This window comes from Vibrio sp. YT-18, from assembly GCF_033337345.1.
GTDB classification, from domain to species: Bacteria; Pseudomonadota; Gammaproteobacteria; order Enterobacterales; family Vibrionaceae; genus Vibrio; species Vibrio alginolyticus.
The window spans coordinates 1-115,343 of sequence record NZ_JAWOQO010000008.1 but is presented as its reverse complement, the minus strand read 5'-3'; the positions used below and the strand labels follow the sequence as shown (position 1 = coordinate 115,343).

General features: G+C 45.1%; 102 protein-coding genes, 1 tRNA gene and 2 pseudogenes (1 of these 105 running past the window's edge). 44 read left to right on the top strand and 61 right to left on the bottom strand.

Going from position 1 to position 115,343, the window contains the following annotated elements:
* The 8 genes and pseudogenes from R7M72_RS12875 to R7M72_RS12840 all read right to left on the bottom strand — a co-directional run.
* Positions 1–51, bottom strand: the start of a protein-coding gene (locus tag R7M72_RS12875) for a LysR substrate-binding domain-containing protein (protein ID WP_054576175.1). It extends 819 nt beyond the left edge of the window; 51 of the gene's 870 nt are visible here — the first part of the coding sequence; the start codon lies at positions 49–51; the stop codon falls past the left edge of the window.
* A 200-nt stretch (positions 52–251) separates the two neighbouring features.
* Positions 252–1,232 carry an OmpA family protein gene (locus tag R7M72_RS12870; protein ID WP_005374035.1) on the bottom strand — a complete coding sequence of 327 codons (981 nt, stop codon included), beginning with the start codon at positions 1,230–1,232 and terminating at the stop codon, positions 252–254.
* A 454-nt stretch (positions 1,233–1,686) separates the two neighbouring features.
* Complete coding sequence (locus R7M72_RS12865; RefSeq protein ID WP_017819760.1) at positions 1,687–2,811, bottom strand: M14-type cytosolic carboxypeptidase; 1,125 nt, start codon at positions 2,809–2,811, stop codon at positions 1,687–1,689.
* A 113-nt stretch (positions 2,812–2,924) separates the two neighbouring features.
* Positions 2,925–4,325, bottom strand: coding sequence for an FAD-dependent oxidoreductase (locus tag R7M72_RS12860; RefSeq protein ID WP_017635100.1), 1,401 nt, complete (start codon positions 4,323–4,325; stop codon positions 2,925–2,927).
* 116 nt (positions 4,326–4,441) lie between these two features.
* A pseudogene (locus R7M72_RS12855) lies at positions 4,442–5,189 on the bottom strand (IS5 family transposase).
* Between the two features lie 122 nt (positions 5,190–5,311).
* On the bottom strand, positions 5,312–6,850 hold the full coding sequence (locus tag R7M72_RS12850; RefSeq protein WP_155489403.1) for a hypothetical protein: 1,539 nt from the start codon (positions 6,848–6,850) through the stop codon (positions 5,312–5,314).
* A 165-nt stretch (positions 6,851–7,015) separates the two neighbouring features.
* Positions 7,016–7,350 (bottom strand): annotated as a pseudogene (locus R7M72_RS12845) (transposase); the annotation flags it as partial.
* A 207-nt stretch (positions 7,351–7,557) separates the two neighbouring features.
* Positions 7,558–7,917 carry a DUF3316 domain-containing protein gene (locus R7M72_RS12840; RefSeq protein WP_017635096.1) on the bottom strand — a complete coding sequence of 120 codons (360 nt, stop codon included), beginning with the start codon at positions 7,915–7,917 and terminating at the stop codon, positions 7,558–7,560.
* Between the two features lie 412 nt (positions 7,918–8,329).
* Between R7M72_RS12840 and R7M72_RS12835 the strand changes: the two genes are divergently transcribed.
* Positions 8,330–9,256, top strand: coding sequence for a VirK/YbjX family protein (locus R7M72_RS12835; RefSeq protein ID WP_005374042.1), 927 nt, complete (start codon positions 8,330–8,332; stop codon positions 9,254–9,256).
* Positions 9,257–9,268: 12 nt separating this feature from the next.
* Positions 9,269–9,820: an outer membrane beta-barrel protein gene (locus R7M72_RS12830; RefSeq protein WP_005374044.1), complete on the top strand. Its 552-nt coding sequence runs from the start codon at positions 9,269–9,271 to the stop codon at positions 9,818–9,820.
* A gap of 68 nt (positions 9,821–9,888) precedes the next feature.
* On the opposite strand, the gene R7M72_RS12825 is transcribed toward R7M72_RS12830, so the two are convergent.
* The 5 genes from R7M72_RS12825 to R7M72_RS12805 all read right to left on the bottom strand — a co-directional run bounded on the left by R7M72_RS12825 (position 9,889) and on the right by R7M72_RS12805 (position 16,705).
* Complete coding sequence (locus R7M72_RS12825; RefSeq protein WP_104976297.1) at positions 9,889–10,794, bottom strand: EamA family transporter; 906 nt, start codon at positions 10,792–10,794, stop codon at positions 9,889–9,891.
* Positions 10,795–10,860: 66 nt separating this feature from the next.
* Positions 10,861–11,565 (bottom strand): phosphonate utilization transcriptional regulator PhnR, encoded by a 705-nt coding sequence (phnR, locus tag R7M72_RS12820; protein WP_005374048.1) that lies wholly within the window; start codon positions 11,563–11,565, stop codon positions 10,861–10,863.
* A gap of 9 nt (positions 11,566–11,574) precedes the next feature.
* Entirely contained in the window at positions 11,575–13,299 is a 1,725-nt protein-coding gene (locus tag R7M72_RS12815) for a putative 2-aminoethylphosphonate ABC transporter permease subunit (protein ID WP_318056213.1), read from the bottom strand.
* 8 nt (positions 13,300–13,307) lie between these two features.
* Positions 13,308–14,414, bottom strand: a complete 1,107-nt coding sequence (locus R7M72_RS12810; protein WP_005432488.1) for a putative 2-aminoethylphosphonate ABC transporter ATP-binding protein — start codon at positions 14,412–14,414, stop codon at positions 13,308–13,310.
* Positions 14,415–15,694: 1,280 nt separating this feature from the next.
* Positions 15,695–16,705 (bottom strand): putative 2-aminoethylphosphonate ABC transporter substrate-binding protein, encoded by a 1,011-nt coding sequence (locus R7M72_RS12805; RefSeq protein WP_005384363.1) that lies wholly within the window; start codon positions 16,703–16,705, stop codon positions 15,695–15,697.
* Between the two features lie 266 nt (positions 16,706–16,971).
* On the opposite strand from R7M72_RS12805, the gene phnW reads away from it, so the two are divergent.
* The 3 genes from phnW to phnX all read left to right on the top strand — a co-directional run bounded on the left by phnW (position 16,972) and on the right by phnX (position 20,384).
* The gene (gene phnW / locus R7M72_RS12800) at positions 16,972–18,075 is read left to right on the top strand and encodes a 2-aminoethylphosphonate--pyruvate transaminase (protein WP_213963619.1); all 1,104 of its coding nucleotides are present in this window, start codon (positions 16,972–16,974) and stop codon (positions 18,073–18,075) included.
* A 26-nt stretch (positions 18,076–18,101) separates the two neighbouring features.
* Positions 18,102–19,481 carry an aspartate aminotransferase family protein gene (locus tag R7M72_RS12795; RefSeq protein ID WP_262635966.1) on the top strand — a complete coding sequence of 460 codons (1,380 nt, stop codon included), beginning with the start codon at positions 18,102–18,104 and terminating at the stop codon, positions 19,479–19,481.
* An 87-nt stretch (positions 19,482–19,568) separates the two neighbouring features.
* Positions 19,569–20,384 carry a phosphonoacetaldehyde hydrolase gene (gene phnX, locus R7M72_RS12790; protein WP_047478372.1) on the top strand — a complete coding sequence of 272 codons (816 nt, stop codon included), beginning with the start codon at positions 19,569–19,571 and terminating at the stop codon, positions 20,382–20,384.
* An 85-nt stretch (positions 20,385–20,469) separates the two neighbouring features.
* On the opposite strand, the gene R7M72_RS12785 is transcribed toward phnX, so the two are convergent.
* Positions 20,470–20,832, bottom strand: coding sequence for a hypothetical protein (locus tag R7M72_RS12785; protein ID WP_017635087.1), 363 nt, complete (start codon positions 20,830–20,832; stop codon positions 20,470–20,472).
* Positions 20,833–20,841: 9 nt separating this feature from the next.
* Positions 20,842–22,872 carry a S8 family serine peptidase gene (locus R7M72_RS12780; RefSeq protein ID WP_017635086.1) on the bottom strand — a complete coding sequence of 677 codons (2,031 nt, stop codon included), beginning with the start codon at positions 22,870–22,872 and terminating at the stop codon, positions 20,842–20,844.
* Positions 22,873–23,338: 466 nt separating this feature from the next.
* Here R7M72_RS12780 and R7M72_RS12775 point away from each other — a divergent pair, with 466 nt between their 5' ends.
* Positions 23,339–24,595 carry an SGNH/GDSL hydrolase family protein gene (locus tag R7M72_RS12775; protein WP_318056212.1) on the top strand — a complete coding sequence of 419 codons (1,257 nt, stop codon included), beginning with the start codon at positions 23,339–23,341 and terminating at the stop codon, positions 24,593–24,595.
* Between the two features lie 151 nt (positions 24,596–24,746).
* Here R7M72_RS12775 and R7M72_RS12770 read toward each other — a convergent pair whose 3' ends face one another.
* On the bottom strand, positions 24,747–25,349 hold the full coding sequence (locus R7M72_RS12770) for a TetR/AcrR family transcriptional regulator (RefSeq protein ID WP_005384344.1): 603 nt from the start codon (positions 25,347–25,349) through the stop codon (positions 24,747–24,749).
* A gap of 111 nt (positions 25,350–25,460) precedes the next feature.
* Here R7M72_RS12770 and R7M72_RS12765 point away from each other — a divergent pair, with 111 nt between their 5' ends.
* Positions 25,461–26,003 carry a carboxymuconolactone decarboxylase family protein gene (locus tag R7M72_RS12765; RefSeq protein ID WP_005374097.1) on the top strand — a complete coding sequence of 181 codons (543 nt, stop codon included), beginning with the start codon at positions 25,461–25,463 and terminating at the stop codon, positions 26,001–26,003.
* A 96-nt stretch (positions 26,004–26,099) separates the two neighbouring features.
* Here R7M72_RS12765 and R7M72_RS12760 read toward each other — a convergent pair whose 3' ends face one another.
* From R7M72_RS12760 to R7M72_RS12750, 3 genes are read right to left on the bottom strand one after another with little or no spacing between them, the layout of a single operon-like run.
* Positions 26,100–27,476, bottom strand: a complete 1,377-nt coding sequence (locus R7M72_RS12760; RefSeq protein WP_318056211.1) for an efflux transporter outer membrane subunit — start codon at positions 27,474–27,476, stop codon at positions 26,100–26,102.
* Positions 27,477–27,490: 14 nt separating this feature from the next.
* Positions 27,491–29,455 (bottom strand): MacB family efflux pump subunit, encoded by a 1,965-nt coding sequence (locus tag R7M72_RS12755; protein WP_054576181.1) that lies wholly within the window; start codon positions 29,453–29,455, stop codon positions 27,491–27,493.
* 1 nt (position 29,456) lies between these two features.
* Positions 29,457–30,632, bottom strand: a complete 1,176-nt coding sequence (locus tag R7M72_RS12750; protein WP_054576182.1) for an efflux RND transporter periplasmic adaptor subunit — start codon at positions 30,630–30,632, stop codon at positions 29,457–29,459.
* A gap of 769 nt (positions 30,633–31,401) precedes the next feature.
* Here R7M72_RS12750 and R7M72_RS12745 point away from each other — a divergent pair.
* The 4 genes from R7M72_RS12745 (at position 31,402) to R7M72_RS12730 (ending at position 34,628) form a co-directional block, all read left to right on the top strand.
* Entirely contained in the window at positions 31,402–32,745 is a 1,344-nt protein-coding gene (locus R7M72_RS12745) for an OmpP1/FadL family transporter (protein ID WP_318056210.1), read from the top strand.
* Positions 32,746–32,795: 50 nt separating this feature from the next.
* Complete coding sequence (locus tag R7M72_RS12740; protein WP_318056223.1) at positions 32,796–33,542, top strand: carbonic anhydrase family protein; 747 nt, start codon at positions 32,796–32,798, stop codon at positions 33,540–33,542.
* Positions 33,543–33,621: 79 nt separating this feature from the next.
* Positions 33,622–34,173 (top strand): YtfJ family protein, encoded by a 552-nt coding sequence (locus R7M72_RS12735; protein ID WP_005374105.1) that lies wholly within the window; start codon positions 33,622–33,624, stop codon positions 34,171–34,173.
* 20 nt (positions 34,174–34,193) lie between these two features.
* Positions 34,194–34,628, top strand: coding sequence for a hypothetical protein (locus R7M72_RS12730; protein WP_033906267.1), 435 nt, complete (start codon positions 34,194–34,196; stop codon positions 34,626–34,628).
* A 79-nt stretch (positions 34,629–34,707) separates the two neighbouring features.
* Here R7M72_RS12730 and R7M72_RS12725 read toward each other — a convergent pair whose 3' ends face one another.
* Entirely contained in the window at positions 34,708–35,247 is a 540-nt protein-coding gene (locus tag R7M72_RS12725; protein WP_053304650.1) for an NUDIX domain-containing protein, read from the bottom strand.
* Positions 35,248–35,298: 51 nt separating this feature from the next.
* On the bottom strand, positions 35,299–35,973 hold the full coding sequence (yjjG, locus tag R7M72_RS12720) for a pyrimidine 5'-nucleotidase (protein WP_005374109.1): 675 nt from the start codon (positions 35,971–35,973) through the stop codon (positions 35,299–35,301).
* 138 nt (positions 35,974–36,111) lie between these two features.
* Between yjjG and R7M72_RS12715 the strand changes: the two genes are divergently transcribed.
* From R7M72_RS12715 to R7M72_RS12695, 5 genes are all read left to right on the top strand, one after another.
* Positions 36,112–37,035, top strand: coding sequence for a LysR family transcriptional regulator (locus R7M72_RS12715; protein ID WP_318056209.1), 924 nt, complete (start codon positions 36,112–36,114; stop codon positions 37,033–37,035).
* Positions 37,036–37,150: 115 nt separating this feature from the next.
* Positions 37,151–37,465, top strand: a complete 315-nt coding sequence (locus tag R7M72_RS12710; protein WP_021452372.1) for a hypothetical protein — start codon at positions 37,151–37,153, stop codon at positions 37,463–37,465.
* Positions 37,466–37,512: 47 nt separating this feature from the next.
* Positions 37,513–38,199 (top strand): helix-turn-helix transcriptional regulator, encoded by a 687-nt coding sequence (locus R7M72_RS12705; RefSeq protein ID WP_053304651.1) that lies wholly within the window; start codon positions 37,513–37,515, stop codon positions 38,197–38,199.
* Between the two features lie 164 nt (positions 38,200–38,363).
* Positions 38,364–38,546, top strand: coding sequence for a hypothetical protein (locus R7M72_RS12700; protein ID WP_021035913.1), 183 nt, complete (start codon positions 38,364–38,366; stop codon positions 38,544–38,546).
* An 838-nt stretch (positions 38,547–39,384) separates the two neighbouring features.
* Positions 39,385–39,576, top strand: a complete 192-nt coding sequence (locus R7M72_RS12695) for a hypothetical protein (protein WP_230856630.1) — start codon at positions 39,385–39,387, stop codon at positions 39,574–39,576.
* Positions 39,577–40,096: 520 nt separating this feature from the next.
* Here the strand turns inward: R7M72_RS12695 and R7M72_RS12690 are convergent.
* Complete coding sequence (locus R7M72_RS12690; protein ID WP_053304653.1) at positions 40,097–40,657, bottom strand: sugar O-acetyltransferase; 561 nt, start codon at positions 40,655–40,657, stop codon at positions 40,097–40,099.
* Between the two features lie 129 nt (positions 40,658–40,786).
* Entirely contained in the window at positions 40,787–41,185 is a 399-nt protein-coding gene (locus tag R7M72_RS12685) for an OsmC family protein (RefSeq protein ID WP_005374132.1), read from the bottom strand.
* Between the two features lie 202 nt (positions 41,186–41,387).
* On the opposite strand from R7M72_RS12685, the gene msrB reads away from it, so the two are divergent.
* Positions 41,388–42,530 carry a peptide-methionine (R)-S-oxide reductase MsrB gene (gene msrB / locus R7M72_RS12680; RefSeq protein WP_318056208.1) on the top strand — a complete coding sequence of 381 codons (1,143 nt, stop codon included), beginning with the start codon at positions 41,388–41,390 and terminating at the stop codon, positions 42,528–42,530.
* A gap of 33 nt (positions 42,531–42,563) precedes the next feature.
* Positions 42,564–42,710: a DUF2256 domain-containing protein gene (locus R7M72_RS12675; protein ID WP_080996743.1), complete on the top strand. Its 147-nt coding sequence runs from the start codon at positions 42,564–42,566 to the stop codon at positions 42,708–42,710.
* Between the two features lie 61 nt (positions 42,711–42,771).
* On the opposite strand, the gene R7M72_RS12670 is transcribed toward R7M72_RS12675, so the two are convergent.
* From R7M72_RS12670 to R7M72_RS12660, 3 genes are read right to left on the bottom strand one after another with little or no spacing between them, the layout of a single operon-like run.
* Positions 42,772–43,479 (bottom strand): SDR family oxidoreductase, encoded by a 708-nt coding sequence (locus R7M72_RS12670; protein WP_053304655.1) that lies wholly within the window; start codon positions 43,477–43,479, stop codon positions 42,772–42,774.
* Positions 43,479–45,023, bottom strand: a complete 1,545-nt coding sequence (locus R7M72_RS12665) for a cryptochrome/photolyase family protein (protein WP_318056207.1) — start codon at positions 45,021–45,023, stop codon at positions 43,479–43,481. The genes R7M72_RS12670 and R7M72_RS12665 overlap by 1 nt, the downstream gene beginning before the upstream one ends.
* Positions 45,023–46,375 (bottom strand): DASH family cryptochrome, encoded by a 1,353-nt coding sequence (locus R7M72_RS12660; protein WP_318056206.1) that lies wholly within the window; start codon positions 46,373–46,375, stop codon positions 45,023–45,025. The genes R7M72_RS12665 and R7M72_RS12660 overlap by 1 nt, the downstream gene beginning before the upstream one ends.
* Before the next feature lie 349 nt (positions 46,376–46,724).
* On the opposite strand from R7M72_RS12660, the gene R7M72_RS12655 reads away from it, so the two are divergent.
* A complete protein-coding gene (locus R7M72_RS12655) occupies positions 46,725–47,738 on the top strand; it encodes a GGDEF domain-containing protein (protein WP_017635511.1) in 1,014 nt (337 codons plus the stop codon).
* A gap of 90 nt (positions 47,739–47,828) precedes the next feature.
* Here the strand turns inward: R7M72_RS12655 and R7M72_RS12650 are convergent, their stop codons facing one another.
* Positions 47,829–48,407 (bottom strand): hypothetical protein, encoded by a 579-nt coding sequence (locus R7M72_RS12650; protein ID WP_250654507.1) that lies wholly within the window; start codon positions 48,405–48,407, stop codon positions 47,829–47,831.
* 174 nt (positions 48,408–48,581) lie between these two features.
* On the opposite strand from R7M72_RS12650, the gene R7M72_RS12645 reads away from it, so the two are divergent.
* Positions 48,582–50,138, top strand: a complete 1,557-nt coding sequence (locus R7M72_RS12645) for a DUF3612 domain-containing protein (RefSeq protein WP_080773721.1) — start codon at positions 48,582–48,584, stop codon at positions 50,136–50,138.
* A 387-nt stretch (positions 50,139–50,525) separates the two neighbouring features.
* On the opposite strand, the gene R7M72_RS12640 is transcribed toward R7M72_RS12645, so the two are convergent.
* Positions 50,526–51,881 (bottom strand): diguanylate cyclase, encoded by a 1,356-nt coding sequence (locus R7M72_RS12640; RefSeq protein WP_042523392.1) that lies wholly within the window; start codon positions 51,879–51,881, stop codon positions 50,526–50,528.
* A gap of 132 nt (positions 51,882–52,013) precedes the next feature.
* Between R7M72_RS12640 and R7M72_RS12635 the strand changes: the two genes are divergently transcribed.
* Complete coding sequence (locus R7M72_RS12635) at positions 52,014–52,619, top strand: alpha-ketoglutarate-dependent dioxygenase AlkB family protein (RefSeq protein ID WP_053349380.1); 606 nt, start codon at positions 52,014–52,016, stop codon at positions 52,617–52,619.
* A 69-nt stretch (positions 52,620–52,688) separates the two neighbouring features.
* Positions 52,689–53,777, top strand: a complete 1,089-nt coding sequence (locus R7M72_RS12630; protein WP_170890229.1) for a DUF3541 domain-containing protein — start codon at positions 52,689–52,691, stop codon at positions 53,775–53,777.
* 54 nt (positions 53,778–53,831) lie between these two features.
* Here the strand turns inward: R7M72_RS12630 and R7M72_RS12625 are convergent, their stop codons facing one another.
* Positions 53,832–55,040 carry a NupC/NupG family nucleoside CNT transporter gene (locus R7M72_RS12625; RefSeq protein WP_017635515.1) on the bottom strand — a complete coding sequence of 403 codons (1,209 nt, stop codon included), beginning with the start codon at positions 55,038–55,040 and terminating at the stop codon, positions 53,832–53,834.
* Positions 55,041–55,452: 412 nt separating this feature from the next.
* Between R7M72_RS12625 and R7M72_RS12620 the strand changes: the two genes are divergently transcribed.
* From R7M72_RS12620 to R7M72_RS12610, 3 genes are all read left to right on the top strand, one after another.
* Positions 55,453–55,635, top strand: a complete 183-nt coding sequence (locus tag R7M72_RS12620; protein ID WP_021035910.1) for a hypothetical protein — start codon at positions 55,453–55,455, stop codon at positions 55,633–55,635.
* A tRNA-Leu gene (locus tag R7M72_RS12615) sits at positions 55,600–55,683 on the top strand. Before R7M72_RS12620 ends, R7M72_RS12615 begins: the two co-directional genes overlap by 36 nt.
* Positions 55,684–55,715: 32 nt before the next feature.
* Positions 55,716–56,327 carry a DUF2913 family protein gene (locus R7M72_RS12610; RefSeq protein WP_017819727.1) on the top strand — a complete coding sequence of 204 codons (612 nt, stop codon included), beginning with the start codon at positions 55,716–55,718 and terminating at the stop codon, positions 56,325–56,327.
* A gap of 78 nt (positions 56,328–56,405) precedes the next feature.
* Here the strand turns inward: R7M72_RS12610 and R7M72_RS12605 are convergent, their stop codons facing one another.
* Both R7M72_RS12605 and R7M72_RS12600 read right to left on the bottom strand, forming a co-directional pair.
* On the bottom strand, positions 56,406–57,806 hold the full coding sequence (locus R7M72_RS12605) for a tryptophanase (RefSeq protein WP_203345267.1): 1,401 nt from the start codon (positions 57,804–57,806) through the stop codon (positions 56,406–56,408).
* A gap of 298 nt (positions 57,807–58,104) precedes the next feature.
* Positions 58,105–59,349: an NADH:ubiquinone reductase (Na(+)-transporting) subunit B gene (locus R7M72_RS12600; protein ID WP_005374169.1), complete on the bottom strand. Its 1,245-nt coding sequence runs from the start codon at positions 59,347–59,349 to the stop codon at positions 58,105–58,107.
* A gap of 159 nt (positions 59,350–59,508) precedes the next feature.
* Here R7M72_RS12600 and R7M72_RS12595 point away from each other — a divergent pair, with 159 nt between their 5' ends.
* The 3 genes from R7M72_RS12595 (at position 59,509) to R7M72_RS12585 (ending at position 62,485) form a co-directional block, all read left to right on the top strand.
* Positions 59,509–60,897 (top strand): cytochrome ubiquinol oxidase subunit I, encoded by a 1,389-nt coding sequence (locus R7M72_RS12595; protein WP_172563693.1) that lies wholly within the window; start codon positions 59,509–59,511, stop codon positions 60,895–60,897.
* A 10-nt stretch (positions 60,898–60,907) separates the two neighbouring features.
* On the top strand, positions 60,908–61,906 hold the full coding sequence (gene cydB, locus R7M72_RS12590) for a cytochrome d ubiquinol oxidase subunit II (RefSeq protein ID WP_005374173.1): 999 nt from the start codon (positions 60,908–60,910) through the stop codon (positions 61,904–61,906).
* A 174-nt stretch (positions 61,907–62,080) separates the two neighbouring features.
* Positions 62,081–62,485, top strand: a complete 405-nt coding sequence (locus tag R7M72_RS12585) for a hypothetical protein (RefSeq protein WP_017635518.1) — start codon at positions 62,081–62,083, stop codon at positions 62,483–62,485.
* Positions 62,486–62,532: 47 nt separating this feature from the next.
* Here the strand turns inward: R7M72_RS12585 and lhgO are convergent, their stop codons facing one another.
* The 3 genes from lhgO to R7M72_RS12570 all read right to left on the bottom strand — a co-directional run bounded on the left by lhgO (position 62,533) and on the right by R7M72_RS12570 (position 66,990).
* Positions 62,533–63,759, bottom strand: coding sequence for an L-2-hydroxyglutarate oxidase (lhgO, locus tag R7M72_RS12580; protein WP_213870219.1), 1,227 nt, complete (start codon positions 63,757–63,759; stop codon positions 62,533–62,535).
* Positions 63,760–63,767: 8 nt separating this feature from the next.
* The gene (locus tag R7M72_RS12575) at positions 63,768–65,891 is read right to left on the bottom strand and encodes a TRAP transporter permease (RefSeq protein WP_206949469.1); all 2,124 of its coding nucleotides are present in this window, start codon (positions 65,889–65,891) and stop codon (positions 63,768–63,770) included.
* A gap of 88 nt (positions 65,892–65,979) precedes the next feature.
* The gene (locus R7M72_RS12570; protein ID WP_005374185.1) at positions 65,980–66,990 is read right to left on the bottom strand and encodes a TAXI family TRAP transporter solute-binding subunit; all 1,011 of its coding nucleotides are present in this window, start codon (positions 66,988–66,990) and stop codon (positions 65,980–65,982) included.
* Between the two features lie 836 nt (positions 66,991–67,826).
* Between R7M72_RS12570 and brnQ the strand changes: the two genes are divergently transcribed.
* Positions 67,827–69,137, top strand: a complete 1,311-nt coding sequence (gene brnQ, locus R7M72_RS12565) for a branched-chain amino acid transport system II carrier protein (RefSeq protein WP_005374201.1) — start codon at positions 67,827–67,829, stop codon at positions 69,135–69,137.
* A gap of 103 nt (positions 69,138–69,240) precedes the next feature.
* Positions 69,241–70,449, top strand: coding sequence for a GGDEF domain-containing protein (locus R7M72_RS12560; RefSeq protein WP_005374203.1), 1,209 nt, complete (start codon positions 69,241–69,243; stop codon positions 70,447–70,449).
* A 43-nt stretch (positions 70,450–70,492) separates the two neighbouring features.
* On the opposite strand, the gene R7M72_RS12555 is transcribed toward R7M72_RS12560, so the two are convergent.
* Positions 70,493–71,842 carry a sigma-54-dependent transcriptional regulator gene (locus R7M72_RS12555; RefSeq protein ID WP_053349389.1) on the bottom strand — a complete coding sequence of 450 codons (1,350 nt, stop codon included), beginning with the start codon at positions 71,840–71,842 and terminating at the stop codon, positions 70,493–70,495.
* Positions 71,843–72,020: 178 nt separating this feature from the next.
* Here R7M72_RS12555 and R7M72_RS12550 point away from each other — a divergent pair, with 178 nt between their 5' ends.
* Together R7M72_RS12550 and R7M72_RS12545 are read left to right on the top strand one after the other, a co-directional pair.
* Positions 72,021–74,081: a sensor histidine kinase gene (locus R7M72_RS12550; RefSeq protein ID WP_064369501.1), complete on the top strand. Its 2,061-nt coding sequence runs from the start codon at positions 72,021–72,023 to the stop codon at positions 74,079–74,081.
* Between the two features lie 148 nt (positions 74,082–74,229).
* Entirely contained in the window at positions 74,230–75,621 is a 1,392-nt protein-coding gene (locus R7M72_RS12545) for a 6-phospho-beta-glucosidase (RefSeq protein WP_318056205.1), read from the top strand.
* A 99-nt stretch (positions 75,622–75,720) separates the two neighbouring features.
* Here the strand turns inward: R7M72_RS12545 and R7M72_RS12540 are convergent, their stop codons facing one another.
* Positions 75,721–77,757 (bottom strand): PhoX family protein, encoded by a 2,037-nt coding sequence (locus R7M72_RS12540; RefSeq protein WP_104980344.1) that lies wholly within the window; start codon positions 77,755–77,757, stop codon positions 75,721–75,723.
* Positions 77,758–78,023: 266 nt separating this feature from the next.
* On the opposite strand from R7M72_RS12540, the gene R7M72_RS12535 reads away from it, so the two are divergent.
* Positions 78,024–78,362, top strand: coding sequence for a YggL family protein (locus tag R7M72_RS12535; protein WP_054701928.1), 339 nt, complete (start codon positions 78,024–78,026; stop codon positions 78,360–78,362).
* 1,331 nt (positions 78,363–79,693) lie between these two features.
* Positions 79,694–80,593, top strand: a complete 900-nt coding sequence (locus R7M72_RS12530) for a LysR family transcriptional regulator (protein WP_005384184.1) — start codon at positions 79,694–79,696, stop codon at positions 80,591–80,593.
* On the opposite strand, the gene R7M72_RS12525 is transcribed toward R7M72_RS12530, so the two are convergent.
* Both R7M72_RS12525 and R7M72_RS12520 read right to left on the bottom strand, forming a co-directional pair.
* On the bottom strand, positions 80,561–80,905 hold the full coding sequence (locus R7M72_RS12525; RefSeq protein ID WP_005384187.1) for a DUF5329 family protein: 345 nt from the start codon (positions 80,903–80,905) through the stop codon (positions 80,561–80,563). The genes R7M72_RS12530 and R7M72_RS12525 overlap by 33 nt on opposite strands.
* Before the next feature lie 95 nt (positions 80,906–81,000).
* Entirely contained in the window at positions 81,001–82,014 is a 1,014-nt protein-coding gene (locus tag R7M72_RS12520; protein WP_213879698.1) for an MBL fold metallo-hydrolase, read from the bottom strand.
* A 155-nt stretch (positions 82,015–82,169) separates the two neighbouring features.
* Between R7M72_RS12520 and R7M72_RS12515 the strand changes: the two genes are divergently transcribed.
* The 3 genes from R7M72_RS12515 to R7M72_RS12505 all read left to right on the top strand — a co-directional run bounded on the left by R7M72_RS12515 (position 82,170) and on the right by R7M72_RS12505 (position 84,513).
* Complete coding sequence (locus tag R7M72_RS12515) at positions 82,170–82,784, top strand: TetR/AcrR family transcriptional regulator (RefSeq protein ID WP_154204151.1); 615 nt, start codon at positions 82,170–82,172, stop codon at positions 82,782–82,784.
* A 329-nt stretch (positions 82,785–83,113) separates the two neighbouring features.
* Entirely contained in the window at positions 83,114–84,019 is a 906-nt protein-coding gene (gene rimK / locus R7M72_RS12510; RefSeq protein ID WP_005374224.1) for a 30S ribosomal protein S6--L-glutamate ligase, read from the top strand.
* Between the two features lie 65 nt (positions 84,020–84,084).
* Positions 84,085–84,513, top strand: coding sequence for an ATP-dependent zinc protease (locus tag R7M72_RS12505; protein WP_005384193.1), 429 nt, complete (start codon positions 84,085–84,087; stop codon positions 84,511–84,513).
* Between the two features lie 66 nt (positions 84,514–84,579).
* Here R7M72_RS12505 and R7M72_RS12500 read toward each other — a convergent pair whose 3' ends face one another.
* Positions 84,580–85,305, bottom strand: a complete 726-nt coding sequence (locus tag R7M72_RS12500) for an MBL fold metallo-hydrolase (protein WP_195723061.1) — start codon at positions 85,303–85,305, stop codon at positions 84,580–84,582.
* A 323-nt stretch (positions 85,306–85,628) separates the two neighbouring features.
* On the opposite strand from R7M72_RS12500, the gene speA reads away from it, so the two are divergent.
* From speA to R7M72_RS12480, 4 genes are all read left to right on the top strand, one after another.
* A complete protein-coding gene (gene speA / locus R7M72_RS12495; protein ID WP_054701946.1) occupies positions 85,629–87,539 on the top strand; it encodes an arginine decarboxylase in 1,911 nt (636 codons plus the stop codon).
* Between the two features lies 1 nt (position 87,540).
* Positions 87,541–88,461 carry an agmatinase gene (speB, locus tag R7M72_RS12490; RefSeq protein ID WP_005374233.1) on the top strand — a complete coding sequence of 307 codons (921 nt, stop codon included), beginning with the start codon at positions 87,541–87,543 and terminating at the stop codon, positions 88,459–88,461.
* 408 nt (positions 88,462–88,869) lie between these two features.
* Positions 88,870–90,075: a multidrug efflux MFS transporter EmrD gene (gene emrD / locus R7M72_RS12485; protein WP_005374234.1), complete on the top strand. Its 1,206-nt coding sequence runs from the start codon at positions 88,870–88,872 to the stop codon at positions 90,073–90,075.
* Between the two features lie 311 nt (positions 90,076–90,386).
* On the top strand, positions 90,387–92,552 hold the full coding sequence (locus R7M72_RS12480; protein ID WP_225455350.1) for a S9 family peptidase: 2,166 nt from the start codon (positions 90,387–90,389) through the stop codon (positions 92,550–92,552).
* Between the two features lie 215 nt (positions 92,553–92,767).
* Here R7M72_RS12480 and R7M72_RS12475 read toward each other — a convergent pair whose 3' ends face one another.
* The 19 genes from R7M72_RS12475 to R7M72_RS12385 form a co-directional block, all read right to left on the bottom strand.
* Complete coding sequence (locus R7M72_RS12475) at positions 92,768–93,763, bottom strand: porin (protein ID WP_017635534.1); 996 nt, start codon at positions 93,761–93,763, stop codon at positions 92,768–92,770.
* Positions 93,764–93,978: 215 nt separating this feature from the next.
* Positions 93,979–94,848, bottom strand: coding sequence for a metal ABC transporter solute-binding protein, Zn/Mn family (locus R7M72_RS12470; protein WP_025768065.1), 870 nt, complete (start codon positions 94,846–94,848; stop codon positions 93,979–93,981).
* Between the two features lie 22 nt (positions 94,849–94,870).
* Positions 94,871–95,746 carry a metal ABC transporter permease gene (locus R7M72_RS12465; RefSeq protein WP_005393560.1) on the bottom strand — a complete coding sequence of 292 codons (876 nt, stop codon included), beginning with the start codon at positions 95,744–95,746 and terminating at the stop codon, positions 94,871–94,873.
* On the bottom strand, positions 95,746–96,474 hold the full coding sequence (locus tag R7M72_RS12460) for a metal ABC transporter ATP-binding protein (protein WP_017635536.1): 729 nt from the start codon (positions 96,472–96,474) through the stop codon (positions 95,746–95,748). The genes R7M72_RS12465 and R7M72_RS12460 overlap by 1 nt, the downstream gene beginning before the upstream one ends.
* Positions 96,474–97,400, bottom strand: coding sequence for a metal ABC transporter solute-binding protein, Zn/Mn family (locus R7M72_RS12455; RefSeq protein ID WP_005374249.1), 927 nt, complete (start codon positions 97,398–97,400; stop codon positions 96,474–96,476). Before R7M72_RS12455 ends, R7M72_RS12460 begins: the two co-directional genes overlap by 1 nt.
* Before the next feature lie 22 nt (positions 97,401–97,422).
* The gene (locus tag R7M72_RS12450) at positions 97,423–97,974 is read right to left on the bottom strand and encodes a DUF6162 family protein (protein WP_005374250.1); all 552 of its coding nucleotides are present in this window, start codon (positions 97,972–97,974) and stop codon (positions 97,423–97,425) included.
* Positions 97,971–98,291 carry a hypothetical protein gene (locus R7M72_RS12445; protein ID WP_005374251.1) on the bottom strand — a complete coding sequence of 107 codons (321 nt, stop codon included), beginning with the start codon at positions 98,289–98,291 and terminating at the stop codon, positions 97,971–97,973. Before R7M72_RS12445 ends, R7M72_RS12450 begins: the two co-directional genes overlap by 4 nt.
* A gap of 42 nt (positions 98,292–98,333) precedes the next feature.
* Positions 98,334–99,164 (bottom strand): DUF4198 domain-containing protein, encoded by an 831-nt coding sequence (locus tag R7M72_RS12440; protein ID WP_005374252.1) that lies wholly within the window; start codon positions 99,162–99,164, stop codon positions 98,334–98,336.
* Between the two features lie 15 nt (positions 99,165–99,179).
* Entirely contained in the window at positions 99,180–99,719 is a 540-nt protein-coding gene (locus R7M72_RS12435) for a DUF2271 domain-containing protein (protein WP_054576196.1), read from the bottom strand.
* A gap of 21 nt (positions 99,720–99,740) precedes the next feature.
* Positions 99,741–100,370, bottom strand: coding sequence for a PepSY-associated TM helix domain-containing protein (locus R7M72_RS12430; protein ID WP_021035904.1), 630 nt, complete (start codon positions 100,368–100,370; stop codon positions 99,741–99,743).
* Between the two features lie 133 nt (positions 100,371–100,503).
* Complete coding sequence (locus R7M72_RS12425) at positions 100,504–101,676, bottom strand: tetratricopeptide repeat protein (protein ID WP_017635539.1); 1,173 nt, start codon at positions 101,674–101,676, stop codon at positions 100,504–100,506.
* Positions 101,673–102,293, bottom strand: a complete 621-nt coding sequence (locus R7M72_RS12420; protein WP_203345256.1) for an energy transducer TonB — start codon at positions 102,291–102,293, stop codon at positions 101,673–101,675. Before R7M72_RS12420 ends, R7M72_RS12425 begins: the two co-directional genes overlap by 4 nt.
* Positions 102,293–102,697, bottom strand: coding sequence for an ExbD/TolR family protein (locus R7M72_RS12415; protein WP_005374257.1), 405 nt, complete (start codon positions 102,695–102,697; stop codon positions 102,293–102,295). Before R7M72_RS12415 ends, R7M72_RS12420 begins: the two co-directional genes overlap by 1 nt.
* Complete coding sequence (locus R7M72_RS12410) at positions 102,694–103,248, bottom strand: MotA/TolQ/ExbB proton channel family protein (protein ID WP_017819708.1); 555 nt, start codon at positions 103,246–103,248, stop codon at positions 102,694–102,696. The genes R7M72_RS12415 and R7M72_RS12410 overlap by 4 nt, the downstream gene beginning before the upstream one ends.
* Complete coding sequence (locus tag R7M72_RS12405; RefSeq protein ID WP_042523423.1) at positions 103,248–104,615, bottom strand: MotA/TolQ/ExbB proton channel family protein; 1,368 nt, start codon at positions 104,613–104,615, stop codon at positions 103,248–103,250. The genes R7M72_RS12410 and R7M72_RS12405 overlap by 1 nt, the downstream gene beginning before the upstream one ends.
* Positions 104,616–105,383 carry a DUF3450 domain-containing protein gene (locus R7M72_RS12400; protein ID WP_005374260.1) on the bottom strand — a complete coding sequence of 256 codons (768 nt, stop codon included), beginning with the start codon at positions 105,381–105,383 and terminating at the stop codon, positions 104,616–104,618.
* 74 nt (positions 105,384–105,457) lie between these two features.
* Positions 105,458–107,551, bottom strand: a complete 2,094-nt coding sequence (locus R7M72_RS12395) for a TonB-dependent siderophore receptor (protein ID WP_064369508.1) — start codon at positions 107,549–107,551, stop codon at positions 105,458–105,460.
* Positions 107,552–107,758: 207 nt separating this feature from the next.
* Entirely contained in the window at positions 107,759–109,132 is a 1,374-nt protein-coding gene (locus R7M72_RS12390) for a sensor histidine kinase (RefSeq protein WP_064369509.1), read from the bottom strand.
* Positions 109,132–109,797, bottom strand: coding sequence for a response regulator transcription factor (locus R7M72_RS12385; protein ID WP_005386018.1), 666 nt, complete (start codon positions 109,795–109,797; stop codon positions 109,132–109,134). The genes R7M72_RS12390 and R7M72_RS12385 overlap by 1 nt, the downstream gene beginning before the upstream one ends.
* A 229-nt stretch (positions 109,798–110,026) precedes the next feature.
* On the opposite strand from R7M72_RS12385, the gene R7M72_RS12380 reads away from it, so the two are divergent.
* Entirely contained in the window at positions 110,027–110,737 is a 711-nt protein-coding gene (locus R7M72_RS12380) for a glycerophosphodiester phosphodiesterase family protein (protein WP_005374268.1), read from the top strand.
* Positions 110,738–110,772: 35 nt separating this feature from the next.
* Here the strand turns inward: R7M72_RS12380 and R7M72_RS12375 are convergent, their stop codons facing one another.
* Entirely contained in the window at positions 110,773–111,255 is a 483-nt protein-coding gene (locus R7M72_RS12375) for a murein L,D-transpeptidase family protein (protein WP_017819702.1), read from the bottom strand.
* Positions 111,256–111,497: 242 nt separating this feature from the next.
* On the opposite strand from R7M72_RS12375, the gene R7M72_RS12370 reads away from it, so the two are divergent.
* Positions 111,498–112,493, top strand: coding sequence for a 2-hydroxyacid dehydrogenase (locus tag R7M72_RS12370; protein ID WP_064369510.1), 996 nt, complete (start codon positions 111,498–111,500; stop codon positions 112,491–112,493).
* 85 nt (positions 112,494–112,578) lie between these two features.
* Positions 112,579–112,935 carry a YibL family ribosome-associated protein gene (locus tag R7M72_RS12365; RefSeq protein WP_005374274.1) on the top strand — a complete coding sequence of 119 codons (357 nt, stop codon included), beginning with the start codon at positions 112,579–112,581 and terminating at the stop codon, positions 112,933–112,935.
* A 163-nt stretch (positions 112,936–113,098) separates the two neighbouring features.
* Here the strand turns inward: R7M72_RS12365 and R7M72_RS12360 are convergent, their stop codons facing one another.
* The gene (locus tag R7M72_RS12360; RefSeq protein ID WP_005374275.1) at positions 113,099–114,130 is read right to left on the bottom strand and encodes a hypothetical protein; all 1,032 of its coding nucleotides are present in this window, start codon (positions 114,128–114,130) and stop codon (positions 113,099–113,101) included.
* Between the two features lie 103 nt (positions 114,131–114,233).
* Positions 114,234–114,995, bottom strand: a complete 762-nt coding sequence (locus tag R7M72_RS12355) for a cytosolic protein (protein WP_213870206.1) — start codon at positions 114,993–114,995, stop codon at positions 114,234–114,236.
* Between the last annotated feature and the right edge of the window lie 348 nt (positions 114,996–115,343).

Below are 115,343 nucleotides of genomic sequence, written 5' to 3'. Positions count from 1 at the left end.
CGCCGTGGCTTCAAAGGCTCGGAGCAAATTGAGCGGCGGTAAACTTTGCATATAATTCTCCCAAACACTTGGCTGTCATGCTATGAACTGGTGATGACAAATTGATGAAGGTGCTGAGTTTACGTATGTTGAGCACATGTCAAAGCGTCCCGATATAACTATGTTTCTACACAACTACTGAGTTAGTTAAGCGGGATCAAAAAAGCCAGCGTGATACACGCTGGCTTTTGGAACTTTATCTTAAGCAGGAATTATTCTGCTTTTTCAGTTGTTTGGTATTCAAACGCAGGAACAACCACTTCAACACGACGGTTCATTTGACGACCTTGACGTGTCTCGTTGCTTGCCACTGGGTTAGCTTCACCCATGCCTTTCACTGTCATACGCTCAGCCGCAATACCTTTTGCTTGGAACTCGTCAGCAACGGCTTTCGCACGTTTTTCTGTGAGTTGCTTGTTGTAAGCAGCAGAACCTGTCGTATCGCTGTAACCCGTGATCTCAACTTGAGCTTGTGGGTAAGTATTCATCAAATCAACGGTACCAGAAAGGTTCGACGCGTCTTTCACTTCTGCACTTTCTAAGTCGAATTGTACTGTCGCTGTTGTTTGAGCAGGGTAAACGTGATCTACAATGCGTGTTGCAGGACGTGCTTCTACCACCTCTTCAACGGCTTTTTCTTGAACGACTGGCTCAGAACCAAACTTGTAGTTGAAACCGATACCGAAGAAATCTGAATCCATGTCTTCAATTACATCATCAGACATATCTTGGTAGCGTTGGTATTCAGCACGTAGGCTCCAGTTGTAGTTGATTTGGTATTCAGCACCCAGAGAGCCAGTTGGTACGAAATCTTTCTCGTCACCAGCCATCATGTATGCAGCACCAACTTTCGCGAATAGATTCCAAGAATCCGTTAGTGGTAGGTTAAATTTAGGAGCAAGCGTCAATGCCCAAAGATCACCATCAACGGTGTTTAGGCCAGGCTTTTTAAAGTTTGCAGTGAAGTCACCAAGGTAATCAACACCATACTCTGCCGCAACGTACTTGTTGAAGCTGTAGCCTAAGTGCATAGATGCTGCAAAACTGTCGTCGTCACAAGGTTCGTTCAGGTAACACGCATCGTTTAGAGAGTTGTAACCTACTTTACCGCCCATGTAAGTGTCAGCAAGTGCAACGTTTGAGATCACACCACCAGCAAGTACAGTAGCCACTGCTATAGCGATTTTTTTCATTATTCTTTTCCTTTTTCTTGTACACAAAGCAACACATCGCGGCAGCATACTGCCGTAAAATATGAAGCCGTAACTTTCTCTTTTCTTCGAATAGAAATAGCTAAATAGCGTAGGAAAGAATCAAAAATGATATTCAAACGCCAATGACGTAAAACGGAAAAAGGTAACCTCAAGACCATCTATTCATGAGCTTCATCCGCATACCCAACCGAAAAATAAAGTTCGTTGCGTTGGTTTAGCCATAGTCAATTCGTTGCGGAGAATATCACAAAGAAGCCAACTTTCTGTGACGCAAATCACCATAAAAAGCCACTTTCTCAAATTTAAGAATCATCATTTAAGCTTGTGAATGGCAACAAATTTTTACAGGGGAGCGTGGATCTGGAGAGCACAAAAAAACAGCTCATTTAAATGAGCTGTTTTCGAAATAATGAAAAAGCGTTAACTCGTCGAGCTAAATTTTATCCGCTACGGTTAACGTTGCAGCTAATACATCTTGCCCAAACAAAACACTACGCTCAGGAGACCAACCGTAAAGTGGATCTGGGTGATTGTTGTTATCTTTAAATGGCATTTCGATTGTGTAAGACAAGCATTTGAACTGCTCTGCAACCCAATTTGAACCGACCGTCAAATTCGCTTTACCAGGCTCATCTTTATCGTAACCAATCTCATCTTGGAACTCTGGCGTAATAGTCAGTAACGCTTGCTTAAATGATGTCTCTAAAGCGGCAAGATTTTCATCGTAAGAAGGAATACCTTCTGAGCCAGCGACGAAGTTATACGGAATCGCTTCATCGCCATGAATATCTAAAAACATGTCAACACCCGTTTCCAGCATGCGCTGACGCACAAGGTAGACTTCTGGGCTCTTTTCCATTGATGGCGTTTGCCATTCACGATTTAGGTTTACGCCTACTGCGTTGGTACGCAAGTGACCGCGAATACCACCGTCTGGGTTCATGTTTGGTACGACGTAAAGCACCGCTTTTTCAAGCAATGCACGCGCAACCGTGTCGTTTTCATCTAACAGACGTTGGATCATACCTTCCATGAACCATTCCGCCATTGTCTCACCTGGGTGCTGACGTGCAATCATCCAGATTTTCTTTTTACCTTCTTCTGGCTCACCGAAAGTAAGCAAGCTCATGTCGTTGCCGTCTAATGTGTGGCCTAGTGTTTCAAGTTGGCAGTGGTGCGCGCTTTGTGCCATGTGTAACAAGTCTAAATGACGATCGTACGTGTATGGCGCAAAGTACGCGAAGTAAATTGAGCTGCGCTCAGGGATTACAGTGAAAGTCAGCGTGTCGCCATCGAACTCTGCCGGTACTCGGAACCATTCTTCACGATCGTAAGACGCAACCACATCGTAACCTTGCCATCCTTCTGGATAAGCCGATTTAGCCAAATCAAGCAATTTGATGGTGTGCGATTGCTCAGCTTCTGTCTCAAGACGGAAGTGGAACCACTGGTAGAATTCCGACATATTGTCGTTAGGAATTTTGAGTTGGATGTCGTTTTTGTCGTCCGCTTTCACTACGTGAATGCTGCCGCTATCGAAGTTGCTGAATACTTTCATTTTATGACTCACCTTTTAAATCTGAGCTTGAAAGACAGAGGCTAACACAAGGCTTCATCGCGCCCCAATGACTTTCACTGCAAACTGTCTCGTTTGTGGCTAAAGTCTTCAGTTTAGTCAAGCTTATCCGCTTTGCCTGCTGGTCCCGCGAGTTTTGCTAGCCACTTATCCCAGATGAATGGCGTCTGCTCGTTATCTTCTGCTTCCTCTTTGCGACGTACCGCGTTGCGCACTATCATAGCCCCGGTCCAGCGAAGCGGTTCTGGCGGGAAACACCCCAACGGTCCTTTGGCTAAACCACTGTTCGTCCACTCGTTATCGATTCCCAATATCAATGAAGATAGGATCTTTCCGCCCATTCGAGTCTGCGCTACACCATTGCCTGAATAACCAAATCCGTAAAAGATATTGCTCTGTTTATCTAGCTCGCCGAAAAAAGGGAAACCAGTAGCAGAACGATCAGAGCCCCCCGTCCATGAATAAGCAAACTCCTCCCCTCTCAAATGAGGAAACAACTTATCGAACGACTTGCGCAGTAGACCTTGGTAGCGTGTTGGCTTGTTAAACATTGCGTCAACTTGGTTATTGAAAGAAAACTGATTGCCGCCTTTCCCCAACATCAAACGGCCATCTGGCGTATCTCGGTAATAGTGGACGAAGATACGTGAATCCAACACGCTAGAACCTGCCTGCCAACCAGATAGAGGTAGTGCGTCACCAAGCGGCCTGGTGATCACCATGTCGGAAGAGACCACCACGATACTGTTTTTGAACTGTTTAAACTGCTCCACCATCCATGCATTTAATGCCAATACCACCTGCTGCGCTTGAATGTTTCCTTTAGGTGTACAGACAATGGCAGGTTTTCCATAATCTAGACGCGTCATCGGCGTGTCCTCATAAACTTCTACACCCAGATCAATAGCAACACGGCGTAACCCTCTCGCTAATAATGCAGGTTGAACGCTGGCTGCAACTGGAGAGTGAAAGCCTTCTATATGTCGAGGTGAACCCGCATTGGCACGCAGTTCCTCCACCGAGCAACGACGCCAACTGTTCACTTCTAATCGCTTTAACTCGTCCACAACTGGCTGCATTCCCCCAGTTTGAGCCTGATTGGTTGCAGTGTAATAAACCCCTTTCAACGATAAGTGCGCATCGATGTTGTGCTGCTGACAAAAGTCGTCAATCTCGAGCACTGCTTGTTCCGACTCTTTTACTAACCAAGCAGCATGTTCTTCACCGAATAACCGTTTCAATGTCGGAAACTTGGTAGACCAAGTCAGCATACAACCGCCGTTTGCGCCCGATGCACCACTGCCACAAAGGCCTTTTTCAATCACGACTACCTTTTTTTCCGGAGATTGCTGCTTAATCATAATCGCGGTCCAAAGTCCGGTGTATCCGCCACCAACAATCGCAACGTCAGTATTAATGTTCTGCTGTAACGGTTGTGGCGTTTCTGGTTGCTCAGCTTCAATTGCCTGCTTGAACCAATATGAATGATGTGTCATCGGGTATCCTTTGTAGAAGTGACGCACACAACCGTGCTTTGTCACCACTTTACAAACCTACCGAATATTCAACGAGCTAGAAAAACTTACGCTGAGCATTAGAAAATATTTAGATCCTATCCCAAAAGGGGTTTATTCCAAACAATGAGGCCACAAGCAAAATGCGACATGGCCTCGTAGTTTTCTATTTCTTATCCCAACGAACAAGCAATCTACGATAATGGTTTAACCAGCTATGGGTTCGCTCCACTACCCAACTATGAGCCTTAAAATCATCCGATTGTTTTAAGCTAGCTGCCTCTTCTTCTCGTGATTGAACATGAGGGATGTAGTTCAAAGTAACCAGTTCATCATGTAACCTCTGTCGAGATACAGTGGCGCTTGTAAAGGTGGTCGATAGCTTTCTAATGCATCTAAAGTTTGAAGTACCCATTTGATATCGTGAACGTTGGCACCACGCTGACTACAGCAAGTGGCAATCCATTCGCATCCGTCAACAAACTGCGTTTTATGCCTTGTTTTTGGGTTCTTTGCTGTTTTTTTGAGCCAGATAAAGGCACTTTAGTTTGGCAGCCATCCATTGATATAGAGCGCCAATCAACACCAACGTAAATCATGCCATTTTGCCAAAATCGCTCAAAAACGCCTGCATCTCGCCACTCTTGAAAGCGACGATGTGCGAAGCTAGAGGTACAAATGCCCGTTGCGTTAAGCGCATTCCACTGACAACCAGTTCTAAAGACAAAAAGAATGCCGTTCATCGCATCACTATTATCGACTCGTTTTCGATGCGTACCGAAGGATGGTTAGTCTTATGAACGGGCAACAATGGCTCAATTTTTCCCAGAGCACATTAAAGATCAGGTATTATGTTGAACTCATTTACAGTATTTTCAATAGGTGTTGATTTAGCTCAGGCAACACCTATTGAGATAGGTTCTTAGCTCGAGGGCTGCGATATCACTTGGGAAGTCGACGATTGATTATTACATGGGGGTCGCTAAATAGAGTTTGTCTTTGTCTCTATCGACATACACCACATAAGGGACATTGCCAACACGAAATCCATAGGGCTCAACGGCAGCTTCTATCGGAATAACTCGTTCGATTTTACGGTTGAGTAAATCAACTCGCCAGATGCAGGCATAGGCTGATGAGTTATCAAAATAGATTTCATAACTATCGCCCCCCCAAGAAAGGTTATTGATCACCCAGTTTTCGTAGTGATCATTAATCAGAATGCTTTTATGGTAGGGGCTTTCAACGAGTAATTGGCCGTCATCGCTGCTTATTTGACTTTGTTGGTCGGCTGATACTAGCGGTACGGACGAATAGCGTCCTTTGTGCGGAGGTGGCACATAGGGAACCTGTACCAGAGAGGGGGATGCTGCAGTGAGATCTAGCTCAAAATAATCATCCTGTTTGTTTTTTATATACAGCAGTGATTCTTCGATACTATGGACATAGACCTGTTCAGGTGCTGTGAATACGGTCTTTTTGTTACCCGTTAGCAAATCAAGCGTCTTTATATCATTGCCAAGATTATAAATTAGCTCAATACGATCCTTATATTGAGCGACAAGGAAGTTTTCCTCACTAGCCATTTCATTGATGTCGATGAGCGCTTTATGTCCCCACCAGTTGTATGGGTCGACGGTAAAATCTGTCGTTATTGTTTTTTCTAGCTCAGTAAGGTGTTCCGGTGAGTAATCATTGTCGCTTTTGCTCTGTACCATACCGGTATTGAGCTGTGCGACTTGCTGTTGCGTTGTTTCGTTGGTTTGATAAGCGCGTAATGAATAGTATTCGGTACGTTTGTTAACGGATTGGGGTTGCAGGGGGCCTTCTGTGTTAAAGACATAGGCAACCATCATAGAGCGTTCGTCGCCAAGGAAGAGAAGACGGGTCTTGCCATCGTTGGGTATAACACCGTCGAAGGGAATGCGAATTGCTTTATTTTCGGTGTCCGCCTTTAGTAAGGTTAGTGATGTCCCTTGTGTTAATGTTTTGGGGCCAATACATTCTATCGAGTCATGATTTGCGACTTTGCCTTGCCAAGATGCCGGCACGGAAAGGAAGTTTTTGTCAAAAGCACAACTTGAGCGAGTAAGCCGTGTATCAATCCGTGATTCGGTTTGCTTAAGTGAACATAGGCCAAGGTTGGTTTGTATTGCTTGGGCGATACGGGAATGTTTCTGTAACGTATCGGCCTTAACAAGGGAGGCTATGTCGTCACATGCTTTTTGATTATCGCTCCGTGATGCCGCGAGAGAATAGTCGCTAAGCAGCCATAGTGTTTCTACTGACGGTGAATGCGCCGAAAACAAAGCTGGGCAACTATCAGCATAAAGATAAGCTGCGTAGTAGGCTGCTGTGTAATCTTTTTTCTGATAATGCTTTAAAAATAGTGCTCGCGTTTTAGCAGTGGTTGTATCGTTGCATGCATTGTTTTCCGTATTGGCTTTAAGCGCAGTGGGAAGTGCAAAAAATCCAACCATGACAAGCGGTAAGATAATTTTTCTCATTAACTGGTGTAATTGTTGTTTATGGTATCAGCACTATAACAGAAAATAGTGGCAAGGCGGTGATGTTAAGTCAGCGAAACAGAGCCAGCGAAAGAGTTGAGCAGTTTCATTCTGGTTTGTGGTCGGTATGAACAGTGCTAAGAATCAAAAGGATTGTCGCTCATAGCCAGCAAAAGGTGCTTTAGTTTGGCAGCCATTGATCTAGAACGCCAATCAACACCCTCGTAAATCAGACCATTTTGCCAAAATAGCTCAAAAACGCCTGCATCTCACCACTATTGAAAGCTACGATGCGCAGAGCTAGAGGTACAAATACCCGTTGTGTTAAGCGCATTCCATTGACAACTAGTTCTGAGAACAAAAAGAATGCCATTCATCGCATCACGATTATCGACTCGTTTTCAATGCGTACCGAGAGGATGGTTAGTCTTGTGAGCGGGCAACAATGGCTCTATTTTTTCCCAGAGCGCATCGAAGATTAGGTATTGTGTTGAACTCATTTACAGTGTTTTCAATAGGTGTTGATTTAACTCAGGCAACACCTATTGAGATAGGTTCTTACGAGATATTACATTTAAGACACACATTCATCAGGAATATATATTTAATAATAAAAAGGGGAGCAAATGCTCCCCAAAAATAATAAAACGAATTCACAACAAGGATTAAATAGGCAATAGAGTTATAAATGCTAGCGAATAAATTAATTAACGATTACCAGGTTCACGCATGCGGTACTCGTATTGAACATTGAGAATAGGCTGGTAAACAACTTGCCCGTCACTTTGCAAGAACTCATTTACCATGACTTTTGAGTCAGTGATAGAAAACGATTGGCGATCAACATACGTTGTAAGGCTCGTAAACTCATCACGGAGTTGTCCAGATGATTTATTTTGGTAGCTTTGGATCATGTCTCGGCCCATTTCATAAGCCGCTTGTTTGCTATCCATTACGTCGCCATGGATAGTTTCGGTATCGTTTGTCCACTGATAACCACCAGCAAGAGCCATAGAAGGTGCAGCAATCAGAGCAATCGTACTTGCTAAAGTTGTTAAGCGTTTCATAAACCTCTCCTTACTTACCTTTACATCGGGCCAAAATTGGCTCGATACTTATAAGGTACGTATAAAGACCTAAAACACGTCAAAACAATTTCAAATAATGTTCAATTTTCGTTCAACTTATTTCACAATAACTTAGCAACTCAACGTCATATTCAGCCGACATTCGCATTTTCTTCCTTTTGAACAATGGGTTTCAACCTGACACTTCCTTACCAAACCATACAATACCTAAGGTCAATTTTCTCTTAGAATTCCAGCAAAAGAACAGTGTTCAAAACCTCACACAAATGTCGGACACAGCAAAAACCACCTCTTTTCAGTCGTGCTTTGCATTCCTCCTTTTCGGGTTCTTCGCTGCTCGTCCGTCGGTTCTTAATTGTCGCTATTGAGCACAAGTTAATCTGGAGTGAAAATGACCGCGAACAAATCCATTTTTTACCATAGCAAATCGATTTACTCAGATGATTATGCTGATGTCTACAAGCCAATTTGGACCTACAGAGCTAAGTTCATCTTACGTGCGCTTTATTACAAACGTGCATTTAAGCACCTTTCAGACAATATTGAATCGTCATTGTTAGAGTTGCTTTGTACACGTACGCATCGGTTTTTAGAGAAACCGTTTCGTCCGTATATCATCAAAAACAACTCAGCGTTCGATCGTTCTAACTTGGTAGTTGATCACTATAAAACTATTTCAGAACTGTTTTCTAAACAAACAATCGAAGAAATCTACACAGACTCGAAAGGCCTAACATTAGCCTCTTTTGAAATTGACGAAATACTGTACTCGGTGAGATTAGTATACGAAGCACGTTATCAAAAAGAAGGCGACATGAGCCTAGTGCTGCACAGCGCTGAAGATGGCAACTTCTACACGCTCTCTTTTACGCTAGGTCACATCGAATCTGGACGCAGCATTATGATTGGAGGCTTACAAGGACCGCGAAGCAGTGAAGAAAACAACGCGAAAATTAAAAAGCTAACTCGTAAGCTTTACGGACAGAGACCAAAAAGCTTGATGGTGAGCTTGCTCACTTTGCTCGCACAAATTTGGGAAGTAAATACGATTCTAGCGGTGAAAACGCAGTCCCATACTTACGCAGCTAAACGTTACAGCAAAGGGCGAATAAAAACGGATTACGATGCACTCTGGCAAGAATTGGGCGGCACCGAATACAATCGTCATTTTTACTCAATTGATGTAAATGCACCCCGTAGAGATATCGAAGGCATGTCGCGCTCTAAGCGTTCGATGTATCGTCGCCGTTATGAATGGCTAGACAACACCAAGGTCACTTTCGAACAAATATTAAAAGGCGAGCAAGCTAAAAGCTAAGGAGAAGCGTTCATGCGTTATTCATTCATTACTGCTTTAGTGTTGTCGGCTTTTTCTTTGTCAGCCAATGCAGAAACCAGTGAGCACATCATAGGTACAAACATTGGCTATGGCGATGTGAACTACGATGCTCCGACAAGCAAAGAATCAGGCGACATGTTCTTAGGTGAAATATATTACCGCTACATGCCAACACATAACTTTGGTATCGAAGCAGGTTATAAAGGCGCGTTTGACGGTATCGGCTCGATACTCGTGAGTCCGATTTCAGAAGTCACCGATACGAGCTTCTCCGGACCTCGCTTGAGTGGCTATGCTAGCTATCCTCTGGGTTCAGGTTTCGAACTGTACGGCAAGGCAGGTGTCACTCTCTACACTCTCGAATACACTTATAAAGTGAACGGTCAGAGCAAGAACATCGAACACTCAAGTGTCGGAGGGGAAGCCGCTGGCGGTATCGGCTGGAGCTATAAACACTTTGGTTTGAATGCAGAATATGTGTACTCAAAAAACAGCGATTTTGACTCTAGCGGCGTGATGTTTGGTGCGCAACTGCGTTTTTAAACAAGGCTTACAAGTTAATACAAAAGGCAGCGAGAGGCTCATTCGCTGCCTTTTTTCGTGAATATAGGTCAATACGCAAGCGCGAGAATAATCCCCGCCACGATAGAAGTAACGCCAAGCCCTCGGGTGAGATACCATTTCTCAGACAGAAACCAAATCCCCATAAACAATCCAAACACAATGCTGATTTGCCTTAGTGCTACGACCAAACTCACGTTGTCTGTCATGGTCATAGCAAACAGCACCAAGCCGTAGGTGGATGCCATCATTACCCCTGCCATGCTGGCTGTTTTGCGGATCTGCCACGCAGTCTTAATCTCATCTGGCTTGCCCGTAACTAAGCACCATACAAGGGCTGGAATACCAATTGCCCAAAACTGCACGCCCAAGTAGAAGATTGCACTGTACTGATCATTCAAGATATCTGATGCTTGTCCTGTGAGTAAACTCAGCGCTTCTTTATCGACCACCGAGTAACCCGTTGTGCCTATTGCAGCAATTAATGCCCAGAACACACCGACGTTCAAATAGGAACCCAATATCATTTGACGAAAATTCGTCAGTGGCACCAGCATGCAACCAAGGGTAATCAGCAAGAACCCAAGCCACTGCTGACTAGATAATTCATGTCCCAATGCAACACTGATTGCGCCGACCATCATCACTGGCAGTGCCCGAGCAATGGGATAAACCACACCCACGTCTGCGTGCTTATAAGCGACAATCAAACCGACCAGATAGACCATTTGTGAAATGCCGCTAATGAACAGCAATCCCCAAAATTCACTCGGTAATGATGTCCAGCCAATGGTCACCAAATACCAAATCAAATAAGGGGTAAGAATGAAACATGCAGAAAAGCTGGCGGCCATAGTAAACGCGAGCCCAGAGCCTGAGTTGCTTTTACCAAGGATATTCCAACCCGCATGGAGAACAGCAGAAAAAACGACGAGACCAATCGCCAACAAATCCATTTCAATGTCCCTGTCTGAATAAAATAAAGGCCCCGAGATGGAGCCTTAGATAATGAGAAAATCCACTTAACGATTGAGTTCCGCCAGAGATTCAATGCTGATGGCATCGTGTCGCCAATACTCGATATCGCAATCAATCAACTCACCGTGCTGGTTGTAGTTGATGCGCTCCACTACCATCGCTGGCGTACCGGCTGTCGCGCGCAGTGCCTGAGCCATTTCACCCAACAAGGTGCTGGTTGAAATGCGGTAGCGAATCTTTTGATACGTCACGCCATAATGCTCGCGGTAAATGTCCGTCAGTGAGTTTGACAAATCATAGTCCAGCAGATTCGGAAACAGCTCTGGGCGAATATAGTTTGTTACGAATACTACAGGTCTATCTTCAAGGTATCGCACACGGTCGACTCGATACACGTCCGAGAAAGGCTGCAAGTCCAACAAGCGCGCAGCTTGTTTGTTTGCCAAGGTTCCTTTTGCTGCGACCAACTCCGTTTTTGGCACGCGATTTTGCGCTTTAGCCATGTTCGGGAAATTTAGCGTTTGGGTTGGGTCGTAACGCAATGGCTCGGGTGAGATAAACCAACCTCGGCGATCTTCGCGATAGATTCGACCTTCTGCTTCCAGCAGTGATAAAGCTTCACGCAGAGTGACGCGTGTAGTATCGAACGACTCCGCCAACTTACGCTCTGCTGGCAGTTTTTGACGCGGCGATAGCATGCCCGCTTCAATCTGTTCAACAATCGAATCTTTAATTTTTACGTATTGCACGAAGTGTCCTTATCTTTTGCGCCAAGCTTGTGTGCGATTTTCTAACAATTTACCCAAAGTCATCTGAACAATCTTCGCAATTGCGGCAGCAATCATGATCATGACAGCCATTGCCGCTGCAGCGCCAGTTTGACCTGCATCGTCCATATTCAGAATCGAGACCGAAGCCGGAATCGTATCGGTTGAGTAAAGGAATACTACCGCAGAAGTGGTGGTTAATGCATTAACAAACAAGTAAGTCGCAATGTCCAAAATCGCAGGTAAGCACACAGGTAATGTCACTTTAAAGAACAACTTGTATTGAGGAAGCTTCACCGATGCCGCCGTGGCTTCAATCTCCGATGGCAACTGCTTTAGCGCTGTCAGGGCGGTCATGTGACCCACTGTGTAGTAATGCACTACCGTGTTAATCACCAAGAATGCCATGGTGCCATAAAGTACGTTTAGAGGATTGTTCGCATCGTTGAAGTAAAAGATGTAACCCAAGCCAAGCACCATACCCGGTACCGCCATTGGCACCACGCTGAGCATTTGCATCACCTGACGAATTGGACCAAACGCACGCCCTTTCTCAATGCAGTACGCACCGACAAAGATGATGGCTGTACCAATAACCGCTGTCCAACCTGCCAGTGTTAGTGAGTTGAAGAATGGGCTCCAACCGTAAGTGCTCATTTCAGCAAAGTTGTAGTTGTTTAGCGTTAGAGCTTTGTTCCAAGGCCAGAACGTAACTAACGAGCCATACACCGCCATGCCAAGCACAGCCAACACTGCGATAGAAATGATGCTGCAGTAAACCAAACAAATGCTGTCGCGCGCTTTGTTGGGTTCAGGCTGATAAGGCACTGAACGTGTGTCGAATAAGCTCTTTTGCTTTTTCTGTACCCAGCGGTCTGCGCCGAACGCCATTACCGCAGGGAATAACAACATAATGCTAGTCACCGCACCCATGGCAAAGTTTTGCTGTCCCACGACTTGCTTGAAGATGTCAGTCGCCAGAACGTTGTAGCTGCCCCCAATCACTTTCGGCACACCAAAGTCCGTGATAACCAATGTAAAAACCACAATAAGCGTACTGATCAAACCGTATTTCGCCGCAGGTAACGTCACCATAAAGAAGGTTTTGATGGGTGAAGTTTTAAGTGCGCGCGCTGCTTCATACAAGCGGGCATCTGAAGTGCGCAGCGAAGTGGTCAAAATCATCAATGCATGAGGGAAGGTCCAGAAAATCAAACCCATCGAGATACCAATCACGCCGTAAATCGAGCTTCCTAACAGCATCTCTTTGGCAATGCCTTGATTACCGAAAAGGAAAATCAAACTGATCGCTGGTAACAACGAAGGCGCGAGAATCGGCGCAGTACCTAGGATTTGAAACAAACCTTTAAACGGCATACAGGAACGAGTCAGCGCGTAGGCATAACCAAACGCAAGCACACCCACTACTGAGGTCACAATCACGCCCAAAGTGAAGGTATTACTCACCGACACCCACAAGCTTGAAGAAGAAAAGTACGTCGCAAAGTTCGCCAATCCGACAAATTCGCCATTGGCATTTTGCACACTCTTGGTCAACATTGCCCAAAGCGGCATTAAAATGAATAGCACCATCATGGTCGACAAGCCAGCAAGCAAACCAAACAACACAAGGTTGTCGCGGCTAACACGTCCGCGTAAGGATTTTGCTTTGTCTTGCGTGGTCAGGCTATTCATCGTCATTGTCTTCGCATCCATGTTTACACCTACGCTGCTAGCGCTTTATCAACCGAGGGCACGGCGTAACCATGCAGCCCTTCTTCAGCAAACTGGATGTAACGTACATCGCCCGCCTTGATATTGAGTTTTTGAACCGTTTCCACAGGCACATCCACGACGATGGTTTTCGTTGAGCTGTCGTTTTGCAATACGCAATCAATGCGGAAAAACGCCCCCAGAAATTCGGTTGCCGTAACTCGCACAGGTAAAGAATTGGTGTAGTTTTCAACGAACTTGATGCTTTCAGGGCGCACCGCAAGGTCGAAGCGATCACCACGTTGGATCTTACGATTGGTCAAGCTTGGCGCTGGCATCAAGGTTTCGGCAATGCGTACTTGGGAGTCCGTTGCTACTGAGGTTTCAATAAAGTTCATGCTGCCGACAAACTCAGCGACAAAGCGCGTGGCTGGTTGTTGGTAGATCTCTTGAGGTGTGCCGACTTGCTCAATCACACCATGGTTCATTACCACGATACGATCCGCCATCGACAACGCTTCATCCTGATCGTGTGTAACCATGATGGTGGTGATGCCAAGCTTACGTTGCAGCTTACAAATCTCGTCACGTAAGTGAACACGCACTTTTGCATCCAACGCTGACAGCGGCTCATCAAGCAGCAGTAGACCCGGAGACAACGCCAATGCGCGAGCAAGTGCCACACGCTGCTGCTGACCACCAGAAAGTTGGTTAGGGAATTTCTCGCCAGAGGTCGGAAGACCAATGGTTTCTAGCCAGTAATCCACCTTCTCTAACGCTTCTTTGGTCGACATGCCTTGGTTCTTCAAACCCACCGCAATGTTCTCTTGCACAGTTAGGTTCGGAAACAGCGCGTAAGATTGGAATACGATGCCGAAATCGCGCTTCTCTGGTGGTAGGAATGTGGTCTCTTGACCGTTTTGAAAGATTGCACCAGACGTTGGCAAGTCTAAACCTGCAATAGCACGTAGCAGAGTGGTTTTACCGCAGCCAGAAGGACCAAGAAAACAAACGAACTCGCCCTTTTCAATCGCTAGCGAGATTTTCTTTAATGCAGTGAACTGTCCGAATTGCTTCACTACATTTTCGATATTTAGGTAATGTTGGTTAGTTGACATAACACACGCTCCAAATGGTATATACCAACTTTAGTTTTGGAGTGTTACGTTCCAATGACAAATTTATAGCCAGAAGATGACAAATAGATGAAGGGTGATGAGGTTTGTTATAGAAGTTTAAGCTTCACTCTATGAATTGCACACTTATGCACCTCATACATTTTCATCACAAATGCGTTACTAAAATCCGACAGGTTTTGACGGATCTTATCTATAACAGGATCTACACGCCTTGACAGATAAGGCAGCCCAGAAAAGCAAGTAGATTTCGCTCTGTTTTTGCAATTTTCACAGTTTTCTTCGCAACTGAGATCAACGCCAATAAGATCGATTTGTTGTCGCTCGCTACCCATTGTTAATTGATCAAAATCAATGTTTTCAATTGGTGCTTCTCGTTAAATACCGTTAAATTACAGTATAAGAAAAGCCACACTATCCTGTGTTTTAAAAGGATTTTTTTACTATATATTGTGCTTTTTTAACAAAAACGATTAGGGAGGAGAAGTGAAACAAGCGTGCGCTACAGGTAGTGCATAAAGGAAAGCCCCAGATGACTGCAATCAACTAGGGCTTAGTAGATAAAACTAACCCGAAGGTTACTGATATCTTGCGTTGAAGAAACTATAAATCAGTGAACTTTCGGGTGCAACCTTAATTAAGGAGCATGCGATGAGATTTAAAGATCCACTGAAAGACTCAATTCGCGATACCTTACCCGTAGTAGCTAGAGGAGTTCTAGCTGCTTTAGCTGGTAAGATTTTCGAACTATTCATGTGATATACGAAGACTTTAGAAGGAGAGCTTTCTCTCCTTCCTTTCAGTTACACAATACGTTAACGCATAGAGACTTCATCTGCTCTCAAGGTGGTCATTCCGGACGAGCCTAAGCGAGCCATCCGGAATCTCTTACAAGCACAATGCTAAGAAATTTCCAACTAACGCTTTTGCTGCGTTCAACTTTTACAACCCCCTCCAGCTCCCCCTTTTCTCAGCATGGTGTGCCATGCATTTGAATGTGGTTATCAAGGGGGAGGGTTTTCTTTTTCGTGGTTAGCTTAGTGCCCCCCTTTATACAGACTATGATGCTTTCACTATCACGAACAACAAGTACAGTTAGTCCCTCCCCTTTACCAGCGTGACTGTTGTAGTCCCAGAAGTTAAAGCCAAGGGGAGGTTAGGTGGGGTTGCTGCTTTAAGGCTTTTGACTCTCGCCTCTTCCAAAAACAAAAAATCCACCTCAACCGAGGTGGATTTCAGTATTCAAATCAAAGCAAATTCAATTAAGACTTTGGCTCTGATTTCGCGTCGAACTTCTCAGACCATGCCGCTAGAATCTCTGCACGCTTACTGCCCATTTGCGCGAAGTCCATCTTCGCCATGTTCTCTTGAACGTTCGGGAAGTTAGACACGGTCGCTTTCACTTCTTTATGTGCAACCACTGGGTACATTTCTACGTAAAGCTCGTTTGCTGCTTTAGATATTGACCAGTCGACAACGCGCTTCGCTGCATCAGACTCTTTTACTAGACCAACGGCTTCAGATTCCCAGCCAATACCTTTAGGTGTGATAACCGCAAGTGGTGCACCCTGTGTTTTCAGCTTCGCGCCGCGGCTTGCCATCGAGATACCGATAGCCACTTCACCCATGCCCGCTTGAACACATGGCTTAGAGCCAGAGTGCGTGTAGTGTGCAATGTTCTTGTCTAGGTCACGCATGTAGTTCCATGCCTGATCTTCACCCATGTTTTGTAGCCAAGCAGAAACCTGCATGTAGCCAGTGCCTGAAGAAGCTGGGTTCGGCATTGCAATGTGACCTTTGTAAACCGGCTTCGTTAGGTCTTCCCAAGACGTTGGTTTAGGCAGGTTAAGTTGTTTCGCTACCGCTTCGTTAAAACAAACTGCGTTGAAGAACGCATCGTTACCGAACCAAGCTTGGTTTGATTGAGGGTCGTTTAGGTTCGCGTGCAGCTCTTCCAAACCTTTTGGTGTGTAAGGCTTAAGAAGACCTTCATCTTTAAGCAGTGCCATTGACGAGCCAGCAAGACCCCAAACCACTTCCGCTTGAGGGTTGTTCTTTTCTGCCAGCAATTTCGCCGTCATGATACCGGTGGAATCGCGAACCCACTTAATCTTGATATCTGGGTTATCTTTCTCAAACGCAGACTTGTATTTCGCAAGAATGTCAGTTTCGAAAGCGGTGTAAACCGTGACTTCCTGTGCTGCCATTGCATTCGTAGCTAGCAGAGAGACAAGTGCAGCCAGCGATCCTTTCATCAAACGGTTTTTCATCATTTTCTCCAGTTAATTTGGCTAAGTTTTCATTTGGTCTGTACCAGTTGACGATATACACCCTACTGAGCCTTTGTGACGAAATCATGACCATTAAATGGCAGTTTTACGAAAATTTGCGATGAATAATCGTTCAATTGATCCGCCATTTTCTGGATATTAAAGTTTTATGAAATTGGAGATTCGCCTATTTACTGCCCTTTTCTTCCTCGCTAGAGTGAACTCGAAATTTGGTGTAGACCAATTAGCCTATTCTGATGGAAATCGAGATGAAAAACGAATACCTACTACTGACTCCAGGTCCTCTATCTACTTCTGAAACGGTACGTGAAGCCATGCTAAAAGACTGGTGTACTTGGGATGATGAATACAACAAAGACATTGTAGAAGTGATCCGCACTAAGCTTGTAACACTAGCGACGGAGCAAGACGGCTACACCAGCGTACTAATGCAAGGTAGCGGCACCGCATCAGTGGAAGCAACGATTGGCAGCGCCATTGGCAAAGATGGAAAATTGTTGGTTGTCGACAACGGCGCTTACGGTGCACGTATCGCTCAGATCGCTGATTACCTAAATATTCCATGCCATGTAGTTTCCCCAGGCGAAACATCACAGCCACACTTGAACGAGGTGGAAACTGCATTGGCATCGGATCCTACAATCACACACGTGGCGATTGTTCACTGTGAGACAACCACTGGCATGCTTAACCCAATTGAGGCATTTGCTTCTGCGGCAAAAGCACACGGTAAAGTCGTGATTCTCGATGCCATGTCGAGCTTTGGTGGCATTCCTATCGATATCGCAGAGCTAGGCATCGATTTTATGATCAGCTCTGCAAACAAATGTATTCAAGGCGTACCGGGTTTTGGCTTTGTGATTGCGAAACAAACTGAGCTAGAAAAGTGCCAAGGTCAGGCGCGTTCTTTGAGCCTTGATCTTTACGACCAGTGGCACTGTATGGAAGTGAACCACGGCAAATGGCGTTTCACGTCTCCAACGCACACAGTTCGCGCTTTCTACCAAGCCTTGTTAGAACTGGAACAAGAGGGCGGCATTGAAGCGCGTCATCACCGTTACCAAACTAACCAGAAAACACTGGTTGCAGGAATGCGTTCTCTGGGTTTCGAACCACTACTGAGTGATGACCTTCATTCGCCAATCATCACTTCTTTCTACTCTCCGACGCACAGTGATTACCAGTTCAAAGCGTTCTACACACGTTTGAAAGAGCAGGGCTTCGTGATCTATCCGGGTAAGGTATCGAACGCAGATTGCTTCCGCATCGGCAACATTGGTGAAGTTTACCCAGCAGATATCGAGCGCTTAATCGGTGCGATTGAAAAAGCAATGTATTGGCAAGTTGCGTAAAGCAGCCTTCTGATTGAGAGAGCGTTATGACTCAGAATATCAAACCGACCCATTTCCGCAGCGAAGGCGATGTCAACACAACACCAGCGCGCCAAGCTTGGAATGCATCGATGGACGACAAACGCACGCAAGCATTATTGAAGCGTGATTCAGAGGTCTTTCTTCATCAAGCTATGTCGACACCTTGCTTGGATACATTGGAAGCAGCAGAAGGCATCTATATCCAAGATGCTACCGGCAAAAAGTACATGGACTTCCATGGCAATAACGTCCATCAGCTGGGCTATGCTCACCCGCATGTGATTAAACGCGTGCAAGAGCAAATTGCCAAACTGCCGTTTTCACCACGTCGTTTTACCAACGAGACCGCAATTGAATGTGCCGAAAAGCTCACCCAAATCTGTGGCGGCGAATTGAACCGCGTGCTGTTTGCTCCGGGTGGCACATCTGCGGTTGGCATGGCACTTAAACTAGCGCGCCACATCACGGGCAACTACAAGGTGGTGTCTCTGTGGGATTCCTTCCACGGCGCATCGTTGGATGCCATCTCAGTGGGCGGCGAAGCGTGTTTCCGCCAAGGTATGGGACCATTAATGGCAGGTGTTGAGCGCATCCCACCAGCCGTATCTTACCGTGGTGCTTTCCCAGTCGCGGACGGCAGCGATGTGCATTACGCCGATTACCTCGAATACGTGATTGAGAAAGAAGGCGGCGTGGGCGCGTTTATCGCAGAAGCAGTTCGTAATACCGACGTACAAGTGCCGAGCAAAGCCTACTGGAAACGCATTCGAGAAATCTGTGACAAACACAATGTCATGTTGATCATCGACGACATTCCTAACGGCATGGGTCGCAGCGGTGAATGGTTTACCTACCAAGCCTACGACATCGAGCCAGATATGCTCTGCATCGGTAAAGGTTTGGGTGGTGGCTTAGTGCCTATCGCAGCCATGGTAACCAAAGACAAATACAACACCGCCGAGCAAATCTCCATGGGTCATTACACTCATGAGAAAAGCCCTATCGGTTGTGCTGCAGCACTGGCAACCATGGAAGCCATTGAGCAAGACGGCTTGTTAGAGAAAGCCAAAGCCGACAGCCAGTTCATGCGTGAAAAGCTGCTAGAGATGAAAGCTAAGTACCCTGTGATTGGCGATGTTCGTGGCATCGGCATGTTGTGGGGCATTGAGTTGGTCACTGACCACGAAAGCAAAGCACGCGCGTATGACGAAGCGGAAGCAGTGCTGTACCAATGCCTCAACAACGGAGTGAGCTTTAAGGTATCGCAAGGCAATGTGATTCAACTCAGCCCACCGCTGATCATCACCCGCGAACAACTAACAGAAGCGTTAGCGATCTTCGAAGAAGCCATCGCCAAAGTGTGCAAAGACTTTAACTACTTTTAGGGTCAATAGACCTCAACAAAACCAATTATCCTGAGCGCAGTTCCAATGTGTAGGCAGCGCTCTGGCAAGCAAGAAAAAGGATTGAACATGAGCAACTCACCAATTCAAGCAGTGATCTTTGACTGGGCTGGCACTATCGTCGATTTCGGCTCTTTCGCGCCAACCAGCATCTTTGTGGAAGCGTTCAAACAAGGCTTTGATTTTGATATCGATCTTGAAGAAGCGCGTGAACCAATGGGGCTTGGTAAGTGGGATCACATCCAAGCAGTGGGTCGTATTCCTGCAGTTGATAAGCGCTGGAATGAGAAGTTTGGTCGCTCAATGACCAGCGAAGACATCGACGCTATCTACGCAGCATTCATGCCGCTACAAAAAGCAAAAGTGGCTGACCACGCAGACCCAATCCTTAATGCGATTGAAGTTGTGAATGGTCTTAAAGACAAAGGCATCAAGATCGGTTCTTGTTCTGGTTACCCTCGCGAAGTGATGGACGTACTGATTCCAGTGGCTGCGGATTACGGCTACAAACCGGATTACGTAGTAGCAACGGATGACCTGCCGCAAGGTGGTCGCCCAGCACCATTTATGGCGCTGAAAAACGTGATTGAGCTGAATGTTACCGACGTTAATGCGTGTATCAAAGTAGATGACGCCGCACCGGGCATCGATGAAGGTCACAACGCCGGTATGTGGACCGTTGGTTTGCTGCTTTCTGGTAACGAAGCGGGTCTGACGTTTGAAGAATACCAAGCCGCGGACGAAGCAACACTTAATGCCGCTCGTGAAAAAGCGCGTGCAAAATTGCTCAAGAGCTCGCCGCATTACCTCATCGACACCATTGCTGACTTCCCAGAAGTAGTGGCAGATATCGAACGTCGCCTAGCAGCAGGTGAGCGTCCTTAGTCTTCATCTTCCACAAATAAATGAAACAAACGCCCCTTACGTGAGGGGCGCTTTTCTTTTTGGCACTATCTTAAGGAGGTTTGGCTTATTGAAGCGTAGTTCCGTTAGATAGCAGCTTCCTTGTCGGCTCTTGCTCGGTGTATTCGACCGCATCGTGAGCGGCGAGCTTATCGACTTCCGCCTGTTCACCCACCACAATCAACACATGTTGTTTCACCAGAGCGTCGACTACTTCAATGTTGTGCTGACGAAGAAGCGCTCTCACTTCGCTCTCTTTTCCTTCATGATACTTAATAAAGTAACGTTCAGGTTGCTGCTCGGCTTGATCTTGGCGTTCATCCACGAGAGGAAATCCTTGATTGTTTGCCAAGCTGCTTGAGCTCAGTCCGATTGCCAATAGTGCGGTAGCGCCTACCGCAGACAAAGAAAGTAAGGTCAACTTCTTCATAGTCACTCCTTATTGAAAGGTCAGAGTCCAACTGTTGATGGTGCCTGTGTCTCTTCTGGCACTGTCTACCGCTTTTAGTTCCCATGTACCTTGCGATTCAAAACCAGAAAAATCCGCTTGGAACGTGTTTTTTATATCGTTAGCGCTGCCGCCAGTATTATTGTGAAGTACAACTTCTCCACCAGTCGGTGACGTTAAAGTCACTCGTAGATCACCGATGTAAGTGTGGCTAATATCAACGTCAATACTTACTGTGCCTGAATCACCAGAGCGATCGACTTCTACTGCACTGATTGCGCCAGAAGATTTATTATCTGGAATCGCAACAGGGCTGGTATTTGAGAAGCTAGAGTCCGAAGAGCTACCACCATCAGGTCCATTACAGCCAGCGTCCAAGAACAGCTTCGCCGCTTCAGCATTAACTAGGCCGTGGCCAGTACGGTTGTCTCGACCAGCAACATCAATATCTGTTGCAGTTTTCACTAGGGCATTACGTACTTGCGCTGCAGTACAGGTTGGGTGGTAACTCCACACCAAGCCAGCTACGCCCGTTACGTGCGGTGTCGCCATTGATGTACCATTGTAGTACTCGTAATCTTCACCAGAGGTTGTTGCAACAGTAATCTCCTGACCAACATACCCCAACAGCTCTTGACCAAATGCACGATCAACCGTTACCGAAACCATACGATAAGCGTTGTTTGTGTCTACCAAGAAAGGGTTTTGTAAACCAGGTAGTTCAGAGTTGCTGTATACGATTGCAGCTCGCGCACCCGCATTGTAACAAGCCTGAACCGCATCTACTTCAGGGTAGTTTCCTGAAGACTGGTTGCCGATACGCTCAGTCAAACAAATTTTGCCCGACATATCACCACAGTTAACGTTACCGCCAGATACATCACAGCTATCTAGCATTGCCGTTACTGAACCCGCGATTGGATCCGGAACATACGAAGAACCGTTATTGATCAAACGATTGTGAGGAACAATCCCACGATCAAACTGGCTTACACCATTCAAGGTAATATCAGAAAGTTTACCTTCACCTACCGTAACCGTTGATAAGATCGCCACACCCGGGCCTGAGATCTCAACTTGATTAGTAGATTGTGAGAACGCTGCATGATCATTTTGATTATCAACAGCCGCAACAGACATCACTGAGTCATAAGAAGCTGGATAGCTGTGCGCTGTATTGCCATCATTACCTGCAGCGGCAATCAATAGAACGCCTTGATCGTAAATATTTTGCAGTGCATTTTGCTCAGTTCGGCTTGATTGACTACCACCAAGGCTCATGTTCACAACGTTAGCACCATTATCGGCACAGGTCTGGATTGCTTTAACAAGCCCAGATGAGTAACCCCAACCCGATTCGTTAAATACTTTCACGATGTGCAAATTAACATTCTGGTTTGGCATCACACCCTTTACACCTTCGGTGTTGGCAATCGCAGCAATCGTACCCGCGACGTGAGTACCGTGGGCATTGTTGTTACCCGGATCACTCCATGATCCCGTACCACTATCGTTAGTACCAGCAACGCGGTTACCGCTTAGGTCGTAGTGCGAAATGTCGTACCCTGAATCGATAATACATACAGTGCGATTACCCGCATTGAAGTCAGCTAGCAGTTGAGCATTAACCGCTTCATATCCCCATGGGGTCGTTTCGCTGAGCAAATAGCGAGGTGGATCGACTTCCACGTATTCCACATCACTACGGTTGCGAAGCGGCTCTAAGTCATCGCCATCCAATTCAACGCTGTAAATGGCGCGATTACCCAGTTTTTCCACCTTACGTGCCTTCACCTGTTCTAGAACAGACTCCTGCGCGATTCGTGGCCCCCAGAATGAGTTACCACCCATTGAAGAACGGCTGACCGCATCTTCTTTGAATTTGACGATGTACTTCGTCGGTAACTTAGATTCATCAAATCCCATTGGTGGAGCCGCAAACGCTGACATCGAAGTGGTCAGTGCTATTGCTACGGCAGACAACGAAAATAAGCCTTGTTTTTTACTTGTTGTGTAGTGCATTTGCCCTATTCCTTATTTGAGCTAATTTTTATTCACTATATTCTCATGAAAAGTCATCATCATGATGTTTGCATGAGAGCTTCAGCTATAGTTTACAGAGCAAAAATGCCAAACAATTTGTTTCATGAATATACAAATTTGTACAAAAGATCATTCAATAAACACTTTAAGTTAACATTAAAAATCATCAACAAAACCTTATAAAGCAATTACTTAATTAACAAAAAGTGAATGTTAAATTAATGTTAGTGAGTAATTATTCTAAATATCACCCATTTAATCGATTGCTATGCTGAATGGATTTTTTGACCGTGGTGCCAAAACTGAAATATTGAATATTTAGTTGTTGACTGTCTTGAGCATTTACTCAGAATTAGAAGGTTTAGTGAGAAAAATTCTCATCTAAATACTGTTATAGCCGAGCGTATTCACGCATTCGGAACAATAACCATTACAAGAAGAGTGAATGATGAAAAAAACAATCACACTATTAACTGCATTACTTCCGCTTACCTCCGCCATTGCAGAGGAGCCAACTTTATCACCGGCAATGGTTTCTGCGGCTGAAGTGGTTAGCGCGCAAGAAAATCAAACTTATACGTACGTTCGATGCTGGTATCGTACGAGCCACTCTAAGGACGATGCGGCTACCGATTGGAAATGGGCAAAAAACCAAGATGGTAGTGACTTCACTATCGATGGTTATTGGTGGAGCTCTGTTTCATTTAAAAACATGTTCTACACCAATACCTCACAAAACGTAATTCGTCAGCGTTGTGAAGAAACACTAGATCTAGCGAACGAGAACGCAGACATTACATTTTTTGCTGCCGACAATCGTTATTCTTATAACCACACGATCTGGAGCAATGATGCTGCAATGCAACCAGATCAGATAAACAAAGTAGTGGCTTTAGGCGATAGCTTGTCTGATACAGGCAACATCTTTAACGCGTCCCAATGGCGCTTTCCTAACCCGAATAGCTGGTTCTTGGGTCACTTCTCAAACGGTTTTGTTTGGACGGAATACGTTGCTAAAGCCAAAAACTTACCGCTATACAACTGGGCAGTTGGTGGCGCAGCAGGTGAAAACCAATACATCGCGCTAACTGGTGTCGGCGAACAAGTTTCTTCTTACTTAACCTACACAAAGCTGGCGAAGAACTACAACCCTGCTAACACATTGTTTACGTTAGAGTTTGGTTTAAATGATTTCATGAACTACAACCGTAGCGTGCCGGAAGTAAAAGCGGATTACGCTGAAGCTCTGATTCGTTTAACAGACGCTGGCGCGAAGAACTTCATGTTGATGACACTGCCTGATGCAACCAAAGCACCACAGTTCAAATACTCAACACAGGAAGAAATTGAAACGATTCGTGCGAAAGTATTGAAGATGAACGAGTTCATCAAAGCACAAGCGATGTACTACAAAGCCCAAGGCTACAACATCGCATTGTTTGATACACACGCACTGTTTGAGAAGTTAACCTCGGCACCAGAAGAACACGGTTTCGTAAATGCAAGCGACCCTTGCTTAGACATCAACCGTTCATCCTCTGTTGACTACATGTACACTCACTCATTACGTTCTGAATGTGCAGCATCTGGCGCAGATAAGTTCGTGTTCTGGGATGTGACTCACCCAACCACAGCAACGCATCGTTATGTGGCTGAAAAAATGTTAGAAAGCAGCAATAACTTAGAAGAGTTTCGCTTTTAATAAGCCGTTGTTGTTCATTGCAAGTTAATCTGCATAAAAATGACCACGATGCTTCGTGGTCATTTTTTATCGACATCGACCCCCGATAACGGGTTTATTTGAGCTCGCTTACTTCAAGCCGTTGATTTAGAGACGTTGACTTTGAGCAGTCTCATTCAGCGTTCTGTTTTGGTACGTTACCGCGGAAGCTGTTCACCATAATAGAGATCAACGTCTTTAAGGTTTCATCATCACTGCGGTATGAGTAGGCTCGTATACCCGTAAACTGAACCTGGAACAACTGAGCAAGAAGCAATGTATCCTGGGCTTCAATTTCGCCATTCTCGATTGCTCGCTCAAACAGCTTTGCAAGAAAAGATTCAAATTGGTTTGCTAAGCTGTTTGTTTGATTGCGCAGCGCATTAAAATCCTCAGCAAATTCACTTGCTGATTTGACTAACATGCACACTTCACTGGGATTGGAGTCTCGCTGATTGATAACCACATCAATCGCGAAAGCTTCTATTGCATCTAGAACCGTTGTGTTCTGAGCTAAATGCAACTCAAACAGGGCTTGTAAGTTCGCAACGTACATTTTTAGCGCTTCACAATATAGCCCCTCTTTTGACCCAAACGTCGCATAGATACTTCCAGGACGCAGATTAACGCTATCTTGTAAATCACGTGTAGATGTTGCATGAAAACCTTTCTTCCAGAATAGATCCGAGGCAGCTTTCACCACTTCATCACGTTGGAATTTCTTTGTATTCGCCATGAGCAATTATCAATTTTGAACATATGCTCAATTTTATATTGAGCGACCGCTCAAAATCAACTATCCTGTTCTTGCCTAATCCGCTCATATCCAATTACAGGAGATTTAAACATGGCAGAATTTAAACTGTATACCGCAGAAAACGCACCCGAAGGATCAAAGCATCTGATTGAAAATTCAGTCAAAGCGTTTGGCATGCTACCAAATCTTCATGCTGTTATGGCTGAAGCGCCAACCTTGCTTGAGGGTTATCAAGTTGTGCATGAGCTCTTTCAACAAACATCATTTAACGCAGAAGAATTGACCGTCGTATGGCAAACCATCAACGTTGAACATGGTTGTCACTATTGCGTTCCTGCTCATAGTGCGATCGCGGCGTCAATGAAAGTGGATCAGGAGATTGTTGATGCTCTCGTCAACCAAACACCATTGGCAGACGAAAAACTTGAAACACTACGAGAAACAACGCTTCAAATGGTGCGCCAACGTGGTGTAGTGGAAGAGTCTCAGATAGAGAAGTTCTTTGCGGCGGGTTACGGACAGCAGCAACTGCTTGAAATTGTACTTGGTCTAGCGCAAAAAGTGATGAGTAACTACACCAATCACCTAGCTGACACTCCGGTTGATGCACCTTTCAAGAAGTTCGCCAAGTAACTTAAGCTTTTATTACTGGCCCCATCAATGGGACCAGTAATACCTTCAAAAAAGGCTTTGTTGCATGACGCTTCGCTAGTGTGCGCTGATCCCTAATTACAACGGCGCAACGTCGGTTCCTCCTAAAGACTGGTAAAGCGTAACCTGAGTGAGAAACTGGTTGTAGCGGTTTTCCAACAAAGAAGCTTGCGCGTTTCTGGTGTCTTCTTGTGCATTCAAATAGTCCATGATCGACGTCGAGCCATACTGATACCGCGCAGCATAAATGGACTCAGCGGCACTTGCGGCATCATATTGCTCTTGTAAACGCGCCGCTTGATACTTCAATTTCTCGCGTGCTGACAAGGCATTTTCGACATCTTGGAATGCGGCGTACAACACTTGGCGATAACTCACAATAGCCGATTGATAGTCTAAATCGGCAATGGCTTGGCTATTTTTCATCTCATTCCACTGCAAAAACGGCAACGTCATATCCGCACCTAAACTGCCGATAGGGTTGGAAAACAGGTCTTTGAGCGCTTGTGACGATCCACCCAAAGCCCCAGTGAGCGTCAGCTTGGGCAAGTAGTCTAAATCTGCTGCGTCTTTATTTGCTAGCGCGGCTTTGACTTCATAAAGCGCTGCTTTAATGTCGGGTCTGCGGATCAATAAATCAGACGGAGCACCAACACTCAACGATGGCATATCGCCTTCAGGCAGCATTTGGATGTTTGCACTGATGCTCTTCGGCGGTTGATTGAACAAAATCGCAAAGGCGTTGTTTGCCTCAAGTAAACTCTGTTCAAACTCACTTTGCTGCGCTTGTAAGCTTGCCAACGTACGTTTGGCTTCAAGCACATCTAACTGATCCACAGCGCCAAGTTGGTACTGTTTTTCAATCAATTGTAGCGTTTGAGCTGCGTCTTCCACATTACGCTGACTGAGGTTTAAGCGCTGTTTTAGATAGCCGATTTGCCAATATAACGATGCCGTCGTTGCCACCAAACTTTGTGCGGTCGCCTCGCGATCTTGTTGACTTGCCATCGCCGTCCACTTGGCTTGGTCAACGTCTGCCGAGATTTTTCCCCACAAATCCAACTCGTAATTGACGGACAAGTTAGTGCTGTAGCTATCTGCCGATTCCCCGCTATCAAGAGATTTTTGAACTTGTCCTGATGTGGAAGAACTCAACGTAGGGAAAAGGTCATCTTGCGTTAAACCCAGCTGTAAACGCGCTTTCTTTAGCGTTAGCGTTGCCAGCGTCAAATCGTTGTTTTGAGCCAACACCTGAGCAATGTATTGATTAAGCGTTGGGTCGTTAAACGCCAACCACCAAGGATCCATACTGACATCACCCGCAACATGCATCTGTTGCCAATTTGCAGGCACTTGCACCTCAGGAGCTTGATAGTCGCTACGCATAAGCGACCCACAACCTGACAACCACACTGCACTTAAGGCAGCCGCGACCAATCGAGTTTTGAATTTCATTGTGTTACTCATTTTTAGTCTCTCGCTAGCGCTTCTATCGGATCGAGTTTGGCGGCATTGCGAGCGGGTAAAAAGCCGAAAGCGATGCCAATCAACGTTGAGCAAATAAACGCCCAGATGATCGAGTTCATTGAGTAAATCATTTGGAAGCTGCTGCCAGATGTACTGAATGCAAAACCAATCAAAAACGCCAAGCCAATACCAGCAATGCCACCACACAAACACACTAGTACCGCTTCAATCAAAAACTGACGCAAAATATCCGCTTGCCGCGCACCCACAGCCATTCGTACACCGATCTCTTTCGTGCGCTCTGTCACCGACACCAACATGATGTTCATTACGCCAATTCCGCCGACAATTAGGGAGATCACCGCAATCGCTGAGATCAGTAACGTCATGGTTGCGGTGGTTTTCTCGATGCTCTGACGAATGGTGTCAGTGTTAATCGTGAAGAAATCTTCTGTACCGTGGCGCATTTTTAACAAGTTGATGATGCTCTGTTCTACCGCTGCGCTTGGGGCGTTCTCATCAATCCGTACAGTAATGCCGTTGAGGTAGCGTTGTCCCATCATTCGTCCCGACATGGTGGTGTATGGCACCCAAATTTTCAGCGCGTCGCTGTTGCCAAACGCGTCTTCTTTTTTCTGCGTGACACCCACAATACGCACTGGCAATGAACCTAGAAAAATCACTTCACCAATCGGATTTCTATCCGCAAACATTTCCTTTCTGGTGTTGTCATCAATCACTGCTTCTTGGGCGAGCGAATTCACGCTGTCTTCATCCCAAAACTGACCTTTGGCGATCTCATAACCGCGCACACGGAAATAATCTTCCCCAACCCCTTCCACAGACGCGGTTGCATCCTGATTGGCGTAACGCACGGTTAAGCTGTTGGATAAAGACGGCGTGACACTGTCGACAAAAGGTAGACTCTCCAACGATTTAGCATCGTCGGCGGTTAGCGTTTTCACTCGTCCGGAGCGGCGGTCACCAAACCCTTTGCCCGGCCTGACATCAATGGTGTTTGTTCCCATGGATGAAATATTCGACAAAATTTGCTGTTGTGAACCATTACCTAGTGCCACCACGGAAACCACCGAAGCTATACCAATAATGATGCCGAGCATGGTCAAAAACGTGCGCATTCTGTGGCTAGACATCGCCAGCAGCGCCATTTTGAGCGCGTCAATAAAACTGTCCCACTTCCACCACTTACTGGCGGCTTGCGCTGGGCGATGAAAAGACGCGCTCGGTGTCTTTGCTGCTTGCTCATTGATTACAACTTGTGCATTTGGCGTATCTGCAATGATTTCACCATCTTTGATTTCAATGATGCGATCCGCAAAGTTCGCCACGTTCATATCATGAGTCACTAAGATGATCGTATGCCCAAGTTGATGCAACTCTTTAAGCAGTGCCATCATCTCTTGCCCACTGTGACTGTCTAATGCGCCAGTGGGCTCATCGGCGAGAATCACCTCACCACCGTTCATCAGTGCACGAGCAACACTCACGCGCTGTTGCTGGCCACCACTCAGTTGGCTGGGCTTGTGGGTCAAACGATCTTCCAGCCCTAAGCGTGCCAATAACGACTGCGCTCGCTCCGTTCTTTGACGATGAGGAACTCCCGCGTAAACCGCCGGTACTTCCACGTTTGCCACCGCGGTTAGGTCCCCCAGCAGGTGGTAACGCTGGAATATAAAGCCAAAATACTCGCGGCGCAGCTCCGCCAGTTGGTCGGATTCCAACGTCGAGACATCTTGCCCATTAATGAAGTATCGACCGCTGGACGGTTTATCCAAGCAGCCGAGCACATTCATCAGCGTCGATTTACCAGAGCCTGATGCACCCACGATCGCGACCATTTCACCGCGTTTTATCTCTAAATTAATGTGGTTCAACACAGTAAGCGACTCGTCGCCAGAGACAAAACGTCGAGTTAAATCCTCAACTTTTAAAAGCACGTCACTCATCTTAGAACCTCATTGGAGGTCGACGACGATCACCTCGGCTTGATGATTCTCCATCCATAGCATTGCCAAGAACAACTTGGTCGCCCTCCTTCAAACCTGAGAGAATTTCTGCGTTCACTTTGTTGTTAATACCCACAGTCACGGGCTTTTGCACCACTTGGCCCTGTTCAAACACTGGCACGGTATAGTTGCCTTTGCCGCCAGATTTTTGCAGGACTTGTGAAGGGACAATCAAGGTATTTTCCGATTGCTCAAGGACAATCGAAACTTGCGCAGTCATGCCGATGCGCAAAATACCTTGCGGGTTCTTCACATCAAATACAGCGTTGTAGTAAATGGCGTCGCTATCTGAAATGCTCAAATCGCTGTCATCGCCATCCATGATGGTTGGCCCCGGCTCAATGGCGCGCAATGTACCTTTAAACTGCTGATTCGGTTTGCCTAAAATGGTGAACAGCGCCGTTTGGCCGGGGTGAACAAAAATCACATCGGCTTCCGAAATTTCGGCTTTCACCGTCATCGTATCTAGCTTGGCTAACTCGATAATAGTTGGCGTGGTTTGATTGGCGTTTACGGTTTGTCCTTCTTCCACCGCGGTGTAGACCACCGTGCCATCCATCGGTGCGTTGATGGTGGTGTAACCGAGATCTAACTGCGCATTGTCGACGTTGATTTTGGCTTTCTCGATTTCGGCATCCAGTTGCGCTAACTCGGCTTTGTAGATGGCGAGCGTCGCTTCGGCATTCTCGTAATCAGCTCGTGAGCTCGCTTTCGCTGCCAACATGCCTTTTTGGCGCACGTATTCATAGTTTGCTTGTTTAATCTGCGCTTGCTTAGCCTGGTACTGAGCGTTGAGACTATTAAGAGACGCTTGGGCTTCTTTGAGGCTGTTTTGCTGAGTCAGGCTGTCAATCTGTGCAATCAAGTCCCCCTGTTTTATCTCATCCCCTAAGTTCACAGCGAGGCGTTGAATTTGCCCAGATACTTGCGCACCTACATTCACCAATTTGGACGCTTGCAACATGCCGTTAGCTAATACCGCCTTTTCGATATTGCCTTTGCGAACGACTTCTGTCGCGTAAGGAGAAATGGGTTCTGGACGTTGCAGATAATGATAACCACCAGCACCAATAGCAAGTAGGCCACACAAAACGAGCCATTTTTTATTGAGTTTCATAGCAGGAGTGAAGTAAATAATCGTTTTGATTTTATACTGCTATTTGTCTTAGCCGTACAGGGTACGAGACGTAAAGATAGGTAAATTAACGTCAAGATACTGAAGGAATAACTTCACTAACGTGAAAAATCCGAGATATTATAGTCACTTCAAAACTTTATCATTCAATAAATATAACAAAGATCATTTTTAATATAGAAATTCAAGTTATAAGTATTATAAACAAAACTTTTAAATACCAACAAACCAGTAAAATCCAAAATTATTCAACATTCCATCAATTTAAATTTCATTATGGCCATTTTGATGATTGAATTTCAAGAGGAGTTAAGTGATAAGTTAAATAAAAAATACCCACATAACACAGGTAAGACCGAGAGGAGTGTGTCATGTGGGTTTAAACGATAGTTCTCTTGCTGATTCGAACTACCAACGTTGGGATGCAATGGAAATACAAATGACTCAGAGTTTCCATCACGGACACTTTATCGCTGGATTTCCCTCTATTTGTTAGGGAACAGTCAGTACAATAAAAATAGAGAAGTAATACCGCAAAAATAAAAATAGAGGTTCAGGATTTAATTTACACGTAAAATAACCACTATATTCACGCCATGAAGCATTAATAAATTCAACAATAAATATTTATTAAGTTAAATTTACTTATTGTCAGCACACTGTTAGTTTTACTCTTAAATGCACTGGTCAGATTTGTTTATTTTACTGATTTTCGTTGCAATACAACTTCTAATTAATTCATGAGAAAAACATGCAGCGACAATTAACTCTTTCACCGATTTATTTATTAATCGGGTTAGCCTCCTCGACGGCGTATGCCGGTGGTTTTCAAATTAACGAACATTCGGCGACGGGTCTTGGTCGTGCTTTTGCTGGTGATGCCGTCATTGGTGATAATGCGTCTGTAGTCAGCCGTAACGCCGCAGCGATGACGCTGTTTAAACAAAATGCCTTATCGTTCGGTGTCACTTACGTCAAACCTGACGTTACCGTTAAAAATGCGCAATATCATCGAGCTAACATTAATGCGGATGTCAATGTTGGTATGGGTGGTTTTCCTCCGTCCCCTCAAGCTGACATTACCCCGTCCTTCTCTCAAACCGTGACCGACATTGATGACGTCGATGGCGTTGGTCAACCAGCCGTTGTACCCAATTTTTACTTTATTCACCCTATCAACGACGACTGGTATCTAGGCTTATCGGCATACTCCAACTTCGGAACCGACATGGAGTTTAAACCAAACTATGGCGCACCTGTTTTTGGCGGTGTCACCAGCGTAGCGAGTGTCAACCTTGGCGCAAGCTTGGCATACAAGGTGAACGATCGTTTTAGTATCGGTGGTGGTATTGATGTGATTTACGGCTCTGGTGAGCTGTACCGCGATATGGACGTGGGTGTTTGCGTTGGTGGGAACGTACTTGGAAACGAACTAGAACAACGCTGTGGATCCGTAAAAGGCAACGCACTTGATGTGGAAGCTGGCGGCATTGGGCTTGGCGCGAACATTGGCATGATGTACGAGTTTAACGAACGTCATCGCTTAGGTTTAAGCTACAAGCACAGCCCTAACATTGATGCCAAGGGTGACATCCACTTTGCTGGCGAATCGTACGACTCGCTTGCTATGCCGCTACCGGATATTGCGGAGTTTTCCGGTTATCACCGCGTCTTACCTAAATTTGCCCTGCACTATTCTGTGCAGTGGATTGGTTGGTCAGCATTTGACAGCTTGAAAGCTGATGATCAGTTGCTAAAAGATTTTCAGTGGCAAGACTCCGCGCACTACTCCATCGGTGCGACTTGGTACGCCAATGAACGTTGGACACTACGCACGGGTTACATGTTCGACAAAACACCTGTCGATGAGCTGACTTCGCTTTCTATCCCAGATTCGAACCGTCACTGGTTATCTGCGGGGGCCTCTTACCAATGGTCATCAGATACCACGGTTGACATCGGCATGACGTACTTGATTGGTGAAGATGTCAACGTAGAAGAGTACGCGTATGAAGGTGTTCCTGCACCGATGGTGACGGGCGTTACCCATTCAAATGCGTTCCTAATTGGTACCCAGCTCTGCCACCGTTTCTAATTTGTCAGGCAGTGATCAGACCTCTAGGTCATTGCCTTGTAACAACGCTTATCAAGGCGACCGAACAGAGACATTATTATGAACAAACACTACTTGCTTTTTCACTCTCACTTCTCACTCTAAGCGCGGCTCAGGCTTCTGAATGGGACTATGGCAATGACAAACACGGGCCAGAGCACTGGGGAGAAATCGCCAAAGACTGCGCAACCACGAAAAACCAAAGCCCAATCAACATCGACAACCCAGCCGATGCAAAACTGGAAGCACTGAACCTTTCGTACACTGGTCAGGTCATTGGTTTAACCAACAATGGTCATACGCTGCAAGCGCAAGTGAACGGACGTAACAGCTTCACCATCGATGGCGAGACGTTCGAGCTGCAACAGTTCCATTTCCACACACCTTCAGAAAACCAAATCAAAGGCCGCCAATATCCACTTGAAGCGCACTTTGTGCACGCCAACGCAAATGGCGAGTTGGCGGTAATTTCGGTGATGTTTGATGCTGGCGATCAAAACGCAGCACTGTCTAAACTGATCAACGCAATCCCACAAGAGAATCAAACCACTTTCTTTAAAGATACGTTTGAGATTAAAGACTTACTGCCAAAAACTGCAAACTACTATCGATTTAACGGCTCTTTAACCACACCGCCATGTTCAGAAGGTGTGCGCTGGTTTGTGCTTAAAGACACTCAAACCTTATCCAAAGATCAAGCCGCGAAACTGATGGAAGTCATGGGACAAAACAATCGTCCGCTGCAACCGTTAAATGCGCGCGTTGTACTTTCTAACTAATCGCCAAATCCGATAAGGGGCATCGTATTTGCCCCTTATTTTGATTCGCTCTAACCTCACTTAGTTACAGGAACCCCCAATGAAAACTCCATCTGTTCTGTCACTCTTACTCGCACTCGCCCCGACACTCGCCTTCTCTCATAACCTTTCTGTCGGTCAAACTACCCCATCCGTCAGCATTGATACCTATGGCGAAATGACGCTGCAAGGAGACGATGTGGCTTATCAACCTTGGGCAACTCAGCAGATGTTAGGCAAAGTCCGTGTGATACAAGCCATTGCAGGTCGTAGTAAAGCTAAAGAGATGAACGCGCCGCTGATGTCAGCAATCACTGCCGCTCACTTTCCTGAAGATCAGTATCAGACCACGACCGTGATCAACCAAGAAGACGCCATTTGGGGAACCGGTACATTTGTAAAATCGTCGGCAGAGGACAGCAAAAAGACATTCTCTTGGTCTTCCATGGTGTTAGACAAAAATGGCGTATTAGCAACAACTTGGGATCTGCAGCAAGAAAGTTCTGCGATTATCGTACAAAATAAACAAGGCGAAATTTTATTCGTGAAAGAAGGGGCTTTAACTCAAGACGAAGTCACACACGTCATCGAACTGATTAAACAGAATATCTAAACCTAAGGTAAGGAAAAGCTATGAAACTGTTCAACACCATCGCACTCTGTCTTTTAGCGACTGTAGCCTCTTTCCAATCGGTTGCTGGAGACAACGATTGGGACAAGATTGCAGATAAAACCGTCAGTTTTAAATCGGAAACCGACACAGTCAATCCACTGTCACCATTTGCTAACACTCGTTTCAGCCACATAAAAATCAAATGTACGCAAGGTACGGTCGATCTGAAAAGCGTTAAAGTAATCATGAAAGATGGTCAGGAAAAGACGTTCGACAGTTTAGGTGTTCTGACTAAAGGCATGTCATCAAGAAGCTTAAGCCTACCAACAAAAGATAGCGCGAAATTAGACAAGATCGAGTTGAACTATGAATCGGTTGGCAGCACTGCGCTGCAAGTCGCGGGGGTGACCAAAAAAGCGCAAGTGGAAATCTTAGGTAAGAAAATCGACGAGTAAGCGATGGCTCAACGAGCTCACCCAAACTAAAAACAGCGGCACTAGGCCGCTGTTTTCATTAAAAAATCATCATGGATAACTAAATGAATTTCTTCAGCTTCGCCAAACCATAAGCGGCGATGGTGACACAATCTTTGATCGTGCCGTCGATCATCATCTGTTCGAACTCCTCAACAGAAAAAGCACGAGTGATCAAATCCTCTTCTTCACTGTCGAGTTGATTGCCCACGTCCGTTAAGTCACTGGCGAAGTAGACGTGACATGTCTGATTCAAAAAGCCGTATGCGATAAACTGCGCGCCGACATACGCCATGGCGCTCGCCTGCATGCCCGTTTCTTCACGCAGCTCGCCTATGGCAAGCTCAAGATGATCCGCATCTGGATTTGATTCCCACGCCCCTTGTGGGATCTCCCAACAACGTTGACCTACGGTGTAACGGTACTGCTGAACCAAGTGAATCATCCCGTTATCGATAGCCAGAATCGCAGCACAATCAGGTTTGTCGACCACACCATAGATGCCCTCTGCGCCGCTCGGACGTAAAATTTTGTCCTCTCGCACCGTCATCCACTTATTCTGGTAAACGACTTTGCTGTCTAGCTGTTTGATGTCTGACATGATTATTCCTTGATTTTTCTGAGGGTTACTGCGGAATAATACCCGATTCGGTTACGCCACCAAAATGTTCTTTAGTTCACTCAAAGACTCAACGGTGTAATTTGGTGCGATACGCTCATCGACGCTTGCGCCTGTGGTATTTAACCAGCAAGTTTCAATACCAAAATTATTACCACCCAGAATATCGGAATGCAGGTTGTCACCCACCATCAGTACGCGCGTTTTGCATGGGTTGCCCATTTGCTGCATCGCGTATTCAAAAATACCTAAGTCCGGTTTTGCTACGCCCACTTGTTCAGAGATCACCACTTTATCGAAGTACTCAGTCATCCCTGTGCGCTCAAGGCGAATTGCTTGCAACTCTGTAAAACCGTTGGTGATAATGCCCATTTTAGCTTTGCCTTGCAGCGCTTCCATCAGCTCTTTTGCACCTGGCAACAAGCTGCAAATATCGGCCATTGCTTCTAAAAATGCACTGTTGAGATCTGCTGTTGTGGTATTCAACTTCTCAGCCCACTCGGTAAAACGCTTATGTTTTAGCTCATCTGCCGTTACTTTGCCGTCTTGGTAATCCACCCAAAGCGGTTTGTTTACGGTTTGGTAATGAGCAAAATCTTGTTCAGTAAAATCTACGCCTTTGCGAGAAAACATAAGCTGCAAACCTTTGAAAGCATCAAAGTGGAATAAGGTTTCGTCAGCGTCAAACAGGATCCAATCGTACTTCATTTTCTTCTTCCCAAAATCAAGGTCGTAATATTGGTGCATAGTCTAGATTGTTTTCTTCTTGAAGATAATCTCTATAATTGGAAATTAATTGTATCCTTGTGCTCAACAATAAATGCTTCACGATAATAGGAGATTGATGTGAACGCGATTGCCTCCCTGCCCGTTTTTGTTGCTGTTGTCGAATGCGGCAGCTTTTCCCTTGCGGCCAAACAGCTGAATCTGACGAAATCGGCGATCAGCAAACGCATCAACCAACTAGAAGACGATTTGGGCATTCGTCTCCTTAACCGAACCACGCGTAAGCTGAGCCTGACCGAAGCGGGAGAACGCTATTTTGAGTACGCCTCTCAAGCGCTCAACCTAGCCCAACAAGGCGTGGACGCGGTATCGGAGCTGCAAGGCTCTCCACAAGGTCGGCTCAAAATTACCGTGCCGATGTCTTTCGGTGTGCTGCATATCGCGCCTTTGATCAGCGAGTTTCTCGCTCGTTACCCGAAAATTGAAGTGGATTTAAACCTCGAAGACAAAATGGTCGATTTGGTTAAAGATGGTTTTGATTTGGGGATCCGTATTGGTGAACTCACCTCTTCCAATCTAATCGCAAAACGTCTCGCTCCTTGTAAAAATGTGCTTTGTGCCTCACCAGATTACTTAGAGGAGTTTGGAACACCACAAAAACCAAGTGATTTAGTCGGTCACAACTGCCTGCGCTACTCCTATTTCCGTGGCGGCGTCGAATGGATGTTCATCAACAACGGCAGCGAATACAAGGTACTTCCAAAAGGAAACTTTATCGTCAATAACAGCGAAGCCATTCGCCAGTTGCTGTTAAGAGGTTCGGGCATTGCGCAACTGCCAACATTTATTGCAGGAAGAGACTTTGCCGCAGGAAATCTAAAACCGGTGATGGAAGAGTACTCTCTACCAGAACACGCCATTTATGCGGTGTTCCCTGAGCGCAAGCACATGCCGTTGAAAGTAAGAGCCTTTATCGATTTTATCAGCGAAAAGCTCGGCACAGATTTACCTTACTGGGATCGTTACAATAGCCCAGAAAAATAACCATATTGATGATAAGTGAGTGAGATTTCACTACTGACATGCTCTGACATTCCATCCGCGTAACCTTATTTGGAACTCAACAGGCAATCCGCCAAAACCAATAAGGAATCACAATATGGAAACCGTTATCGAAACTGTGCAATTTCGTCTAACCGCAGGCACAACAGAGCAAGACGTGATCGCCGCTGCCAAACAGTCACAAACGTTTGTGAAGAATCTGCCGGGCTTTTTGTATCGCTCGCTCAGTCACGAAGCTACGGACGATGTGTGGACAGACATCATTTACTGGCGTTCAATGGACGATGCCAAACAGGCGGGAAAACAGATTAAGCAAGCCGCTGAATTTCAGCCTCTGTTATCAATGATTGACTGCGAAAGCTTCGAGCTTAAACATCACAACTTAAAAATGTGCAGTGAGCTAGAGAAGTAATCAGCCACACTACCACTAACAACCAGTAGGTCTAGATAAGGAACATCATGAGCAAATCAGAACGACTGTTTGAGCTACTGACGCTTCTGCGCGCAAAGCGTTACGCCGTGACAGCGAAAGAGCTCGCAGAAAGAATGGAAGTTAGCGAACGTACGATTTATCGCGATATTCAGTCGTTGCTTAGTTCTGGTGTTCCTATTAAAGGTGAAGCAGGTGTTGGCTACCTATTGCAAGCTGGCTCTCATCTGCCGCCTTTGATGTTTTCAGAAAAAGAGATGATGGCGCTTGAACTGGGTATGCGGATGGTTCGAGCTTGGTCGGATGCCGAACTCGCCGAAGCGTCTCACTCTGCGTCCACCAAAATACTTTCGGTATTGCCCGATAAGCTCAAGCAACAAGTGGAAGATTGTCCGCTGATTGTGCCCGATTATCACACCCAATCCGAGACTGCCAAACGAGGGCAGCTCCTGCGCCACGCGATTGATCATCAGTTAAAGGTCAGTTTGGATTACCAAGATGAAAGCGGACAAGTGACCGAAAGAAAAATCCAACCGTTAGGCCAGTTCTTTTGGGGCAAAGTCTGGACGCTGGTCGCCTGGTGCGAATTGCGCGACGACTACCGCCAGTTCCGCCTCGACCGTATCCAAGCACTGCGTATGCACGATGAAGAGTTTCAGAGTGCGGAAACCAAATCTCTCAAACATTATATTGCGCAGTATGAATCGAAAGATTGAGTGTTCTTCATCCTTCCATCACAAGGATTATAAATTGCTCTGCTCAATGCGCGATATTTGGAAATGCACATTTGGTTAAACTAATGTTTCATTTTTAACAGATGCGCAACCAACCTAAGATCGTTAACTTAAGTAGCACGTCAACCACACCGGAGCGTGAAGCTATGAAAGTACTGATTCAATACACCCAAGCAGGGAAATATCGAGATCAAGCGTGGGAGTCTTTAACTCTTCGATCTAAAGGTGATATGCAGGCCGTTACCCCTTCTTATGCTGCCCAACTTATCGAACAAAGCAAAGCGACACTTGTGATGACTGAGGAGCAACAAATCGTTATTCATCCATAACCGACTATTAGCCTTGTTTAACCAACCTTTGTTAGTTGTGCAAGGCTTACATCTCGCCATTTAAGTTTATCAATTTTATACACGACCAACTATATTTGGAGGTTGGCGTTAAGCATTTTTCCGAACATTGATGTTTGTTCGTTTAATCGTTCAACCTAGCTCAGGTGAAAAGCGAAAGTTACCTGATGTATCCCAAGAGGAGCCTAGGTGGTACCGCCTATTATCCTTCATAACAATATGGGTAATTATCATAAACTCTACAATGTTAGCACTTGTATTTTTTATCACTAGCAAATCATGTATGACCTTCACTTATCCAACCAAGTTTAATATCACACTTTAAATGTAAAAAATCACATTAACAATTTCATACAAATAATAAATACATCAGCTAATTTGTAACTTTTTAAAATGAAAGTCTAGAATGCAAAAAATAAACCTTTTTAAATATAGTTTTTTGTTAGTATCTGCACAAACAAATTATTAGCTAGAGGTGCTCTGTGTCGGGATTATTTGAGTATAAAATAAAAACTCATGATAACTTATCATCAATTATATTAAACATGTATGGTGCTCCATATGAAAGGCTAAATTTATCACTTGATAATAAAAAGCTTACGAGTCTATTCGCATAGCTCGAAGTGGAGGGTTACCTGCGAATGCTCATATAGTTAAACAAGCCGAAAAACTGAATAAAATAGCTCAAGCATCTAAAGTTGGCGGACATGTTTTAGTATGTGTTGGTCTAACGGCTTCCTGCATTCAGATTGCGAATACACAAGACCAACATGAGAAGAATGAAATTTTTGTTGAGTCAATAACTAGCACAGCTGTAGGAATGGGTACCAGCGCGTTAGTCGGTCTATTTTTAGTATCAAACCCTATTGACTGGTGGACTGCCATTGTACTCGCTGCCGGTACTACCGCTATTGGGTACGCCTCCGGTAAAGCAGCTGTGCTTACATACAACAACTTAGGCTCTCAGCCTGACTTAGTTTCAAAGACAAACTTGGGTGCCATATGCAATTAGTTTGGAATATTATTGGATACTTAATGTTTTCTGGAATATTGATTATTTTTCTCCAGACATTATTTATAGGTATCATGCATATTTTAATGCCAAAAAAAGTTGTCAATAGTTACTTTACAGAACCTTATTTTAACACTTTCGAACTAGCTCTATTTACGGGATGGCCTTACGCATTTTTCCGAACATTGATGTTTGTTCGTTTAATCGTCCAACCTAGCTCAGGTAAAAAACGAAAGTTACCCGATATCTCCAAAGAAGTGCCTAGATGGTACCGTTCACTATCAATTCTATTAATAGGAATAATTATTATAAACTCCTCTATGCTGATAGTCGTATTCTCTTCAGCTGGAATACTCGCATTAGTAGATAGTTTAAACCCTTAATACCTTATTGTTTTTCAAGTTCAAGTTGAAACTTTGAAGTTGAATAATGTAGAAATAGCTTATTTGGGCTTAATGTAACTCGAATAAGCTATATTCTTCTCGAAAGCTATATAATTGTCACAACGACGCTTGCTCTCTTACAATAATTCTTCTTCGTTGAGACGACGAATCAACTTAGCTGGCGTGCCTCCGTATAGACAATCTGGCTGCACATCATGGTTAACGACCGAGTTCGCCGCAATCACCGAGCGAGCGCCAACTGTTACACCTTGGTTGATGACGGAATTTCCGCCAATCCACACATCATCTTCAATCGTGATAGGTTTACAAAACGTTTCCCAACGTCGACGACTTCGGTAATCAACAGAATGAGAAGCGGTATAAAATTGCACGCTCGGTCCAATGAGCACGTGGTTCCCGATGGTAATTTTGGCACCATCGAGCATGACCACGTTCATGTTGATAAAGGTTTCTTCACCTATTTCGATGGTCTTACCAAATTCACAATGAAAAGGGGACTGGACAATACAACGGCCTACCTTGCCAAATAGCTGCTTTTGCAATTCGTCGCGCTGACTTTCGTCGGTGTTATTATTGAGCGCTCTAAGTGCTTGAAGAGCATGGCTTCTAATGGCGTCAATTTCTTTGTCCATGCCATCAAAGACCTGGCCAGACATCATTTTTTCTAGTTCTGTCACTGGAAGACTCCTACAACCTGCAATTACTGCTTTCAGATTCCTCACAAGGTACGTGAATTGCGAAATAAAAAAAGAGAAAAGCCCGGACTTTTCTCTTTCCTGTTTTTATATTTTGTGGAGTCTGTCGGCTTACACAATTTCCCAGCTGTGGGTCATCTCAACACCTTCACCTAGCATTAAGCAAACCGAGCAGTATTTTTCTAGCGAGTCAGCCGCCACTTTTGCTACGACTTCTGGGTCAAGCTCGTCACCTGACACTTCAAAGTGGATATTCACTTGCGTAAAGATACGCGGTGCGGTTTCACGACGCTCTGTGGTTAGCTTGGCATTAACTGACGAGACCTTTTGGCCTGCCGTTTTCAAACCATCAACAACATCGACAGAGCTACAGCCACCAGCAGCCATTAGTACCATTTCCATTGGGCTTGGTGCGGTTGCACCACCATTGCCATCCATCACTACGGAGTGGCCCGACTGAGATTGCCCAAGGAATTTAAAATCTTCTATCCATTTAACTTCAGCTTGCATGATTTACCTCATTTAGCATCGCTTATTCAAGGCATCGTTGCCCTTACTAGCGGTGTGTTTCTTGTCGATACTTTAGCTCTATCGCATAAAAGGGCAACGGAATTTTCAACATTACTGTAATTTTTTCGCTCGGTTACCTTTCTCTATACGTAACACTTTTTATTTAAGTAACACTTTCTACAAAAATAACGATGAGGTAGCTATGAAGAATATGTCTAAGTTATTGGCCGGTTTCTCCTTCGCACTTCCAGTCTTGTTTCTACTATTGAGTAAAACAGGTACCGCCGATACGATGGATAAGCTGAAGGCTTCAGAGAAAACAAGAATCGCAACGCTAGCTGGCGGTTGTTTCTGGTGTACAGAATCGGATTTAGAGCAACTGCCCGGCGTAATCGATGTTGTATCAGGTTATTCAGGTGGTCATATTGAAAACCCGACTTACCGCCAAGTCTCTTCTGGTAAATCTGGTCATATTGAAGTGATTGAGGTGAAGTACGATCCTGCTGTCGTGAACTACGAGCAAGTGCTGGACTACTTCTTCCGTCATATCGACCCTACCGACGATAAAGGTTCATTTGTTGACCGTGGTCCTCAATACCGTCCAGCGATCTTCTACCATAATGCGGAGCAAAAGCAGATTGCTAAGCAGTTTATGATGGAAATCGACAAGGCGATGATCTATCCAAAACCGTTGAAAACAGAGCTGATCGAGTTTGAAAAGTTTTACCCTGCGGAGTCGTACCATCAGGATTACTACAAGAAGAGTAGCCTGAAATACAAATACTACCGCTACGCATCAGGTCGCGATAAATACCTCGACGAAGTGTTTGGTGAAGATCGAAAAGAAAGCCCTAAAACACTTCGACAGTTGATTGAAGAAAACAAACTGCTTTCGAAAGTGAAAGCGTACAGTAAACCTGCTCAGTCTGAAATCAAATCAAACTTAACAGAGCTACAGTATTACGTGACGCAAGAAGAAGGCACGGAGCGTCCGTTTGATAATGAATACTGGGACAACAAAGAAGCGGGAATTTATGTTGATATTGTGACCGGTGAACCGCTATTTTCTTCTACTGATAAATACAAATCTGGCACAGGTTGGCCAAGCTTTACTCGACCAATTAACCCGGGTTACATCGTGGAGAAAACCGATTATAAACTGCTCTACCCTAGAACGGAGATCCGCAGTAAGTTTGGTGATTCACACCTAGGTCACGTGTTTAAAGATGGTCCTAAGCCGACGGGATTACGCTATTGCATGAACTCTGCTGCGATGAAATTTGTACCTGTGAACAAGATGGCGAGTTTAGGCTACGGCGATTACCTGTACCTATTTGATAAGTAATTTTAACCAAATTAGGAGTGAACATTCAGCGCGATGAAAGGTTTTAAATCCAACCTTCCCATGAAAGTCTGTCCGGTCTGTCAGCGCCCGTTTTCTTGGAGAAAGAAGTGGGCGCGAAATTGGGAGGAAATCGTTTATTGTTCTGAGCGTTGCCGAAGAAATAAACCAACGAAAACGTAGGTCACTCCGACCCTCTCTGGAGCATGTTATTCCCTTTGTATTAACGTTTGTACGCGTTCTCTTACCAAGGTAATAACGTCCCATCATAAGCCCAAAACGCCCCGCTATCTTGCGGGGTTGCTTTTTCTATCAAGCCTAATAAATCCTTAGCAACTCGCTCTGGCGTGAACAACTTTCCCTCTGGGACATTGGTTTGAAAAGGTGCCGACAAAGCGGTATCTGTGGTGCCAGGGTGAAGTGAAAGCACCGTGCCATGTTTGACTATTCTTTGCCATTCGATCGACATGGTTTTGAGGAACATGTTTAATGCGGCTTTCGATGCTCGATAGCTGTACCAACCACCTAACTGATTATCGCTAATGCTGCCAACTTTGGCCGAAATGGTCGCAAACTTGGGTGCAGTACTGCGCTTTAGCTTGGGCGTGAAGTATTTCGCCAACAGCAAACTTGGCAAAGTATTAACCGTGATGGTTTGCTGAAAGAAGTCTGCGTCGAGCGAGCTAAGATTCTTCTCAGGACCTTTCTCTTGGGTGTGCAACGTACCAACACAGTTCACCAACCAATCGACGTGTTCAATCTGCTCACTGAACGCTTTTACCTGCTCGTCTTGCGATACATCCACTTGATGCCAAACGACATTTGGGTGTTGCCAATCTGGTTGCTGCTTACGATAAGTGGCATGCACGCGAGCTTGAGGAAACCGAGCTGCGGCTTCTCTCACCATCGCCAAACCAATTCCACCATTGCCACCGACGATGAGTATTTCCATCACAAGTTCTCCACGTTTTCTATGTAGTGCTCTGCGGTATCAAGAATCGCTTGGCGTTGTTGTTCTTCCATGTTGTCCCAAGAGCGGAAAATCATCCCGATTCGTGGATTGGCTGCGAGGCGCTTGTCGTGTTTGTTCATAAAGCGCCAATAAAGGCTGTTAAACGGACACGATCCTTCCCCACTCCTCGCCTTATTGTCGTAATGGCAACCCTTACAGTAGTCGCTCATTTTGTTGATGTAAGAACCACTCGCCGCGTAAGGTTTGGTGCCAACAATGCCGCCATCCGCAAACAATGCCATGCCACGTGTGTTCGGCATTTCGACCCATTCAATCGCATCAACATAGATACCGAGATACCACTCATCCACTTGATCTGGGTCGATCTCGGTTAGCAAGCAAAAGTTACCAGTGACCATCAATCGTTGGATGTGGTGTGCGTAGGCGTAATCGAGGGACTGCCCAATCGCATTGCGCATACAAGCCATTTTAGTTTCACCATTCCAGAAGAAATCTGGCAGCTTTCTTTCTGCGCCCAACTCGTTCTTTTTCGGGTAATGAGGCATGTTCGCCCAATAGACGCCTCGAATGTACTCTCGCCATCCTAATATTTGGCGAATAAACCCTTCGACTTGAGAAATGTCGATGTCTGCGTTGGAATTAAATGCCTTGAGTGAAGCATCAATGACTTCTCTCGGGTGCAGCAATTTGCTGTTAAGCGAGAATGAAATTCGGCTGTGATACAAGCTCCACTTAGCATCGTGCTGGCCTGTCATGGCATCTTGAAAACGTCCAAATAACGGCAGACAGACTTGGCAGAAATGCGCGAGTAAAGAGAGGCTTTGCGCGCGATTGATCGGCCACAACAAGTCTCCTTCAAGATTTCCGATGGTTTTGATGTCATGTCGTGCCAACCGATCAGTAATATCGCGCACGTCGGTACTGAACATCAAAGGTTGTGGCAGTTGTTCAATGTCTTTGGCTTTGAGCTTGTTACGGTTGTTGGCATCGTAATTCCATTTCCCGCCTACAGGCTTTCCGTCTTGCATCAAGATGTCGAAGCGCTTGCGCATGCGGCGATAAAAGTGCTCCATCATGATGTGTTTGCCTTGAGGAAACTGCGATTCTATTTCCTCAAACGGCAACAAAAAGTGTTCCGAATCGACACAACGCGTCACGACCCCATCAAGCTTTAGTTTGGCTAACTGCCCTAGTAAACGGTATTCATCCGGGCGTTGATATTCAAACTTACTTGCACCAACTTCGCTCACGTAGTGTTGCAAGACTTGCTCAAGATCGTCGAAGGATTGTGTGTCATCCAGTGTGAGATGCAGAACTTGATGACCTTCACTCTGACGCTCTTTCGCAAACTGTTCCATTGCAGAAAAGAACGCACACACTTTCTGAATATGATGCGTGACGTAAGTATTCTCTTGCTTGAGCTCCGCAATCAGGTAAAGCACTTGCTCATCCGGTTGCTGAAACCAAGAGTGCTCACTGTTAAGTTGATCGCCCAAGATCAATCGTACGGTTTCAAATTGCATTACGGTTTCTCCGGTGACGAAGCTTTGCCACTGCTGCCCATCACAATCGGCCAATCGACCATGTCTACACTATCCAAATGCGCGCCAGCACAACGACCTTGCCACCTATCGATGAACTCCATGTGCGGATCGTACATTTCGGTTTGCTTTTCGAGGTTGAATTGTCGTGAACCACGCGGATCAGCACCAACGCCCGCTAGGTATTGCCAATTTCCCCAGTTTGATGCCACATCGTAATCGACCAGTTGTGACTCAAAGTACGCCGCGCCATAACGCCAATCAAGGCCAAGTTTATGCACCAAACAACTGGCGACTAACTGTCTGCCACGATTCGACATATAACCGGTTTCATTAAGTTGGTGCATACACGCATTGACGATAGGAAATGGCGTTTCACCTTTCTTCCATTGTTGAAAACGGTGCGCGTAAAAGCTGGTGAGTGGTGCTTGATTTTGGATGCCACCGAATCGGAAGAGCTGTCGCTTGTGTCGACGGGCATACCAATAAAAGTATTCACGCCAAAGCAGCTCGAAGTAAATCCAGTAGGTTGAATCATTTGCACCATTCTCCGCTTCATAACGTTTCAACATGGCATAAATGGTTTTCGGAGAAACGCACCCATGAGCTAGCCAAGGAGAGAACTTGGTGGAGTAATCCATGCCATCTAAACCATTGCGTGTTTGTTTGTATTCACTGGCTAGTGTGGAAGCAAAATACTGGCGACAATGTTCAAGCCCGCGGCTTTCTCCACCATGAAACGCAGCTTTTGTGTCAAAGTAATATGCAGTAACGGAAGGAAGATTCACACCTAAAGGAATTGGAGGTAACGAACGGATACTCTCGTGGGGCCGAGAGATGTCTAAACCTTCAACTTGCTTTCTAAACTGCGTGAAAGTCGTAGGCAGATTGCTCAAGTCAAATGGCAGTTGTTCTTCCCTTAACAGGGTCCGGATTGCTTGCTGTTTTATTTTTACATGAGACGCGCCTTCAACTGCGCGATCTAACGCTTGTTGCTCATCCGAACCGGGAAAGGCGTCAGCATATATATGTGTGACGCCGAAGCGATTAACAGCATACTTGATTGCTTGATCGGGCGTCAGTTCAACCGCCCATAATCGCTGACCAAGGTGATTCAAAGATTGATTGAGTTCACTAAGCGATAAGTCGAGAAACTGCAATTTCGCACGCCCGAAAGAGGCTTCCTGCGCAAAGTGATGCAAGTAAGGCGTCATTGAAGGGTAGCAATACAAGCAAATTAACTCGTCCATTTCTACACTGGCGCTTTTCAACAGTGGGTTGTCGTGCAATCGCAAGTCGTTCGTGAACCAATAAAGTCCTATTTTCTTTTTCAATTCGCACCCTCAGATGTTAATTCTTCGTCTACGAGTTCTTTTCACGGAGACCCTGACGTTAAGCCTTTTGATTTACTTGCTTTTATACGAAAACGAGAGTTTGACGATCATTAGGTTACTAACGTTCAAACGGAATCCATTTGCTGGATATCTCAAAACACGCAATACCACCAAATGCCTGTACATGTTTCATACTGATATTTTATAAAATTTGAATCCAACGGTATTGATCACGATCTTAATCACTCATTTTCTATATAAACCATGCAAAAGTGATAAAAATTAAAGCGACATTAGTTAATATCCGTTAATCTAAGCCCAATCCCATTTTGCTAGTACCATCGCAGAAATGACCGACGAGTTTAAGAAATCAACCGCTAATTTAAAAAAAGCGGTCCCACTGATGATCAAAAACCATGTTGCTGCCACGCCAGCCAACTACGCGCTTTGGTATACCTACGTTGACAAGACCATTCCAGAACTCAACTTTGAGTTAGACATGGTGTTAGAAAACTACGGTATTTGCCCTCCAGCAACCAATAAACAGCTTTACAACAACTATGTGGCCAGCAAAGCAGAAACCAGCCTTGAAGATCTTAGAACCAATGTAGAAGTTCTGCTACATGAAGTATCCAGTTCAATGAGCGATACGATTTCAGATACTTCCTCCTTTTCCGAGATGGTAGACAAAAGCTTTAATAAACTGGAAAAAGTTGAGGACAATAGCCTAAGCATTGAAGAAGTGATGGTAGTGATTCGTCAACTTGTCGCAGAGTCACACGAAATTCGTCACTCAACAAAGTTTTTGAATAGCCAATTGACTAACGCGAGTGAAGAAATTTCTCGCCTCAAAAACCAACTGGCTGAAGTACAGCAAGATGCGTTGTTCGATGGTTTGTCAAACCTATACAACCGCCGAGCATTTGACAAAGATCTCTCTTCACTTATTGCATCAAATCAGGCAATGACCTTGATCATGCTTGATATCGATCATTTCAAATCATTTAACGACAATTACGGGCACCTTTTTGGCGATACAGTATTAAAAGCCATTGCCCGCCGGCTACAACAAAGTTGTCGAGATGGGATATGTGCGTACCGTTTTGGTGGTGAAGAATTCGCGTTAATTGTACCTAACAAATCTCTGCGAATTGCTCGCCAATATGCAGACACACTACGCCGGATGATAGAAAAACTGCGTATCAGAGATAAGCGCTCAGGCACACAAGTTCACAGCATTACCGCTTCTTTTGGGGTAGCAGAATTTGAGCTGGGTGATACGCCTGAAGCCTTAATCAATAAAGCCGATAAACAGCTTTATGAAGCAAAACAACTCGGTCGTAACCGCGTGATGCCAATTTAAATAAACTGGCTAAGCGAAAACGACTTTTATGATAAAAAAGAAAACCCCGCGCTGTAAAGTGCGGGGTTTTTGTATCCAATCATGAGTATCTTAATCGACGCTGTAGCAGTAACTTAGAATGTAGTCGTCACCATTTTTTGCGGTATATTCTTTATCTTCACTGCATGCCATCGGCTTACCTTTTTTGTCGCCTTTGATTAGACTTATCCAATGGCGCATCGCAGTTGGTGCATTGCCAGTTAGTTCAGGATGAAACGTCGTGCGAGTTTCTAATTGAATATCGTCAATGTCCACTAATTCCACGCAACCAGTGCCTTTGTGACAGCCAAACAGCACTTCTACATGATTGCCCGAATCATCTTTAAACAAAATCGACTTTGGATCTTCCTTTTCACCAGTGTACGCCACAAAATGTTTCGGGCTTTTCAGGCCGCTATGCGAACCGTCTTTGAAATAAGCCAATACATGGCGATAATCAATTACGTAACTTGATACGTCTTGGTGCGACCCGTTCTCCAATGGGAACATGCGGTCAAGCAGTTGCTTCGCTTTTACTTGTTTCTCACTCTGCTGCTCAGCACTTACCGCTTCGACGGCAAATACGGCTTCAGCGATAAATGGGCGTTGTTGTTGTTGCATCTCTTTTTTATCGAAGTTCAGCATATTCATCGTCATATCCTCGCACTTAAAAACTCGTCCTAGAGTAAAAACTTAAATCCTTTATTTAAGTTTCAGGCAATTCTGTGAAGTGGATGGTTAATTTCCTTGCCTGCTCATTATGTAGACTAGCGAAATATTGACTACAATTTCACAACAAAAATTTTACAATGTGAATTTTACAAAATGTCTGTGTCAAAAAGCCTTATTCGTCAGTCTCATTTTCTTGGTACGAAAATTCGTAATCTAAGAAAAAACAACCATTTAACGATGGAAGATTTATCTGCCCGTTGCGTAAGAATTAATCCAGAGTACGCTCCTTCGGTTTCTTACCTTTCGATGATTGAGCGCGGAAAACGCGTACCGAGTATCGATATGCTCGAAGTGATCGCGGAAGTTTTTCAAAAAGATCCTGCGTGGTTTTTAGATGATGAACCCGAATTAGAAGCCATCACACCCAACAAAGGGAATCGTGGTGGGATTAGTGGCATGGCGCTGGAGCCGAGCTTCCTGTTCTCCAATGATATTCTTCAAATCGCGATACCAGAAATGCTCTCCCAAACAGGTATCACGGGGCGTCAATTCGCCCACTTACTGATCCGCGCACACCAAGAAAACCATCAAAACCATTTTCCTGATTTAGAGCGCGCCGCCGAAGAGGTCGGCTTGAAGCGGCTGAATCTATCTGTAGAAGATCTCGTAGACATTGCAAAGAGTATGGGATTGGATATCCGCTGGGTAGATCGAGCGCCACAAGATGTGATTGATGAACTGGGCGTCAGCGCCAAACAGTTGATTACGTCTTTCATGGAGCCACCTGGGACTATTTATCTCAATAAACGAATGCGTGACTATCCAACCCGATTGAAGTATGACTTGGCGGTATATATTGGTCATCGAGTGCTCCATAGCAGCGATGCAATGAATAACGTTTTATCTATCGGGCATCAAAACAATTGGGAGCAAATGGACAGCCCTGTGTCGAACTCTGAACTCAATTCGCAAGATATCCTGCAAGCTTGGCGTGATTTTGAGTCCAGCTTCTTTGCCGGTGCCCTACTCTGCCCCAAAGTACCCTTTCGTCAGTTGCTTGACCGTTCTGGTTACGAGATTGATGTTCACAAAAAGGCCGGCGTTTCTCCTTCCGTTGCAATGCGTCGCATGACGGTGGTCTCGCCTTACCCTCATTGGCACTATTTTGATGCCTATGGCCCTGGCAAGTTAAAAGCCGTGTATCGCGGAAATGGTATTCCATTGCCTTGGGGCAACATGCGCAAAGTGAACGACCCTTGCCAGCACTGGGCCGTATTCCGACGCCTTTCCCAGCCTTTGGATACAAGTTCAGCGCAAATTTCGATTTTAAATGTTGGTGACGAGCCACGTATCTACTGCTGCGAATCGGTCAACGTATTTGATCCTGCGGGAAATAATCGCGTGCTATGTGCCGGTATTGATCTTAACCCTGCTATTTCTGCACAAGGTGGCGATGCCGTTTCCATAGCGGAAGAACTTAAGTCCCTTTGTGTCGCTTCCGGCGGAAGTAGTGTTATTCCTCCCCACATCAAAAAAGACTTAACGACTATCGCTAAGATATTAAACATCAACTGGATAGAGCGCGGGATTCAAACCCAAGCAAGGTTGATCTGCTCCAGAGGGGCGGTTTGTCCAAGACAACCTAGTTGTTACAGCAAGTGCGGAGAAGCTGATGAGACGGGCAGCGACGTGAATATCATCGGGCTTTAGAAAGAAAAAACGCCAATCACAATAAATGTGATTGGCGGTATATACTTGTGAACAATTTGTATTCACTAACAACGTCAGTTGGCTAGGTGACCCTCGGCTTAATAAGGGTCACTCTAAGTAAAGCACGATGCGTGCCAACTTTAAAAAAGCCGTTTTTTAGTAGATCCAGATGCATATCGTTGCTTTATTAACCATTAATTTCGCAAACTGCATTTGCAAAATGCAACATTATGCAAATATGCCACTGAATGCACTGCTAATAACGACTCTCTCAGCAAAGTGTCTGTGAACATATGAAGTCACATATTCTTGCACCTCAATGATGATGAGATTTCGGGCTCCCAACTTTACCATTCCTCTAACCCCTTATTGAAACTGGGTTCAGGCTCATCCGCCATGCTTTTGTTGATACATTCTCTCATCGGCTATTTTCATCATTTGCTCAGGAGATGACATTTGCGGGTCAAATATCGCGTACCCAATACTGGCTTTCAAATAGATAAGCGTTTCATCGTAAATGACGGGCGTAGAGCATAGCGCTAATCGAAGTTTTTGTAGAAGAGACTGAACATTTTCTTCCGTTCCTGGGTGATGAACTACAACTAAGAACTCATCACCGCCCATTCTGGCCACGATGTCTGATTTACGCAGAGAGCTTTTTACCCTTTCAGCCGTAGCGATTAAAACTTTGTCACCTGCGTCGTGACCATAGGTGTCGTTAATGTGTTTAAACCTATCTAGGTCAATATTAATTAAGGCGAAGCTATAACGCTTTTTATAACGTTTCGCTATTTCAAACTGCTGCTTGTAAAACTTCATAAAATAGCGACGGTTTGGTAAACGCGTGAGTTCATCGTGTAAAGCTCTGTCATCTGCAATGGTATACAGTCGATAAATGGCGAACAGCGCGAGGCTAAGTGCGAATATAATGGGATAGCCGATTACTCTAGCTAAATGCAACTGATGCCAAGAGATTTGGCGATCAGCTTTGCCTCCAGAGAAAACCACCATACTCCACCCACCATAAGGAAAATGAACCATCTCTTTTGCATATGCCATGCTATTTACACTTTGCGCGCCAAAGAAAGCATCACCAAATGAGCCACCGCTATCGTAACCACGGATCATTAAAGGGTAACGATACGAGAAATCAATTACGCCGGTTTCTCTCATCAGAGCATCGAAATCAATCACCGCACTGATCACTCCCCAGTAGTCCTGATTCATTGGAGGATCAAGAAAAACAGGCACACGCACGATCAAACCTCGGCCACCTTGAATCAAAGTCACTGGCCCTGCGATGAAAATTTCTTGTACATCCTTGGCTTTTTGCACCTGTACCCACTGCTGTGGCACTGCGCGGTAATCAAGGCCGATTAGGCGCTCATTACCTTGGCGTGGAAATACATGACTAATTACATCATTTTTCGCGATACCGATGATTGTAATATGTTTACTTTTATTTAGGATTCGGTGAGCGGCGATACTCAATTCTTCTTCTTGGTTTTTAGGAAGTAACGTAATGAGTGTCGCTAAAGTACTGGCTTTGTAGATATCCGCCATAAGTACCGCTTCCAAATTGGAACGGAGAATGGAAAGTTGTTCTTTGGCCTCAACTTGAACTCGCTCTTTGTGAAGCTCTTGCTGGTTTCGATTTAACAGCTCGATAACCCCAATACACAAAGCGAAAAAGGTGAGGAAGAACAATGCAAAATAGCATCGTTTTCTGGGTAAATAACGCATTTTCTCCCCACAACTCGTATACAACTACGAGATTTTTTATTTATTGTTAAAATTCTTATTATCACAAGAATAACCAATCATAATCAGAAAGGTAACAGTGATTGACAACTTTTATGTTTTAGGTGTGAGATGATGCATCAACAAGGCGATTTATTTGGCGGCGATCTATGGCAAGAAGTAGAAAGAGGAAAACTTTATTATGATCCTCAATTTCTTAACCATCTTGAGGCGGATAATTACTTTGACCAACTTCGAAAGACACTGCCATGGCACCAAGAACACATTACTATGTTCGGCAAGTCAGTACTTCAACCTCGCTTACAAGCGTGGCACGGTGATGCAGCATATACTTACTCAGGCTTAACCATGCAGCCTCACCCTTGGACTCCTGAGTTAACTCAGCTCAAAGTGCGTTGTGAATCAGTTGCTGATGTCACTTTTAATTCTGTTCTCGCTAACTTATATCGACACGGCCAAGACTCAATGGGCTGGCACCAAGATAATGAACCAGAGTTAGGTAGAAACCCTGTTATCGCATCTTTGAACTTAGGTGAAACACGTCGATTTTTGCTTAGAAATTTACATTGTAAAACTGAGATTGAATACGAGCTTTCTCACGGCTCCTTACTGATTATGGCTGGCGAGCTACAGCATCACTGGAAGCACTGCGTACCAAAAACCGCGAAAACCAAAGATGAACGTATCAACCTGACTTTTAGGCAAATTTTTAACTATTGACTCAGCTTTTACATTCTCAATTAATATTGATGGTAGGTTTAGGTTCAGGACTTCATAGGGAATGGATTTATGCGTATTAAACCTCTTAGCTTAGCGGTCTTACTCTTTTACTCACTTACCTTTGCTGCTCAGGCATCACAGGAAGACGTACCGCTTCTCGATAATACTCAATCAGCGCAGTTGATTCGTAGTACCTACGAACAAGAACTGTTCACTTTCCCGGCGTTTAAAGAGGGCCATTTTGGCTTGCGCATGTACCGCCAAACATTAGATGAGAAATATCACGCTGCCATTTGGACCGACATGGCACAAGTAGCCAGCCGGTTAAACCAATTTGCTAATGAAGTCGTTGAACCAGAAGACATCATTCTCTATTCATCTCAAAGGCTGACCACGTATCAAGAGAAAGAAACCGAACGAGGTCAGCGACGCTATACCGTGACTAAACACCATCCTGAGTACCTTTATCTTGGTGTGGATTTGCTTGGCGCAATGGCAAGAGCAAACGAGTATGGCCTAAAGCATAAACAAGACAAAACGCTGAGAAAAATTATTAGGCGCTACGATTTCTCGCGTTACGTTACGGACAAAGAGATGATAGAGGCATGGGCAGCTCAGCTTGCAAACCAAGTCTACTGGCTTCGTCAGCTAGGAGAGCAAGATGTGGTCGAGGAATTCACTCAAACCTTCCGTGACACCTACCCCGACGATAAAGATAAGATGCTTTCAGCTCAGCAGTATTGGAACAAACTCTATGGTATGACGCACATCATCTTTGCCGATTCACAGTATTATCAGGAGCGAGTAAGCGAGAAGAAACACCAATGGATTTATGATTACTTTCGCAACAACATCGACACTATCCTACTGCGCGCCAAAGAAGACGTGATTGCGGAAGTCGGCATTTCGTTTTTGTTAGCAGGCTTGGACCATGATCCGGTCGTAAAGAAGACCCGCCAAGCCATTCGTCATGCAATCAACGCAGAAAAAGGGATGATTCCGTCGGTCGACGGTAACTTTGATCTCAAGTACGGCGAACACCGTAACGTGCTAGCCATCATGCTGCTCGATTGGAAAGGGGTACATAAAGCGCCAACTTATCAAGAGCACCCAGAGGCTTTTAAATCGATACCTTACGGCTTAATGCCCAAGCCTTAGAAATAACAAAACCCGCCATTTAGGCGGGTTTTTAGTGTGGATCTTCAATCTAAATTAGAGAGAGATAAAAATGCCCGCTAAGCACGCACTCATCAGGTTAGCGAGTGTACCAGCAGCAACCGCTTTTAGGCCTAGACTTGCAACATCTTTGCGGCGCTCAGGTGCCATCACGCCGATAGAACCCAACTGAATCGCAATTGAGCCAATGTTCGCAAAACCACACAACGCAAAAGTGATAATAATTTGAGTATGCTCAGACAGTGTCGCTTTGTGCTGCACAAAATCGATAAACGCAACAAACTCATTCATCACCACTTTCTGACCAATGTATGAACCCGCAGCTAGAATTTCGTGGCTTGGCACACCAATCAACCACGCTAGAGGTGCAAACAAATAACCAAAAATCGCTTGTAGCGTTACGCCAGAGAAACCAAGTATCTCGCCCAAGTTTTCTAGCCCCGTGTTCACCATCGCGATAACACTCACGAAAGCGATAAGCATGGTACCAACAGCAACGGCAACTTTCATACCGCCCATGGCACCGCTTGCTAGCGCATCAATAACGTTACTTTCTTCTGATTTATCTAGCTCAATATTGTTGTAATCGCTTGGCGTTTGACGCTCAGGAACGATGATTTTTGCCATCATCAAACTACCTGGTGCTGCCATAAAGCTTGCCGCGATCAAGTATTTGAGGTCGACACCCAAACCAGCATAACCACCAAGCACACTGCCCGCCACTGAAGCCATACCACCAGCCATCACAGCAAACAGTTCAGAGCGAGTCATGTTAGAAAGAAATGGACGAATAAGAAGTGGTGACTCGCCTTGAGATAAGAAAATGTTCCCTGTTGCAACCAAAGACTCTGCTTTACTCGTACCCAAGAACTTCTGAATAGCGCCGCCAATAAATTGAATCACTTTTTGCATAATGCCCAAATAGTAAAGGGCGGAGATAAGAGCACTGAAGAAGATGATGATAGGGAGGACACGAATAGCGAAGATAAAGCCAGAAGAAGCGAGGTCACCAAAGAGGAATTTAATCCCCTCATCAGCAAAGCTGAGTAGCCCCGCGACACCATTACTTAAACTCGCCAGCGCCGCTTGACCCAACGGGAAATAGAGCACCAAAGCAGCAAACCCCATTTGTAGCATCAAGGCGCGAGATACAGTTTTCCAATTGATGGAAGAACGACCCTCAGAAAGTAGGAAAGCACAACCTAGCAGTGCAACAATACCAAATAGACTAAATAGAACACTCATGAGCTGGACCTACTAAACGTTGAAAAAGAAAAAAGAGCCAAAGGAATTGGCAGAAGAAAGGGACAACGCAGTGAGTGATAACTCACTTTTAGATCCAGAATGTAGACAGAACGAATAGTTCGACATCTTATTTTTACCTTATACAAGCAATTGAACGTAGCTGGTCCGGTCCGTGGGGTCATTCACTGCTGGCGAGCATGTTGCTTGGCCTGCTCCATGTGACGGCTTGTATGGGTAAGGGTCCTGAACAACTAAACCCTAATTCCCGCTTAAACGGGACGCAAGTATAGCCAACAAAAAGAGATATTCATCACATTTATTTACGCAAACGTTCAAGCGTTCAAAATTTAGGCAAAAGCACTCTTTCATCGTCATACCATTAATAAAAGTAAGGAAATAAGGATAGGCGTTGATGGTAAAAAACATAAAAGTGACCAATAAATATGCAATCAAACTCGAAAGAGCCAAAATTCGTCATTTTGCTCTCGCCAACAGGTGGATTTTGGTTATAATTCGCGTTGCTTCTTTCGAGGCCTCTGAGTATTCAGAGCATCATGATGCCGAGATGGTGAAATTGGTAGACACGCTAGCATGAGGTGCTAGTGCCTTTGGTGTGAGGGTTCGAGTCCCTCTCTCGGCACCATTATCCTTCTTCCCTAATTTTGTTCGAGTGTAATGCAAAGTTCTAAGCAGGCAAGACAGTCTACAGATGCTAATCAACTTCTGAGTGAGCTTGCGGTTCACGCTTTATTACACCTGCACTTTAAAATTCACGCGTCCTCGCATGGCCTCTCCCTTAAAGAACGTAATGACTTACTTCAGAAATGGCTGAAACCAAAACTGAAGAGTAATCGCTATAAGCTGATTAAAAAGCCGTTAAAGTCTTTGACTCAGCAGGCAAAAGGTGAGAACGGAAATCTGGAAGTATTACTCGAGCGCTGCGTCGGTGCAGACAAACCCAGCAACCCTCAACCCGATCTAGATAGCTACTTGCTGCTGATCAACGAGATTGAGAAGAAACTGGGGACTACCGTGTTATTATCTCGACCGGAAGACGTCGACTTATCTCACGACCAACACGGCTGTTTGCTGTGTGTGCTTTCTGAGAACTTAAATCAGCACTTCGATGATAATAACGCCCTAATCGCTCCTATTTCGATGCTGTTCCGCGGACCAATGAGTCAACGCTCACTTTTCCTTGGCAGCATTTACGCCAGTGGTACCTTCAATTATGAAGTGCAGTATCAAGACGACCAGTTCGTTCGCATCACATTAGAGTTAGCGTAACTGTAACGCTAAGAAATAAACGAATCGAAAAAGGCCGTGAAACTCGCGGCCTTTTGCTTATCTAGATTTAAACTTGAGTTAATCGATCTCTTTAAATCGAGCAGTAAAGTGGCGAAGCACTGGTGGCTCGTACTCGAAAGTGAGCCCTTTTAACTCATGTGCACAATTTTTCAGTTCGATAATCGCATCCGCAATGTAATCCATATGATCGTTTGTGTAGACACGACGTGGAATGGTCAAACGCATCAACTCAAGCTCTGACGCTTTTTGTTTACCCGTTTCCGGATCTCGACCAAGCAGCAACGATCCTATCTCTACTGCTCGAATACCCGCTTCCAAGTACAAAGCATTACACAATACCTGCGCAGGAAACTGATCCGCTGGAATATGTGGCAAAATCTTAGCGGCATCCACAAACACCGCATGACCACCCGTTGGGTATTGAATCGGAATACCGCCTTCACGTAAGCGCTCACCTAAGTATTGAACTTGGCTAATTCTATAGTGAAGAAAATCCTCATCCGCGGCTTCATACAAACCGCGAGCGAGCGCTTCCATATCACGCCCAGCCATGCCACCGTATGTTACAAATCCTTCCATGGGTACGCAGCGCGTCTGCACCGCCTGGAACAACTCCTTATGATCACGAATACAACACATGCCACCAATGTTTACCATCGGGTCTTTCTTAGCTGACATGGTGAGCATATCACCGTACTGGTACATCTCACGGATGATTTCCAGAATCGATTTATTCTCGTAACCCGCTTCACGCTGCTTGATAAAGTAGGCGTTCTCACAGTAACGAGCCGAGTCAATCACCACTGGAATATCGTACTTGGTTGCAATCTCGTACACACTGCGCATGTTTTCCATCGACACAGGCTGACCACCGGAGCTATTACAAGTAATCGTGGTGATAATTGCACAAATGTTATGCGAGCCGTGCGCTTCAATTGTTGCCACCAGCTTATCGATATCAAAATTGCCCTTCCAATCATAAGGCGTAGTGGTGTCGAATGCTTCTTCCGTTACCACGTTAATCGCTTTACCGCCATTGAGTTCAATGTGACCCGCTGTGGTATCAAAATGGTAGTTCGAGATAAAGACTGGCGTTTCGCCACCACGCACCTGACGCATACGCTCAATCAAAGCGGGGAACAAAATTTGCTCGGCACCACGCCCTTGGTGTGCTGGCACGGTGAGCTTATAACCGAAGAAGTGCTCCACTGCATCACACAGGTTGTAGTAATTTCGACTCCCCGCATAGGATTCATCCCCCATCATGATGCCAGCCCACTGATTATCACTCATGGCACCAGTGCCAGAGTCAGTCAGCAAATCGATATAAACATCATCACTACGAAGAAGAAATGGATTATAGCCCGCTTCTTTTAACGCGACTTCACGGTCTGACAAAGTCGTCATTTTGATTGGCTCAACCATTTTGATACGGAAAGGTTCTGGAATACGTTTCATTGTTAATTTCCTTATACGCATTGCCCTACGCAGTTTCACGTAAGACTAAAAAACAAATAGATAGAATGCTTTTCAATGCGATTGCATTGAGGAAATCAACGAGAAGAGATTTTACTAAGAAGAGACAAGCAGTAGTCTAGGTTATACCAGAACGACAGCACCAAACGGCTATCGAGAATATCCTTTATTCTCATCGTCTTCGTCCTCCTGATAAAAATAAAAGGTCAGAAACCCCATGTCTCTGACCTTTTCAATATAGTGTAGTTTTCAATCAATTTTCAGTGAGGTCACCCTCATTTTAAGAAGGTCTCGCCCTTTTCATTCTGCGTTTGATATTACTTTCTTTGACTAGGTAATCGAAAAGTGGCGCGAATAAGTTAGCAAATAGAATCGCTAACATGATGCCTTCTGGATAAGCCGGGTTCAGCACTCGGATAAAAATCGTCATCACGCCGATTAATAGTCCGTATGCCCATTTCCCGTTATTGGTAAAAGCTGCCGAGACAGGGTCTGTCGCCATAAAGAAGGTACCAAACGCAACCCCACCAATCACGAAGTGCCAGTAGAACGGCATGGAGAACATGGGGTTAGAGTCTGAACCGATCGCATTCAATAGTAATGAAGCTCCGATTAAACCGACCAACACGCCCGCAACAATTCTCCACGATGCAATCTTCATAAAGATGAGAACCAAGCCTGTTAGTGCGATCAACAACGTGGAGACTTCACCCATCGAGCCTGGTAAATTACCAACAAAAGCATCTCCCCATGAAATTGTTTGTCCTGTCATATTATTTATCAAAGCACTTTGCCCGCCTTCATACCATTGACTAAGTGGAGTAGCGCCAGAGTAACCATCAGCCGCGACCCACACAGCACCACCGGACATGTTGGCAGGATAGGCAAAGTATAAGAACGCTCGCCCTGCTAAAGCTGGATTTAGGAAGTTTCGTCCAGTACCACCGAAAATCTCCTTCGCCACAACAATACCGAAAGTGATACCTAAAGCCGCTTGCCATAGTGGAATTGTCGGGGGAAGGATCAGCGCAAAGAGTATAGAGCTGACAAAAAAACCTTCATTTACCTCATGCTTTCGCACAATAGCAAACAGAACTTCCCAGAAACCACCAACGATAAACACCGTCGCATAAACCGGGAGAAAGTAAGTAGCACCAAGCCACATTTTACTTCCCCACCCCGCTTGTGAAACCGCATCTAACGAGCCCCATACCCAACTCAGTTGCCATGAAGAAACAAGCGCTTGCTGAGCTGAGGCTTGATCCATTCCATACAACAAGGCATCACTCGCTTGCTGGCCTATGTTGTACATACCCCAGAACATGGCAGGGAAGACCGCCAGCCACACCATGATCATAATACGTTTTAAATCGATGCTATCTCGAACGTGAGTCATGCCCTGGTTTACCTTACCAGGCGTGTAAAAAATGGTTTCGACAGCTTCGAAAAGTGGGTAGAACTTGTGATACTTCCCACCTGGACCAAACTTAGGTGTCGCTTTCTCAAAGTAATGTTTAAGGCTCATAACGCTCCTCCTTTATCTAAAAGATGGTACGCACATGTGTAAAAAGCGATCGTTTTTTAATCTCTTCGTCTTCCTTCTTCGTATTTCACCTTGTTCGCCACTCTTCTGTCTCCTCTTTAAATCCGGCGAACAGTTTATCCAACGAAAAAGGGACCGCTCATGGACACACTCGCCATTGACCTAGCTAGATTCCAATTTGCCTTTACTGTCTCTTTCCACATTATTTTTCCAGCTTTTACGATTGGTTTGGCAAGTTATCTCACTGTATTAGAGGGCTTGTACTTAAAAACGGGCAACAAACAGTACATGCAAATCTATAAGTACTGGATCAAAATCTTTGCCATCAGTTTTGGTATGGGTGTGGTGAGTGGCATCGTGTTGAGCTATCAATTCGGTACTAACTGGAGCGTGTTTGCCGACAAAACAGGCCCAATCCTGGGCCCGCTAATGGGTTATGAAGTTTTTACTGCGTTTTTCCTCGAAGCGGGGTTTTTAGGCGTGATGCTTTTCGGTATGGATAAGGTGGGTAAGAAGCTTCACTTCGCCGCGACTTGTATTGTTGCATTCGGGACGTTTTTGTCTGCGTTTTGGATACTTTCGGTTAATAGTTGGATGCAAACACCAGCGGGCTACAGTATCAACGAAGCCGGACAGTTTATCCCAGAAGACTGGTGGGCGATTGTCTTCAACCCTTCCTTCCCTTACCGGCTCGTTCATATGTTGCTCGCCGCTTACCTTACTACTGCCTTTGTTGTAGCCGGCGTTGCCGCTTATCACTTACTAAAAGCAAACCATAACCCTCTAGCCAGAATTATGTTCTCGATGGCAATGTGGATGGCTGCCATCGTGACACCAATTCAAATCGTTGCTGGAGACATGCATGGTTTAAACACCCTTGAACATCAACCCGCCAAAGTCGCCGCGATGGAAGGGCACTATGAGTCTCACCAAGGCGCGCCATTGATCCTCTTCGGTATCCCTAACGATGAAGAAAAACGCATGGAATACGCACTGGAAATCCCCAAACTCGGTAGTTTGATTTTAACTCATGACCTCAACGGTGAAGTGAAGGGATTAGATGCTTTTCCAGAGGAGGAACACCCTCCTGTATCTATCGTTTTCTGGTCTTTCCGAGTCATGGTCGCGCTTGGTTTTGGCATGCTTGTTATTGGTTTGTGGAGCCTTTGGCTAAGAAAACGTCGCAAACTTTTTGATTCGAGGGCACTTCAACGTATTTGTGTGCTGTTTGCCCCAGCGGGGTTCATTGCAGTTTTAGCAGGCTGGATAACTACCGAAGTCGGTCGACAGCCTTACACCGTATACGGTCTTTTAACCACAGCCAATTCGGCATCGCCTATTGATGCCGCCGCGGTGAGCGTCTCCCTGACGGCGTTCATCGTGGTTTACTTTGTGGTTTTTGGAGCTGGCTTCTTCTATCTCCTACGTTTGATGCGTAAGTCTCCAACTCGATATGAAGAAGGTCTAGATAGCCGACTTCCTGATGGCACGAAAACCGATGCCATCACACATTCTAACCATCTAACCTAGGAGCTAACTCATGGATTACGCATTAATTTGGTACGCTTTGATTGGGCTCGCCGTTCTGATTTATGTCGTGTTAGATGGCTTTGATCTCGGTATTGGTATCCTATTTCTCAGCGCTAATGACGATGAAGAGCGCGACATGATGATGAACAGCATCGCTCCTGTTTGGGATGGGAATGAAACTTGGCTAGTTCTTGGTGGTGGTGGGCTTTTTGCCGTGTTCCCCCTCGCCTACGCGGTCATTATGCCAGCACTCTATGCTCCTCTGATTTTAATGCTGCTCGGGTTAATTCTGCGTGGGGTTTCTTTTGAATATCGCTTCCGAACACAACGCGGAAAGTTTTTATGGGATAGCGCTTTTTTCATTGGTTCACTCACCGCGGCATTGATGCAAGGCATTATGCTCGGAACCCTGCTCCAAGGTATAGAGGTTAGTGAACGAGCATACGCAGGTGGATGGTTTGATTGGCTTTCGCCATTTAGCGTATTTTGTGGCTTGGCGCTTGTTTGTGCTTATATCCTGCTCGGTTCATGCTGGTTATTAATCAAGCTTCCAGAAGAGCTGATGGGGCGCTATTACGTGGTCGCGCGACGATGGGGACTAGCGATGGTAGCCTGTATATTTATCGCCAGTTTGTGGCTGCCATTGAGCCAAAATATCGTCTTTGAACGTTGGTTCTCATTACCAAACTCACTACTGTTTTTCATATTACCAATTATTGCAGCGGCACTCATTTGGCAGCTATTCAAAGCCTTACTCGACCACAAAGCCGTCCGAGCCTACGTTCTTGCGATCGGCCTGTTTCTTGTGTCCGCGATGGGTTTCGGTGTCAGTACATTCCCTTACTTGGTCCCATTCGCACTCACTTATCAAGACGTCGCCGCGCCAGACAAAAGTTTGGCATTTTTACTTGCCGGCGCGGTGGTATTACTTCCTCTGATCATAGCCTACACGGCTTATTCGTACTGGGTTTTCCGCGGCAAGATGAAACGTGGAGAAGGATATCACTGATGAAACTAAAACCCATTTTGTGGTTCATTGGCATTTGGCTGGTAAGCGTGGTCGCCTTGTTTATCATCAGTTCGTTGATACGAACTGCGATATTGTAGGCCCAGAGTCTACTGCACCACATCTGAAGCCATTGAGGTCTATACTCAAGCAAGAGTAAAACAACGGAGTGTTTTTATGACCTTAAAGCGGTTTCTGGTAACTTTGATTCCTTTGACGGTTCCACTGTTTTCACCAAATGCATTGGCCGTAGACAAGCAGATGTCATCCGCCATTAAAAGTAAAATGCGGTCTATTTGCTCCGCAACAGACGAGCAGGGCCGTTGGCGACTTGCCGAAGCAACTCCTGACGCCAGACGTTCACTTAACATGGTGCTTTATCAAATGAATGCCGATGATAAATTGAAAGCAATTCATGAGGTGAGAACGAAAATGGTCGGCGGCACCCATTATGCGTTTGAGTTCGAGTTGCAAGATGGTCAAGTCTGGAATGCAATTGTATTGCACAGTGCCCGAGGCGATTACATGATAGAAAGACACGCCAAGAAAGGGGAACTCTGCCCTAAAGATGGCAACTCCTAAATCCCAGATTCAAATACAATAAAGGCGACCGTTACGTCGCCTTTGTTTTATACCGTTTTCGCCTCTATCTTTTCATTCACTTTATCGCAAATGTACTCCCCAATCGGCATTGCAGATGTCGCTGCTGGAGAGGGGGCGTTGCAAACGTGCAGGCTTCTTGCGCTCTCGGCAAACAAGAAGTCATGAACCAAGGTTCCGTCGGATAACACTGCTTGCGCACGAATACCCGCAGGATATGGTTTGAGATCTTCTACCTTGATGCTTGGGCAATATTTGTTGACCAACTTGAGATAGCCCGGCTTCCACCACGAGTTCTTAAACTCATCCAATCCGGTTTTTAGATGCTTTTGTGTTACCTTCCAGAAACCGGAGAATCTCAGCATTTGCATGGTATCTTGCAAGCTGAAGTTGACCTTATCGTACCCTTCTCGCTTCCAGCCTTGCACCGCATTTGGACCAACAGTCACACTGCCATCAATCATACGAGTCAGGTGGACGCCCAAGAATGGCAAATCAGGGTCGGGAATTGGGTAAATAAGATGATTCACCACTTGGTCGTGTTTGCTATCTAAGCGGTAGTATTCACCACGATAAGGGATGATCTGAAAGTCAGTTGGAATACCCATCATCTTAGTCATTCGATCCGCCATCAAGCCGCTGCAAGTAACCAAGAACTTAGTATTAAGCTGCATCGTTTGACCGTCTGAAATGCAGGTCAGTTGGACTTCCTCGTCCTTCTCTTCGGCAGCCACCACTTTGGTTCTCAAGCTGATTTGACCGCCGAGCTTTTTGAATTCTTCCGCCATCTGCTCAGTGACCAAACGATAATCGACAATACTGGTGGTTTTGACATAAATCGCGCCCAAGCCTGTGATGTTTGGTTCAGCCAGTTTGAGTTGAACTTCATCGAGTAGCTTTACGTCGATGCCGTTGACATGGCAGCGCTCATAGAGGGCATTCATGCGTTCGACTTCTTGCTCATTAGTGGCAACCAACAACTTGCCACAGTTCTCCACCGGAATATCGTGCTCAGCACAGAACGAAATGGTTCGCTCTACCCCACGCTTACAAAAGTCGGCTTTTAAGCTGCCCGGAGCATAGTACACCCCAGCATGAATCACACCGCTATTGTGTCCGGTTTGGTGCTTGGCAAAACCGGACTCTTTCTCAACCAATAAAATGGATTTGTCTGGGTGACGTTGCTGCAGTTGCCATGCTGTCGATACGCCGACGATACCGCCACCGACAATAATGTAGTCATAGACTGATTTCATACGACCTCTTATAAAACCGATAGTTGAGATTGTTGCAATTTGAACTTGCGACCACTGTAAATGAACACCGCGACAAATACCGCGCAGCTTGCCACACGAACCAACATTGGGATGTCGTGCCAAACCAGCAATGTACCCACCACTACCAACAAGAGACGAGTCAGAATGTTTAGAGGACCTTCCAAGTAGCCTTCAATCGCACCAATCAATGCATAGGTTCCGATGATGGCGAAGAAGCCCACGGTAATTACCGACGTTACATCCCAACTTACTAAGCCTGTGTAAGCAATCAGCAGCGGTACAAGATACAAACCTTTAGCGATTTTCCATGCCATCAAACCGGTACGCATTGGCGGTGTTTTAGCGATGGTTGCCGCAGCAAAGGCGGTCAAACACACTGGAGGCGTTACGTTGCTGTCTTGCGATAACCAGAAGATGATGAGGTGAGCAGCCAGCAATGCCAAGCCTACCGCTTCCATACCCAAACTTTGCTCTAGTAGGGTTTCCATAAAGTCTGCAGGTACTAACGCCACCATTTCTTTCGCGGTTTCCAACGCCATTGGTGTATTAAGCAGTTCCAACTTTTCTGGCGCTGCCAACATAAAGATGGCTTTTGCTTGTTCAGGCAATTGACCCGATACCATCAATTCAAGCAATTGGTTTTCCGCAATCAACTTGTAAAGCGCAGGGGCAGACAGTGTACCCAATACAATATACGCCGCTGTCACAGGTAACCCCATACCCAAAACAAGAGAAGCGAGCGCAATCAGAACGATCATGATGAACAAGTCACCATTCGCCCAACCGTCGATCATCAATGAGAAGGTGTTGCCGATGCCCGTTGTGCTGATCACGTTGATCACCAAACCAATACCCACCAGCAATACGGCGGTTGTCGCCATGTTTTTCGCACCTTGTGAAAGTGCTTCGATGATCGCTTTTGGTCCCATCTTGTGATCTTTTGAGAACCAAGAAGCCACCACCACAGAAATGATCGACAAGCCAGCAGCGTAAGTTGGCGTAAAGCCTTGAACCAACAAAGTAACCAATACCGCCAGCGGGATAAGGTTGTGCCAACCGCTGATCAGCACTTTCAGTAGAGATTCATCGCTGGTCGTGATTTTTTGAACGCCGCTGCGTTTGGCTTCGATACGCACAAAGAACGCCACAGACAAGAAATAGATAAGAGCAGGAATGAAAGAAACGGCAATAATATCAACATAAGGAATTTGCGTGTAAGACGCCATTATGAAAGCACCCGCTCCCATCACAGGTGGCATCAACTGACCACCTGTCGACGCCGCAGCTTCAACGCCCGCCGCGAAGCGCGAAGGGAAACCTGCTTTTTGCATTAAAGGAATACTGATAACACCAGTTGAAACCGTATTTGCCACACTAGATCCAGATACTGAGCCCATCAATCCCGAGCCAATCACTGCGATAAAACCGGGACCACCAATGATTTTGCCAGCCGCAGCACGTGCCACATTGATGATGTAATCACCGACACCAGAGCGAACAAGAAACGCACCGAACAGAATGAACATGAATACGAAAGTCCAACTGATGCGTGAGATAGAGCCAAACATGCCCTCAGAAGAATAAAAGCTACGGTAGAGCAAAGTTTCCATGCTCAAACCCGGGAAATGGAAAATACCTGTCGCCCACTTACCCCAAAGCACAACGTAGCTTAAACACACCACAATCAGCACTGGAATAAACCAGCCCATGGTGCGTCGGATCAGCTCAATCACAATCAGAATTGCCATGATGGCGAAGACCCAATCGCTGGTCACGAACTTAACACCACGTTCATACAGCGCATCTTCGGCATAGGGAATATAGAGTAAACATGCGACCGCGCCCATGGCAATTAACACATCGATACCGAGTGCAATCTTACTCTGCTTGAGAGAGATATGAGCCGGATACCAAAGCGCACAAATCACCGCAAAGCCAGCAAAGTGGGTCGCGGAAATCCATAACTCTGGTAACGTCGATAAGGTATTAAACCAAATGTGCAAAGCAGACAACACCACGCCAAACACTGTGATTGTGGTGGTTACCCACGGAAAATCAGTGCGCGTGGGCAGCTCAAACTTCTGCAATTCCTTTTCTATTGAGTCGCTCATCTCATACTCCAAGCTCTGGCGGCTTTTTCCATCTTAGAAATCGGTAGGGATAAAATGCCCCGAGCCGAAACTCGGGGCCAAGTTAGCGTTATTTCGCCATTAGGTCTGATGGGATTTCGATGCCCATTTCTTTGTAGTAACGCGCCGCGCCTGGGTGAAGAGGCACTGGCAAGCCAGCGATCGCTTTCTCAATCGCCATTGCTTTTGTTGCTTTGTGGATACCTTGTAGGAAAGGCAGATTCTCGTAGATCGCTTTGGTTAGTTGGTAAACGTCTTCTTCCGAGATATCTTCACGAACTGCCAAGAAGTTAGGCTGTGCAATGGTGGTGATCGGCTTATCTAGCCCCGGGTACGTATTCGCAGGAATCTCGTACTTCGTCCATAGGTTGTAGTTGCCGTTCGCCTCTTTGATTTGCTCGTCAGTAAACGAGAGAATCGAAATGTCTTTACCCAGCGCAGCAAAAGCTTGGGTTACTGCACCAACTGGCACACCCGCAGGCGTGTTCATGCCGTCAATGGTGCCGTTTTGAAGTGCGCTCGCACTGCCGCCGTAGCCCATGTACGCAAGGTTGAATTTATCAGGGTCGACCTTCAGACCTTTCATGATTTGGCGACCAGAGTTCTCAGTACCAGAATTCTTCTTACCGATAGAGAACTTCTTGCCATCGAGGTTGTTCAGGTCAGTCACTGTGCCCGTTTTTGCTAGGTCAGAGCGAACAATAAAGTGCTCAACGTTTTGCCACAGCATAGAGACTGAACGCAGTTGTTCTTGGCGACCGCTCTTCTCATAAGGACCTTCACCAGACCAAGCCCACGCACCGTAAAGACCTTGTAGAATCGCGAACTGTGCTTCGTTTTCATTCAGCAGTTTAACGTTTTCACCAGAGCCCGCAGAGCTGATTGCAGAAAGGGAGAAGTGGTGCTTTGGTGCCAACTTCACTTTGCTTAACGTCGCCAACGCTACGCCCACAGGGTAGTAAGTACCACCTGTCGATGCCGTTGCAAGAATATAGCTACGATCTTCTGCCGCAGCGTTAGCAGCAATACCAAAAGAAGTCACAGCGACAGCCAAAGCTTTTACCAGCTTATTCATTTTCATTATTACTCTCCGTGTAGTCGTTTCACGATTGGGGATTTACATCATGTTAAACCTTTATTAACAACACATTCCCTAGAGCAATTGAAATGCCAACTTTTAACCCTTTGTATTTATTGAACTAAGAGCTGAAAGACATCAAAAATGAGCAAAATCATGCTGATTTGATAGCAAAGTAATGAGCAAGATCTTGCTCATTGAAGAGGAGAAGGTTGCACGCCTAGATCGCAAAAGGTTAATAAAATGTGATCAAGACAAAATAAATGCACGATTCACTAATAAGCAATATTTTGCCGATGCAATTTTGGATTGAATTGCAACTAATGAGCGTCTTAACAATAAGAAGAAAAAGCGCATCATTCTAAACTGCTCAATTTATCAGCTGAGGTTTATAGCCTAAACGACTACAAATAGCACAAAAATACAGCAAAGAAAGCCATGTTACAAAAATGAAAAGTCATTTATTCTAATTTTTAATTTAAAAAGCAGCTCGATCCACCAGTTCAGAAATAAACATTGACCGTATCAACTTATTTTCTACTTCGGGGTTGTGCCAATGGCCCTATGTTCGTTAGTGTAACAACACGCCAAGGCAAACGTATTCCTTGGTATTTTTTCGTCTTTAAGGATCACCCATGTCAGCAACTGCGCAATTACAATTCGCTTTAAAACGCCCATCTGGCGTTGCTGCTGCGATCCTCCTGCTCTCTCTGAAACTGATTCAGAGCTGACAGGCTATATCTAAACTTTCTGTCAGCTTGAGAAGAAGCTGACGGGAACACCACATACTCCTCCCATTCCTTTCAGTTTCTTCCAAGCGAAACATAAGAGGAATAACAATGTTAAGCGCACGCAATATCGCCGCTTTGGGCTTCATGACTTTCGCCATGTACTTAGGCGCGGGTAACCTGATCTTCCCTCCATTTTTGGGTTACCAAGCAGGTGAAAACTTTCTGAGCGGGATGTCTGGCTTCCTCTTGACGGGTGTAGGTCTGCCTGCGATGGCACTGGTGATGGTGGCTATCGTAAACGGTTCAGACAAATTAACCGCTGCCCTACCTAAACCTTTGGCGACCAGTTTTTGGGTGATGGTGTTTATCGTGATTGGCCCTGCGTTCGTGATCCCACGTGCAATTACCGTGGCTTACCAATTTAGCTTTGCGCCAATGTTTGGTGATGCAGCTTTGGTGCCTTTCACTATTGCCTTCTGTGCTATCACCATTCTATTTGCCCTATATCCGGGTAAATTGGTCGACAACCTAGGCAAGATCTTAACGCCTGCCTTGATGGCAATCTTGATCATCATGTCTGTGACGGCTTTGGTTTCTCCTGCAGGTGAGCTAACTGCCGCAACGGGACCATACCTATCTGGTGCATTTGCTGAAGGCTTAACCCAAGGTTACATGACCATGGATGCATTAGGTTCTATCGGTTTTGGTTGGATTATCTTCCGCGCGATTCGCAGCATGGGTGTGGATTGCCCGAAAGCCACCGCAAAATACACGCTAATCGCAGCTTTGATGTACGCGGTTGCCATGGCGTTTGTTTACATCTCATTGGCTTACATTGGCTCGACAAGCTCATACTTGGGTTCTGAGTTCAGCAATGGTGGCGACATTTTAACGGCATTCACCTTCAGCCACTTCGGCGCGTTTGGTTCACTACTACTAGGTGCCGTGATGGTATTGGCGTGTTTGACTACTGCTATCGGCGTAACCACCGCAGGCAGTGAGTTCTACGACAACACTTTCAGCAAAGTGAACTACAAAGGCTGCGTTATCACGACCATGGTATTGGCTGGTTTGATCGCCAACGTAGGTCTAGAGCAACTATTGGCTATCACATTGCCAGCGGTTGTGGCGCTTCACCCAGTCGCGATTGCGTTGATGATCATGGCACCAGTGCGCAACAAGATGTCGCAAATCATGGTGGTAGCAACCGCATTCACTGCTCTAACGTTTGGTTGTGTTGATGCGCTGCACATCCTAGGTTACATGCCAAGTTCCACTGATGAGTGGATGGGTAATTACATGCCTCTGTACAATGACTTTGCTAGCTGGATTGTGCCTAGCGTATTTATGATGATTGTTGGTCTGCTGTTTACGACGAAAACCAACCAAACCGAACAATTCGAGCTGGTGAATGAATAGCCGTTTAACATAAGACATCGCTCAATAAGTGCGTTACTATGTAGCTCGCTTATTGATATCAGGCAAAGGAGTTGCCTGAATGAAAGATTGATATGGGTCGCCTATGGATAATCAGTATCTAGACATCAGAACACTGAACTTTATCGTTATTCTGTTCTCTTGCATTTACTCTATTAGTCTGCTTTGTTATCAATACACTCAGGGTAGAGTCAAAGGCTTAAAAACCTTCTCGATATCACTACTGTTTATTGGTTTAGGCCCTTTTTTACTTGGCTTTAGAGGCTCTGCGCCAGACTGGCTGACCATCGTCATAGCCAACACTCTCATATTAGTCGGCTTCTTGCTTACGCTATATAGCGTAAGCATTTTTCGTCAATACCCTTTAAAATTGGCTCACTGTCTTACCTTGTTAACACCTGTTTTCAGTGGTTCATTTTACTATTTCACCTTCCATGACCCTTCTATCAAAAGCCGCATTATTTATCTGAGCATGTATATTTGTATCGTCACCTTCTTTAGTGGTGTCGCCATGCTTAAAGGTACCCAAAAGGACTTAAAGCTCCCTGTTAAAGCAATGGCTTACTCTTTCTTTGGATTTAGTTTTTTTATGGGATTTAGGGCGCTTTGGAGTACTTTTTCAGGTGAGTTACCAAGCTTTATGGTCGCAGGCCTTATCCATCAGCTGACGTTCTTATTTAGCATCTGCCTGATCGTTGCTTTGAGCTTTAGTATGCTGTGGTTAATTAACGGACGCTTGGTGCAATCCATTAATGATCTCTCTCATTTAGATGCACTCACAGGGCTATATAATCGTCGAGCCATGGAAGAAATCGTTCCAAACTTGGTTAGTAAAGCACATAAAAAAAGCCAAGCAATCAGCATTATTATGACTGATGTCGACAAGTTCAAAGCGATTAATGATCACTATGGTCACACGGTTGGCGACTCCGTCATGGCAACGATCTCCACTATTTTTAAAAAGCATCTTCCTGAGTCCGCCTGCATTGTGCGATTTGGTGGTGACGAGTTCATGATTGTTTTGCTCGAAAAAGCACAGCAAGCCAAAATTGTCGCAGAGCAAATTCGCCTTGCGGTCGAAACTGAAACCGCTTTGCAATCATTTAAAACTGAAGTGACCATGAGCTTTGGTATCAGTCAGTTATCTGAGGGGCAATCACTTCAAGAGGCGCTTGCTGAAGCAGACGAAGCGCTATATAGCTCTAAACATACTGGAAGGAACCTCGTTACCTTGTTTGGAGAAGGTAAAGACCTAAATTATAAGTTTGTCCCAGCTCCAGCCAAAAGCGCATAACGTGTTTGTTATGCCAGTAATTTCGAATTAGCTAGAAATCGCACTAAGTATAGTCGGAGCGATTCAAACCAAACTTCTGCATCTTTTGGTTAAGGGTTCGACGTGGTAAATCCAACTCCTGCATCACCTCATTGATGCGTCCATGATGCCTGACTAAAGAATCATGTAGCACCTTACGTTCAAAGTTATGTAGCTGAATCGCCAACGGCACGCCCGCATGCGTCTCTTCGGTTGTTGAGGATGGTCGACTGGAGAGAATTTCCATCACGGAGACGGTTTCATCCAATGCAAAACGCATCGCTACATTCCTAAGCTCACGTACGTTACCGGGCCAAGAGTAAGCAAGAATGGCCTTTCTATCGGCTTCACTCAGCAGACGACTCTCAGGATTACTTTTCAGAGCAAAGTGTTCGAACAAGATCAACGCATCTTCTTCTCGCTCACGTAGCGGTGGCAAATAGATCTGCGCCACATTAAGACGATAGTACAAATCCTGACGAAACTCGTCATGATCATTGAGATCTTCTTTCGCGGCGGCGATCACTCTCAAATCAACTGAGATCTGTTGGTTGCCCCCAACGCGCTCTACCGTATGTTCCTGTAATGAACGCAACACTTTCACCTGCATGGACAGCGGCATACTCTCGATTTCATCAAAGAATAAAGTGCCTTTATCCGCGTATTCCAACTTACCAATGCGCTTTTTACCCGCTCCGGTAAATGCCCCTGCTTCATGCCCAAACAGCTCACTTTCAAACAGGTTCTCAGGAATAGCGCCACAGTTGATTGGCACAAAATGATAGGATCTGCGTTGGCTTTCATTATGCAAACTGGTCGCCACCAGCTCTTTACCACAACCTGTTTCGCCGTAAATGATCACGTTAGTATCAATGCGTGCTAACTTGGCTACTTGTTCTCTAAGCTGTTGCATCACTCGGCTTCGCCCAATCAACACCTCTTCTAAGCCGCTAACGCTAGATAGGTACTCTTGGCGATCTTGAGTAGACGTTTGTGCGCGATAGCTCTCGACCGCTTCGGTTACTCGTTGGGATAAACGCTCAGGTTGGAAAGGTTTCTCAATAAAATCGAACGCACCGTTTTGTAACGCCCCTACTGCCATATCGACGTCACCATGTCCGGTGATCAAGATAACTGGCGTTGGGACGTGATTGGCAATCAGGCTTTCTAGTATCGACAAACCATCGGTGTCTGGCAGGCGAACGTCACTGACAATCGCATCAAATTCTTGGCTCAGAATGGCCGCTTTGCCCTCTTCGCCTAAACTGAATGAGGTCACATCGAACCCCGCCAGTTGCAGCCATTGGCTGGTAGCCTGACGAACAATGTCATCGTCTTCGATAAGTGCAATTTTAGGGATGTCGTCAAAAGCCATGAGTTACTGCCTGCTTTGTGGGGTGGGAAAGAAATCGATCTTTATTAACGGTAGCAAAAACCACTGAGGAGAAAAGGAGCTAGATCTCACTTCTTGCTTACAAGTCTTTAACATCCAACCAGTTAGGCGCACTCTTTAATGACTGTTGGTGAGAACGCACTAGCTGAATGGAGTCGGTATGCAGCGCAAAAGGAATGGCAAAACATGGCTTGTGGTCGCAATTGCGGCAGTGCTGATGTTGTCTTGCTATAGCGCCAGCAGAGAGGTTGCCCGTCAGTGGTTGAGTGTACAAACTCAAACCGAAGCTCAACAAAAACTACTCGACTATATTGGTGAAGTTCGCCGTGCACTCAAACGCTTCTACCACTTACCTTACCTCGTAACCAATAACCCAGAAACCATCGCGTTTGTGAAAGGGAATCTGACTTATTACGAGCCATTGCAAACCCAACTGACTCAGCTAGATAAAGCCGCCAATACGGAAGGTTGGCTAATCCTGTCTAACTCTGGCGAAGTATTGGTCTCGAGTTTAATCGAAGAGCGCTTTAGCCTGTCTGACCGAAAAGCCATTGTGGAACAAATTCACAACCAAGGCGGCGGTGTTTCCTTGGTGAACAAAACCAAAGGTTCGAGCCCATTGTATTATCTTGCAGCCCCTATCTACGATGGTCTGGATATCGCTGGCATTGTGGTGGTGCAAATCAACCTTAGCTTGTTGACCGAACAGACCATTACTAGCCAAGACATCATCACGTTGCAGAATCGTCAACAACGCTTTTTCCTATCGAGTAGCGCGCTTTATAACGCTGACTGGTTTAACGAACCGAGCAACACCGTTCAGTTAGAAACGCAACGCTTATACGACAACACCAATATCAGTGTGTGGACGCTCAACCAGCAACGCTATTTTGCGCACACCGTTAAATTGGATGATTTGAATTGGTACGTAAGCTACCTCACCCCTTCTAAGCCGATTCAACAAACCATCAACGTGATTGGTTGGAGCGTCGCTGTGTTGCTCTTATTGGTTGTATTACTCGTCATCATTGGTCTACAACGTCGCCAAAAGCACATCAACCAACAACGAATTCAAGCCCTGTTGGAAGAGTCCCAACGCCGCTTGAAACAGATGATCAATAAGACCCACGTTGGTTTGCTATTGATTGATGAACAAGGTCAACTGTTCGATCTCAACCCAATGGCGAAGCGTTTGTTCTGTTTACCAGAAAGCGTCAATCGACACGCTTTTGCTTGGGAGTTATTCGATGCAGGCAATCCCAATTCCACCACACTTAAGCTACTGAAAGACTTACCTAAACATAAAGAGCTCGCAGAGATCAGCACGGTCGAAACCATTGCCAGACGCAGTGACGGAAGCGTCTTCCCTGTCCTGTTCTCGCTAACCAGTTTCCCTTGGCATGGCGAGCAGTATTTCCTTGCAACGATCATCGACATCAGCAAGCGGAAAAAAGCCGAACAGTCACTGCAACAGGTCAACCAAGAACTGGCACAGCGAGTAGAAGAGCGAACTCAAGCGCTAAAAGAAGCACAAAGCCAGTTGATTGAATCGAGCAAAATGGCCGCTTTGGGTCGCATGTCGAGCGCGATCACTCATGAGCTCAATCAGCCACTAACAGGTTTGCGAACCCTGCTCACTACAAACGAGCTGCTAGCGGAACGTGGCGAAACCGAGATGATGAAAGCCAACAATGTTTTGGTACAGAAGCTGATTGATCGTATGGCAAGCATGACCAGTCAGTTAAAGACGTTCGCCTACAACAAACCAGAAAGCTTACAGGCAATTTCTCTCACCTCTGCACTCGAAGAGACCTTACGCGTTTATCAAACCCAATTAGACAAAGTGGATGTACGTGTTCGAGTTCCTCATGACTTACCTAACGTCATGGGTGAAGAACAACGACTGCTTCAGGTACTCGGTAATCTTGTCTCGAATGCGCTAGACGCAATGAACAACACCACCAACCCGCAGCTCAACTTGATCGTCAATCCAACTGTTAATCAGGTCGAACTGATCGTCAGTGACAATGGCTGTGGCGTGTCGAATGAGATGCTTGAATCCATGTTCGAACCCTTCCAAACCTCAAAGAAAATTGGTGAAGGATTGGGGCTGGGTTTAGCGATTACGGCCAACAATATGCGTGATATGAACGGACAAATTACCGTGCATAAGAATGAACAAAATGGGCTGACTTTCACTCTATTGTTCAAATCAGCCTAGGTTGATATTGATTACAAAATCATCATTAGAACTAAGCATCCCCGCTGTTTGAGAAAAATACGATCTCGATACAAGTATCGAGGTGTCTCCTACACTATTCTCAAGCAATAAATCCACAAACATTTCCTAAATATAAAGAGTGAGAAACATGATTAAGTTTCCTGAACATTTTCTTTGGGGTGGTGCCATTGCTGCAAACCAAGTAGAAGGGGCGTACAACCTTGGGGGTAAAGGGTTATCGACATCAGACATGCTGCCAAACGGTATTTTGAGTCCGCATCAAACCCGTGAAGAACGTACACCGGGTATCAAAGATGTGGCGATCGACTTCTACAATCGCTACCCAGAAGACATCGCGCTATTCAAGGAGATGGGCTTTAACTGTCTGCGCCTATCTTTAGCATGGAGCCGCATCTTCCCGAACGGTGACGAGCTAGAACCTAATGAAGAAGGTTTGGCGTTCTACGATAAAATTTTTGACGAACTTGCCGAGCATAACATCCAACCTTTCGTGACATTATCTCACTACGAAATGCCTTACGCACTGGTCGAGAACTACGGTGGTTGGGGCGATCGTCGCGTCATCGATTTCTTCGAACGTTATGCTCGCACTGTGCTGGAACGCTACAAAGACAAAGTGAAGCTGTGGTTAACGTTCAACGAAATCAACATGTCACTGCACGCACCATTTACTGGTGTTGGTTTGCAAGAAGACGCCAGTGAACAAGAGATTTACCAAGCGATTCACCACCAACTAGTCGCCAACGCAAAAGCGGTAAAACTGTGTCAGCAAATCGTACCAAACGGCAAGATTGGTAACATGCTGCTTGGCGCAATCAACTACCCATATACCTGTAACCCTGATGACGTGCTTGCTGCAATGCATGAAAACAACAAGTGGTTGTTCTTCGGTGATGTGCAAACACGTGGTCAGTACCCTGGCTACATGAAGCGTTACTTCCGCGAAAACGGCATTGAAATTCAGATGGAAGCAGGCGACTTAGAAGAAATTGCGTCTGCGAGTGTCGACTTCATCTCATTCAGCTACTACGCAAGTGGCTGTGCTAGCGCGGATCCGAAACAGAAAGAAGTGGGTAACATCGTCGATAGCGTACCAAACCCATATCTTGAGAAGAGCCAATGGGGCTGGTTGATCGATCCAAAAGGCCTGCGCATTCTGCTGAACTTCCTTCACGATCGCTACCAAAAACCACTGTTTGTCGTAGAAAACGGCTTAGGTGCACGTGATGAAATCGATGAAAACGGTGAGATTCAAGATGATTACCGCATCGCTTACTTGAACGACCACCTTGTGCAAGCACACGAAGCGATTCTGGATGGCGTTGAGTTGATGGGCTTTACCAGCTGGGGGCCAATCGATTTGGTCGCGAACTCAACCGCTGAGATGAGCAAACGTTACGGCTTTATCTATGTCGATCGTTATGATGATGGGCAAGGAACGCTAGAACGTAAACGTAAGAAAAGCTTTTTCTGGTATCAAGACGTGATTCGTACTTCAGGCGGTTCATTGAAAAGCTAAGCCTGTTGTCTAGGTACAAAGTGCAACTAGGCATTCGCCTAAACCATCAAGCCCTGCAATTGCAGGGCTTGAATTTTAAGGTGTTTATTCATTTAGAGATTAAACTGCAATCTCTCCACCGTCTTCACGGCGAATAACCACTGTCGCCGCTCGTGGGCGCACAGAAACACCAGCAGGCGTTTCTTCGGCTGCATCTTCACTGTATGGCCAGTTGCCTGGGTGCTGAATATTCACAAACAATGATTTGTAATCAGGGCTGATGGTAAAGCCTGTTACTTCACAACCATTTGGTCCGACAAAGAAGCGTTTCAATTCAGCTTGATTATCCGCACCAATCACAGCTTGATCACCATTCTCATCTGTTAGCTTAGATGGAACAACAGCCAACATTTGATCATTGGTGTAAGACGTGACTTCATCTGCGCCGTTATCAGTCTGAATCCACAAAATACCACGGCCATCAAACGCTAATCCGTCTGGGCTCGCAAACTGGTTTAACTCATTCAAGCCAGAACGGTTGGTATCTGCATCACCATTTGCTGGCGAACCAAACACAAAGATATCCCAAGTAAAGTCAGTTGCTGAAGCACCTTCATCCCAACGGATAACATGACCAAACTTATTATTCAAACGTGGATTCGCAGGATTGGTTTCATCTGTACGGCGCGTATTGTTCGTCAATGTTAAATATACTGAACCCGTGAATGGATCAACCGTACACCACTCTGGTCGATCCATTGGTGTTGCCCCAACTAAATCCGCCGCACCCGCAGTATTGATGATAATTTCAGCCAGTGAATCAAAGTGATCCGCTAACGTACCACCAGCGGTTGTTACGCTATCAAGCGTTAATGGTAACCAAGTACCTGTGCTGTCTTCATTGAAGCGCGCCACATACAGTGTGCCTTCGTCCATGTACTTGTCACCCATCGCCAAGCGGTTATCAGGGTTAGCATCTGCTGGATCCCACGCTGCCGCAGATTCAAATTTGTATAGGTATTCAAAGCGAGAATCGTGACCAGAATAAAATACCACTGGTTTGCCTTCTTCAAGCTTACCGAAAGTACAGCCCTCGTGACGGAAACGACCTAGCGCAGTACGTTTCTTCGCACGTGAGTTTTGCGTGTAAGGGTCAATCTCGACAATGTAACCGTGACCATTGGCTTCATTACGGTAATCATCCATCGCACTTGCTCCTGTTGGAGCCACATTAAAGCGAGAGAACTCATCAAGACGCTCTTCTGCATTACCTGCTAATGTCTCCCACAAGTAGCGTGTGCTTTGGTCATCAACACCAATGCGATCTTGCTCTTCTGTACGAGTCCCGGCGTTAACAAAGTAACCAGGCCAGTTCTCTTCACACGTTAAGTAAGTGCCCCACGGCGTGTAGCCGTTGCCACAGTTGTTTAACGTACCACGCGCTTGGCTGCCATCTGGTGAGAAACGAGTGACAGTTAAAGATGTGTGGGCTACCGGGCCAGACAAATCCATGACTGTCGCACCAGTATAACGACGGTTTAGTGGGTCAGTATCAACCAACTTCCACATGTTGTCTTCCAGTTGAATGCGAACCACTGATACACCGTGCGCGTAAATCTCTTTGCGCACTTCATCTACAATGGTACGTACGCCATTTTCAACCGTCGGACCGTTTGGATGCAGTGCTGATGTGTCGATGTACTCGTGGTTAATACATAGCAAGCCATCTGTAGTGCTATCGTTCAATGGGAAAAAATGCATGCCGTCATGGTGCATGCCTAGCGCATTTAACTGATCGGTACTGGTGTTGGTACCATCATTTTGCCATGCGCTGCCTTGTGCATTAAGTGGTGTTCCCCAAGGTACTAGTACTTGTGCGGTGTAGCCTTGTGGAATTGAAACTGCGTCAGTGAGTGAGCCAGGGATAGATTCAAAGTTAAGAACGGCTTTAGATGCGCCCGAACCACTGCTTACTGTACTCCCTGAGTCAGACGAGTTACAACCAGCCAATCCGAAAGCACCAAACGCTGTCATCGCACTGATACCTAAACCACCTTTCAGAATGCTGCGTCGAGATAGGCTCGCTTCTAATACTTCTTCAAATGGTTTGTTTTCACTTTGGTTATAACGCGTCGCGTCAAAGGTTTCCTTGCTCATTTTTACTTTCCCGATCTTATAGTTTAATTAATAAATAAGTGATTAGTTGAACGGCAAGAAGTTTGGATAAGAAAAATGACAAAAGTGCTTAAAACATATGAAACTTGTGTTTCAACAATACTGCAAACCAACCAACACAGCTAACGAAGCAATTAAATTCTGGTCACATAATCACCAACTGTATCGCTTCATTCTGATTTTACTTGGGCTAAAGTATGATAGAAGGTATAAGGTGTACGAAATCAAATCATCTACGAGAGATAATCATGAAATTAGACAAGATCGATAACAAGAGCCGTCGTATCCGTAAAAAGCTGTTCTTAGGTGAGTTCGCAATCCTAGGTTTCGAGATCAGCTGTGAAACAGACATTAACGACTTCGACCGTTACGATGCATTCGTTGATGACTTTATCGACTACATTGACGAGCTTGGTCTTTGCTTCGGTGGCGGTGGTCTAGAACTGTTTGAAGGCTTCCTATGTTCTACTAACCGTTACGGCAGTGCGACTGAAGAACAGAAAGCGCAAGTTATCAAATGGTTAGAAGCACGCCCAGAAGTGAAAAGCGCGCAAGCGGGCGAACTAGTTGACGCCAACTACCTGTAACTAAAGGGCAACCTGTAATACGCAGAGCTCAATAAATGGTAGAGAAAGCTGGTCTTAAGACTGGCTTTTTTATTTTTGGAAGAATGCGATATTAAAAATAGGGTGCTTGGGAAGTTGCGCGGAGTGATTTTGGCGTTTTTGAGCTGGCAATCAACGGGAAACTGCGTTCCACAGCCAGCTCGTGCCTTTAGGTATAATTAACTATGATTTTTTAGCTGGGGCGTCTTTCGTGTCTTTCCAGTATTGAATACGCACACGATGTAGCTGAGCTCTTCTAGTCTTTTTCATAGTAAAGTCCCTCATCTTATATAAGTAACGCTCCTCATGGAGCTTATTGTCTAAGGTCGTATCCCCTTCAATCTATAAGGGAATCAATCATTTAACCGTGACCAATTTCACAACATAATGATAATTACCGATTTCTTGCAGCCTGTTTTTACTGGCAAACGGCATATTATCTATCTGACACAGTTAACTTACTCACCAGATATGACAGAAAAATGGCAATCAAGTTCCCTACTTATACTGTCATTGAATCTTAATAAGGATTAACAAGGTGGGCATTTCAGATTTACCATACTGTTTATAAAAACCGCAAGATTTTTTATTTCTTTTCAAACAAATCTCTACTCAAGATCAATTCACTTTCATCTTTATCGTCTCCCTTTTAACGCATTGTGATCCAGTTCAATCCACAGAACTCGGAACAAAAAGCGCTCATTAATACATTCACTACCAAACTTGTGCGAGATCTCTTACAAGAGTTGTAAGCAAATAGATTAATCACCTCTAAGAGCAATGCCAGAAAAAACATTAAATATATGATTTAAAAGTAATATTTAAATTCACTTAAAATAATAAGTAAAAATAATTTAGAAAAGTTAATTGAGTCAAATCAGCAAAACATCAATACTCAATTTGTCGACAGGATGTTGGCGGGAACAGGAAAAAAGCCTAAAGGATTGGGTATCTTCAGGATGAAGATTTGATAGCTTAGGATGAGTTGTCAGCAAGGATGTAGTTAAGCTCTAGGATAGAGTTCGCCCGTCAGGATGATAGGCAAGAATGGACACCGCTAGGAAGGCGATGAACAAGGAACTCGGTTAAAGGACTTAGCCACAATCAAGGATAGATGCAGGGAGCACCTATTAGTAGCTGGATTGCTGCGAAAAAGAATAAGCCCCGTCTGGGAAACCAGGCGGGGTTTTATTTTGTCTGTAATGTATTGATAACGATTCATCTTTATCGTTTAAGTCTTCTCTGTTTTCATAAAACACCGTGCTATCATTTTCTTTACGTCTCCCAACAAAGCTCTCAGAAAATCACACACTATGCTTAATCCTGTTTGGTTACATACATTTAAGACATTGATTGAAGTCGGTCATTTTACGCAAACGGCAGAAAAACTTTTTATGACTCAGCCTGGCGTCAGCCAACACATCAAAAAATTAGAGCAAAGTTGTCAGCATGCCTTGATCAAGCGCGAAAACAAGAGCTTCGAATTAACCGAGCAAGGCAGGATTGTCTACGCATATGCGCTCGAGTTAGAAGATAGAGAGAAGAAGCTGCTCGAAGAGCTCAGTTTTGATGATGCGTTTTCAGGCCACTGTAAACTGGCTTGTTCTGGTGCAATGGCGTTAATGTTGTATGGGCCCATTTTGGAGAAGCAAAAACAGCACCCGAGCTTATCGTTACATTTAGAAGCCGCGCCAAATCAATCTATTCTCAACGCCATAACGCAAGGGCACATCGATATTGGTATCGTGACTGATGTTCCCAACAAAGGTCTGTTTCACAGTGAGCGAATTGGTAAAGAGAGGTTGTGCTTGGTTCTGCCAAAGCATTATCAAAATAAGCAGATAACGCCACAACTCTTGCATGACTGTGGTGTCATTAGCCACCCTGATGCAGAGCATTACATGACGCTGTTTTTTGACCAGTGTGAAGAACCACAGCTCCAAGAAATTAAGATGAGCGATTTACCATTATCCGGCTACGTAAATCAATTGAGCCAAATTTTGCTACCTGTCAGCAAAGGACTTGGCTTCACCGTGCTGCCTCAAAGTGCGGTCGACAATTTTCCGCTAAAAGACACGTTACACATTGCTCAATTGAAAAACACTGTATGTGAAGAGCTATTTCTAGTTCGTAAGCGCAGTCGTGCTCTACCTCTGCGCTATCAGACCATCAAAGAAGTGTTATTGGATGTGATCGGTGGCGCGCATCAATGATGTTAGCCACTCTTCGCTGGTAATGCGTTCCTCTTGGCAATCCACCCAATATGGTTTGCCAGATAACCAGCTCTTTGACGCGACCTCTTTTATAAACACATCCACGGAATCAACGTCATCTTTGGCGTAATCCCATTTATTGCGCATGTGTTCTGCCGCTTCTTGATTAGTGTACGCCTTGCCGTTGCGGATAAAGGTGCAAGAGGATTGCTCAAATCGTTTTATCAACGTCGAGATATCTTGCTCTACCCCTGCTAGTGCAAAGGTCGGCAGAATGCTTAATGTAAGTAACAACGTCCACTTTGCTTTCATCGCACCTTTATCCTTATCCCTGACCACGTAACTACTAATAGTAACTACTGATAAGTGACTTAACTATTCTGGTGTTTGGCTGTTTAGTTCAGCAATTATTGCCACCATGCCTGAGCAGGCTGAGGCTCCGCAATCGCCAAGCGTTGACCGATCTCAGGGCTAACTAACGTTACACCGCGCTCTTCACTGATGTCTAACGCGCGTTGCATCGGTTCATTCCAATCGTGCATCGATAAATCAAACGTGCTGTTATGGATCGGCATCATAACTTTGCCCTGCACATCGATGTGTGCTTGAACGCTTTGCTCTGGGAACATGTGAATGTCTGACCAGAGTTCATTGTACGCACCTGTTTCAATCATGGTGAAGTCAAATGGACCGTACTTTTCGCCAATCTCTTTAAAGCCATTGAAGTAACCAGAGTCACCACTGAAGAACACTTTGTGTTGTTGTGCATTGATAACCCAACTGCCCCACAGCGTCGTATCGCGGTCTGTCAAACCTCGACCAGAGAAATGCTGAGTCGGAGTTAGTGTATATTCAATGCCGTCAACAGAGTGTGACTCCCACCAGTCTAGTTCGATCACTTTTTCTTTGGGTACACCCCAATTCACCAGCAATTGGCCAACTTTTAACGGCACCAAGAAAGTGCCCACCTTGTCGCCTAGCACTTTGATAGAAGCTTTATCTAGGTGATCGTAATGGTCATGACTGATCACCACCACATCGATAGTTGGCAAATCTTCTATCGTGATGGGGGTTTGGTGAAAGCGTTTTGGCCCTGCCCATTGTACAGGAGACGCGCGATCACTGAATACAGGGTCGGTCATCACCAGTTTTCCGTCGAGCTTCATTAATACGCTTGAGTGACCCAGACGATAGATGACGTCATCTTGCTCTTCTAACAGTTGCCGCGCTGTGATCGCATGCACTGGAATTTCAATCGTTGGTGTTGGGTTAAGGCGCTCAGTCGTAAAATACGCTTTCATGATTTCGAACATGTCGCCCAAACCGCTTTTGTATTCCAACTCTGTATTTGCAAATTTGTCCGGGTATGTTGGCGCTTTTTCAGTATCAACATTAGAACAAGAAATCATGGATGTACCCATCGTGAACGCTCCTACTGTGGCTAGCAAAGTTTTTTTCATAAAAAGTTAACCCGAACAAAAGTAAACTACACGGTGCAGTTTACATTCTAATTATCAAAAGTAAACTACTTAGTGTAAAATAGATCAAGAAATGATCTTCTTAACTTAGCAAGCTTATGAATGTAAAAAGAAAAAGTCGTAGCGAAACCAAAAGAGAAGCCATCCTGTGCGCAGCAAAGCAAGCGTTCCAAGAGTTTGGGGTGCAAAACACCAGCATGGATAAGCTCTCTTCAATCGCGCAAGTCTCTAAGCGCACGGTCTACAACCATTTCCCTTCTAAAGAAGCGATCGTGACAGAGTTACTAACCGAACTATGGCGTTCTTCAATGATGGATAGCGACATTGAACGTTTACCAACACTCCCGCTAAAAGATCAATTGATTGAATTACTCTACAGCGAGATCATTGTGGTGACGGAACCAAACTATATTGAGCTGGCAAAAGTGGCATTCGGGCACTTCTTATTTAAGCCGGAAGATCTCAAAGAACAAGCAGAACAAATGTCGAAACAGGAAACCGCCCTGTACCGCTGGCTTACTGAGAAATCGAACATTGGCGCTTTGCAAATTGATGATGTACATATAGCGAGCACTCAATTGCACAACTTACTTAAAGGCAGTGCATTCTGGCCGCAGTTAATGGGAATTCGCCCCTCTTTGTCGAATGAAGAATCTAGGCTGTTAGCTACCCAAACGGCGGAACTTTTTTTAAGTCACTATCAAAACAGCTAAAAACAGCGGTCAAATTGGCCGCTTTTTTAAGCGATAATTCGTGACAAAGCGATGAAATTTTTGCTCAATTTTATTTATCTCACCCTTGACAGTCTCATACCGCAAGGCGTGAGCGTTCGATAAAATATTTTTGTCGTGTCGACGATGCTTTTTCGTTTTCATCTCACAAAAAAACGCCCTAAGGTGCGCACCTCTGACGACGTGGTTGTTCAACCACAATTCTAAATCGTTGAAGTAAGTAGGTTATGTCATAACATGATCACCTGCCTACTGCATTCTATGCTCTATACTTATATTTTAATTTGGTACTGACTTACTAAGGAATTGCCATGCGTATTGCTATTCTCTCTCGTAATGAGAATTTATATTCAACCATGCGCCTAAAACAGGCGGGTGAAGAACGTGGGCATCAAATCGATGTGATCGACACGCTTCACTGTTATATGGACATTACGAGCAACAACCCTAAGATCCGCTACAAGGGTGAAGAATTACCGCAATACGATGCTGTTATTCCGCGTATTGGGGCATCTATTACGTTTTACGGCACTGCTGTTGTACGTCAGTTTGAAATGATGGGTACATTTTGTGTCAACGAATCTGTCGCGATCAGCCGCTCTCGTGACAAGTTGCGCTCATTACAACTGCTATCACGTAAAGGCATCGGTTTGCCACGCACTGGCTTTGCTCACCATCCTGACAATATTCAGGACGTGATCAAAAACGTTGGTGGCGCACCTCTAGTGATTAAATTGCTAGAAGGCACTCAAGGCATTGGTGTTGTACTTGCTGAAACAAATAAAGCGGCAGAAAGCGTGATTGAAGCTTTCATGGGTTTGAAAGCTAACATCATGGTGCAAGAATTTATCGAAGAAGCAAAAGGCGCGGACATCCGTTGTTTTGTTGTCGGAAATAAAGTAATCGCCGCAATGAAGCGCCAAGCAAAAGAAGGCGAGTTCCGTTCTAACCTTCACCGTGGCGGCTCTGCACAACTCGTGCGTTTGAGCAAAGAAGAGCGTGCGACCGCTGTAAATGCAGCGAAAGTGATGGGCTTGAACCTTTGTGGTGTGGATATCCTTCAATCTAAAAATGGCCCAGTGGTAATGGAAGTGAACTCTTCTCCTGGTCTAGAAGGCATCGAACTAGCAACGGGTAAAAACATTGCAGGTATGATCTTCGATTTTATCGAGAAAAACGCTAAGCCAAATTCAAACCGTACTCGCGGTAAAGGTTGATTTTTGTTTAACGCACAAGAGAGCCAAAAACCGGCTCTCTTGTTACTCGTCGCTAGGATGACACTATGAATCAGAAAATGATCATTGGGAATGCCGAAGCTATTTGCTTGCCAGAGTTAGGGATTACTCACCTTGAAGCGCGTATTGATACAGGCGCTCAAACCTCTTCATTACATGTAGACAATATTGATTGCTTTGAAAAAGATGGTCAGTCTTATGTTGCATTCGATTTGCACCCAGATGTATACCATTTAGAACAAGTGGTTCGCTGCACAGCGAAACTAAAAGCAAACCGTAAGGTTAAATCTTCTAACGGTACTTTTGAGCACCGCTGCGTGATCACGACGATGCTGCGTATGGGCGACCAACAATGGCCAATCGACATTACGTTGACTAACCGTGAAAAAATGACTTACATGATGTTGTTAGGTCGTCAGGGCATGGCAGACAAGGTGCTCGTTGATCCTAGCCAATCTCACTTATTGGCATCTTAACCCCGTAGCTTCAGATGAGTGATCGAACGTTTTTGTTGAGCATCACTCGTCTGGCTTTATCTTCGCCTACTTCCTACGAAATAACGCAAACAACAATCCCTTCGCTTTAACTTTTGTCACTCGCCAGTGCGTCATTGGTTTAGTCGGCGCTGTATTCAAAATGTGCTGATACGCTTTTTCATCCAAAGTCACCTCTCCCCCATGTGCCAAAAGCAAACATTGCGGATTCATCTCAAACACACGCTTTAATGATTGCCGATATTGATTCGGATGAAATATAGGAAACGGCGCAATCAGATGCTTTTTCACCTGCACCATTAAATCCGCCACATACAACACATCTTGTTCAGAATGATAAACCGACAGATCTCGGTCGGTATGCCCTAGCGTTTCTAGCACCTGCCAATCATCAAATCCAGGAATAAACTGTCCATCAATAAGTTCAATATCTGGCTTTAGCTTGCGGGAATACCACAGGTTTTGCTTTGGTTTACGCATCCGATTCGCCATCCAGCGTGCTAACATCAAATCGGTCAAATGCATTAGCCAACCGTCTACACCGCTATACCACTGGCTCTCTCGCTTTGCGGCCAATAGCTTACATCCTGTTAAATCACGTAGTTTGTGCGCACCACCAGCATGGTCTGGATGCATGTGGGTCACAACAACCAACTTTAGGTCAGAAAAAGGACGATGGAGTTGATGTTCAATAAAGTCTTTAAGATGAGGGATGTCTGCTCGACTGGCACCATCAAGCAACAATAATTTATCGGGATATTCGGCGAGATACATGGTCTGAATGTACCCCTGAACTCTGTGCAGCTGCAAAATATGTCCTTATTTTAGTGAGATGCTTCATGACCGAACCCTTACTGGTCAGACCAACTATAACAGCAGAATGGACGCTTCGGTAAACAAATATTCACACGTAGCGACGACAACAAATCATAATCGAGATGATAGATTTTAATCATTAGACTCAAGGGCCCTTTTATCCGTTAATGCGCGCACACGGAGTTCGTGTCAGGGTATGAGGTAAATGCCTCATGATTTGCTTTTTTGTACTTTTCCTTCTAATTAATTAAGAAGTTAAGTACATTTTTGTGAGAATCGAGTTGGAAAAAGCAACTAAATTAGACCGCATCCGCGCGGACTACAACGTTCACTACTGGAGCCAAGGTTTCTACGGCATTGATGACCAAGGCGAAGTATATGTATCACCACGTAGTGATCGTGCACATCAAATCCCTTTCAGCGCTATTGTAAATGAGCTAGAAGCGCAGCAGTTAAATCTGCCTGTATTAGTACGCTTCCCGCAAATCGTGCACCAACGTGTGCATGGTATTTGCCACGCATTCAACCAAGCAATTGAAGAATACCAATATCCAAACAAATACTTGTTGGTGTACCCAATTAAAGTAAACCAACAACGTGAAGTGGTGGATGAAATTCTAGCGAGCCAAGCTCAACTAGAAACCAAGCAGCTTGGTCTTGAAGCGGGTAGCAAGCCAGAATTGTTGGCGGTACTTGCATTGGCTCAACAAGGTAGCTCCGTGATCGTGTGTAATGGCTACAAAGACCGTGAGTATGTGCGTCTTGCACTGATCGGTGAAAAGCTGGGTCACAAGGTATTCATCGTACTAGAGAAGCTTTCTGAGCTGGATCTGGTACTAGAAGAAGCGAAAAGTTTGGGCGTAAAGCCGCGCCTTGGTTTACGCATTCGCCTCGCCTCTCAAGGCGCAGGGAAATGGCAAGCAAGTGGCGGTGAAAAATCGAAGTTTGGTTTATCAGCATCGCAAGTGCTTAGCGTTATTGAACGTCTTAAACGCGAAGGCAATCTAGACGCGATGCAACTGGTTCACTTCCACCTTGGTTCACAGATGGCAAACATCCGTGATGTACGCAATGGTGTGAACGAGTCTGCACGTTTCTACTGCGAACTACGCGCACTCGGTGCAAACATCGAGTACTTCGATGTGGGCGGCGGCTTGGCAGTGGATTATGACGGCACACGCAGCCAATCATCGAATTCGATGAACTACGGCCTTGCAGAATACGCACGTAATATCGTCAACACAGTGGGCGATGTGTGTCTGCAATACGAACAACCAATGCCAGTGATCATTTCGGAATCGGGTCGCTCGCTAACAGCGCACCACGCTGTATTGATTTCTAACGTAATTGGTACCGAATCGTACCTACCGGAAGAAGTACATGAGCTTGATGATGACGCTCCGCTTTTGCTACAAAACATGTGGCGAAACTGGGAAAACTTACAAGATGGTACAGACGCTCGTGCGTTAATTGAGATTTACAATGATACCCAAAGTGATTTGGCAGAAGTGCACTCTCAATTTGCTACAGGCGTGCTTAACTTGGAACAACGTGCGTGGGCAGAACAATTGTCACTGCGCATTTACTTCGAATTAAGCCGCAAGATGAGCACTAAGAATCGCTTCCACCGTCCGATTCTGGACGAGTTGAGCGAACGTCTTGCGGATAAGTTCTTCGTGAACTTCTCTCTCTTCCAATCTCTACCAGATGCTTGGGGTATTGATCAGGTGTTCCCTGTTCTGCCACTTTCTGGTCTGGGCGAGGCGGAAGAGCGTCGTGCAGTGATGTTGGACATCACATGTGACTCTGATGGCGCGATCGATCACTACGTTGATGGTCAAGGCATCGAGAGCACGCTACCTGTACCAGCTTGGAGCAAAGACAAACCGTACTTAATGGGCTTTTTCCTAGTAGGCGCATACCAAGAAATCCTTGGTGACATGCACAACCTATTTGGTGATACCCACAGTGCTGTAGTCAATGTTGATGAACACGGTCAATTTGAGATCAGTTACATCAACGAAGGTGATAGTGTAGAAGACATGATGCGCTACGTTCATATCGACGTGGATGCGATTCGTGACAATTATAAACAATTGGTTTCACATCGAGTTGAAGCCAATGAACAAGCACAAATCCTAGCAGAACTAGAACAAGGTCTAGCAGGATACACCTATTTAGAGGACTTCTGATATGAATGATTTGTTTACTAAAACTGATTATTCGCTTTACTCCAACTCTATGTCGTTTTTACGTCTGCCGTACATTCGTAACCCGGTATCGGCAGACGCAGACGTTGTGGTGTTGGGAGTCCCTCTGGACATGGCAACATCTGGGCGTCCAGGTGCGCGTATGGGTCCAGATGCAATTCGCCGTGCCTCAGTCAACTTGGCATGGGAAGGTAAGAAGTTCCCGTGGAGCTTCAACGTATTGGATAAACTGAAAGTGATCGACGCAGGTGATCTCGTGTTCGATTGCGGTGATGCGGAAGATTTTACTTACCGCCTTGAAGCGGCAACCAGTGAAATTCTAAAAAGTGGTAAAACCATGTTGGGATTGGGCGGTGACCACTTCATTACGCTACCTATCCTGCGTGCCTATGCGAAGCATCATGGCCAAATGGCTTTGATTCACTTTGATGCTCATACGGACACCTATGCAAATGGCAGTTCATACGACCACGGTACGATGTTCTACCATGCGCCGAAAGAAGGTTTGATCTCAGCGAAGAACTCAATACAAATAGGCATTCGTACGGAGTACAAACAGCAAGATCACGGCTTCAATGTGATTAATGCGATGCAAGCGAATGACATGTCGGTGAACGAGATCCTAGAAGAAATTCGTCGCACCGTCGCAGACAAGCCAGTATATGTCACTTTTGACATCGACTGCTTAGACCCGGCCTTCGCACCGGGAACTGGTACACCAGTTTGTGGTGGCTTGAACTCAGACAAAGCGCTGAAAATTATTCGTGGTTTAGCCGGCATGAATATCGTGGGTATGGATGTTGTCGAAGTATCGCCTCCATACGACCACAGTGATGTTACCGCACTAGCGGGAGCAACCATCGCACTAGAAATGCTTTACGCATACGCATCTGAGCGCGAATAGACATAATCATTTCTAAGGGAGCTTCGGCTCCCTTTTCTTTCTGATGCCTTCCTCTACCTTTTATTCACTCGTTTCATCTTGAACTCAGATCAACCGGTCAGACGCTTTATTTTTGCACTTTAACCATTAAAACCAGTTACCTATAAGGCTCATTCTATTCACGAAAAGTAAAAGATTTAACGTAATTAGACAAAGAAATGCACCGCTTTTTGAAAACAAAATCGGATTACTTTTTCTAATTGAAATCATAGATTTTTATCTTGCTCAACTTCACACTTTTTGATTGCTAATTATACAAGCAAGCACTATTATCTCGCGCAAATACCCCGCAACACAAGAAGTCAGTTGGCACTCTGTAAAAGAGCGCTAAGGGTTTTTACGTCTTAAATTTTTTGGAGAGATACGCAAATGTCTGCTTCGTTTCCATTAGCGAAACTTACCTTTTTAATCGCTATATTGACTGCCGTGGGTCAAATGACCCAGACAATGTACGTGCCTTCAATCGGTCATATGGCGGGCGAGTTTTTGGTATCTGCGTCATCACTTCAAGCTGTGATGGCTTGTTACCTAATCCCATATGGCTTGTCGCAATTTGCGTATGGCACACTATCGGACCGCTTGGGACGCAAACCGATCATCATCGTCGGGCTGCTTATCTACATCGCGGGTACACTGGTAGCATTATTTGCACATCAATTTGAATGGTTCTTGATTGGTAGCTTTATCCAAGGCTTAGGTATTGGCTGCGGCGGTGCGATGTCACGCACTCTGACTCGCGATTGCTTTGAAGGCTCTGATCTACACAGAGCAAACAGTTTAATTAGCATGTGTGTGATTTTCTCACCATTAATGGCACCAGTATTAGGCGGCTACCTAACAGAAGCTTTCGGATGGCGGTCGAGCTACTTGTTCTTAGCGCTATTTGCTATCGCGGTTGTGATCACCATGATGACAAGCATGATGGAGACGCTACCAAAAGAGAAACGCAAATTCGAACCAGTAGCCAAAAGCTACAAACACGTTTTGTCTGACCGTCGCTTTCAAGGCTTTTTGATTTGCCTGGTTGCAACATTCGCTGGTGTGGGTGTATTCGAAGCGGCGGCTGGGGTGTTGTTAGGTGGGGTATTAGAATTACCTGCAACAACGGTAAGTTTGCTGTTTATATTGCCGATCCCAGGTTACTTGGTGGGTGCGGGCTTATCTAGCTACATCGCAAGACGTCGCTCTGAGCGTCGTGCTTTAAACGTAGGCTTGGTCTCTATTTTTGTGGGCTCTGCTATTGTGCTCATCCCAGGCTTGTTTGGTTTGACCACGGCGTTAACGCTAGTTGGAGGCGCAACCGTGTACTTTTTGGGTGCGGGTATTCTCTTCCCAGCAGCAACAACTGGAGCGATTGCGCCATTCCCATACCATGCAGGAACAGCAGGCGCGACATTAGGTGGCATGCAAAACTTGGGGGCAGGTGTCGCAACTTTGCTCGCGTCACTATTTCCAGCGCATAACCAGATGCCTTTGGGCATTTTGATGATGGCAATGTCGGTAATTGCAATGCTTGGGTTAATGTGGGTGAATCGAGCACACAATCACTCAAACGAAGTACCGCAAGTTATCTGATCATTATCAGCTTACTTTCAAAATCCAAAAGGGACACACTCAACAAGTGTGTCCCTTTTTTCATATCACACTATATCGATTCCCCGATGAGAATGATTTAACTTTCGAATTGATATTTGTTAAAAATAACAGCTGCTTACACAATGTGTTTTCAGCGCCCTTCAAATTGAGTATCCAACTCGGAAATATTGAGGATTCTCACTTTTTCGGTATACCCCATAACAAAGAATGGACAACTGAAAACCACTAACAAAATGAAAGCCCAGCCCTCAGGATGAGGCCACTTGGGTGTACAATAAGGATAAAATCAGATGCGTTTCACTTTAACTACGTTGGCCGTCTCGGTCGCGCTTGTCGCCGGATGCAGCAATCAAGGAATCCCCAGCATGACTCAATACTCCCAAACACAGATCGTTGCTCAACAAACTCAAGCTCCAGTTGCGAAAAAAGTCCCTCACGCGATGACTATTCATGGCGATACCCGCGTTGATAACTACTACTGGATGCGTGACGACGAACGTAAAGACCCTGAAATTTTACAGCACCTAGAGACAGAAAATCAGTACGCAGAAACCGTTCTAAAGCACACTGAAACACTTCAAGATACGCTATTTGAAGAAATTAAAGGGCGCATCGCAAAAGACGACAACTCAGTACCGGTTCGTAAAGGCAACTACTTCTACTCCAGTGAAGTGACCGGAGATAACGAGTACGAAGTCCATTTGCGAGCTAAAGACTTTGCAGGCAAAGACAAACAAATCATTTTAGATGTCAATGAACTAGCAAAAGAACATGAATTTTTCAGTATCGGCGGCCTATACGTTAGTCCGAATGAAAACTTATTGGCGTATGGCGAAGATACATTAAGCCGCCGCGTGTACACCCTTAAGATCAAAGACCTGACAACAGGCAATTACCTACAAGATGAAATCGAAGGGGCCTCAAGCGCTGTCGCATGGCAGAACGATAACAACGCCTTTTACTACATCAAAAAAGATCCACAGACCTTATTGGGCTACCAAGTTTATCGTCATGTATTGGGCACACCACAAAGCAGCGATGAGCTGATTTTTGAGGAAACCGACAGCGCCTATTACACCTCACTAAGCAAAAGCAAAGATGGCGAAGATATTTATATCTGGCATTCGAGTACAGAAACCAGTGGGGTCTCTATTATTGATGCGAACAACCCTAAAGCAAAGGCGAAACCGTTCTATCCTCGTGAAGATGGCATTGAATACAGTATTTCTAAGCTAGGCGATTGGTACTACATTTATACTAACTATCAAGCCGTCAACTTCCGTTTGATGAAAGTTCATCAAAATGACATGCATGACCGCTCTAAATGGCAAGATGTGATTGCGGCAGACAACAACACTCAACTTGTCGACTTCGAGTTATTCGATGATCACATCGTCTATGAGCAGCGCTCTAACGGCCTAGCAAGCGTCACTGTACGTCAGCTTTCAACAGGAAAAGAATTCCCCCTCACATTTAATGACGATGCGTTTGCTGCCTATTTGACAGGTAACCTAGAGCTGGATAACGAGAAAGTTCGTATTTATTACAGCAGTTTAACCACTCCAGGAACCTACTACGATTTCGATCTAAAAACGGGCGGGTCAGAAGTCATGAAGCAAACACCTGTACTTGGTGATTTTAATCCTAACAATTACCAATCAGAACGCATCATGGTCACAGCCCGTGACGGTAAAGAAGTACCCGTTTCTTTGGTGTATCGTAAAGACTTATTTAAGAAAGATGGTACAAATCCACTCTACCAATATGGTTATGGATCTTATGGCGCAACCATTGAGCCAACTTTCCGCTCGACACGTTTGAGTCTATTGGATCGCGGCTTTGTTTACGCCATTGCTCATATTCGTGGATCTGAAATGCTTGGCCGCCCTTGGTATGAAGACGGTAAAAAACTAACCAAGCAAAACACATTCAACGACTTTATTGATGTCACTAAAGGTTTGGTTGAACAAGGCTATGGCGCTAAAGATAAAGTCTTCGCTGTTGGTGGCTCTGCAGGAGGTCTCTTAATGGGGGCTATCATCAACCAAGCACCAGAACTGTACCGCGGCATCGGTGCACATGTTCCGTTTGTGGACGTGGTAACCACTATGCTCGATGAATCAATTCCATTGACCACCAATGAGTATGATGAATGGGGTAACCCAAATAACAAAACATACTATGACTATATGTTGAGTTACTCGCCTTACGACAACATCAAGGCGCAAAACTACCCGAACATGTTGGTAACGACTGGCTTGCACGACTCTCAAGTACAGTACTTTGAACCAATGAAGTGGGTCGCCAAACTTCGTGAAATGAAGACAGACGATAACGTCTTGTTGTTCAAAACCGATATGGAAGCCGGACACGGCGGCGCATCTGGTCGATTTAAGCGCTTAAAAGAAGATGCGCTAGAGTATGCCTTCTTCCTCGATTTACTCGATAAAAAATAAGCGTATTAATAGAACTGTATCTCTAACAACAAAAAATGCCCGCAACTTGCGGGCATTTTTATAGACGCACTCTCTAAACAAAGAGTGGGGTTACCTAAGCACAGAATGACTAGCGTCTCTTATAGCCAAAGGATAGCAGAAAGAAAAACGCCTACTCACAACGAGTAGGCGTTAACACAATAAATGTGTTTAGGCAGTAGAAACTGGCCTATTTATTAGAAGTAGTAACGAGCACCTAGAGTCCAGTAGTCGTTCTCTTCATTGTTGTAGTCGTTACCTAGATCAAACTGGTAAGCTGCAAACGTTACGAAAGCAGGAGTTACAGCGTACTCTGCTTGTAGCGCAGTTTCGCTTGAAACTGTCTTATTGTCTTCTTCGTCTTCTACGCCTTCGTAGTTAACGCTGAATGTCCAATCGTTTACGCCGTATGCCAAAAGAGCTTCAAGTTGAGAAGTGTCTTTACGCATTTGGTAAAAGTACTCGTTCATACCGTATACTACTGCTGCGTATAGACCTGAACCGTACTGACCGTAGTTTACAGAGAATAGGTGTGATTCAGCGTTCTTAGTACCTAGAGTCGCGTTTTTAACATCACCACCGCTGTATACGTAGCCTAGACCAAAGCCAGCTACAGAACCGCTCAATGCAACTTGACCACGTTGCTCGTATGTTGTTGCATCTGAAGTTTGCTCACCTTGCCAACCTAGACCTAGGTTGAAAGCAAAACCTTCACCAAATTCAAACCCTTTACGGTAGCTAAGCATTTTATCAGCACGAGCTGAGCCTAGGTTGCCGTGGTTGTCGTACAAAAAGTCGTTCGCAAACGCGATTGGTAGATCCGCAACGCCAGCGACATCGTAGTAAGGTGACCATTGAGTACCTGCTACTAAACGGCCAAACTGCTCATGAGTAGCACCGATGTAACCTAGACGAGTTTTGAATGACTGTTCACCACCATTTAGGTAGTTAAGCGCCCATTCACCTTTAGCGTCGATAGTAATACCGTTGCCAATGTCTTTCTTACCCGCAACGTTAATACGCGGAGACACTTGGTGAACTTTTACATCTTCTTCGAAATACTCACCCACGCCAACTGAAACGTGACCGCCGATCGATAAAGATGTACCATCGCTGTTGTAAACTTCTGCTGCGAAGGCCTGTGAACCACATGCTAGTGCCGCCACTGCAACGGCTAGAGTTTTCATTTTCATTGTTAACATCCGTATAGTTGTTTGTACCGGTTCGCTTAGAAACAGATTAAATCCGAATCAATCGCAACGAACACATAACAAAGTAGTAATGAAATAGAAATGAAACAAACACTTTCTTATGCAACCAGTGGTATTAATGCTCACATTTTGAAATGGATCACAAAAAAATAGGGAACTTTTCACTCCCCATCATAAAATCTGTGGCTTTTTACGTGTCACATCTCCCAACGTGCGAGTGGCTTCTCAGTTTTGATACCCTTACTGCCCCAGCGGTCAATAACATCAATTTGCAGTATGCGGCTCGGTTTAATAAGCGATGTCAAGGTTTTCGACGGTCGTTTATCCGTCACCAACCATAGCGTTTTATCTTGTTCAAACTGAGCTTTTAAAGATAATTTGTCTTCTTCTGTCCACTCGAGTTCCGGCTTAAATTCGCGCCCAACCACAAACAATTGGTTGCCAGAGGCAAAGTCCTCTAGTGACTCACTCATCAGTACCACTGAATCGATGCCTTTATCGAAGATCTCTGCCTGTTGTTGGTTGATCAGTTCACGCACATTGAGCATAAGAGCCTGTTGATTCGTTTGAATCGTCTTTTGGTGTTCAGGATATACACGTTGTAGATCCTCTCCAACAATACCCGCCATTCGGATTAAGTTTGTAGGGTTCAGCCATGCGTACTTCGATGTTGACCCGTTTTCCAATGTCAGTACTGCAACTCCTTGAGCTCTAGGAGAAATGGCCTGCGATGCATCGATTTCAATCAAGTGAATGTTGCCCTGTCGAGCGTAAACATAAGTCGGGTCTTGTTTCCAAATCGCACCAAGAGTAATAGCAACCGTCGCGGCTTGACCCGCTTGCTTAACTTGCTCTGTACCTTTATTTGCGAACCAGTTCTCAAGACGCTCAACGCCGTAACGCTTTGGAGGCAGATACTGAGTCTCTATCCCTGTACCTTTCATGAGTTGCTCAGACAACATGTACGTGACGGGAGTGCTGGTTAAAATGTCTTTGGCGCTTGCCAACGATGGAAGTGTTGTCGCTATAACCAAACCAAAAGTTATCGCTAATTTTTTTATCTTCATGTTCATTACTTTATAAAAAGGGTTACGCTTTTTGGATAATTCGGTAAACCGTTGCTGTTAGGAAAAATGCCGCAGAAACAATGATGATGGATGCGCCTGATGGCACTGGTAGCTCAAGCTCCATCGGCAGTATGGTTCCTACTAAACACGCAATGGTTGCCAATAAAGAAGAAAGGAGAACAAAACTGCCCATGCGTTTAGTCAATAACCGAGCCGTTGCACCAGGAATCAGTAGCAATGCACCAACCAATACAGCGCCAATAATCTTTACCGCGGCGATGGTGACCAAGGTGATCATCATGACAAATAAGTAATCATAAAAGCTGGTATTAAAGCCGCGTACACGTGCAATATCCGGGCTAATACAAGTCAGCAAAATGCGGTTAAACGTTGGAATAAGAAGCAGTAATATGATCAAACAACTGATCGCTAAAATAAGGATATCGTTGTCCGTCACAGTCAAGATCGAGCCAAACAACACGTTCTCCAACATGTGAATGTTGATCTTGCGAGCAACGTACATTAACAGCGCAGCACCAACCGCTAACGCTAGTGCAAGAAAAACCCCAACCAGTGTGTCGTAAGGTACATTCGTACGATTACGAACAAAGTGAAGCAACAGCGCAAAAATCATACAAAAGCTAAACAATCCGATGATCGGATTCTCTGGCGGCTCACCGAGCAACACACCAATCGCGATTCCGGTAAGCGCAGCATGCCCAACCGCTTCAGAGAAAAAAGCCAGTCGCTTGGCGATGACTAATGTACCAAGACCACCAAGTAATGGTCCTAATATCAGCGCTGCAACAATTGCGTTCACCATGAAAGCATAAGAAAAGCTATCGCTTAACCATCCAGCTTCAACGCCGCTAACCGCTAACTCTCGCAACCAATCCATTATGCAGCCTCCACTTTTGCTGTGTAGTGCTTGAATAATGTTTCTATACGATCAGGACTTAGTACATCTGAATGGTGCCCTGACGCCACAATTTGACGATTTACAACATGGACCTGCGCATCTAAACGGCGCACTGCGGTCACGTCATGGTGTACTGCCAGTACCGTTTTGCCTTCTCCAACGACTTCATGAATCAAACCTTCAAGATATCGAACACCTTGCTCATCCATGCCAGTTGTAGGTTCGTCTAAAACCAATAAATTGGGCTCATCCAGTAAAGCTTGCGCAAACAAAACACGCTGTTGCTCACCGCCAGAGAGTTGCCCCATACGACGGTCGCTACGCGTTGCCATACCCACGCGATCCAGCTGGGCCAGGGCATGTTGAGTTTGTTTCGTTTTACGTCGCCAAAATAGAGGGATACGGGTTTGGTTAAGCAGTACAAAATCCATCACGGTTAACGGGAGGCTTGCTTCAAACATCGCTTTTTGTGGCACATACCCTATCTTCCCCGATGCAGCTGATGGCTCTGGCCAATTGAGTGCAATGTTTCCCGAAAACGGCGTAAGTCCAAGTACCGAACGAAGCAAAGAAGTTTTCCCACCACCATTCGGTCCCATAATCACGTGACATTTCGCGTTCTCGAATTCGGCGCTGATATTCTGCAAAATGATATTGTCGGCGTATTTTAGGCCCACGTTACTTAAGGAAACGGAAGGTCCAGTCATTACGCCTTTTCCCCTGCTCGCTTACTCGCCACAAATTTCATGGCTTCGATTAGTGTTTCCACATTATCTCGCATCTCAACCTCGACTTTATCAGCCTCATACTCACCGTGAGTCATGTGAGAAAAGCGATAAAGCTGCACCCCGGTCGCCTCTTCGATGGTATCAACAAAGCGATTCGGCATATTGAGCTCATAAAACAGAACATCAATGCCCGATTCACGAATTTTCTCTATCGTTTCCTGTAGCTGACTTGCACTTGGTTCTACACCATGAGCAGGCTCAATGACAGCGGCAACGTCAACACCAAACTCCTGAAGGATATATCCGTAAGCATTGTGGGTTGTCGCCACCTTCATACCAGCCGTGTCCAACTCACCAAGAGACAACATTGCATCACGCTTCATCAGGCGAAATGTTTTCGCGTATTTACGAGCATTTTGGCGATAGAACGTAGCATTGTCTGGGTCCAATTGGCTTAGCTCACTCGCGATGGTGTAAACCTTTTGAATGGTTGTTGATAGACCGACAAAGGTGTGAGGGTTCACTGCTCCTTGACCAACAGACTGCCCCATAGCGGGCAATAAAGGCACTTCTTTGTTCGCTTCTATAACCACGAGATCATCACGCTGAGAAGCCTTGATCACTTTCAGTGCAAAATCGTCATGACCAATACCATTGATCACTATTACGTCCATTTCATTTAAGCGCTTAAGATCATTAGGTTGTGGCAAATAGTTGTGAGGATTAAAACCAGCATCAACCAAAGGAACGATGTCCGCCTTCTCACCAACAACGGCTTTAACATAGCTGTAATAAGGTTGAAGCGTAATACCAATACTGAGTTTATCGGCAGCAAAGCCAGTAGAAGACACCGTCAATAACGCGGTGGCTGTAAGAATACGACGTAAAAGAGAGCGTTTGATCATAGTACTTATCAATTATGTTGTCTTAATGGGCGTGAGAATGAGAGGAAGAGTCTGACAGAACGATTTGTTTCCACCCGAAATCGTGGCGTTTAGCTAGATCGCTTAGTCCCTCCACATTTAACGAACGGCTAGAATCATTAAACCAAATATCAGCTTGAGAACTGCGGCTATCCAACAGCATGGAAGCAGAGCCTTGGGCACTGGTCTTCACGCCAATGTAGACACCGTCATCAATTCGTTGCCACTGATGAGAACCTTTACGCTTCCAGTTTTGGTCTTTCACGAACGGAGCAATCCAAAGCACCTCCATATCAGAGATCTCAGGCCAAGTTCCGGTATCTAACTGCAAATCACGAATCTCTTCATGAGCGAGCTTAAGCTCAGCGATCAACCCCAACTCATTTTGATGTAAATCCGTGATTAACACTTGATGAGACTGCATGTCTGGCTTTTCAGTCGCGACCTGATGGTAGGGCATAAGTATGGCTGCTGAACTGAGAATTGCTGCGATTGTCAGTGCGACCCACTTTCCTTCTCGGTTACCATCATCAGGGCGAACTTTCTGTACACTCATTTCTCTTTCAGCTCAACGATATCCACTTCCACCGGGCTTTCATGTCCGGCATCAAATACCAAATAGAAATCTGTTTCAGGGTGAGTAAATTCTGCGATGGAACGCTTATCTGTTTTTTCTTTGGCGATCAGATTGTCGTCGTAATCGTACATTTCGACATCGTAGTCGACCGCTGTCGATCCATCCGAGTAGCCCGCTTCACAAATCACTTTATCTTGCGCCAAGTGACAGCTCATCAGAGGAAAATGTGCAGCAGCGTGAAAGGACGCAAATCCAGAAAAAAGCAAAACCGCTTTTAGAAGAGAAGTGTTATTCATGATAATTCCAAAATGGCCCAGCAATTGCTGAGCCTAATTCGATTAGTTAAGTTGAGTTTCAAACGTAAGGTGAACATTGGCACTCGCTTTATCCGCCAATGGATTATCTTTTAATTCACCTTTGTAGTTCGCTTTCATTAAGTAGCGCCCGGCGACTTCTGGCGTGAAGATCACTTTGCCATCTTTATCGCTCACCACATCGATTTGTTCTTGATGGTTTCGGTACATGGTACCTTCACGTGTAATCTCAGCAGTAACGCCCTCTTGTGGCTCTCCGTTAAAGAAAAACTGGAAAGTCACAGGCTCACCTTCAATGATGTCCGATGGATGCGTGATCGGTTTCATCTCCAGCATTTTGCCTTCAATCTCCAACGCTTTGTCCGTTGGCATACCAACCGTAATGTAGCTTTCTGCTCGGGTGTAACTTAGTTGAGTAACCACATCACGCGCTTGCTCAGGAAGCACGTCACCACGCTCAGCTTTGTTTGCTCGCGCCCATTTCACCGTATCACGACGGCCCGCTTTGTATTGTGTGTAGTAGCTCGGCTGATTATTAATCGCGACTTTGTGCGTGCCTTCTTCTGTAAAAAAGAAATCAAACATAGAGCGACGCTTGCCACGAACAACAAAGTTAGGACGCTCAGAGCGACCATCCGGCATCACCACAAATGCCTGATCACTACCCGCAGGCTTATCAAAAACAAACGTTCCGTGAGAGGCAGTAACATCAAATGTCAGCCAGTCACCGCCTTCTTTAGAAACCGTAAAGTGAGAGGGCAGAACCCAACGTGGATGTGCTTGTGCGGTGGTGGTTACAGCCAATCCCATTGCCATTACACTCGCCAATGCCACTGCTTTCATTTTGGTTTTCATTGTTGTGTCCTTTAATCACTTAACTTGATAATTGACGGTGATGACACCCGTCTCTTGTGTTGGTTTAAGCTCATAGCGCACGTCACTGTCCGCTAGCGTTATTTTTTGACGTAAGTAGTTTCGCCCACCGTGTTCACGAACGACTTCGACGTACAACGTGTAATTTCCTTGTTCCAAACGCTCCCCTGAGTCATTGGTTCCATCCCAGACAAAGCGGTATTGACCAGCAGGACGTGTTGCAGAAGTCACCGCATCAACAAGTTCACGATCATAACGACCCGCTTTTCTCCACCAGCTGCGTAGATCTTTTAACCATTCGTCTTTCCCTACCCATAACTGAATGGTTTTAACCGGTTTACGCTGATCGTTTTCAACCCAAACCGCCACATAAGGGCGTGCATACATTGAGGTATCTATCTTTGGAAGTTCGAGTTCGAAGTCGACCTTCGCGTTATCTGGTAGAGGCGCCGCGGAAAGAGAGAAAGGAGTAAAAGCCGCGATCAAAGCGGCTTTACAAAAGTGATTACGGCGGAAAAATCTTCCTGTGTTCAACATAAGTGTTCTCTAAAAAAGCTGTTATGGAACAGCAACAAAATAAATTACGAGCGACAGTAACGTACCAAAGCTCATCCATTGCATTGACGTTCTGAGCGTCTTCTTCTTAGGCAGTAACAAGCACACGCCTGTAAGAACAAAAAACACCATCAAAAGCGCAGTGACGTCGATAAACCACTTCCAAATCCCACCACTGTTGCGTCCTTTATGTAGATCGTTCAGCAGCGCAACAATACCGTAGTGCGTCGTTTCGACGTCTGCCGCACCAGTAGTCATATCAATAAAGACCGTAGCGTTATAACCCGGGCCTTTAAAATCCATAGAAAGCTCTCCGAGTAACAACTCACCTTGCTCAACTTCGGTATACACATCTAGTGCGGAGGGAGTGCCGCGAAGCTCGGTTTCTTTAGTCAAGAAAGCTACCAGTTCTTCACGATTAGGTTGAAAGGTATCTGAATGTGAGAATAGAACTGAGTGCGGAACCGTCAGAGTATGTTGTTGAATGATAGGTTCACTGCGTTCAAACAATTCGGGGCGATTGAGGGTAATACCAGTTACTGCAAAAAACAGCGTAACTAAGAGAAGAGCCATCGAAATATAGATATGTAGGCGGCGAGCCCAAGTTTGAACACCTTTGCTTTTAAGCAACATAGAAACAATCATCACCAATAAATGTGGGGCATAATTTAGGTGATAATCATTCGTATTGGCATTTAATTTACATTGTTTACTTTAAACAAAAAAATACCCGAGACTGAGCTCGGGTATTTAATAAAAATGTTCGCTATGAGTTCTGCGTCGATTCTACTTTGCGTAGCTGTGATAGATACTTAACCCAACTCTTTGCCTGATTCGATGGCTTAATCTCATTCGCTCTTTTGGCATTAGCGAGCGCATCGTCAAACCGCTTAAGTTTGTAGTAAGCGCGAGTTTTGATAAGTGCAACATCCGCTTTACGACCTCTGACCTTATCGAGCGCGGCAATGGCATCTTTATAATGGCCTTCTTGCACCAACAGTTGAGAATAGTTCCAGTAATACTGCCTATCTAGCTGAGCTGCAATACGCCAGCTATCAATAGACTCTTCCCACTCTTTTGCCATTTGCCAATACGTTGCTTGCTGAGCTTTTAGCTTACTATTCGAGTTTACATCCTCTAGCTCGTTCATCACCAACGCAGCTCTCTCAGGAATACCTCGTTTCGCGTACAATTGTGCCAGCAGCTTTAAGTCATCTTGGCTAAGTTGTAACCCTTTCAGTTTTGCCAACGCCAAAGAGTCTAGGGCACGTTTGTTGTCATCAACCCGTAGGTATAGAGCAACAAGCTGACGCCACCATTCAATTCGCTCAGGTTCAATCACGATTAAGCGTTTGATGGTCGAGATTGCCGGCTTCCACTTTTTCAGTTCTAGCTCAGCAGAAAGCTTTATCGACAATGCGCCAAGCTTGTCTGGCTGACCAAATTTCTCATAACGAGCCATTGCTGAAAGCACTTTTTGCCACTGACTCAGTTGATAATGAGATTGGGAAATACGCAGCCATAGCTCATGCGCTTTTTGACCTTTAGGAATGTTTTTGCTCAAGGCATAGTAATGAGGTAAAGCCTTAGAAAAACGTTGCTCGTTCAGCAGTATATCAGCCAACATTTTTCGGGTTTGCCATGCTTGCTCATCTTGTAGCAAACCACTATTGACTGCCAACTCAAGTTGCTTAATCGCCGCTTGAGTTTGCTCGTTCTGCCAGTAAAAAATACCCAACATTCGAGCGACATAAGCTTGGTCATATCCACGAGAAAGCTCCATAGCTTCAAGAGATGAAATCGCTTCTTTCAGTTTCTCTTCTTGAGCCAAATTATGTGCTCGTTGAACTCTCGCTGCGGTGTATTGGCTTAACTCACTGGCAATGGTTGAGAGTGCACTCAGGCTTAATACCGTACCGATTAAGAATTTTTTCATCATTTGGCTAACTTGAACTCCACTTTAGCGGTTTGTCCGAACTGCTCAATTGACACACCATCCTCAACTTTTGGCTGATACTTCCATTTTTTAAGCGCACGGATTGCTTCCCTTTCAAACATGCGCTCGGGCTCAGCCTCGATCACTTCAATATCTTTTGGTCGTCCAGTTGCATCGATCGTGAAACGCATAATGACATAACCTTCCACTCTACGTTTCAGCGCCTTACTTGGATAGCGAGGATCAACACGATACAACGGCAGTGCTTGCTGGTTGCCCATTGTTCCCTTCAAGTTTGGTGCACTAATCGCGATGCCTTCAAGGGCAGTGTTTAAACCTAAAGCACTGACTGGCGTCATCTGACTCATTGGTTCCATTTGAGTGTCAGCTTGAGACAGATCCATTGGCTCCGGCGCTTGAGGTGGTTCTGGTTGCTCCGGCACTGAACGTTGACGACGCTGCACGTCTGCTTCATTCTCTACCATCACCATATCAAAACGAACGGCTTCTGAAGTTTCTGGCGCACGCTGGTTGCCTTTATCAACCATCCACGCCATAAAGCTAAACAAGCTCACAGAAATTAACAGTGATGCTGGTAGTGCAAGTAACAGCCTGCCCATTAAGGTTTCTCCGCCGCCAATGCAATGTTCTTCACACCTGCCGCCTTTGCAGCGTCCATCACTTTCACGACAGTGCCATTGTAAGCATGCTCGTCAGCTTGGATAACTAACGAAGCATCAGGCTGATCAAGTAACAGGTGCTCAATAGAGGCCTCAACACGCTCAATATCAACCACTCGTTTGTCGATGTACACATCATTCGCTGCCGTTACTGCGATAAAAATGCCCGCGTCTTTTTGGCTTACTACATTAGAAGCCTGAGGGCGATTCACTTCTACACCGGATTCACGTACAAACGAACTGGTCACAATGAAGAAGATCAACATGATGAAGACGATATCAAGCATCGAGGTTAAATCGACTTGAGCTTCATCTTGTTGGTTAGGTCTGCGTCCGAGTCTCACTTTTGACTCCTTAAAGATTGTTCTAACTGGATAGCTTTTCGTTCACACACTTTGCTAAGGCGAGCATGAATAAACATGCCCGCAAGCGCTGCTACCATACCTGCCATGGTTGGCAGCGTAGCAAGTGAGATACCAGAAGCCATCAATTTCGGATTGCTGCTGCCTTGCGATGCCATTACGTCAAACACCGTAATCATGCCTGTCACCGTCCCTAACAACCCTAGCATTGGGCAAACCGCCACAAGTAGCTTAATAGTCGATAGGTTTTGGCGTAGTTCGATTTGCGCTTTTGCAATCCATCCTTCACGGATTTGATGCGCGTACCAAGAGTGGTGCTCTGATCTTGCGTGCCACTGCTCACAAAGCTGTTTTTTTACCCCAGGGAAAACCGTTGTGAGATAAATAACTCGCTCCATAACCAACAGCCAGCACACCGCCACGACGGCGGCCAGCCACCATAGGATTTGACCACCTTGCTGCATAAAGCTCATCAAGGTTGTGGCCCAATCCTCACTGATCAAACCCAATGTGCTGAGTAGGATCTGCTCCATTACGCTGCGTTCTCCGCTAAGGTGTTAGAGTGACTTTTGTTATTCGGCATATCACGCTCAGCTTGTTCTGCAACTAAACCGATGCCTTGTTTTTCTAAGATACTGCGAATATTTTCTGCTTGAGAGCTCAATACGTTGTGCGCTAATAGCAAAGGCATGGCTGAAACAAGGCCAAGTACGGTAGTCACAAGTGCCATCGAAATGCCACCCGCCATTACTTTCGGATCACCATTACCAAATTGAGTGATGACTTGGAAGGTTTCGATCATACCCGTTACCGTGCCTAGTAGGCCAAGCATAGGAGCTAGAGCAGCAAGAAGCTTAAGCATCGACAACCCTTTTTCTAGGTGGGTTTGCTCATCAACAACGGCTTCCAAAAGACGTAGTTCTAACGCTTCTACGCTGCGATGCTTGTCTTTCTGGTATACCGCAAGCACGCGACCCAAAGGGTTGTTTCCTGGCTGCGCTGGGGTTTTCAGTTGCTTCATGATTTTCTGGCGCGAAATCATCAGAGATGCACCACGTACGAGCGCAATCAATAGGCCGATAGCCAATAAACCAAGGATGATTTTGCCGACAACGCCACCCGCATTTAGGCGATCAGCCAAAGTCGGTGAGTTTGCGAGCTGCTCAAGAAGAATGCCACGTGACGGATCTATGACAAGCGCATCAATGTCACCAGAGGAAATAGTATTCGCTGTTGGACCGCTTTCAGGCTGACGAAGATAGTTTACCGCATCTCCGCGTTGACCATTCCACTTAACGTAGCCAGTGTCATCCAGCAGCGCCATAGAACCAAGACGAACACCACTAACCGTTTGTTCACGACCCTCGCCATTTAGCAGTGTGAAAGAGACGTTTGCCATTTCACCGCTTGCTTTGATTTGTTCTTCCATGCTGCGCCACATCGCCTGAAGTTGGGTCAACGTTGGCAGTGATTTAGCCGCAACAATAGCATCGATATCTTTCTGATATGAGTTTGCATCTACACCGGTTACTGAGCTTTTTAGCTCAGACTCTAGCTCTTTTGCGTTCTGGCGAACGACGCCAAATAACTCACCTAGGCTCCCGGTTTCTAGACGCAACTTTTCTTCTAGCTGTGCCAGTTCTGCTTCATTTTCACCGAAGGTAACACTTAATGAGTCCGCCTCTGCTTGAAGAGCAGCACGCTCTGCCACCAATTTATTCTTTATAGCCTGTAGGTCTTGCTCTGTTTGCTTAAAACCTGATTCACGCGCGACATTGTGCGATTGCTGTTGACGATTTTCTTGCTGCGCCTTTTGTAACAACGCATCACTAGCAAAAGTTGTATAAGGCATTAATGCGGCTGTCGAGATTAATGCAACCGATAACCATTTTTTCATCATTTATTTGCCCTCCGCAGCGGTTAACGACACTGGTAGAGTTAACATGCTCGGCGCGATCTGTTTATTCGCCATAGCGAACGCTTTGTCTAGCTCTGATTTTTGCTCAGAACCCACTTGTTGCCATGCTTGTTGTTGCTGTGACCAGCTCCAAAATGTGTCACCAGATAAGCTACGCGCTACCAAAGACAAACGCCCTAAATAGAGAATGTCCGCCTCCACAGCTTCATTGTCACCTAGGTTAATCTTGCCTTGGTAAACGCCAAGCTTGGTGCCGTAATCCATTTCAATTTGGTACGCTTCTAAAATACGACGAAACTTCTCTGCATCCGCAACGTCTGCACGCGTCATCATGGAATCCAGCTTTGCAATTCGCTCCTCACGTTGCGCTTTGCGTATAGGCTTGTCGTTAGCGACGAGCACTTTTAAGCCCTCAAGCATGTGATACATCAAAGGCACGACACCTTGACGAGTTTGAGCAATCTGCTCAATTTGCTCGTTCAAGCTATCAACTTCTTGATTTTGACTTTCAACAAGGCTTGCAAGATGATCGCGATAAATCTTCAAGTTACCGACTTCCTCTTGCAGCTGCTCAATTTCAGCTTCTAGAGTAAGTGATTTTTCTGCGCTTGCATCAATACGTTTTTGGCTTACCGCCGACGACTGGTTTGTTTTACTCTGCACAGCTTGTGCATCGTTTAAGTTCGCCGCGTGAGCGGGAATCAAAACCGATGATATCAACAGAGCGATACTTGATTTCATTAGATTCATACGAGTTATATTTCTGTGTTCCAAAAACGACCAAAGGGGAAGACTACCCTTCCCCTTTAATAATCAAATTGTTATCAGTACTTGAACTGGATTGTTGCCATGTAGTTGCGGCTTTCTCCAACCACAACCCCACTCGCACCTTTTTGCTCGCCATTCGTGCTACCACCACCTGCGAAGTAGTCGGTATCGAATAAATTCTCGACATTGAATCGAGCAATAATATCCAAGTTTTCATCGTACTTATGTTTGTATGACACGCCCATATCAACGCGAGCGTAGCCATCTTTCTTGAAGGTGTTCTGTGCATCACCGTAGCGATCACCTTCATAAATCAAACCAAGGTTTAAGTTAGTGTTGTCTTGAACCTTGTAGCTAGACCATAGACTTGCCGAGAACTCTGGCACGTCTACAGGGCGGTTACCTTCATATCTTTCTGCCTTCTTAAGCTCTGCATCCAAATACATTGCAGAAGCGGTTAGCGACAACTCTGGGGTCACAAAACCTTGAGCCATTAACTCAGCGCCTTTGTGAACTTGCTCACCACCTTGCGTTTTCTTGTGTAGGAGATTGCCGCCCGCGTCTTTGCCGCTTTCAACATCCAGCGAGATGTTCTCTAACGTGATATCAAACACAGCACCAGATACAAATAAACGCTGATCAAACAGTTCCCACTTCGTACCGATTTCATAAGAGATACCACGCTCAGCGTCGAGTTTCTCACCTTCATTGATGTAGGTACGACTACCGTTGCTGACTTCACCTTGAGGCATGAAGCTTTCAGAATACTGAACGTAAACCGAGCCATTCGTCGATGGGTGGAATATCACACCTAACTTTGGAGAAACTTGGTTTTCGGTCAGTTCATCATCACGCTTTTCGTCATAACGAACACCTGCAAGCACTTGCCAGTAATCATTAATCGTCATCATATTTTGCGCGTAGATACCCCAAGTATCGTACTCAGCTGTTGGTGATTTCCTCGAACTACTATAGCTAGGCTTAGGCACCGTTTCTCCTGGCGCAATACTCGCCTCATTATGAAATGCCATAAAGCGATCATAACTGTAATCTAAGTAGTTAGCGCCCACTAACAACGTGTTTTCCGTACCGAACAAAGTAAAGTCCGTCGTCACATCTATATATGCAGTATCAAATACCCAATTATCGGAGCGATCGTTGCCTCGATGCTTAATCGTATTTAACTCTTCATACTGATCAAACTTAGGGTAAGACTCTACATCAAAACGCTTAAAGTCTTGGCGGTTGTAACCTGCTTTTACGTTCACGTTATCCGTGACTTGCGCATTAATATCGACACCGTAGTTTTCTACTTCGTTATCAATTTCAGACCACTGCGCATCCCAAATGTACTTATCACCGCGAACCGCTTTGCCATCAACAATGTATGCGCCAGAGTCCACGCTACCGTCGTCTTTCGTGCGATCGTAATGAGCCGATACCATAAAGTTGTCGGTGATATCGTACTCAACCACTAGGCCAGCTACCGTACGATCTGTTTTAGGCTCAGTGCCATCACCGTACCTGCGCCAAGAGCCGTAGCTTTCTTTGGCAAAAATTGCGCGCGCTCGCAGTGTCTCTGCATCATTTAGCGCGCCACTCACATCAAGCACAGTGCGTGAGTGATCATTCGAACCTAGATCTTGACTCAAACTTGCTTGTGTTTGAGTTGTTGGTTTTTTCGAAACCATGTTTACCAAACCACCCGGCTCAGATTTACCGTATAGCAGACCTGATGGACCTTTAAGCACTTCAACACGCTCTAAAAGCTCAATTGGCTGACGGTAGTGTGACCAGTGTTGACGACCATCACGAAGAAAACCGTCTGAACTGCTAAGTTCAAAACCACGTAGAGAGAAACGTTCGCGGTTACGGCTTGTACCACCCGCGCTAACACTTGCATCGTTACGTAGCACTTCACCAAGTGTACTTGCACGCTGCTCATCAATTACCGTTTCATCGATAACCGCTACTTGTCCCGGCGTTTCCAGCTGCGTCATTTCCATGCGCATTGCTGTACTGTTTGTATCTGCCTTGTAGCCGAACTCTCGACCTTCTACAACTACATGTTCGTCTGTTTGAACTTCCGCCACTGCAGGTGTTGCTAACACTGCACCGATCACTAACGCCAAATGGCTCTTAGTAAACATATCCTTTCACTCCGATTATTATTTTTCGGGTCACATACTTGTTGAATGCGATTCCCTCTTAATTATTTCGCGGGTGAATATAAGTGATAAGTATTACCATTTGCATTAAATTTACATTCTTTGCATTTGCAAACTTTTGTAAAGTACTCTCTGATGATGCGCCATGATAATGTGACATTAATCACAAAAAATACAACTTAATCATACTTATTGTTTGAACACTAAAGTAACCCTCAAACCACCTTGCTCACGGTTTTTCGCCGTGACTGCTCCACCCATAATACGCATGGATTCTTTGACAATCGCAAGACCTAAACCGTAGCCACCAAGCTTTTTATCTCTAGAAGCATCTAAGCGTGTAAACGGATCAAAAATATCGACCAGCTTGTTCTCTGGAATACCAGGCCCATTATCAGATACTGACATGGTGGTGAATTGCTGCCCTTCTTTGACATAATTTTCCAGAGAAACTTCTATCTGAGATGCTTGTCCTGAATATTTAATGGCATTACCAATAAGATTGTTCAAACAACGAATGACCAGCGTTTCTTCACAAATGGCTTTAGCACATACAGCTTCTGAGCGGAAAGACAACGTCTGTTCTGACTTCAAATCTATTTTGCAACGTTCTACTTGCGGGGAGAGCAAAACTTCTAAATCACAGCGTTTCGTGGCTTTGTCGAAGCGCGCATTTTCCAAGCGACTGAACTCCAATATATCGCTGATCAAATGGTTTAGCTCTTTTGCTTCATCTTCTAGCCTTGTCACTAGGCTTTGCTCACTTTCTCCAACACGCTTTCGCAAAAGATGCAGAACCAAGTTCTGCCTCGCTAACGGCGTTCTCAATTCGTGAGAGACATCTCTTATAAGCAGTCGCTGCTTTTCAGCGAGAGAATGAATCTGTTGCGTCATGTGATCGAAGTCTTGCGCTAACTCGTTAAACTCACGCGTGCTCGACTTCAGCTCTTTCACGACACTGACATTAAAATCGCCATTAGATAGCTTTTTGCTTGCTTCTCTCAATCGATCCAATGGTTGCTGTAAGTTACGTGCCATTAGCAGTGAAAAGAGCGCCAAAATAACCACTGCAATCACGACTTTGAGAATAGAGAAATACAGAATGAAGTCATTTGCAGGGTGCAGTCGATGTGGCAACTGAATCACTAAAGTATTGCCATGAACTAAAGGAATATTGATGATGGGGCGATTCACTTTCCCCTCAAGTTGATCATCAATGCTTCTCTTAAATTGAAGTTTGAACTCGAAGTGCGGATGCATCAGACGGTGCGTAACTGGTTGCTGATGTTCATTCAACACAAATAAATAAAAGTTTTGCGCATTTGCCCAGTCAGCAAGTTCGTCCATGTCTCCGTGCTCAATCAATACATTGGCTTGATGTGCAAGGTCTAGCATTTCTTCTCGCACACTATCGGGCACTTTCAACATGGCTTTCACCAGAGCTTGTTCCGCTAAGGATTGCACGACCAAAATACTAATGACAATTGCGGTCATGCAACTAAATAACTTGAACGCTAAGCTATCTTTACGTTTTGCAATAAAAGGTGGACACCGGAGCTTCATTAACGGTTTACAGCCTCTAAATAACTGTAACCTTTGCCACGGAAGGTTTTGATATGTTGCTTGGAAAGCCCCGCTTCAACTAACTTGCGACGTATGTTACTGATGTGCATATCAAGGTTGCGATCAAAAGGACTCAGCTCTTTCTTTAACACTTCAGTTTGAAGCTCTGCTTTTGAAATCACGACTCCTTGGTTTTTTACCAAGTAGCTCAATAGTTCAGCTTCCGTACTTGTGAGGGGTAAGCTATTAAGCTGGTCACTGATCGTTTGAACGGTACTACACATCGTCTGACGTTGACGTTCCAAGCCAACACGACGAAGAATCGCTTTGATGCGCATTAGAAGCTCAGCGACATTAAAGGGCTTTCCGATATACTGATCGGCCCCCGCTTGGTAACCATCAAGCATCGAGTTTTCATCGTTGAGAGCGGTAAGCATTAGGATAGGTGTCGCGAAGCGCTGACAGATCCTACGAGCAACTTGCATACCGTTAAGGTTTGGTAACATGACATCAAGCAATACAAGATCTACAGGCGTTTTTTCCATATATTGCAGCGCACTTTCACCGCAATGTACAGAAGAGACGATGTAGCCCTCCTCTTGCAAAACCGCTTCTAACAGCTCACACAAAGGAACGTCATCATCGACTATCAAAACTCGTGACATTACCACTCACCATTCAAATAAAAATGGTTCGCATTTTATTACTCATTTACCAATTAAACAACTAACACTCTAATGCTTTAAGTCCACAGGACTCAGTCCAAGAAGCAGCAACGTGCCATTAGAGTTTAATGTTCACTTTTACTAAAGGTTCCTAACAATATGCACCTAGATATATCTTCATAGAAAAAACGAGTACAATCTGGCAACCGCAAAGCAAAAGATAAAGCGAATGGAAACGTTATTAATTGGTCACCGTGGCGTGGCAGGTTCATACCCTGAGAATACAAAAATAAGCATTCAAGCAGCCATTGACCTGGGATTAAAGTGGGTGGAAGTGGATATACAGCCTACCAAAGATAATGTTTTAGTGGTTTGCCATGATCATACCGTCAATCGATGCAGCAATGGACAAGGCCGTGTTGATGAGCTCACCCTGGAAGAGTTAAAAGCATTAGATTTCGGTAGTTGGTTTAGCACAGACTTTTCAGGCGAGAAGATCGTGACACTAGATGAACTGCTCACTTTAGCTACTGAGAATAAGCTTAACTTGAATATCGAAGTTAAAGTAGACAACCATCCAGCGGAAGAAGTGGCGCAGACTCTCGCCAATGCGTTAACAAAAAGTCCAATGCCGCAAGAGAATGTACTCCTATCGAGCTTTAGTCATGACGTCATTAGAGCGATGCACAAATACTGCAGTGGCTACCGATTGGGTGTGTTAAGTGAATTCTTTACGAGAAAAGATAAACGCCTTTTGGAAGAAGTTAGTGCCTATAGCTGCAACCTAAACATTAACTGGGTTCGTACTCGCCAGATAAACAAACTCCAACAAGCCGGTTACAAAGTGATGTGCTATACGGTGAACAATCCAAATAAACTGAAATACCTGCCTCAGTTAGACGGTATTTTTAGTGATCATCCACAGCGCTTTATGCCATAGCCTATAAGAGCCAGAACATTAAAGGGGACCTTTTATTACCACTCAATCTGAATTGGTGTCCCCATCTCGACAAGCTGGATAAATTCGTCCATCTCCTCGTTGGTAATCGCAATACACCCATTAGTCCAATCAAAACTTTGGATGTAAATCGGCAACTGACTCTCACCGTTTTTTAAGCCATGAATTTTGATGTTCCCTCCAGGGGACACACCTCGGCGCTTCGCTTCCAACGTATCAATCGCATCAGGGTAACTGATATGCACAGAACGATAAAAAGCAGAGTCCTCTATAACATAATCTAGAGTGTACTCGCCCTCTGGCGTGCGATTGTCTCCCTCTTCTTGTTTATGTCCTTGAGGGTTCGCTCCTAAAGCAATTCGGTATTCTTTTAGCACTGCTCCTTGTTCCATCAAATACATTCGACGCTTAGACTTGTCGACTTTAACGAGGTCAACAGCTGCGTGAGTGCCAGAAGCAAACACACAACACAAGAACATAGAGCACCATTTTACTGACATTGTCGTAACGCCTAAGCTAATAAAGTGAACAAGAAAAGAGCGATAATGCTAGTCAGTTAATGCTCGTAAAGCAAACAGTATCTAATGCGGAACCGTAAGATAGCACTCGCTGAAAGGCGTACTTCTTGTTGTTGTTTGATACAACAAAAGTCAAAGAGAAGATTTCTCTATTCATTGCGGCTAAGTTGCATTACTTTATAAGCATATTTATTTATAAAGTCCGCACTTTTTGAGAGGGAACCATGATTAACATTGCTTTTTTTAGTGCAAAATCCTACGACGAAGCCTCTTTTAATAAAATTAAAAATAACCGCGATTTTGAATTTCACTATCACGACTTCCGACTAACCGAAAAAACAGCCAAGATGGCACACGGCAGTGAAGTCGTATGTGCGTTTGTTAATGATGATCTTTCAGCTCCTGTCCTTAAACAGCTTTCTCTGGGCGGGACCAAGCTTATTGCTATGCGCTGCGCGGGATTTGATAAAGTTGATCAACAAGCAGCCAAAGAACTAGGTTTACAAGTGGTTCGAGTTCCTGCTTACTCACCAGAGGCAGTGGCAGAGCACACGGTTGGTTTAATGATGTGCCTAAACCGCCGTCTTCACAAGGCCTACCAACGGACACGTGACGCCAACTTCTCGCTAGAAGGTCTTGTTGGCTTTAACTTTTTCGGAAAAACCGTTGGTGTTATTGGTACGGGTAAGATTGGTATCGCGACGATGCGTATCTTCAAAGGGCTTGGCATGGAACTGCTTTGCTACGACCCCTACGAAAACCCATTAGCGCTAGAAATGGGAGCCCGTTACTGTTCGCTTGAAGAAATCTACGCTAATGCGGATATTATCTCTCTCCATTGTCCAATGAGTGAAGAAAACTATCACTTATTGAACGAAAAAGCCTTCGCGCAAATGAAAGATGGTGTAATGATCATTAACACCAGTCGAGGCGAGTTGCTAGATTCACTAGCCGCGATAGAAGCGTTGAAACAAGGTAAGATTGGTGCGCTTGGCCTAGACGTGTATGACAATGAAAAAGACTTATTCTTCCAAGATAAATCTAACGATGTCATTGTAGATGATGTTTTCCGCCGTTTATCGGCTTGTCATAACGTGCTGTTTACTGGCCACCAAGCATTCTTGACTCACGAAGCACTGAATAATATTGCCTCTGTGACGCTTGATAACGTCGAAGCCTTTTTCTCTGGTAACGTATCGGGCAATGAACTGATTAACTAAAGCCAGACAATCGAGAAGTATAGTAGAGCGTGTGATCTCAGCTATGCTATACTCCTCGACTATTTAAAATTTGAGCCAAATTACCATGAGCATAAAAACTGATATTCAAAAGCTGCACAACCGTTTAGATACATGCCAACGTAAACTTGATGCGGCACGTTCTCGTGGTGATCACGAAATGATTACAAAGTTCACGGATGAAGTAGAACAGCTGACCAAAAAGCTTAACCAGTTAAAGCACAAGCAAAACTATGAGCTGAACAAAGAACGTAAAAGCTTACTTGATATGCCTTTCTCTCGTGAAATCACCAAAGCAGAACAAGCGGACATCGGCAAACTGAAAAAACGTGTACGCGGCTTAGTAATCGTTCACCCATTAACAAAAGTTGGTAAAGAACTTCGCCTTGATGTGATGACAGGCTTTGCGCCAAAAGAGTTTTAAAACTCGCATTAACATTTATGGAGCCCAAGCATTTGCTTGGGCTTTTTATTTTGTACTGCTTCATTAGATTTCATCGAAATATCAATCCATAAGCTATTAAAAAGGCCAGCGACAAAAGCCACTGACCTATTTCGACCAATATCGTCCGCATTACATCTCAACGTTACGACAGTTGCTGCAACTTGTGCTCCACAACGGGATCATTCGGAACCAACTGCTGAGCGACTTCCAAAAGCTGTACTGCATCTTGCGGGTTGTCATACTCATGCTTAAGTGCAATATCAACAAGTGGCTGAATATCGATTTGCGCTTGATGCTCCTTCACATGTTCTTTCTTTTCTTCAATTAGTACATTATGAGCGGTACTCAGTAAGTTTAAACGATGCTGTGAACTCGCATTCGCCTTGTTAAGGCACTGATAGTAATCTTCTTTTAAGCGCAGCGTTTTGGTCTGATGACGAAACTGCGCTATATCTATCTTCTGATAACGTATAAAGTCTACGGCCACTTGCTTATAAAAACCGAATTTATTCAAATACGTCGCGTGGGTACCATGTCCCATCCCAAAGACTCTCAAGTGAGTGAGCTCTGGGTAGCGTTTGGCGTGAAGGCGGTCGATTTCATTAGTTGGATCATAAATGATGTAGCCTTTTGCATCGCCAAGGTCAAGGTCGTGATACTTTCCTTCCCAATCAAATTGTTGGGCTAGTTCAGTACTTGGCCTATCATCCCATGGCACCAAAACTTTGTTTTTTGTGCTGACCGGGTGAAACATCAATACTTGATCCAACTTTAATAGATTGGAAAAGGCACCAATAGCAAAACCACCGCGGCTAAGCCCATAACCTAAACGACATTCAAAAGGCTCAAGTAAAGTTGATAGCTGCTCTAGAAAGAAAATCAAATTACGGCTGCGAAACCAATTACTTTTCCCAAGGTGCTGAAATGAAATAATATTTACTTTTTGTTTCTGGGCTAAGCGATAGCCCCAAGGCGCAAAGTCTGAGTGTAAGTCCTGTACTTGTAGATTCGTACCAGCAGGGGAAAAGGTGAACAACAACGGTTTATTGCGGTCGACAAACTCATACTTAACAAATACATCATCAAGTAAGTCCTCCCCGGACATCGGTAGCCTGGTTTGCTGTTCTTCACGAGAAAGAGCCAGCCATTCATCCAACCAGTACAGTAACTTCATTAATCCTCCATCTAAATTGCGCCTAGCAATTGTGTTAAAAATCTAGTTTTTAGTGTGTGATCATCTCCCCCTGGTTACAGGGGACTCTGATATCAGTCCTCTTTTAAAACAAAGCGTGAATTTGCTTATTAAATTGGTCAATATCTAAGGTTTGATGGCGAACAAACTCCTGCGCCACCAGATTAAAAAATTCTAATTTATCTAATTGTGTGGATTGAGTGCCGTGTCCCATACCGACGACTTTTAAATGGGTAAGCTCTGGATAACGTTCAGCATGAAGACGATCAATGCGATTGGATGGGTCATAAATAATATAACCTTTGGCATTGCCCAAATCTCGATCATGGTAGCCGCTTTCCCAAGCAAACTGCTGAGCAAGCTCAGTACTCGGCCGATCATCCCAAGGCACTAACGCTTTATTTTTAGTGCTAACAGGATAAAACAACAAAAGATGTTCTAGTTTCAGCAAGTTAGCGAACGCGCCAATTGCAAAGCCACCTCGACTTTGCCCATAACCCAAACGACATTTGAAGGGATGAAGCAACTCAGATAGCTGCTCCAGAAAGAAAATCAAATTCCGACTACGGAACCAATTACTTTGTCCTAAATGTTGAAAGGCAATAATGTTTACTTTTTGTTGTATTCCGAGCTCGTAGCCCCAAGGAGAAAAATCCGGAGTTAAGTCTTGTACCTGCACATCAGTACCAGAAGGAGAAAATGTGAACAACAATGGCTTGTTAAGATCGACGAGTTCATACTTCACAAACACATCATCAAGTAAATCGTAGCCAGAGATAGGTAAAGCCGTCTCTTGTTCTTGTTGAGTAAGAGCTTGCCATTCATCTAACCAGTAAAGTAGCTTCATTTTTTCTCCAAGTACATTTGCAGTATTTAGACTGGGACTCTATCAAAATGCGTTTAAGCATCCCACGTTGAGACTTAACAAAGCTCTATTTGAAGCCCAAATGACACGTATGGAAATGTCTTCGATTGAAGGTATTACTGCGTAAACTAAACCCAATGTAGGTACGCAAAAACTTGGAGAAAGAGCTAGAGAAAAACCAATTAGAAGTTTCGATAACAGCGGTTAAAAAACAGCAGATACAAAAAAACCGCTGTAAGAACAGCGGTTTTTTTAAAAGTGGCGGAGAGATAGGGATTTGAACCCTAGATACGCTATTAACGTATGCCGGTTTTCAAGACCGGTGCTTTC

Bases quoted from the DNA above. Each gene is read 5' to 3' on its own strand.
- R7M72_RS12540 (WP_104980344.1), bottom strand. From the start codon at position 77,757: ATGAGCAAGGAAACCTTTGACGCGACGCGTTATAACCAAAGTGAAAAC.
- R7M72_RS12545 (WP_318056205.1), top strand. From the start codon at position 74,230: ATGATTAAGTTTCCTGAACATTTTCTTTGGGGTGGTGCCATTGCTGCA.
- speB (WP_005374233.1), top strand. From the start codon at position 87,541: ATGAATGATTTGTTTACTAAAACTGATTATTCGCTTTACTCCAACTCT.
- R7M72_RS12630 (WP_170890229.1), top strand. From the start codon at position 52,689: ATGCGTATTAAACCTCTTAGCTTAGCGGTCTTACTCTTTTACTCACTT.
- R7M72_RS12835 (WP_005374042.1), top strand. From the start codon at position 8,330: ATGACCGCGAACAAATCCATTTTTTACCATAGCAAATCGATTTACTCA.
- R7M72_RS12815 (WP_318056213.1), bottom strand. From the start codon at position 13,299: ATGGATGCGAAGACAATGACGATGAATAGCCTGACCACGCAAGACAAA.
- R7M72_RS12650 (WP_250654507.1), bottom strand. From the start codon at position 48,407: ATGAATATGCTGAACTTCGATAAAAAAGAGATGCAACAACAACAACGC.
- R7M72_RS12460 (WP_017635536.1), bottom strand. From the start codon at position 96,474: ATGACTGGACCTTCCGTTTCCTTAAGTAACGTGGGCCTAAAATACGCC.
- R7M72_RS12535 (WP_054701928.1), top strand. From the start codon at position 78,024: ATGAAATTAGACAAGATCGATAACAAGAGCCGTCGTATCCGTAAAAAG.
- R7M72_RS12825 (WP_104976297.1), bottom strand. From the start codon at position 10,794: ATGGATTTGTTGGCGATTGGTCTCGTCGTTTTTTCTGCTGTTCTCCAT.
- R7M72_RS12575 (WP_206949469.1), bottom strand. From the start codon at position 65,891: ATGAGCGACTCAATAGAAAAGGAATTGCAGAAGTTTGAGCTGCCCACG.
- R7M72_RS12830 (WP_005374044.1), top strand. From the start codon at position 9,269: ATGCGTTATTCATTCATTACTGCTTTAGTGTTGTCGGCTTTTTCTTTG.
- R7M72_RS12760 (WP_318056211.1), bottom strand. From the start codon at position 27,476: ATGAAATTCAAAACTCGATTGGTCGCGGCTGCCTTAAGTGCAGTGTGG.
- R7M72_RS12555 (WP_053349389.1), bottom strand. From the start codon at position 71,842: ATGGCTTTTGACGACATCCCTAAAATTGCACTTATCGAAGACGATGAC.
- R7M72_RS12810 (WP_005432488.1), bottom strand. From the start codon at position 14,414: ATGTCAACTAACCAACATTACCTAAATATCGAAAATGTAGTGAAGCAA.
- R7M72_RS12610 (WP_017819727.1), top strand. From the start codon at position 55,716: ATGCAAAGTTCTAAGCAGGCAAGACAGTCTACAGATGCTAATCAACTT.
- cydB (WP_005374173.1), top strand. From the start codon at position 60,908: ATGGATTACGCATTAATTTGGTACGCTTTGATTGGGCTCGCCGTTCTG.
- R7M72_RS12405 (WP_042523423.1), bottom strand. From the start codon at position 104,615: ATGATGAAAAAATGGTTATCGGTTGCATTAATCTCGACAGCCGCATTA.
- R7M72_RS12500 (WP_195723061.1), bottom strand. From the start codon at position 85,305: ATGTATCTCGCCGAATATCCCGATAAATTATTGTTGCTTGATGGTGCC.
- R7M72_RS12525 (WP_005384187.1), bottom strand. From the start codon at position 80,905: ATGAAAGCAAAGTGGACGTTGTTACTTACATTAAGCATTCTGCCGACC.
- R7M72_RS12705 (WP_053304651.1), top strand. From the start codon at position 37,513: ATGAGCAAATCAGAACGACTGTTTGAGCTACTGACGCTTCTGCGCGCA.
- R7M72_RS12400 (WP_005374260.1), bottom strand. From the start codon at position 105,383: ATGAATCTAATGAAATCAAGTATCGCTCTGTTGATATCATCGGTTTTG.
- R7M72_RS12670 (WP_053304655.1), bottom strand. From the start codon at position 43,479: ATGGAAATACTCATCGTCGGTGGCAATGGTGGAATTGGTTTGGCGATG.
- R7M72_RS12850 (WP_155489403.1), bottom strand. From the start codon at position 6,850: ATGAGAAAAATTATCTTACCGCTTGTCATGGTTGGATTTTTTGCACTT.
- R7M72_RS12385 (WP_005386018.1), bottom strand. From the start codon at position 109,797: ATGTCACGAGTTTTGATAGTCGATGATGACGTTCCTTTGTGTGAGCTG.
- R7M72_RS12475 (WP_017635534.1), bottom strand. From the start codon at position 93,763: ATGAAAATGAAAACTCTAGCCGTTGCAGTGGCGGCACTAGCATGTGGT.
- R7M72_RS12865 (WP_017819760.1), bottom strand. From the start codon at position 2,811: ATGAAAGTATTCAGCAACTTCGATAGCGGCAGCATTCACGTAGTGAAA.
- R7M72_RS12440 (WP_005374252.1), bottom strand. From the start codon at position 99,164: ATGAAAACCAAAATGAAAGCAGTGGCATTGGCGAGTGTAATGGCAATG.
- R7M72_RS12505 (WP_005384193.1), top strand. From the start codon at position 84,085: ATGAATCAGAAAATGATCATTGGGAATGCCGAAGCTATTTGCTTGCCA.
- R7M72_RS12640 (WP_042523392.1), bottom strand. From the start codon at position 51,881: ATGCGTTATTTACCCAGAAAACGATGCTATTTTGCATTGTTCTTCCTC.
- R7M72_RS12450 (WP_005374250.1), bottom strand. From the start codon at position 97,974: ATGAGTGTACAGAAAGTTCGCCCTGATGATGGTAACCGAGAAGGAAAG.
- R7M72_RS12420 (WP_203345256.1), bottom strand. From the start codon at position 102,293: ATGGGCAGGCTGTTACTTGCACTACCAGCATCACTGTTAATTTCTGTG.
- R7M72_RS12455 (WP_005374249.1), bottom strand. From the start codon at position 97,400: ATGATCAAACGCTCTCTTTTACGTCGTATTCTTACAGCCACCGCGTTA.
- R7M72_RS12605 (WP_203345267.1), bottom strand. From the start codon at position 57,806: ATGAAACGTATTCCAGAACCTTTCCGTATCAAAATGGTTGAGCCAATC.
- yjjG (WP_005374109.1), bottom strand. From the start codon at position 35,973: ATGAAGTACGATTGGATCCTGTTTGACGCTGACGAAACCTTATTCCAC.
- R7M72_RS12805 (WP_005384363.1), bottom strand. From the start codon at position 16,705: ATGATGAAAAACCGTTTGATGAAAGGATCGCTGGCTGCACTTGTCTCT.
- R7M72_RS12745 (WP_318056210.1), top strand. From the start codon at position 31,402: ATGCAGCGACAATTAACTCTTTCACCGATTTATTTATTAATCGGGTTA.
- R7M72_RS12520 (WP_213879698.1), bottom strand. From the start codon at position 82,014: ATGGGTACATCCATGATTTCTTGTTCTAATGTTGATACTGAAAAAGCG.
- phnX (WP_047478372.1), top strand. From the start codon at position 19,569: ATGAGCAACTCACCAATTCAAGCAGTGATCTTTGACTGGGCTGGCACT.
- R7M72_RS12620 (WP_021035910.1), top strand. From the start codon at position 55,453: ATGGTAAAAAACATAAAAGTGACCAATAAATATGCAATCAAACTCGAA.
- R7M72_RS12595 (WP_172563693.1), top strand. From the start codon at position 59,509: ATGGACACACTCGCCATTGACCTAGCTAGATTCCAATTTGCCTTTACT.
- R7M72_RS12370 (WP_064369510.1), top strand. From the start codon at position 111,498: ATGATTAACATTGCTTTTTTTAGTGCAAAATCCTACGACGAAGCCTCT.
- R7M72_RS12380 (WP_005374268.1), top strand. From the start codon at position 110,027: ATGGAAACGTTATTAATTGGTCACCGTGGCGTGGCAGGTTCATACCCT.
- R7M72_RS12750 (WP_054576182.1), bottom strand. From the start codon at position 30,632: ATGAAACTCAATAAAAAATGGCTCGTTTTGTGTGGCCTACTTGCTATT.
- R7M72_RS12470 (WP_025768065.1), bottom strand. From the start codon at position 94,848: ATGAAGATAAAAAAATTAGCGATAACTTTTGGTTTGGTTATAGCGACA.
- R7M72_RS12360 (WP_005374275.1), bottom strand. From the start codon at position 114,130: ATGAAGTTACTGTACTGGTTGGATGAATGGCTGGCTCTTTCTCGTGAA.
- R7M72_RS12645 (WP_080773721.1), top strand. From the start codon at position 48,582: ATGTCTGTGTCAAAAAGCCTTATTCGTCAGTCTCATTTTCTTGGTACG.
- R7M72_RS12425 (WP_017635539.1), bottom strand. From the start codon at position 101,676: ATGATGAAAAAATTCTTAATCGGTACGGTATTAAGCCTGAGTGCACTC.
- R7M72_RS12480 (WP_225455350.1), top strand. From the start codon at position 90,387: ATGCGTTTCACTTTAACTACGTTGGCCGTCTCGGTCGCGCTTGTCGCC.
- R7M72_RS12700 (WP_021035913.1), top strand. From the start codon at position 38,364: ATGAAAGTACTGATTCAATACACCCAAGCAGGGAAATATCGAGATCAA.
- R7M72_RS12410 (WP_017819708.1), bottom strand. From the start codon at position 103,248: ATGGAGCAGATCCTACTCAGCACATTGGGTTTGATCAGTGAGGATTGG.
- R7M72_RS12530 (WP_005384184.1), top strand. From the start codon at position 79,694: ATGCTTAATCCTGTTTGGTTACATACATTTAAGACATTGATTGAAGTC.
- R7M72_RS12770 (WP_005384344.1), bottom strand. From the start codon at position 25,349: ATGGCGAATACAAAGAAATTCCAACGTGATGAAGTGGTGAAAGCTGCC.
- R7M72_RS12860 (WP_017635100.1), bottom strand. From the start codon at position 4,325: ATGACACATCATTCATATTGGTTCAAGCAGGCAATTGAAGCTGAGCAA.
- R7M72_RS12465 (WP_005393560.1), bottom strand. From the start codon at position 95,746: ATGGATTGGTTGCGAGAGTTAGCGGTTAGCGGCGTTGAAGCTGGATGG.
- R7M72_RS12695 (WP_230856630.1), top strand. From the start codon at position 39,385: ATGGGTACCAGCGCGTTAGTCGGTCTATTTTTAGTATCAAACCCTATT.
- phnW (WP_213963619.1), top strand. From the start codon at position 16,972: ATGAAAAACGAATACCTACTACTGACTCCAGGTCCTCTATCTACTTCT.
- R7M72_RS12775 (WP_318056212.1), top strand. From the start codon at position 23,339: ATGATGAAAAAAACAATCACACTATTAACTGCATTACTTCCGCTTACC.
- R7M72_RS12785 (WP_017635087.1), bottom strand. From the start codon at position 20,832: ATGAAGAAGTTGACCTTACTTTCTTTGTCTGCGGTAGGCGCTACCGCA.
- msrB (WP_318056208.1), top strand. From the start codon at position 41,388: ATGAAGAATATGTCTAAGTTATTGGCCGGTTTCTCCTTCGCACTTCCA.
- R7M72_RS12560 (WP_005374203.1), top strand. From the start codon at position 69,241: ATGGATAATCAGTATCTAGACATCAGAACACTGAACTTTATCGTTATT.
- R7M72_RS12675 (WP_080996743.1), top strand. From the start codon at position 42,564: ATGAAAGGTTTTAAATCCAACCTTCCCATGAAAGTCTGTCCGGTCTGT.
- R7M72_RS12685 (WP_005374132.1), bottom strand. From the start codon at position 41,185: ATGCAAGCTGAAGTTAAATGGATAGAAGATTTTAAATTCCTTGGGCAA.
- R7M72_RS12570 (WP_005374185.1), bottom strand. From the start codon at position 66,990: ATGAAAATGAATAAGCTGGTAAAAGCTTTGGCTGTCGCTGTGACTTCT.
- R7M72_RS12655 (WP_017635511.1), top strand. From the start codon at position 46,725: ATGACCGACGAGTTTAAGAAATCAACCGCTAATTTAAAAAAAGCGGTC.
- brnQ (WP_005374201.1), top strand. From the start codon at position 67,827: ATGTTAAGCGCACGCAATATCGCCGCTTTGGGCTTCATGACTTTCGCC.
- R7M72_RS12515 (WP_154204151.1), top strand. From the start codon at position 82,170: ATGAATGTAAAAAGAAAAAGTCGTAGCGAAACCAAAAGAGAAGCCATC.
- R7M72_RS12445 (WP_005374251.1), bottom strand. From the start codon at position 98,291: ATGAATAACACTTCTCTTCTAAAAGCGGTTTTGCTTTTTTCTGGATTT.
- R7M72_RS12430 (WP_021035904.1), bottom strand. From the start codon at position 100,370: ATGTTGCTTAAAAGCAAAGGTGTTCAAACTTGGGCTCGCCGCCTACAT.
- R7M72_RS12710 (WP_021452372.1), top strand. From the start codon at position 37,151: ATGGAAACCGTTATCGAAACTGTGCAATTTCGTCTAACCGCAGGCACA.
- R7M72_RS12635 (WP_053349380.1), top strand. From the start codon at position 52,014: ATGCATCAACAAGGCGATTTATTTGGCGGCGATCTATGGCAAGAAGTA.
- R7M72_RS12780 (WP_017635086.1), bottom strand. From the start codon at position 22,872: ATGCACTACACAACAAGTAAAAAACAAGGCTTATTTTCGTTGTCTGCC.
- R7M72_RS12725 (WP_053304650.1), bottom strand. From the start codon at position 35,247: ATGTCAGACATCAAACAGCTAGACAGCAAAGTCGTTTACCAGAATAAG.
- R7M72_RS12600 (WP_005374169.1), bottom strand. From the start codon at position 59,349: ATGAGCCTTAAACATTACTTTGAGAAAGCGACACCTAAGTTTGGTCCA.
- R7M72_RS12730 (WP_033906267.1), top strand. From the start codon at position 34,194: ATGAAACTGTTCAACACCATCGCACTCTGTCTTTTAGCGACTGTAGCC.
- R7M72_RS12870 (WP_005374035.1), bottom strand. From the start codon at position 1,232: ATGAAAAAAATCGCTATAGCAGTGGCTACTGTACTTGCTGGTGGTGTG.
- R7M72_RS12755 (WP_054576181.1), bottom strand. From the start codon at position 29,455: ATGAGTGACGTGCTTTTAAAAGTTGAGGATTTAACTCGACGTTTTGTC.
- lhgO (WP_213870219.1), bottom strand. From the start codon at position 63,759: ATGAAATCAGTCTATGACTACATTATTGTCGGTGGCGGTATCGTCGGC.
- R7M72_RS12365 (WP_005374274.1), top strand. From the start codon at position 112,579: ATGAGCATAAAAACTGATATTCAAAAGCTGCACAACCGTTTAGATACA.
- R7M72_RS12625 (WP_017635515.1), bottom strand. From the start codon at position 55,040: ATGAGTGTTCTATTTAGTCTATTTGGTATTGTTGCACTGCTAGGTTGT.
- R7M72_RS12375 (WP_017819702.1), bottom strand. From the start codon at position 111,255: ATGTCAGTAAAATGGTGCTCTATGTTCTTGTGTTGTGTGTTTGCTTCT.
- R7M72_RS12395 (WP_064369508.1), bottom strand. From the start codon at position 107,551: ATGTTTACTAAGAGCCATTTGGCGTTAGTGATCGGTGCAGTGTTAGCA.
- emrD (WP_005374234.1), top strand. From the start codon at position 88,870: ATGTCTGCTTCGTTTCCATTAGCGAAACTTACCTTTTTAATCGCTATA.
- R7M72_RS12840 (WP_017635096.1), bottom strand. From the start codon at position 7,917: ATGAAACGCTTAACAACTTTAGCAAGTACGATTGCTCTGATTGCTGCA.
- R7M72_RS12355 (WP_213870206.1), bottom strand. From the start codon at position 114,995: ATGAAGCTACTTTACTGGTTAGATGAATGGCAAGCTCTTACTCAACAA.
- R7M72_RS12665 (WP_318056207.1), bottom strand. From the start codon at position 45,023: ATGCAATTTGAAACCGTACGATTGATCTTGGGCGATCAACTTAACAGT.
- rimK (WP_005374224.1), top strand. From the start codon at position 83,114: ATGCGTATTGCTATTCTCTCTCGTAATGAGAATTTATATTCAACCATG.
- R7M72_RS12585 (WP_017635518.1), top strand. From the start codon at position 62,081: ATGACCTTAAAGCGGTTTCTGGTAACTTTGATTCCTTTGACGGTTCCA.
- R7M72_RS12765 (WP_005374097.1), top strand. From the start codon at position 25,461: ATGGCAGAATTTAAACTGTATACCGCAGAAAACGCACCCGAAGGATCA.
- R7M72_RS12735 (WP_005374105.1), top strand. From the start codon at position 33,622: ATGAAAACTCCATCTGTTCTGTCACTCTTACTCGCACTCGCCCCGACA.
- R7M72_RS12550 (WP_064369501.1), top strand. From the start codon at position 72,021: ATGCAGCGCAAAAGGAATGGCAAAACATGGCTTGTGGTCGCAATTGCG.
- R7M72_RS12795 (WP_262635966.1), top strand. From the start codon at position 18,102: ATGACTCAGAATATCAAACCGACCCATTTCCGCAGCGAAGGCGATGTC.
- R7M72_RS12435 (WP_054576196.1), bottom strand. From the start codon at position 99,719: ATGTTGAACACAGGAAGATTTTTCCGCCGTAATCACTTTTGTAAAGCC.
- R7M72_RS12390 (WP_064369509.1), bottom strand. From the start codon at position 109,132: ATGAAGCTCCGGTGTCCACCTTTTATTGCAAAACGTAAAGATAGCTTA.